Annotated in this window: 113 protein-coding genes and 4 tRNA genes; 88 read left to right on the forward strand and 29 right to left on the reverse strand. The window is 59.1% G+C overall.

Annotation, left to right across the window (positions count from 1 at the left end):
- Positions 1–145: 145 nt before the first annotated feature.
- The 7 genes from KRR23_RS15155 to KRR23_RS15185 all read right to left on the reverse strand — a co-directional run bounded on the left by KRR23_RS15155 (position 146) and on the right by KRR23_RS15185 (position 8614).
- Positions 146–1033: a pirin family protein gene (locus KRR23_RS15155; RefSeq protein WP_216743180.1), complete on the reverse strand. Its 888-nt coding sequence runs from the start codon at positions 1031–1033 to the stop codon at positions 146–148.
- 62 nt (positions 1034–1095) lie between these two features.
- On the reverse strand, positions 1096–1512 hold the full coding sequence (locus KRR23_RS15160; RefSeq protein WP_216743181.1) for an OsmC family protein: 417 nt from the start codon (positions 1510–1512) through the stop codon (positions 1096–1098).
- Between the two features lie 158 nt (positions 1513–1670).
- Positions 1671–2891, reverse strand: coding sequence for a beta-ketoacyl-ACP synthase I (gene fabB / locus KRR23_RS15165; RefSeq protein ID WP_216743182.1), 1221 nt, complete (start codon positions 2889–2891; stop codon positions 1671–1673).
- Between the two features lie 11 nt (positions 2892–2902).
- Complete coding sequence (gene fabA, locus KRR23_RS15170; protein ID WP_010211704.1) at positions 2903–3418, reverse strand: 3-hydroxyacyl-[acyl-carrier-protein] dehydratase FabA; 516 nt, start codon at positions 3416–3418, stop codon at positions 2903–2905.
- Positions 3419–3664: 246 nt separating this feature from the next.
- Positions 3665–5563 carry an ATP-binding protein gene (locus tag KRR23_RS15175; protein WP_216743183.1) on the reverse strand — a complete coding sequence of 633 codons (1899 nt, stop codon included), beginning with the start codon at positions 5561–5563 and terminating at the stop codon, positions 3665–3667.
- A complete protein-coding gene (locus tag KRR23_RS15180; RefSeq protein WP_216743184.1) occupies positions 5560–6489 on the reverse strand; it encodes an ABC transporter substrate-binding protein in 930 nt (309 codons plus the stop codon). Before KRR23_RS15180 ends, KRR23_RS15175 begins: the two co-directional genes overlap by 4 nt.
- 1 nt (position 6490) lies before the next feature.
- On the reverse strand, positions 6491–8614 hold the full coding sequence (locus KRR23_RS15185; RefSeq protein WP_216743185.1) for a TonB-dependent receptor: 2124 nt from the start codon (positions 8612–8614) through the stop codon (positions 6491–6493).
- A gap of 196 nt (positions 8615–8810) precedes the next feature.
- On the opposite strand from KRR23_RS15185, the gene KRR23_RS15190 reads away from it, so the two are divergent.
- From KRR23_RS15190 to KRR23_RS15235, 10 genes are all read left to right on the forward strand, one after another.
- Positions 8811–9836 (forward strand): NAD(P)H-dependent glycerol-3-phosphate dehydrogenase, encoded by a 1026-nt coding sequence (locus KRR23_RS15190; protein WP_054593408.1) that lies wholly within the window; start codon positions 8811–8813, stop codon positions 9834–9836.
- Between the two features lie 31 nt (positions 9837–9867).
- Positions 9868–10215: a DUF4389 domain-containing protein gene (locus KRR23_RS15195; RefSeq protein ID WP_054593407.1), complete on the forward strand. Its 348-nt coding sequence runs from the start codon at positions 9868–9870 to the stop codon at positions 10213–10215.
- A complete protein-coding gene (gene sixA / locus KRR23_RS15200) occupies positions 10212–10661 on the forward strand; it encodes a phosphohistidine phosphatase SixA (RefSeq protein ID WP_216743186.1) in 450 nt (149 codons plus the stop codon). The genes KRR23_RS15195 and sixA overlap by 4 nt, the downstream gene beginning before the upstream one ends.
- Before the next feature lie 234 nt (positions 10662–10895).
- Positions 10896–12563: an AMP-binding protein gene (locus KRR23_RS15205; RefSeq protein ID WP_216743187.1), complete on the forward strand. Its 1668-nt coding sequence runs from the start codon at positions 10896–10898 to the stop codon at positions 12561–12563.
- A 30-nt stretch (positions 12564–12593) separates the two neighbouring features.
- Positions 12594–13037 (forward strand): hotdog fold thioesterase, encoded by a 444-nt coding sequence (locus KRR23_RS15210; RefSeq protein ID WP_071551202.1) that lies wholly within the window; start codon positions 12594–12596, stop codon positions 13035–13037.
- A 301-nt stretch (positions 13038–13338) separates the two neighbouring features.
- On the forward strand, positions 13339–14145 hold the full coding sequence (locus KRR23_RS15215) for an alpha/beta fold hydrolase (protein WP_216743188.1): 807 nt from the start codon (positions 13339–13341) through the stop codon (positions 14143–14145).
- Positions 14142–14993 carry an alpha/beta hydrolase gene (locus KRR23_RS15220; RefSeq protein WP_216743189.1) on the forward strand — a complete coding sequence of 284 codons (852 nt, stop codon included), beginning with the start codon at positions 14142–14144 and terminating at the stop codon, positions 14991–14993. The genes KRR23_RS15215 and KRR23_RS15220 overlap by 4 nt, the downstream gene beginning before the upstream one ends.
- A gap of 50 nt (positions 14994–15043) precedes the next feature.
- Positions 15044–15703, forward strand: a complete 660-nt coding sequence (locus KRR23_RS15225; protein WP_145014785.1) for a glutathione S-transferase family protein — start codon at positions 15044–15046, stop codon at positions 15701–15703.
- Positions 15704–15726: 23 nt separating this feature from the next.
- Positions 15727–16533, forward strand: coding sequence for a DUF4892 domain-containing protein (locus tag KRR23_RS15230; RefSeq protein WP_216743190.1), 807 nt, complete (start codon positions 15727–15729; stop codon positions 16531–16533).
- Positions 16534–16604: 71 nt separating this feature from the next.
- A complete protein-coding gene (locus KRR23_RS15235) occupies positions 16605–17657 on the forward strand; it encodes an AI-2E family transporter (RefSeq protein ID WP_216743191.1) in 1053 nt (350 codons plus the stop codon).
- 167 nt (positions 17658–17824) lie between these two features.
- On the opposite strand, the gene xopAW is transcribed toward KRR23_RS15235, so the two are convergent.
- From xopAW to KRR23_RS15250, 3 genes are all read right to left on the reverse strand, one after another.
- Complete coding sequence (gene xopAW / locus KRR23_RS15240) at positions 17825–18652, reverse strand: XopAW family type III secretion system calcium-binding effector (RefSeq protein WP_216743192.1); 828 nt, start codon at positions 18650–18652, stop codon at positions 17825–17827.
- Positions 18653–18763: 111 nt separating this feature from the next.
- The gene (locus tag KRR23_RS15245) at positions 18764–19804 is read right to left on the reverse strand and encodes a HAMP domain-containing sensor histidine kinase (protein ID WP_216743193.1); all 1041 of its coding nucleotides are present in this window, start codon (positions 19802–19804) and stop codon (positions 18764–18766) included.
- Complete coding sequence (locus KRR23_RS15250; RefSeq protein ID WP_103319086.1) at positions 19804–20568, reverse strand: response regulator; 765 nt, start codon at positions 20566–20568, stop codon at positions 19804–19806. Before KRR23_RS15250 ends, KRR23_RS15245 begins: the two co-directional genes overlap by 1 nt.
- Positions 20569–20874: 306 nt before the next feature.
- On the opposite strand from KRR23_RS15250, the gene pyrF reads away from it, so the two are divergent.
- Positions 20875–21573, forward strand: coding sequence for an orotidine-5'-phosphate decarboxylase (gene pyrF, locus KRR23_RS15255; RefSeq protein ID WP_162491267.1), 699 nt, complete (start codon positions 20875–20877; stop codon positions 21571–21573).
- Positions 21574–21737: 164 nt separating this feature from the next.
- Here pyrF and KRR23_RS15260 read toward each other — a convergent pair whose 3' ends face one another.
- Entirely contained in the window at positions 21738–22742 is a 1005-nt protein-coding gene (locus KRR23_RS15260; RefSeq protein ID WP_216743194.1) for an NADP-dependent oxidoreductase, read from the reverse strand.
- Positions 22743–22974: 232 nt separating this feature from the next.
- On the opposite strand from KRR23_RS15260, the gene KRR23_RS15265 reads away from it, so the two are divergent.
- From KRR23_RS15265 to KRR23_RS15275, 3 genes are all read left to right on the forward strand, one after another.
- Positions 22975–23736 carry an SDR family oxidoreductase gene (locus KRR23_RS15265; protein ID WP_216743195.1) on the forward strand — a complete coding sequence of 254 codons (762 nt, stop codon included), beginning with the start codon at positions 22975–22977 and terminating at the stop codon, positions 23734–23736.
- A 136-nt stretch (positions 23737–23872) separates the two neighbouring features.
- Positions 23873–25279, forward strand: coding sequence for a PLP-dependent aminotransferase family protein (locus tag KRR23_RS15270; protein WP_216743196.1), 1407 nt, complete (start codon positions 23873–23875; stop codon positions 25277–25279).
- 131 nt (positions 25280–25410) lie between these two features.
- Entirely contained in the window at positions 25411–27378 is a 1968-nt protein-coding gene (locus KRR23_RS15275) for a methyl-accepting chemotaxis protein (RefSeq protein WP_216743197.1), read from the forward strand.
- Positions 27379–27521: 143 nt separating this feature from the next.
- Here KRR23_RS15275 and KRR23_RS15280 read toward each other — a convergent pair whose 3' ends face one another.
- Positions 27522–28280 carry a hypothetical protein gene (locus KRR23_RS15280; protein ID WP_054593391.1) on the reverse strand — a complete coding sequence of 253 codons (759 nt, stop codon included), beginning with the start codon at positions 28278–28280 and terminating at the stop codon, positions 27522–27524.
- Positions 28281–28650: 370 nt separating this feature from the next.
- Between KRR23_RS15280 and KRR23_RS15285 the strand changes: the two genes are divergently transcribed.
- The 4 genes from KRR23_RS15285 (at position 28651) to KRR23_RS15300 (ending at position 29062) form a co-directional block, all read left to right on the forward strand.
- A tRNA-Glu gene (locus tag KRR23_RS15285) sits at positions 28651–28726 on the forward strand.
- Positions 28727–28728: 2 nt separating this feature from the next.
- Positions 28729–28804, forward strand: a tRNA-Gly gene (locus KRR23_RS15290).
- 104 nt (positions 28805–28908) lie between these two features.
- Positions 28909–28984: transfer RNA gene (locus KRR23_RS15295), tRNA-Glu, on the forward strand.
- 2 nt (positions 28985–28986) lie between these two features.
- A tRNA-Gly gene (locus KRR23_RS15300) sits at positions 28987–29062 on the forward strand.
- A gap of 59 nt (positions 29063–29121) precedes the next feature.
- Here the strand turns inward: KRR23_RS15300 and KRR23_RS15305 are convergent.
- Positions 29122–29985, reverse strand: coding sequence for a DNA-binding response regulator (locus KRR23_RS15305; protein WP_216743198.1), 864 nt, complete (start codon positions 29983–29985; stop codon positions 29122–29124).
- Between the two features lie 421 nt (positions 29986–30406).
- On the opposite strand from KRR23_RS15305, the gene KRR23_RS15310 reads away from it, so the two are divergent.
- The 8 genes from KRR23_RS15310 to KRR23_RS15345 all read left to right on the forward strand — a co-directional run bounded on the left by KRR23_RS15310 (position 30407) and on the right by KRR23_RS15345 (position 38096).
- Positions 30407–30601, forward strand: a complete 195-nt coding sequence (locus KRR23_RS15310) for a Flp family type IVb pilin (RefSeq protein ID WP_019689312.1) — start codon at positions 30407–30409, stop codon at positions 30599–30601.
- A 28-nt stretch (positions 30602–30629) separates the two neighbouring features.
- The gene (locus tag KRR23_RS15315) at positions 30630–31148 is read left to right on the forward strand and encodes a prepilin peptidase (RefSeq protein ID WP_019689313.1); all 519 of its coding nucleotides are present in this window, start codon (positions 30630–30632) and stop codon (positions 31146–31148) included.
- Between the two features lie 14 nt (positions 31149–31162).
- Positions 31163–32482, forward strand: a complete 1320-nt coding sequence (locus KRR23_RS15320; protein WP_019689314.1) for a hypothetical protein — start codon at positions 31163–31165, stop codon at positions 32480–32482.
- Between the two features lie 15 nt (positions 32483–32497).
- Positions 32498–33310, forward strand: coding sequence for a Flp pilus assembly protein CpaB (gene cpaB, locus KRR23_RS15325; protein ID WP_019689315.1), 813 nt, complete (start codon positions 32498–32500; stop codon positions 33308–33310).
- Between the two features lie 156 nt (positions 33311–33466).
- On the forward strand, positions 33467–34684 hold the full coding sequence (locus KRR23_RS15330) for an AAA family ATPase (RefSeq protein ID WP_216743199.1): 1218 nt from the start codon (positions 33467–33469) through the stop codon (positions 34682–34684).
- Positions 34685–34687: 3 nt separating this feature from the next.
- Complete coding sequence (locus KRR23_RS15335) at positions 34688–36127, forward strand: CpaF family protein (RefSeq protein WP_019689317.1); 1440 nt, start codon at positions 34688–34690, stop codon at positions 36125–36127.
- Positions 36124–37110: a type II secretion system F family protein gene (locus KRR23_RS15340; RefSeq protein WP_019689318.1), complete on the forward strand. Its 987-nt coding sequence runs from the start codon at positions 36124–36126 to the stop codon at positions 37108–37110. Before KRR23_RS15335 ends, KRR23_RS15340 begins: the two co-directional genes overlap by 4 nt.
- A gap of 17 nt (positions 37111–37127) precedes the next feature.
- Entirely contained in the window at positions 37128–38096 is a 969-nt protein-coding gene (locus KRR23_RS15345) for a type II secretion system F family protein (protein WP_019689319.1), read from the forward strand.
- 361 nt (positions 38097–38457) lie between these two features.
- Here the strand turns inward: KRR23_RS15345 and KRR23_RS15350 are convergent, their stop codons facing one another.
- From KRR23_RS15350 to KRR23_RS15360, 3 genes are all read right to left on the reverse strand, one after another.
- Positions 38458–38721: a DUF3613 domain-containing protein gene (locus KRR23_RS15350; RefSeq protein WP_019689321.1), complete on the reverse strand. Its 264-nt coding sequence runs from the start codon at positions 38719–38721 to the stop codon at positions 38458–38460.
- Positions 38722–38723: 2 nt separating this feature from the next.
- Complete coding sequence (locus KRR23_RS15355; protein WP_019689322.1) at positions 38724–39461, reverse strand: lipopolysaccharide assembly protein LapB; 738 nt, start codon at positions 39459–39461, stop codon at positions 38724–38726.
- Between the two features lie 107 nt (positions 39462–39568).
- Positions 39569–40810, reverse strand: coding sequence for a type II and III secretion system protein family protein (locus KRR23_RS15360; protein WP_019689323.1), 1242 nt, complete (start codon positions 40808–40810; stop codon positions 39569–39571).
- Positions 40811–41286: 476 nt separating this feature from the next.
- On the opposite strand from KRR23_RS15360, the gene KRR23_RS15365 reads away from it, so the two are divergent.
- The 7 genes from KRR23_RS15365 (at position 41287) to KRR23_RS15395 (ending at position 47192) form a co-directional block, all read left to right on the forward strand.
- On the forward strand, positions 41287–41760 hold the full coding sequence (locus KRR23_RS15365; protein WP_019689324.1) for a TadE/TadG family type IV pilus assembly protein: 474 nt from the start codon (positions 41287–41289) through the stop codon (positions 41758–41760).
- Positions 41761–41878: 118 nt separating this feature from the next.
- The gene (locus KRR23_RS29430; protein ID WP_367880657.1) at positions 41879–42322 is read left to right on the forward strand and encodes a TadE/TadG family type IV pilus assembly protein; all 444 of its coding nucleotides are present in this window, start codon (positions 41879–41881) and stop codon (positions 42320–42322) included.
- The gene (locus tag KRR23_RS15375) at positions 42319–43695 is read left to right on the forward strand and encodes a vWA domain-containing protein (protein WP_216743201.1); all 1377 of its coding nucleotides are present in this window, start codon (positions 42319–42321) and stop codon (positions 43693–43695) included. Before KRR23_RS29430 ends, KRR23_RS15375 begins: the two co-directional genes overlap by 4 nt.
- A 356-nt stretch (positions 43696–44051) precedes the next feature.
- Positions 44052–44831 carry a transporter substrate-binding domain-containing protein gene (locus KRR23_RS15380; RefSeq protein WP_019689327.1) on the forward strand — a complete coding sequence of 260 codons (780 nt, stop codon included), beginning with the start codon at positions 44052–44054 and terminating at the stop codon, positions 44829–44831.
- A gap of 57 nt (positions 44832–44888) precedes the next feature.
- A complete protein-coding gene (locus KRR23_RS15385; protein ID WP_103317704.1) occupies positions 44889–45617 on the forward strand; it encodes an ABC transporter permease in 729 nt (242 codons plus the stop codon).
- The gene (locus KRR23_RS15390) at positions 45614–46324 is read left to right on the forward strand and encodes an ABC transporter permease (RefSeq protein ID WP_019689329.1); all 711 of its coding nucleotides are present in this window, start codon (positions 45614–45616) and stop codon (positions 46322–46324) included. Before KRR23_RS15385 ends, KRR23_RS15390 begins: the two co-directional genes overlap by 4 nt.
- Positions 46325–46427: 103 nt before the next feature.
- A complete protein-coding gene (locus tag KRR23_RS15395) occupies positions 46428–47192 on the forward strand; it encodes an ABC transporter ATP-binding protein (RefSeq protein WP_216743202.1) in 765 nt (254 codons plus the stop codon).
- A 108-nt stretch (positions 47193–47300) separates the two neighbouring features.
- Here KRR23_RS15395 and KRR23_RS15400 read toward each other — a convergent pair whose 3' ends face one another.
- Positions 47301–47699, reverse strand: coding sequence for a PA2817 family protein (locus KRR23_RS15400; protein WP_054593369.1), 399 nt, complete (start codon positions 47697–47699; stop codon positions 47301–47303).
- Positions 47700–47794: 95 nt separating this feature from the next.
- On the reverse strand, positions 47795–50242 hold the full coding sequence (locus KRR23_RS15405) for an acyl-CoA dehydrogenase (RefSeq protein WP_216743203.1): 2448 nt from the start codon (positions 50240–50242) through the stop codon (positions 47795–47797).
- A gap of 250 nt (positions 50243–50492) precedes the next feature.
- On the opposite strand from KRR23_RS15405, the gene KRR23_RS15410 reads away from it, so the two are divergent.
- The 4 genes from KRR23_RS15410 to KRR23_RS15425 all read left to right on the forward strand — a co-directional run bounded on the left by KRR23_RS15410 (position 50493) and on the right by KRR23_RS15425 (position 53661).
- Entirely contained in the window at positions 50493–51152 is a 660-nt protein-coding gene (locus tag KRR23_RS15410; RefSeq protein WP_216743204.1) for a transglutaminase family protein, read from the forward strand.
- 43 nt (positions 51153–51195) lie between these two features.
- Complete coding sequence (locus tag KRR23_RS15415; protein WP_216743205.1) at positions 51196–51819, forward strand: glutathione S-transferase family protein; 624 nt, start codon at positions 51196–51198, stop codon at positions 51817–51819.
- A gap of 133 nt (positions 51820–51952) precedes the next feature.
- The gene (locus KRR23_RS15420) at positions 51953–52885 is read left to right on the forward strand and encodes an ABC transporter ATP-binding protein (protein WP_216743206.1); all 933 of its coding nucleotides are present in this window, start codon (positions 51953–51955) and stop codon (positions 52883–52885) included.
- Positions 52882–53661, forward strand: coding sequence for an ABC transporter permease (locus KRR23_RS15425; protein ID WP_216743207.1), 780 nt, complete (start codon positions 52882–52884; stop codon positions 53659–53661). Before KRR23_RS15420 ends, KRR23_RS15425 begins: the two co-directional genes overlap by 4 nt.
- Before the next feature lie 234 nt (positions 53662–53895).
- Here KRR23_RS15425 and KRR23_RS15430 read toward each other — a convergent pair whose 3' ends face one another.
- The 3 genes from KRR23_RS15430 to KRR23_RS15440 form a co-directional block, all read right to left on the reverse strand.
- A complete protein-coding gene (locus KRR23_RS15430) occupies positions 53896–54270 on the reverse strand; it encodes a DUF6124 family protein (RefSeq protein ID WP_145022253.1) in 375 nt (124 codons plus the stop codon).
- Between the two features lie 734 nt (positions 54271–55004).
- On the reverse strand, positions 55005–55715 hold the full coding sequence (locus tag KRR23_RS15435) for a hypothetical protein (protein ID WP_216743208.1): 711 nt from the start codon (positions 55713–55715) through the stop codon (positions 55005–55007).
- Positions 55685–56200 carry a DUF2062 domain-containing protein gene (locus KRR23_RS15440; protein ID WP_216743209.1) on the reverse strand — a complete coding sequence of 172 codons (516 nt, stop codon included), beginning with the start codon at positions 56198–56200 and terminating at the stop codon, positions 55685–55687. Before KRR23_RS15440 ends, KRR23_RS15435 begins: the two co-directional genes overlap by 31 nt.
- Before the next feature lie 135 nt (positions 56201–56335).
- Here KRR23_RS15440 and KRR23_RS15445 point away from each other — a divergent pair, with 135 nt between their 5' ends.
- The 11 genes from KRR23_RS15445 to KRR23_RS15495 all read left to right on the forward strand — a co-directional run bounded on the left by KRR23_RS15445 (position 56336) and on the right by KRR23_RS15495 (position 66726).
- Positions 56336–58570, forward strand: a complete 2235-nt coding sequence (locus KRR23_RS15445) for a DNA internalization-related competence protein ComEC/Rec2 (RefSeq protein WP_216743210.1) — start codon at positions 56336–56338, stop codon at positions 58568–58570.
- Between the two features lie 110 nt (positions 58571–58680).
- On the forward strand, positions 58681–59316 hold the full coding sequence (locus KRR23_RS15450; RefSeq protein ID WP_019689340.1) for a MotA/TolQ/ExbB proton channel family protein: 636 nt from the start codon (positions 58681–58683) through the stop codon (positions 59314–59316).
- The gene (locus KRR23_RS15455; protein ID WP_216743211.1) at positions 59313–59741 is read left to right on the forward strand and encodes a biopolymer transporter ExbD; all 429 of its coding nucleotides are present in this window, start codon (positions 59313–59315) and stop codon (positions 59739–59741) included. Before KRR23_RS15450 ends, KRR23_RS15455 begins: the two co-directional genes overlap by 4 nt.
- Positions 59741–60751, forward strand: coding sequence for a tetraacyldisaccharide 4'-kinase (gene lpxK / locus KRR23_RS15460; RefSeq protein ID WP_216743212.1), 1011 nt, complete (start codon positions 59741–59743; stop codon positions 60749–60751). Before KRR23_RS15455 ends, lpxK begins: the two co-directional genes overlap by 1 nt.
- Positions 60752–60775: 24 nt before the next feature.
- The gene (locus KRR23_RS15465) at positions 60776–60961 is read left to right on the forward strand and encodes a Trm112 family protein (RefSeq protein ID WP_003174668.1); all 186 of its coding nucleotides are present in this window, start codon (positions 60776–60778) and stop codon (positions 60959–60961) included.
- Positions 60958–61722, forward strand: a complete 765-nt coding sequence (gene kdsB / locus KRR23_RS15470) for a 3-deoxy-manno-octulosonate cytidylyltransferase (RefSeq protein WP_216743213.1) — start codon at positions 60958–60960, stop codon at positions 61720–61722. Before KRR23_RS15465 ends, kdsB begins: the two co-directional genes overlap by 4 nt.
- Positions 61722–62186 carry a low molecular weight protein-tyrosine-phosphatase gene (locus KRR23_RS15475; RefSeq protein WP_216743214.1) on the forward strand — a complete coding sequence of 155 codons (465 nt, stop codon included), beginning with the start codon at positions 61722–61724 and terminating at the stop codon, positions 62184–62186. The genes kdsB and KRR23_RS15475 overlap by 1 nt, the downstream gene beginning before the upstream one ends.
- Entirely contained in the window at positions 62183–63202 is a 1020-nt protein-coding gene (gene murB, locus KRR23_RS15480; RefSeq protein WP_216743215.1) for a UDP-N-acetylmuramate dehydrogenase, read from the forward strand. The genes KRR23_RS15475 and murB overlap by 4 nt, the downstream gene beginning before the upstream one ends.
- Positions 63203–63338: 136 nt before the next feature.
- Complete coding sequence (locus tag KRR23_RS15485; protein ID WP_216743216.1) at positions 63339–63809, forward strand: (2Fe-2S)-binding protein; 471 nt, start codon at positions 63339–63341, stop codon at positions 63807–63809.
- Positions 63806–66121: a xanthine dehydrogenase family protein molybdopterin-binding subunit gene (locus KRR23_RS15490; protein WP_216743217.1), complete on the forward strand. Its 2316-nt coding sequence runs from the start codon at positions 63806–63808 to the stop codon at positions 66119–66121. The genes KRR23_RS15485 and KRR23_RS15490 overlap by 4 nt, the downstream gene beginning before the upstream one ends.
- The gene (locus KRR23_RS15495) at positions 66121–66726 is read left to right on the forward strand and encodes an NTP transferase domain-containing protein (RefSeq protein WP_253912123.1); all 606 of its coding nucleotides are present in this window, start codon (positions 66121–66123) and stop codon (positions 66724–66726) included. Before KRR23_RS15490 ends, KRR23_RS15495 begins: the two co-directional genes overlap by 1 nt.
- Positions 66727–66908: 182 nt before the next feature.
- On the opposite strand, the gene rne is transcribed toward KRR23_RS15495, so the two are convergent.
- Positions 66909–70106: a ribonuclease E gene (gene rne / locus KRR23_RS15500; RefSeq protein WP_216743218.1), complete on the reverse strand. Its 3198-nt coding sequence runs from the start codon at positions 70104–70106 to the stop codon at positions 66909–66911.
- Between the two features lie 740 nt (positions 70107–70846).
- Here rne and rluC point away from each other — a divergent pair.
- The 3 genes from rluC to KRR23_RS15515 are packed head-to-tail and all read left to right on the forward strand — an operon-like array spanning position 70847 to position 73469.
- On the forward strand, positions 70847–71806 hold the full coding sequence (gene rluC, locus KRR23_RS15505) for a 23S rRNA pseudouridine(955/2504/2580) synthase RluC (protein ID WP_216743219.1): 960 nt from the start codon (positions 70847–70849) through the stop codon (positions 71804–71806).
- Positions 71796–72458: an HAD-IA family hydrolase gene (locus KRR23_RS15510; protein WP_216743220.1), complete on the forward strand. Its 663-nt coding sequence runs from the start codon at positions 71796–71798 to the stop codon at positions 72456–72458. The genes rluC and KRR23_RS15510 overlap by 11 nt, the downstream gene beginning before the upstream one ends.
- 21 nt (positions 72459–72479) lie before the next feature.
- Positions 72480–73469, forward strand: coding sequence for a S49 family peptidase (locus tag KRR23_RS15515; protein ID WP_216743221.1), 990 nt, complete (start codon positions 72480–72482; stop codon positions 73467–73469).
- A gap of 63 nt (positions 73470–73532) precedes the next feature.
- Here the strand turns inward: KRR23_RS15515 and KRR23_RS15520 are convergent, their stop codons facing one another.
- The gene (locus tag KRR23_RS15520; RefSeq protein ID WP_216743222.1) at positions 73533–74111 is read right to left on the reverse strand and encodes a nucleoside triphosphate pyrophosphatase; all 579 of its coding nucleotides are present in this window, start codon (positions 74109–74111) and stop codon (positions 73533–73535) included.
- 105 nt (positions 74112–74216) lie between these two features.
- On the opposite strand from KRR23_RS15520, the gene KRR23_RS15525 reads away from it, so the two are divergent.
- From KRR23_RS15525 to KRR23_RS15585, 13 genes are all read left to right on the forward strand, one after another.
- On the forward strand, positions 74217–74744 hold the full coding sequence (locus KRR23_RS15525; RefSeq protein ID WP_008152342.1) for a YceD family protein: 528 nt from the start codon (positions 74217–74219) through the stop codon (positions 74742–74744).
- Positions 74745–74757: 13 nt separating this feature from the next.
- Positions 74758–74940, forward strand: coding sequence for a 50S ribosomal protein L32 (gene rpmF / locus KRR23_RS15530; protein ID WP_003179396.1), 183 nt, complete (start codon positions 74758–74760; stop codon positions 74938–74940).
- A gap of 3 nt (positions 74941–74943) precedes the next feature.
- On the forward strand, positions 74944–75954 hold the full coding sequence (plsX, locus tag KRR23_RS15535; RefSeq protein ID WP_216743223.1) for a phosphate acyltransferase PlsX: 1011 nt from the start codon (positions 74944–74946) through the stop codon (positions 75952–75954).
- 126 nt (positions 75955–76080) lie between these two features.
- Entirely contained in the window at positions 76081–77019 is a 939-nt protein-coding gene (fabD, locus tag KRR23_RS15540) for an ACP S-malonyltransferase (RefSeq protein WP_054593347.1), read from the forward strand.
- 17 nt (positions 77020–77036) lie between these two features.
- A complete protein-coding gene (gene fabG / locus KRR23_RS15545) occupies positions 77037–77777 on the forward strand; it encodes a 3-oxoacyl-ACP reductase FabG (protein WP_054593346.1) in 741 nt (246 codons plus the stop codon).
- Between the two features lie 197 nt (positions 77778–77974).
- Positions 77975–78211, forward strand: coding sequence for an acyl carrier protein (gene acpP / locus KRR23_RS15550; RefSeq protein WP_003175607.1), 237 nt, complete (start codon positions 77975–77977; stop codon positions 78209–78211).
- A gap of 110 nt (positions 78212–78321) precedes the next feature.
- The gene (gene fabF / locus KRR23_RS15555) at positions 78322–79566 is read left to right on the forward strand and encodes a beta-ketoacyl-ACP synthase II (protein WP_216743224.1); all 1245 of its coding nucleotides are present in this window, start codon (positions 78322–78324) and stop codon (positions 79564–79566) included.
- Positions 79566–80381: an aminodeoxychorismate lyase gene (gene pabC, locus KRR23_RS15560; protein WP_216743225.1), complete on the forward strand. Its 816-nt coding sequence runs from the start codon at positions 79566–79568 to the stop codon at positions 80379–80381. Before fabF ends, pabC begins: the two co-directional genes overlap by 1 nt.
- Positions 80382–80384: 3 nt before the next feature.
- Positions 80385–81566 (forward strand): endolytic transglycosylase MltG, encoded by a 1182-nt coding sequence (gene mltG / locus KRR23_RS15565; protein ID WP_216743226.1) that lies wholly within the window; start codon positions 80385–80387, stop codon positions 81564–81566.
- A 19-nt stretch (positions 81567–81585) separates the two neighbouring features.
- Entirely contained in the window at positions 81586–82218 is a 633-nt protein-coding gene (gene tmk, locus KRR23_RS15570) for a dTMP kinase (RefSeq protein WP_216743227.1), read from the forward strand.
- Complete coding sequence (locus tag KRR23_RS15575; protein ID WP_103317656.1) at positions 82211–83197, forward strand: DNA polymerase III subunit delta'; 987 nt, start codon at positions 82211–82213, stop codon at positions 83195–83197. Before tmk ends, KRR23_RS15575 begins: the two co-directional genes overlap by 8 nt.
- 42 nt (positions 83198–83239) lie before the next feature.
- Positions 83240–83596 carry a PilZ domain-containing protein gene (locus KRR23_RS15580; protein WP_103317654.1) on the forward strand — a complete coding sequence of 119 codons (357 nt, stop codon included), beginning with the start codon at positions 83240–83242 and terminating at the stop codon, positions 83594–83596.
- Positions 83597–83608: 12 nt separating this feature from the next.
- Positions 83609–84397 carry a TatD family hydrolase gene (locus KRR23_RS15585; RefSeq protein WP_216743228.1) on the forward strand — a complete coding sequence of 263 codons (789 nt, stop codon included), beginning with the start codon at positions 83609–83611 and terminating at the stop codon, positions 84395–84397.
- Positions 84398–84636: 239 nt separating this feature from the next.
- Here KRR23_RS15585 and KRR23_RS15590 read toward each other — a convergent pair whose 3' ends face one another.
- Positions 84637–85770 (reverse strand): aminotransferase class V-fold PLP-dependent enzyme, encoded by a 1134-nt coding sequence (locus KRR23_RS15590; protein WP_216743229.1) that lies wholly within the window; start codon positions 85768–85770, stop codon positions 84637–84639.
- 79 nt (positions 85771–85849) lie between these two features.
- Here KRR23_RS15590 and KRR23_RS15595 point away from each other — a divergent pair, with 79 nt between their 5' ends.
- The 4 genes from KRR23_RS15595 to KRR23_RS15610 all read left to right on the forward strand — a co-directional run bounded on the left by KRR23_RS15595 (position 85850) and on the right by KRR23_RS15610 (position 89028).
- Complete coding sequence (locus tag KRR23_RS15595; RefSeq protein ID WP_019689364.1) at positions 85850–86488, forward strand: TetR/AcrR family transcriptional regulator; 639 nt, start codon at positions 85850–85852, stop codon at positions 86486–86488.
- A gap of 140 nt (positions 86489–86628) precedes the next feature.
- Complete coding sequence (locus KRR23_RS15600) at positions 86629–87597, forward strand: GTP 3',8-cyclase MoaA (RefSeq protein ID WP_216743230.1); 969 nt, start codon at positions 86629–86631, stop codon at positions 87595–87597.
- Positions 87598–87844: 247 nt separating this feature from the next.
- Positions 87845–88450 carry a DUF4823 domain-containing protein gene (locus tag KRR23_RS15605; protein ID WP_216743231.1) on the forward strand — a complete coding sequence of 202 codons (606 nt, stop codon included), beginning with the start codon at positions 87845–87847 and terminating at the stop codon, positions 88448–88450.
- A gap of 17 nt (positions 88451–88467) precedes the next feature.
- Entirely contained in the window at positions 88468–89028 is a 561-nt protein-coding gene (locus KRR23_RS15610; protein ID WP_216743232.1) for a DUF1285 domain-containing protein, read from the forward strand.
- Positions 89029–89073: 45 nt separating this feature from the next.
- Here KRR23_RS15610 and KRR23_RS15615 read toward each other — a convergent pair whose 3' ends face one another.
- The 3 genes from KRR23_RS15615 to KRR23_RS15625 all read right to left on the reverse strand — a co-directional run bounded on the left by KRR23_RS15615 (position 89074) and on the right by KRR23_RS15625 (position 92071).
- On the reverse strand, positions 89074–89946 hold the full coding sequence (locus KRR23_RS15615; protein WP_216743233.1) for a triacylglycerol lipase: 873 nt from the start codon (positions 89944–89946) through the stop codon (positions 89074–89076).
- Between the two features lie 126 nt (positions 89947–90072).
- On the reverse strand, positions 90073–91293 hold the full coding sequence (locus tag KRR23_RS15620) for an MFS transporter (RefSeq protein ID WP_216743234.1): 1221 nt from the start codon (positions 91291–91293) through the stop codon (positions 90073–90075).
- 112 nt (positions 91294–91405) lie between these two features.
- Positions 91406–92071 (reverse strand): HD domain-containing protein, encoded by a 666-nt coding sequence (locus KRR23_RS15625; protein ID WP_216743235.1) that lies wholly within the window; start codon positions 92069–92071, stop codon positions 91406–91408.
- Between the two features lie 107 nt (positions 92072–92178).
- On the opposite strand from KRR23_RS15625, the gene KRR23_RS15630 reads away from it, so the two are divergent.
- From KRR23_RS15630 to KRR23_RS15665, 8 genes are all read left to right on the forward strand, one after another.
- Positions 92179–92661 carry a GNAT family N-acetyltransferase gene (locus KRR23_RS15630; RefSeq protein ID WP_216743236.1) on the forward strand — a complete coding sequence of 161 codons (483 nt, stop codon included), beginning with the start codon at positions 92179–92181 and terminating at the stop codon, positions 92659–92661.
- A 167-nt stretch (positions 92662–92828) separates the two neighbouring features.
- The gene (locus KRR23_RS15635; RefSeq protein ID WP_253912125.1) at positions 92829–93527 is read left to right on the forward strand and encodes a hypothetical protein; all 699 of its coding nucleotides are present in this window, start codon (positions 92829–92831) and stop codon (positions 93525–93527) included.
- Positions 93528–93553: 26 nt separating this feature from the next.
- On the forward strand, positions 93554–94036 hold the full coding sequence (locus tag KRR23_RS15640) for a hypothetical protein (RefSeq protein WP_253912126.1): 483 nt from the start codon (positions 93554–93556) through the stop codon (positions 94034–94036).
- 124 nt (positions 94037–94160) lie between these two features.
- Positions 94161–94658 (forward strand): hypothetical protein, encoded by a 498-nt coding sequence (locus KRR23_RS15645; RefSeq protein ID WP_216743237.1) that lies wholly within the window; start codon positions 94161–94163, stop codon positions 94656–94658.
- Between the two features lie 296 nt (positions 94659–94954).
- Positions 94955–95932 (forward strand): 2-dehydro-3-deoxygalactonokinase, encoded by a 978-nt coding sequence (locus KRR23_RS15650; RefSeq protein WP_216743238.1) that lies wholly within the window; start codon positions 94955–94957, stop codon positions 95930–95932.
- A 32-nt stretch (positions 95933–95964) separates the two neighbouring features.
- A complete protein-coding gene (locus tag KRR23_RS15655; RefSeq protein WP_216743239.1) occupies positions 95965–96594 on the forward strand; it encodes a 2-dehydro-3-deoxy-6-phosphogalactonate aldolase in 630 nt (209 codons plus the stop codon).
- 60 nt (positions 96595–96654) lie between these two features.
- Complete coding sequence (locus KRR23_RS15660) at positions 96655–97449, forward strand: IclR family transcriptional regulator (protein ID WP_216743240.1); 795 nt, start codon at positions 96655–96657, stop codon at positions 97447–97449.
- Positions 97450–97512: 63 nt separating this feature from the next.
- Positions 97513–98394, forward strand: a complete 882-nt coding sequence (locus tag KRR23_RS15665) for a hypothetical protein (protein ID WP_216743241.1) — start codon at positions 97513–97515, stop codon at positions 98392–98394.
- 103 nt (positions 98395–98497) lie between these two features.
- On the opposite strand, the gene KRR23_RS15670 is transcribed toward KRR23_RS15665, so the two are convergent.
- Positions 98498–99550, reverse strand: coding sequence for an NAD(P)-dependent alcohol dehydrogenase (locus KRR23_RS15670; RefSeq protein WP_216743242.1), 1053 nt, complete (start codon positions 99548–99550; stop codon positions 98498–98500).
- A 180-nt stretch (positions 99551–99730) separates the two neighbouring features.
- On the opposite strand from KRR23_RS15670, the gene KRR23_RS15675 reads away from it, so the two are divergent.
- The gene (locus KRR23_RS15675; RefSeq protein ID WP_216743243.1) at positions 99731–100621 is read left to right on the forward strand and encodes an AraC family transcriptional regulator; all 891 of its coding nucleotides are present in this window, start codon (positions 99731–99733) and stop codon (positions 100619–100621) included.
- A 69-nt stretch (positions 100622–100690) separates the two neighbouring features.
- Here KRR23_RS15675 and KRR23_RS15680 read toward each other — a convergent pair whose 3' ends face one another.
- A complete protein-coding gene (locus KRR23_RS15680) occupies positions 100691–102355 on the reverse strand; it encodes an electron transfer flavoprotein-ubiquinone oxidoreductase (RefSeq protein ID WP_216743244.1) in 1665 nt (554 codons plus the stop codon).
- Between the two features lie 547 nt (positions 102356–102902).
- On the opposite strand from KRR23_RS15680, the gene KRR23_RS15685 reads away from it, so the two are divergent.
- The 11 genes from KRR23_RS15685 (at position 102903) to KRR23_RS15735 (ending at position 110908) form a co-directional block, all read left to right on the forward strand.
- Positions 102903–103652, forward strand: a complete 750-nt coding sequence (locus KRR23_RS15685) for an electron transfer flavoprotein subunit beta/FixA family protein (protein WP_216743245.1) — start codon at positions 102903–102905, stop codon at positions 103650–103652.
- Positions 103653–103654: 2 nt separating this feature from the next.
- A complete protein-coding gene (locus tag KRR23_RS15690; protein ID WP_216743246.1) occupies positions 103655–104584 on the forward strand; it encodes an electron transfer flavoprotein subunit alpha/FixB family protein in 930 nt (309 codons plus the stop codon).
- Positions 104585–104665: 81 nt separating this feature from the next.
- Positions 104666–105490 carry an ABC transporter substrate-binding protein gene (locus tag KRR23_RS15695; RefSeq protein WP_216743247.1) on the forward strand — a complete coding sequence of 275 codons (825 nt, stop codon included), beginning with the start codon at positions 104666–104668 and terminating at the stop codon, positions 105488–105490.
- A 9-nt stretch (positions 105491–105499) separates the two neighbouring features.
- A complete protein-coding gene (locus KRR23_RS15700) occupies positions 105500–105856 on the forward strand; it encodes a DUF4398 domain-containing protein (RefSeq protein WP_216743248.1) in 357 nt (118 codons plus the stop codon).
- Positions 105853–106665, forward strand: a complete 813-nt coding sequence (locus tag KRR23_RS15705; RefSeq protein WP_216743249.1) for an OmpA family protein — start codon at positions 105853–105855, stop codon at positions 106663–106665. Before KRR23_RS15700 ends, KRR23_RS15705 begins: the two co-directional genes overlap by 4 nt.
- A gap of 212 nt (positions 106666–106877) precedes the next feature.
- Positions 106878–108317 carry a PLP-dependent aminotransferase family protein gene (locus KRR23_RS15710; protein ID WP_054593319.1) on the forward strand — a complete coding sequence of 480 codons (1440 nt, stop codon included), beginning with the start codon at positions 106878–106880 and terminating at the stop codon, positions 108315–108317.
- 91 nt (positions 108318–108408) lie between these two features.
- Positions 108409–108912: a translation initiation factor 2 gene (locus tag KRR23_RS15715; RefSeq protein ID WP_216743250.1), complete on the forward strand. Its 504-nt coding sequence runs from the start codon at positions 108409–108411 to the stop codon at positions 108910–108912.
- Between the two features lie 167 nt (positions 108913–109079).
- Positions 109080–109334, forward strand: coding sequence for a YkgJ family cysteine cluster protein (locus KRR23_RS15720; RefSeq protein ID WP_103317621.1), 255 nt, complete (start codon positions 109080–109082; stop codon positions 109332–109334).
- Positions 109335–109375: 41 nt separating this feature from the next.
- Positions 109376–109981 carry an START domain-containing protein gene (locus KRR23_RS15725; protein ID WP_103317619.1) on the forward strand — a complete coding sequence of 202 codons (606 nt, stop codon included), beginning with the start codon at positions 109376–109378 and terminating at the stop codon, positions 109979–109981.
- A 137-nt stretch (positions 109982–110118) separates the two neighbouring features.
- Positions 110119–110355, forward strand: coding sequence for a hypothetical protein (locus KRR23_RS15730; RefSeq protein ID WP_216743251.1), 237 nt, complete (start codon positions 110119–110121; stop codon positions 110353–110355).
- Between the two features lie 211 nt (positions 110356–110566).
- On the forward strand, positions 110567–110908 hold the full coding sequence (locus KRR23_RS15735) for a ribonuclease E inhibitor RraB (protein ID WP_019689386.1): 342 nt from the start codon (positions 110567–110569) through the stop codon (positions 110906–110908).
- The last annotated feature ends 115 nt before the right edge of the window (positions 110909–111023 follow it).

Here is a 111023-nt window from a genome sequence, read left to right on the forward strand (position 1 = left end):
GTCCTGTTGAATACAGAACTCAGGCCGCTCAGGCATAGACATGTAAACGTCCAGCTTTTTGGGGTCAGATCACTCCGCGTGGGAATGCCTCAATGGACGCTCCGCGTCCGCTCTTGAATGTGACGCGGAGCGTGGGAACGATCAGTTACAGAGGTGTCGGTGCAGCTGGTTTTGCAGGTAACTCGATCCGCTCGCTCTCGCCCGGCACAGTCGGCCAATCCCTGGCCGCCCAGCGTCGGCGGGCCTCATCGATCACCGCAGGATCGCTGGCGACGAAGTTCCAGTTGATCCGGCGCGGCCCGTCCATGGGGGCGCCGCCAAACAGCATGACGTGGCAATCGCTTTCGGCGAACAGGTCCATTTCTTCCCCGGCAGGCAGCACCACCAGCGAGTGCGGTTCAAGCGGCTCGCCATTGAGCTGGGCATCACCGTCCAGCACGTACAGCGCACGTTCTTCATGCTCGGTGGGGATCAGCAAGGTCGTCGCCGTTTTCAGCTCAAGCTCTGCGTACAGCGTAGGGGAAAGCACCGGCACCGGTGACTCCAGGCAAAAGCCTTTGCCGGCAATCATCCTGATCTTCACCCCGAGGTTATCGCTGACCGGCAGGCTGGCGGCCGGGTGATGGCTGTAATGTCCGGGGCCTTGTTCGTGCGCTTTGGGGGAGGCCAGCCAGATTTGCAGGCCGTGCATCTTGAAGTCGGTATCCCACAGCGCTTTCGGTGTGCGTTCGACGTGAGCAATCGCACTGCCTGCGGTCATCCAGCTGACGTCACCCGGTTTCACGATCTGGTCAGAGCCCAGGCTGTCCTTGTGCTGGAGTTCGCCTTCGAACAGGTAGGTGAGGGTGGACAGGCCGATGTGCGGATGCTGGCGGATGTTCATGCCACGGCCGGCCGGGTAGCGGGTTTCAAGCATGTGATCGAAAAACACGAAAGGCCCGACGCTGCGGCATTGGGCCGACGGTAGCGGGCGCAGGATCGGTTGGCCTTCGACATCTTCAGTGCGTGGGCGGATCACGAGCGGACTGATCATGGTGCATTCCAGGCTGTACGAGTGATGCCGCTGAGCATAACCCGCACAGCCTGTGTTTGCCGCTATTGGCTGAAGGCGCCTTCAGACAGGTGAGTCTCGATGGTCACTTCGCTGGTGGTCATCAGCTTGTGCACTGGGCAGCGGTCGGCCACGCGATACAACTCTTCACGCTGGGCGTCGGTGAGTACGCCTTTGAGGGTCAGTTTGACATGCAGGGCGTATTTGCCTTTCTGCTCCTGGCTGTTGTCGCGCTTGACCTCGACCGTGACGCCGGTCAGCGGGATTTCCTTCTTCTGTGCGTAGAGCTTGAGGGTCAGTGCCTTGCAGGCTCCCAGCGCAGCATCGAAGTAATCGTGGGGCTCTGGCGCGGAGCCTTCGCCGCCGAAGGCTTTGGGCACGTCGGCGAAGAGTTGATGGTCGTCGATCTGGATGCTGTGACGAAAACCTTCGCTGGATTCGGTATTGACGGTAATGGTCATGACAAACCTCGTGGGCAGTAGGAAAGCGTGCGCTTCAGGAAAAGACCTTGCAGTTATAGAGCATCTGGCGATTCATGCGTTCCAGTGGTTTATCGATCACCCAAAAAAAACGCCCCGAACCAGTCGGGGCGTTTTTATGTGCGGTGTAGCAGCGGGGCTTACTTGCCCTGCCAGCGCTTCAGGACCAGAGTGGCGTTGGTGCCACCGAAGCCGAAGCTGTTGCTCATCACGGTGTTGATGGTGGCGTCTTCGCGAGTCTTGGTCAGGATTGGCATGTCAGCCACTTCCGGATCCAGATCGTCGATGTTGGCAGAACCTGCCATGAAGTTGCCTTCCATCATCAGCAGGCAGTAGATCGCTTCGTGAACGCCGGCGGCGCCCAGGGAGTGACCCGACAGGCTCTTGGTGGAGCTGATCGCCGGAGCCTTGTCGCCGAACACGGCACGCACGCCTTCCATTTCCTTGGAGTCGCCAACCGGAGTCGAAGTGCCGTGGGTGTTCAGGTAGTCGATCGGCGTGTCGACGGTGGACATGGCCATCTGCATGCAGCGGATGGCGCCTTCGCCGCTTGGAGCGACCATGTCGTAGCCGTCGGAGGTTGCGCCGTAGCCGACGATTTCCGCGTAGATTTTCGCACCACGGGCCAAGGCGTGTTCCAGCTCCTCGACCACCACCATGCCGCCACCGCCAGCGATGACAAATCCGTCACGCTTGGCGTCGTAGGCGCGGGAGGCTTTTTCCGGGGTGTCGTTGTACTGGGTGGACAGCGCGCCCATGGCGTCGAACAGGAACGATTGGCTCCAATGCTCTTCTTCACCGCCGCCGGCGAATACGATGTCCTGCTTGCCCAGCTGGATCTGCTCGACCGCAGTACCGATGCAGTGAGCACTGGTGGCGCAGGCAGAGGAAATCGAGTAGTTCACGCCCTTGATCTTGAACGGCGTGGCCAGGCAGGCGGAAACCGTGCTGCCCATGGTCCGCGTGACACGGTACGGGCCGACGCGCTTGACGCCTTTCTCGCGCAGGATGTCCAGCGCTTCCATCTGGTTCAGGGTCGATGCGCCACCGGAACCGGCGATCAGGCCGGTGCGCGGGTTGGAAACCTGCTCTTCGGTCAGGCCGGAGTCAGCAATGGCGTCTTTCATGGCCAGGTAGGCGTAAGCCGCCGCGTGGCCGACGAAGCGATAGATCTTGCGATCGATCAACTCTTCGAGTGGCAGGTCAATGGAGCCGGAAACCTGGCTACGCAGACCCATTTCGGCATATTCCGGGTTGAACCGGATGCCAGGGCGGCTTGCACGCAGGTTAGCGGAGACGGTCTCTTTGTCATTGCCCAGGCACGAAACGATGCCCAGACCAGTGATAACGACGCGGCGCATGCGGATAACCCTTAGAAGTTGTCAGTGGATGTGAATACGCCGACCCGAAGGCCTTCGGCGGTGTAGATCTCGCGGCCGTCGACGCTGACCGAACCATCGGCGATGGCCAGGTTCAGTTTGCCCTTCAGGACGCGTTTGATCTGAATGTTGTAAGTGACTTTTTTAGCGGTCGGCAGAACCTGGCCAAAGAATTTCACTTCGCCCGAACCCAGGGCGCGGCCGCGGCCCGGCAGGCCTTGCCAGCCGAGGAAGAAACCGACCAGCTGCCACATGGCATCGAGGCCCAGGCAGCCTGGCATCACCGGGTCACCTTCGAAGTGGCAGGCGAAGAACCACAGGTCCGGAGTGATATCCAGCTCGGCGACCAATTCACCTTTGCCGTACTTGCCACCCTCTTCGCTGATATGAGTGATGCGATCCACCATCAGCATGTTCGGGGCGGGCAGTTGCGCGTTACCAGGGCCGAACAGCTCACCGCGACTGCAGCGCAGCAGGTCTTCCCGGGTAAAGGCGTTTTGTTTGGTCATGCGAGCTCCTCAATAGTCCCATGCGGCAGGTGGGGCAAATCTTCCCGGCCGATCGAAGCGTTCATGCTTCGAACCGGCAGCCTACTCATAGACTATTGCGTTGTGGTGAAAGTCACAGCACAAGGGACATGAATGTACACTTGTGCACTGAAATTATTTTTCAAGCCCGATTCCGAGCTGTCAAGGTGCCTAAGACTGCCGCACTTTCGCCTTTCACGCCAGTCGCAGATGGAGGATCACTCCCCACTACCGTACCCAACGTTGCAGAATTTGCTGCAGATCAGCGCGTTTGAAAGGTTTGGCCAGATAATCGTTCATCCCCGCCGACAGGCAGGCCTCGCGGTCACCCTGCAGCGCGTTGGCGGTCAGGGCGATAATGGGCAGGTCCGTGCAGCCGGGCAATTGACGGATCTGCCGGGTGGCTTCGTAACCATCGATGACCGGCAGCCGGCAATCCATCAAAATTACTTCGAAAATCAGGCTCTCGGCACTGCGTACCGCCTGCGCTCCATCGGTGGCGACGCTGACAGTAAAGCCCAGACTGCGCAGCATAGCTTCGATGACGGTCTGATTCACCGGATTGTCCTCCACCAGCAGCACATTGCGCCCCTCGCCGTGGTCGTTGCCGGCAGGCGTGCGCGGTGCCAGGGCCGGTGGTGTCTGCCTGGACCGCGCCAGCGGAATTTCCAGGGTGAATACCGAGCCTCGGCTTTCCTCGCTCTGGGCACGCAGTGTGCCGCCCATCCGCTCGGCCAGCGTGCGCGCAATCGGCAGGCCCAGGCCGGTGCCGCCGTAACGTCGGGAGATCGAGCTGTCAGCCTGCTGGAAGGCGTTGAACATCAACTCCAGGCTTTCGGCCGAAATGCCAATCCCGCTATCGCGCACGGTGCAGGTGAACCACAGCAGTTCGTGGTCCAGCGATTGCCACTGCGGCTCGATCGTTACCCGGCCTTTCTCGGTGAACTTCAAGGCATTGCCGATCAGGTTGACCAGGATCTGCCGGATCCGCGTCGGGTCGCCCTGTACCTGCAAGGCTTGCATGTCGTCCGGGATCTGCAGCTCCAGGCTCAGGCCGCGTTGCATCGCGCTGTGCTGGAAAGCCTGGGCGCAGCTGTTGATCAGCTCGGCGAGGTTGAACGGGATGTGCTCCAGTTCCAGGGCCGAGCGTTCGATACGCGAGAAGTCGAGAATGTCGTTGATGACCTTGAGCAAGTGCTCGGTAGACTCCGACGCCAGCGCGGCGTACTCGATCTGCTCCTCGGTCATGTTGGTGGTTTCGAGCAGTTGCAGCATGCCCAGCACACCATTCATCGGTGTGCGCAATTCATGGCTCATCATCGCCAGGAAGTCGGACTTGGCGCTGTTGGCCTTTTCCGCTTCTTCGCGAGTCTGGATCAGTTGCGCCATGGCCTGATGCTGCTCGCGGCTGGCGAGCTCAAGGCCATCGGCGAGGTTGTTGATGTGGCGCGACAGGTCGCCCAGTTCTGAATCGTCGACGATCGGCAGCGGCTTTTTGTAGTCGCCTTGCTGAATCGCTTTCACCGCATTGCCCATGGCGCTGATGGGTTCCGACAGGCTGGCGGCCAGGCGCCGCGCCAGCAGGAAGGTAAAGAGCAGGGCGAACAGTGCGAGGATCGCGGCCTTGAGCAGGATCTCCTGTTGCCGCTGGCTGAAGGCATCGTTGGACATGCCGACGACGACACGCCCCAGATAGTCTTCGGAAGGACCGATTGCCGGTGGCGGCCCCTGCAGGAAATCGTCGCTGAGCCTGATCCGTTGCAAGCGCACCGGTGCTTGAAACACTTCGATCTGTTGCGAGCTCTGGCGGTTTTCTGAGGGCTGCTCGACGTGCACCAAGACCTTGTTGGCGTTGTCCTGCACCTCGAGAAAACGCACGTGCGGCGTTGTCAGCGAGGCTTTCATCAGGCTTTCGAGCACCTCATTGTTGCCGGAGATCACCCCGTATTCGGTGGCCGGGGCCAGTTGATTGGCGATCAGTTGGCCGGTGTGGTTGAGCTCCTGGCGTAAATCCTGAATTCGCACGACGGTAAAGAAGCTGATCAGCAGCAACGTCAGCAGCAGCGCCGGGCCGAGGCTGATGATCTGGGTGCGGGTATTGATGCCCCAATGGCGACGCAGGTTCATGGGCGGTTTTCTCCTTCGGCCAACTGTGTTGCAACAGCCGTGGGGTCAATTTGTTCTATGCCTAAGGAACGAGCGACTTGCGGGTTACTTAATACCTTGAAGCGCTGCGGATAGAGGGTGCGCGGCCAGTTGGCCGGTGGATGGTCAAGCAAGTTATCCAGAACGGCCAGCCAATCGCCCTGATCGCTGTAGGTGCTGGCCAGGCTGCCGGCCTTGACGAACCCGGCGCTGGGGCCGATCAACGCAAGCTGTCGGGCATAGCTGCTGAGCAGCAGATTCTTGGCGGTTTTCGGGTTGTACAGGTCAGGGTCGTCGAGCCCCAACAGTACGTCGCTGTTCTTCAACAGGGTTTGCAGAGGCCGGCTGTCATTGGTGTTGTCCCAATGTTCGGCGACGATTTCCAGCCCCAGCCGGTGCGCGGCGTGGTGCAGTTCCTTGAGCAGAAATTCGCTGTTCATCCCGTACAGCACGCCGACCCGTCGGACTTGCGGCAACAGGGCCTGGATCAGCTGAAGTTGGCGGCCCGGCGGTGGATCACTCCATAGCAGGCTCAGGTGCAGGGGCAGGGCATTACCCAGGCGCTGACTGGCTTGCAGGCGGCTGATGCGCAGCACCAGAGTCGCCGGCCCTTCGCTGTCTTGCAGGCGCCAGTCGAGGCTCGGCAGGTCAAGCAGGATCAGTCGGGTCGCGTCGGGTAGCCGGGACGGCGCGGGGAGGTCGGTAAGGCGTGCGAAGCGCACCGTGTCTTCGGGTCGCTGCTCGGCCAGGGCGCGGGTAAAGGCCTGCACGCCGGGACTGTCCTCGGCACCGGTCAGCAACACGTCGGCAGCACGCACGGGCAAACTGCCCAGGCAGACAAGCAACAGTCCCCAAACCCAAGGCCGGCGGCTTCGGGGGGAGCGGGTACGTGTCTGGTTGAGGCCCATGTCAGAACTCTAACTCGGCGCTGAAGTAGAGCGCATGGCGCGAGTCGTAGTTGTTGTCGACGAAGGTGGTCGGCTGGCTGTCGAGGCGTTGTTGCAGGATACCGGCCAGTTCGAGATTGGCCTTGCCCAGCGCAATACGTTTGGCGATGCGCGTGTCGATACGTTCGAAGCGGTAGCCATTCAGTGCGTCGTCGCCATAGTAGAACAGTGCACTGTTCCAGCCATTGCCCCAATCGCGTAGCCAACCGGCGGAGCCGCTGTTGCGTGCGCTGAATTGTTCGTCCAGAGGGTTACTGGCCGTGGCATCGACATAGGCGTAGGTCAGGCGCAGCCGGTCGGCGGCGCCGACGCGCCAGTCAAGCTGGGTTTCCGCGCCGCTGAAGCGCGAGGCATTGCTGTTGCTGGCGATGTACTGATTGTTGCGCAGCGGCTCGCTGATCATGTCGGTGATTTCGTCGTAGAACAGTTTCACGTCGACGTTCAGCCCAAGGTCAGCGAAGAAGCCGTTATACCCCAGTTCCCGCGAACGCATGTGTTCTTGATCGAGGTTGCCGGGGCCACGGGTCTTGACGAAGTAACGGGCACTGGATTGACCGTAGGCGCCGGGGCTGAGGTTGGTCACCTGATAGCTCCAGTTGACGTTGTTCTCGAACATGTCGGGCGAGCGGATGGCCTCCGAATACACCGCGCGCAGACCGTGGCGCGGGTTGATCAGGTAATTGATTGCCACGCGCGGGGTTAGCGAGTCGCCGACCAATTCGGTTTTTTCGTACATCGCACCGCCTTGCAACAGCCAGTGCTCGCTGGCACGCCACTCCAGTTGGCCGAACAACCGCCAGATGGAGTCATCGAGGGTGCCATTGAAGTACGTTTCGGAGTCGGCCCGGTCGTATCGATAGTTCATGCCGCTGACCAGCCGCAGGCTGTCGGAGAGGCTCAGGGTGTCCTGCAATTCCAAGTCGTAGCGCGACTCGCGGGCGCTCTGGTCGATGTCACCGCAGACGGTGCGTTTGGCGCCACCTTTCCATTGATCGAGCACCTGGTTGGCCAGTGCCTGCTCGGCCGGCGTGCCGTGCGGTGCACCGGTGCCGGTATAGCTTTCCATGTGCCGCGCCAGGCGCTCGGCATAGTTGGGATCGAGCTGCCAGAGTTGGGTGAGCTGCGGGCTGAACGACACTTCGGCATCGCAGGCGCGCCAGACCTGCTGGCGATCCCAGTGCTGCGCCGAACCCTGGACGTAAAGGCTGTGATCCGGGTTGAGCTCCAGGTTCCAGCGCAACGAACCGGCGTAATCCTTGGCGATCACGTCAGAGTTGTCGCCCGCCGAGGTAATCCCGGAAAACACCGGGCGGTAGGTATAAGGCCGCTGGTTGGTGCCGTCTTTGGCATTCAGTTGCCAATCGATGCTTTGCTGCTCATTGAGCGTCTGGCTGACGGCCAGGTTGACGCGGTTCAAGCGGCGACTGTCGCGGTAGTCCGCTCCCAGACGGTTCGAGTCGAAACCGTGGTCTTCCTGGCCGGACAGCGACAATCGCAGGTCGCCGGTTTCCCAACCGGTGCCCTGGCTGGCGTACCAGTCGTTGATCCCGCGTTCACCGCGAGTGACTTTCAGCCGAGTGCCGTGGCTGTTGGCCGGTGCGCGGGTGATGATGTTAACCACCGCCATCAGCGCGTTGGCGCCATAGCTGACGGTGTTCGGGCCACGGAACACCTCGATGTGCTCGATGTCTTCCATGGCTACCGGAATGTCACTCCAGTCCACGGTCGCAAGACCTGCGCGGTACACCGAACGGCCGTCGATCAACACTTGCATGCGTCGCGCTTCGCTGGCGTTGGTGCCGTGATAGTTCACCGCAGCCTGGTTGCCGCTGACATTACCGACCATCATCCCCGGCACCAGCCGCAGCAATTCGCTGATGTCGCGGGCGCCGCTGGCCTTGATCAGTTCGCTGTCGATTACCGTCATGCTCCCGGGCACGGCGGCCGGCGACTGTTTGAGTCGGGTGGCGGTCAAAACCTGGGGCAGCGCGGTGTTGTCGAGAAACAGGTCATCGGCCAACAGCGGGTCGCAGAGCATCAGCGCCAGAACCAGCGAGGAGCGAAGGTGAGGAGGGCCAACAGACACGGTACAGCCTTGATAGCGGTTAGTTGCCGCGCATGTTAACCGAGCTGTTTGAGTTTTCCAGTCACGATGCCGGCATTTTCTCAGGTTTTGCAGGTCTGCTTCCTACAAGTGCCGCTAATTGATAGAGGGGCTGGCCGACGCTGGACCGCCCCGTATAATGCGGCTATCGCCACTGGTATGGATTAACGGATTGCATATGACTGAACAGCGCCCGATTGCGGTCCTGGGAGGCGGAAGTTTTGGTACCGCCGTGGCTAATTTGTTGGCCGAGAACGGTCATCAGGTCCGGCAGTGGATGCGCGACCCTGAACAGGCCGAGGCCATTCGGGTCAACCGCGAGAATCCACGCTACCTCAAGGGCATCAAGGTTCACCCTGCGGTGGAGCCGGTCACCGACTTGCTTGCTACCCTCAATGAGTGTGACCTGTGTTTCGTCGCACTGCCTTCCAACGCCCTGCGTTCGGTGCTCGCACCCTATGCCGAGCGTCTGAGCGGCAAGTTGCTGGTGAGCCTGACCAAAGGCATCGAGGCCCACACCTTCAAGCTGATGAGCGAAATTCTTCAGGAAATCGCCCCACAAGCGCGCATCGGCGTGCTGTCCGGACCAAACCTGGCCCGTGAAGTGGCCGAACACGCGCTGACCGCCACAGTGGTCGCCAGTGAAGACGAAGAGCTCTGTCAGCGGGTTCAGGCGGCATTGCACGGTCGGACCTTTCGCGTGTACGCCAGTGCCGACCGTTATGGTGTGGAACTGGGCGGGGCACTGAAAAACGTCTACGCGATCATCGCCGGCATGGCAGTGGCGTTGGGCATGGGCGAAAACACCAAGAGCATGTTGATCACCCGGGCATTGGCGGAAATGACCCGCTTTGCGGTGAATCAGGGGGCCAACCCGATGACGTTCCTGGGGCTGGCCGGGGTGGGCGATTTGATCGTCACCTGCTCGTCACCGAAAAGCCGCAACTATCAGGTCGGTTTTGCCCTTGGCCAGGGCATGAGCCTGGAAGAGGCGGTGACCAGCCTTGGTGAAGTCGCCGAAGGCGTCAACACCCTCAAGGTACTCAAGGCCAAGGCCCAGGAAGTCGGGGTTTATATGCCGTTGGTCGCCGGTTTGCATGCGATCCTGTTTGAAGGACGCACACTCAATCAGGTTATTGAGCTGTTGATGCGCGGCGAGCCAAAAACCGATGTCGATTTCATCTCCACCAGCGGTTTCAACTGAGTACTCAATTTACAGAGGCAGGGAGCGAGACATGAACGATCCAAAAGTAGCAGCCAAGTACGAATCCATCCTCCTGCGCGTGCTGTGGATGCTGGTGTATGTGCTGGTCTGGCAAGTCGCGCAATTGATCCTCGGCGCCGTGGTGCTGGTGCAGCTCATCTATCGGTTGATCTATGGGGCACCGAACGCCGGCCTGATGAACTTCGGTGACAGCCTCAGCCAGTTTCTGGCGCAGATCGGCCGCTTCGGCAGTTTTCACAGCGACCAGAAACCTTGGCCATTCGCCGATTGGCCGACACCGCGTGCACCGGAAGGCGAGGCCCCCCACGCTGTACCGCCCGCGCCGCATCCGGCCCGTGATGAGGAGCCAAAACTATGAAACTCTGGGTGTTGCGTCACGGTCAAGCCGAGTCTCACGCCCGTAGCGATGCTGAACGGGAGCTGACTGCACATGGCCGCGAAGAAGTGCTGCGCAGTGCCGCGCAACTGATCGGCCAGCCGATTCAGGCGATCATCGCCAGCCCGTACATGCGGGCGCAGCAGACTGCGCAACTGGTGCGCGAGGTGCTGGGTTTTGAGCCGGAGATCCGCACCGAGACCTGGCTGGCGCCAGACAGCAATCCGTTGACTGTCGTCGATCGGCTCGACACGGCGGATAACGTCCTGTTGGTCAGCCATAACCCTCTGGTGGGGAGCTTGATCGGCTTATTGCAGCACGGCCATTTGCGTGCGCCGCAGCCAATGAGCACTGCCAGCCTGGCCGAGCTTGAAGCTGATTTGCCGTTGGCCGGGGGCATGACGCTCAACAGCGTCAAGAACCCGTAACACCGGATCATTGTGGCGAGGGAGCTTGCTCCCGCTGGGGCGCGCAGCGACCCTAAAACCGACACCTCGGTTTGTCAGGGCGTTTTTACGACTGCTTCGCAGCCGAGCGGGAGCAAGCTCCCTCGCCACAGAGCGACGGTGTTGTTCTTCTGTTTTTTGTATGAAATAGCCAACCAAGCAACTGCTTGGTTGGACTACGCTTGCCGCCACATCGAACAAAAAGGAGCGCATCGCATGACCGCCGCTTTTCGTTTGCCGCTGCAAGTGTTCTACGAGCGTGAAGCTCGCCATCCCCGCCAGCGCTTTCTGGTACAGCCGATGGGCGGTGGCCAGGTCGAGACGCTGACCTGGGCCGACGTCGGCTATCAGGCGCGGTGCGCCGCTCACTGGCTACGCGCCCAGGAGCTGCCTCAAGGCAGCCACATTGCGCTGATCTCGAAAAACTGCGCGCACTGGATCATTGCCGACCTGGCGATCTGGATGGCCGGGCATGTCTCCGTTCCGTTGTACCCCAACCTTACCGCCGATTCAGTGGCCCAAGTGCTCGAACATTCCGAAGCCGCGCTGGTGTTCATTGGCAAGCTGGACGATTGGCCGGGCATGTCCAGAGGCGTCAGTGCCGATCTGCCGACCATCAGTCTGCCGTTGTGTCCAGCGGGTGACTTTGATTTCAGTTGGGCCGATCTGCAACACAGCTCACCGATACAGGACGACCCAACGCCCGACGCCGACCAGTTGGCGACGATCATCTACACCTCCGGCACCACCGGTTTGCCCAAAGGCGTGATGCACAGCTTCGGTAACCTGGGCTTCGCCACGACTCACGGCACGCAGTTGTTTGGTCTCAATGAGTCCGACCGGTTGCTGTCGTACCTGCCGCTGTGCCACGTCGCCGAGCGGATGTTTGTCGAGCTGGCGTCGATCTATACCGGGCAAACGGTTTTTTTTGCCGAAAGCCTCGACACGTTCCTCACCGATTTGCAGCGTGCGCGCCCCACGGCGCTGTTCGGCGTGCCACGCATCTGGAGCAAATTCCAGATGGGCGTGTACAGCAAAATTCCGGCAAAACGCCTGGATTTCCTCCTCGGCTTGCCGATCATCGGCAAGCGGGTCGGGCACAAGGTGCTCGCTGGTCTGGGGCTGGATGCCTTGCGCATTGCCTTGTCGGGTGCCGCGCCAGTGCCGCAAGCCTTGCTGCACTGGTACCAGCGCCTTGGGCTGGAGGTGCTTGAGGTTTACGGCATGACCGAAAGCTGCGGTTATTCCCATATTTGCCTGCCGGGCCAGAACAAGCCTGGCTGGATCGGCAAGCCGTGCCCGGAGGTGGAGGTGCGGATCGAGGACTCGGGCGAGGTGCTGGTGCGCAGTGGTGCGACCATGCTCGGCTATTTCAAGGAGCCGCAGAAAACCGCCGAGACGATCACCGAGGATGGCTTTCTGCGCACCGGTGACAAGGGTGAGCAAGACGCCGAAGGCAACTTGCGCCTGACCGGGCGGCTCAAGGAAATCTTCAAGACCAGCAAGGGCAAATACGTCGCACCAGCGCCGATCGAAAACCGTCTGGCGGTACATTCACGCATCGAGCAGGTGTGTGTGGTCGGTGACGGCCTGAGTGCGCCACTGGGGCTTTGCGTGCTCTCGGCAGTGGGTTTGCAGGACGCCGCCAGCGTGGCGCGCAATGCCTTGCAGTCGAGCCTGGAAAGCTTGCTCGAAGAGGTCAATGGCGCCCTCGACAAACACGAACGCTTGCGCCGACTGGTGGTGGTCAAAGACAGTTGGGCGGTGGAAAACGGCTTTCTCACGCCAACCCTGAAGATCAAGCGCAATGTGATCGAGGCCGTGTATGGCGCGCGGTTTGAAGAATGGAGTGCGCGCAGCGAAGCCGTGCTGTGGCAGGATTGACCTGAAATAAAACCAACGAAGGATGCAGCGATGACTCTGTGGCGTACCGCTCCCAACATTGAACAGTTGAACGCGATTCAGAAAAACACCATCGGCGAAGTGCTGGATATACGCTTCGAGGCGTTTGATGACGAGTCGCTGACCGCCAGCATGGTCATCGACCATCGCACCCACCAGCCCTATGGTTTGCTGCATGGCGGCGCCTCGGTGGTACTGGCCGAAACCGTCGGCTCCATGGCCAGCTTCCTGTGCATCGACGCCAGCAAATTCTATTGCGTGGGCCTGGAAATCAACGCCAACCACTTGCGCGGCTTGCGCAGCGGTCGGGTAACGGCGGTGGCCAAGCCGATCCACATCGGCCGCACCACGCACGTCTGGGATATTCGCTTGAGCAGCGATGAAGGCAAGGCCAGTTGCGTGTCGCGGTTGACCATGGCGGTGGTGCCACTGGGTGAAACGCCTCCGGCTCGTTGATTTTTTACCGGGTAAGACTCGGTGATGAGAGGGTTTACTGTGGCGAGGGAGCTTGCTCCCGCTCGGCGGCGCAGCCGTCGTAAACCTGATTGACGCGGAGTGTCTGTCGATATGCGAGCGAAGGTTTTGGGGGCGCTGCGCACCCCAGCGGGAGCAAGCTCCCTCGCCACAACAGCTCGCACGATCCTGAATTGCCCATAGCCTTGGCCTGACTGTCATCATTCCTGGCAGTTACGGTCATTGCTGTGGGCTTGCGTCTTACGGACAATCAACACCTGATTTCGTTTATGGACGCGCCGTTATGCCGCAGCAGATCTTTTTCGCCCATGCCAATGGCTTTCCTTCAGGCACCTACGGCAAGTTGTTTGCCGCGCTGGCGCCGGAGTATCAGGTCGCGCATCTGCAGCAGCACGCCCATGACCCGCGGTTCCCGGCCGACGATAACTGGTACAACCTGGTGGACGAGCTGATCCATCACCTGAAACAGCAACCCGAGCCGGTGTGGGGCGTTGGCCATTCCTTTGGTGGCGTCTTGCACCTGCACGCGGCCTTGCGTTGCCCGGAGCTGTATCGCGGCGTGGTGATGCTGGATTCGCCGGTGCTGACCCGCCCCGATCAATGGGTTATCCGCGCCGCCAAGCGTTTTGGCTTTATCGACCGCTTGACCCCGGCCGGCCGCACATTGGGGCGCCGCGAGGAATTCGCCGATCTGGAATCGGCACGCCGCTATTTCGCCGGTAAAACCCTGTTCCGCGGTTTCGATCCGGACTGCCTCGATGCGTACTTGCAACACGGCTTGCACAAGGTCGGTGATCGCCTGCGCCTGCGCTTTGATCCGGCCACCGAGATCAGCATCTACCGCGGTGTTCCGCACACCAGTCCAGGTCGTCCTCGCCAGTTGAAAGTACCGCTGGCGGTGGTTCGTGGCCGGCAGAGCCGGGTGGTCATGCGCCATCACGCCAGCTTCGTCGGCCGTATGCCGCAGGGCGAGTCGCTGACCATGCCCGGTGGCCACATGTTTCCCCTTGAGCGCCCGCAAGACACCGCGACGTTGCTGAAAAACCTGTTCAGCCGTTGGCAAGGGCACAGTGAGCGGAGTTGCGCATGAGCAGCGTCGAAGAAGTCCGCCTGAGCCTGCCGCACATCGAGTTGGCCGCGCACCTGTTCGGTCCTGAAGACGGTCTGCCGGTGATTGCCTTGCACGGTTGGCTCGATAATGCCAACAGCTTTGCACGCCTGGCGCCGAAGCTTGAAGGGCTGCGTATTGTCGCGCTGGACATGGCCGGCCACGGGCATTCCGGGCATCGGCCATTAGGCGCCGGTTACGCGCTGTGGGATTACGCTCACGACGTGTTGCGAGTCGCCGAACAGTTGGGCTGGAAGCGGTTTGCGCTGCTGGGCCATTCCTTGGGTGCAATCGTTTCGGTGGTACTCGCCGGTGCCTTGCCCGAGCGCGTGACGCACCTGGCGCTGATCGACGGGGTGATTCCGCCTACTGCCGCTCATGACAACGCCGCCGAACGCATGGGCATGGCCCTGCAAGCGCAACTTGACCTGCAAGAAAAGCGCAAACCGGTCTACCACACCCTGGATCGCGCCATCGAGGCCCGTATGAAAGGCCTGGTCGCGGTCAGTCGTGAAGCTGCCGAATTACTCGCTCAGCGGGGTTTGATGCCGGTGCCGGGCGGCTACACCTGGCGCACCGACAGTCGCCTGACGCTGGCGTCGCCACTGCGCCTGACCGATGAACAGGCGATGTCCTTCGTTCAGCGAATCAGTTGTCCTGCGCAATTGGTGGTTGCCGCTGACGGCATGCTCGCCAAACATCCAGAATTGCTGGAGCGTCTACCCTTTAGCCGTGAACAGCTGCCTGGCGGCCATCATTTGCACCTGAATGACGAGCCCGGTGCCGCCCTTGTTGCAGACTGTTTCAATCGGTTCTTCGCCGTTCCTTGACTTGCAGCGGGCAACTGTCGAGGCTGGGCGGGTTGAAATGGGAGACAACCATGATAGATCTCTACACCGCTGCGACCCCGAATGGCCACAAGGTCTCTATCGTGCTCGAGGAACTCGGCATGCCCTACACGGTGCATGTCTTGAGTTTCGACAAAAAGGAACAAAAGGCTCCAGCGTTTCTCAAGATCAATCCCAATGGCCGGATTCCGGCGATTGTCGACCGGGATAACGGTGATTTCGCCGTGTTCGAATCCGGCGCGATTCTCATCTACCTGGCTGAGCTGAGCGGAAAACTGCTGCCCAAAGACCCGAAAGGGCGCTCGGTGGCGATCCAGTGGCTGATGTTCCAGATGGGCGGCATTGGCCCGATGCAGGGCCAGGCTAACGTGTTTTTCCGTTACTTCCCGGAAAAGCTCCAGGGCGCCATCGACCGCTATCAGCATGAAACCCGGCGTTTGTATGAAGTGCTGAACACACGTCTGGAAACTGTCGAGTACCTGGCCGATGACTACAGCATTGCTGACATCGCCACTTATCCGTGGGTCCGTGGCCATGAGTGGTCTGGCGTTTCGGTGGACGGTTTACCCGCATTGCAACGCTGGATGGCGGCGATGGAAGCTCGCCCGGCGGTGCAGCGTGGCTTGCAGATTCCGCCGCGTAACGACGACGCGAATGTCGTCAAAGGCGCTCAGGCCATGCTGATCCGATGAGAGTACCTTCAAGGTTGAACAGCATGCGCTTGATCTGTTTGTTGGGGCTGGGGTGTTTCAGTTCGCTGGTGTTTGCCGCCGATGTACCGGGAAGTCACGATTTGCCGCTGGTGCCACGTCTGGCCGATGCGCAGATCGTCGACTATCGCCCGGTTGCGGAGCTTGAACGGATCTACCCCATGGGCTCGATCCGCAAAATCAGCGGCCAGCTACGTTTTGATGGCCAGGTCAGTGCCCGCGGAAAAGTAACCTCGGTGACCTACGAGTTGCCGCCCGAGCATTCTTCCACCGAGGCCTTCACCGCTGCCCGCGAAGCCTTGCAGAAACAGGGGGCCGAGCTGTTGTTCTGGTGCCAGGCCCGCGATTGCGGCGAAAGCAGCCTGTGGGCCAATCAAGTGTTCGGCAACGCCAAGCTCTATGGCGCCGACGATCAACAGGCTTATCTGCTGTTGCGACTTGCGGCACCGCAGGACAACTCGCTGTTGGCGCTTTACAGCATCACTCGCGGCAATCGAAAAGCCTATCTGCATGTCGAGCAATTCGAAGCCAGCACGCCATTGGGCGAGTTGTTGCCGACCTCGGCGACCCTGTTGCGTCAGCTCAAGGACACCGGCGTGCTGGACCTGCCGCGGCTGACGGGGGAGCCGCAACCGGTTTGGCTGACGTTGCTGTCGCGCGGCTTGAACCTCGATACGACTTTGCGTGTCAGTGTTTCCGGAGCCAACGCCGAAGCCTGGCGTCAGGCGCTGGTCGGGCAGGGCGTACGTGCGGCGCGGATGGAGCTCGGCAACGTGCCGGCAACGGGCCTGCACATCGAGTTCCTGCGATAGTTTTTCCCTCGGCGAACGTGTCATTGGCCGTTCGCCTACTCTTTGTTGATTGACCTTGCTCGAGATTTTTCATGATCAATAACGATCGCCTGTTGGTGCAGATCCTGCTCCTGGTGTTGTTCGGTGCCAGCTTCTGGGTGATGGCGCCCTTTTGGTCGGCGCTGTTCTGGGGCGCGGTGCTGGCGTTCGCCAGTTGGCCGCTGATGCGCTTGCTGACTCGCTGGCTCAATGGTCACGAATCCCTCGCAGCGGCGTTGCTGACGCTGGGCTGGATGGTGCTGGTGGCGGTGCCGTTGGTGTGGCTCGGTTTTAACCTGGCCGATCATGTGCGCGATGCCACGGTGTTCATCAAGGACGTTCAGGTTGACGGCTTGCCGGCGGCACCGGTGTGGCTGGCCGGGATACCCCTGGTTGGCGAGCGTCTGGTTGGACTCTGGAACAGCCTTGATCAGCAAGGCGCGGCGCTGTTGTTGGCGGTCAAACCCTATCTGGGACAGGTCGGCAACTGGTTGCTGGCGCGCAGTGCGCAGATCGGCGGAGGGATTCTCGAGCTGACCTTGAGCATCGTTTTCGTGTTCTTTTTCTATCGCGACGGCCCACGGTTGGCGATGTTTGCTCACCGTCTGCTGGAACGGCTGATCGGCGAGCGTGCCGGTTATTACATCGAGCTGGTCGCCGGAACGGTGCAGCGGGTGGTCAACGGCGTCATCGGCACTGCCGCTGCCCAGGCGATCCTGGCGCTGATCGGCTTCCTGATCGCCGGTATTCCGGGCGCACTGGTGCTGAGTATCGTCACGTTCCTGCTCAGCCTGATCCCCATGGGCCCGCCGTTGGTGTGGATTCCGGCGACGGCCTGGCTGGCCTGGAAGGGCGAGTACGGCCTGGCGGTGTTCCTTGGCATTTGGGGCACGTTTATCATCAGCGGCGTCGATAACGTGCTCAAGCCCTACCTGATCAGCCGTGGCGGCAACTTGCCGTTGGTGATCGTGCTGCTTGGGGTGTTTGGCGGGTTGATCGCCTTTGGCTTTATCGGCTTGTTCATCGGTCCGACCTTGTTGGCCGTGGCGTACAGCCTGTTGATCGACTGGAGTAACAGTCAGGGGCGGGTTGAAGAAAAGCGTTGATCAATTGTGGTGAGGGGCTTGCCCTAATGCCGATCAGTTAAGCCGAATACTGAACCTGTGGCGAGGGAGCTTGCTCCCGCTGGACTGCGTAGCAGTCCCATTTTTAGGGCCGCTTCGCGCCCCAGCGGGAGCAAGCTCCCTCGCCACAGGTTATGCGTTGATTAACCTCAGGCTGCGGCGCTCAGGTTTTTGCTTGTGGCCTGCGAGTACTGCTGGTTCATGCTGACGATCAATTTGCTCAGCGCCTCGGCTACTGCGCCTTGATCGATGGTGCCGCTGTTCTGGCTGCTGCCCGTTTGCAGCGCCGCTTTCAATTCGTCGCTGCTAACGCCACCGCTGTTGTCCGTGTCGAGCATCTTGAGCAGGGCCGCACCATTGTCGGTGCTGCTGGTGGACGAGGTTGCGGCCAGGGCGCTACTCAGTTCGCTGGTGCTGATGCTGCCATCACCATTCGTGTCGAGTTGGCCAAACAGGGACTGGCTGGACAGTTGTTGTGGCGGCTGAGGCGGCGTGAGGGCGGCAATCAGCTCGTCCTTGCTCACGCTCCCGTCGTTGTTAGTGTCCAGCGCGGCGAACAGGCTCTTGCTGTCGGCGGTGCTGCCGGCTTTCGTCAGGCCCGCGCTCAGCTCATCGCTGCTGATGCTGCCATTACTGTTGCTGTCCAGAAGGCTGAGCATGCTGTCGGCCAGTTCCGTGCTGGGCGGCTGATCATTATGGGCTTGGCAGGACGATGGCGTCATGGAGGCCATTTCCTGGCTGCTCAGACCTCCACTGTTATCGCTGTCCAGGCTGCTGAATTGCTGGCTGAGGCTGTTCAGTACGCGGCTGTCGCTTTTCTTCGCCAGGGCGCTGTTCAGCTCGTCCTTGGAAACGGTTCCGTCGCCATTGGTGTCGAGCTTGGCGAACAACTCTTTCTGACGCTGCTGGAGTCGGGCGGCATAGGCCGCACTGGTGGCGCTGGTATAGCTGGAGTTACTGCTGACGCTGCCGATCATGGGCTCACTCCGTGGATGGATAAAACCGGTGAAGGCACCGGCCCATGCAGCCTCGGGGGAGCAGTTGTCGTGGGTATGTGGAATTTGTACGAATCAGCACACAGAGTCTGTTCAGGCCCGTGGCAGGCAGACCACGGCAGTCAGGCCGCCGCCCGGGGTTTCTTCCAGGCTTAATGCTCCGCCCAGCCGTTGAGCAGCTTCGCGGGCGATGGTCATGCCCAGTCCAATGCCGCCAGAGTTGCGATTGCGTGAACCTTCCAGGCGAAAGAACGGCTCGAACACGGCTTCGCGTTTGTCGGCGTTGATCCCCGGGCCATGGTCGATCACTCGAATGATCAACTGTTCACGGCTGTCTTCAAGAGTGATCAGTGCCTGGCCGGCGTACCGCAAGGCATTGTCCAGCAAGTTATTGATGCACGACCGCAGGGCCATCGGTTGAACCTGCAACGGTGCACAGTGCCCGCTGGCCTGCACGTCAGCGCCCTGGTCCTGGGCGTTTTCGCAGAGCGATTCGATCAGCGCCTGCACATCCATCCACTGCAGGGCTTCGCTGGTACGTTGTTCGTGCAGGTAGCTGAGGGTCGCATCGAGCATGCGAATCATGTCGTCGAGGTCCTGCCGCATCTGCCCTTGCAGCTTGATGTCGTCGATCTGCTCCAGGCGCAACTTGAGCCGCGACAGTGGCGTACGCAGGTCATGGGAAACGGCGCCGAGCATCCGCGAGCGCTGCTGCACCTGCTCACGGATACGCTTCTGCATCAGGTTAAAAGTGTGCGCTGCCTGCCGTGATTCTCGGGGGCCGGACTCATCAAGCGGTGGGCTGTCGAGGTTTTCGCTGAGGCTCTCGGCGGCCGCGCTCAAGCGTTGGATCGGGCGGGACAGCAGTTTTGCGCCGTACCAGGCGGCAATCACCAGCGAGATAAGCTGAAAGGTCAGCGGTACGATCGGGCCGCCAAACCAGGGCCGCGGCGGTCTGTGTTTGAAGGGCGGAGGCGGTTGCCCGTTGAACCCGGCGGAAAACTCCGGCGGTGGAGGGGGCGGGGGATGGCCGTAATGGTGAAACCAGAAGAACGCCAGAAGGTGCGCCAGGATAATCGCCAGCAACAGCACGCCAAACAGGCGGCCGAACAGCGTATCGAAGCGCGCACGCATCAGCCGATGTCTCGGGCGTCGAACAGGTAACCTTCGCCGCGAACGGTTTTGATCAACTGAGGCGATTTGGGGTCGTCACCGAGCTTTTGTCGCAGGCGCGAGACCAGCAGATCGATACTGCGATCGAACGCTTCGATCGAGCGTCCACGGGCGGCGTCCAGTAATTGCTCGCGGCTGAGCACTCGTCGCGGGCGTTCGATGAATACCCAGAGCAAACGAAACTCGGCGTTCGACAGCGGCACCACCAGGCCATCGACGGAGATCAACTGGCGGAGCACGCTGTTGAGACGCCAGTTGTCGAAGCGAATGTTGGCGCGTTGTTCGGTACGGTCATCGCGCACGCGACGAAGGATGGTTTGAATCCGTGCGACCAGCTCTCGTGGCTCGAACGGCTTGGCCATGTAATCGTCGGCCCCCAGTTCCAGACCGATGATGCGGTCGGTGGGTTCGCAGCGGGCAGTGAGCATCAGGATCGGAATGTCCGACTCGGCGCGCAGCCAGCGGCACAGCGACAGACCGTCTTCGCCGGGCAGCATCAGGTCCAGCACCACCACGTCGTAATGCTCCGCTTGCAGCGCCAGGCGCATGGCGGCGCCGTCGGTGACGCCGCTGGCGTGGATGTTGAAGCGGGCCAGGTAGTCGATCAGCAGTTCGCGGATCGGAACGTCATCGTCAACGATCAGCGCGCGGGTGTTCCAGCGTTTGTCTTCGCCGGCTGCGGGGGCTTTTTGATCATCGTTCAGAGGAGCAGGGCTATTTTGCATGCGTACGTTCATCTGCCAGAGAGGCTGCCAACCACAAAAGATGGGCTGCGAGGTTGTGGCTTCAGCATAAGGCGTCCGGCCGTGAGGCGGGAAGTGCTGTAGGAAGTCTTGCGGTTGGCGAGGGTAGCCTTGGGCGATGTTGAGGGCGTGTCGTGAGTGTATCTGTTTCGACACAATTGCCGGGCGTGCAGGGTTTATCATCCGCCAACCGGCACTGTTGAAGATGATTTACCGATCATCGGGTCCCGGACGGGCTCGCGTTCCGCTACAATGCGCGCCGATTTCGACTTGCCTGAGAGCCCACTCATGTCCGCCTGCCAGACTCCTATCATCGTCGCCCTGGATTTCCCTACCCGTGACGCCGCACTGAAGCTGGCCGACCAGTTGGACCCGAAACTGTGCCGGGTCAAAGTCGGTAAGGAACTGTTCACCAGCTGCGCCTCGGAAATCGTCGGGACCTTGCGTGACAAGGGCTTCGAGGTGTTTCTCGACCTTAAATTCCATGACATTCCAAACACCACCGCGATGGCCGTCAAGGCGGCTGCGGAAATGGGCGTGTGGATGGTCAACGTGCATTGCTCCGGCGGCCTGCGCATGATGGCGGCCTGTCGCGAGGTGCTCGACCAGCGCAGCGGTCCAAAACCACTGTTGATCGGCGTGACCGTGCTGACCAGCATGGAGCGTGAGGATCTGGCCGGGATTGGCCTGGACATCGAGCCACAGGAGCAGGTATTGCGTCTGGCGGCACTGGCAGAAAAAGCCGGGATGGATGGCCTGGTGTGTTCGGCACTGGAAGCCTCAGCGTTGAAAGCGGCGCATCCGTCGCTGCAACTGGTGACGCCGGGGATCCGTCCGGCGGGCAGCGCCCAGGACGATCAGCGCCGCATCCTGACACCGCGCCAGGCCCTGGATGCCGGTTCCGACTATCTGGTGATTGGCCGTCCGATCAGCCAGGCAGCCGACCCGGCCAAGGCCTTGGCCGACGTCGTGGCCGAACTGGCGTAAGTCTTACAGATCGTTCCCATGCTCTGCGTGGGAACGCCTCACCGGACGCTCTGCGTCCGCTTCGGCGATTGACGCAGAGCGTCAAGGGCTGCATTCCCACGCAGAGCGTGGGAACGATCAATCGCAAATGTGTGCGAGCTTGCTCGCTCCCACATGGGTTTGCGTTAAACCTTTAGAACCAACTTCCCAAAGTTCTCACCGCTGAACAGCTTCATCAGCGTTTCCGGGAACGTCTCCAGTCCTTCGACGATGTCTTCCTTGCTCTTGAGCTGCCCCTTGGCCATCCACCCGGCCATTTCCTGCCCGGCAGCAGCGAACTGCGCGGCGTAATCCATCACCACAAAGCCTTCCATTCGCGCACGGTTGACCAGCAGCGATAGATAATTGGCCGGGCCTTTGACCGCTTCCTTGTTGTTGTACTGGCTGATGGCGCCGCAGATCACCACGCGGGCCTTCATGTTCAGGCGGCTGAGCACGGCGTCGAGAATATCCCCGCCGACGTTATCGAAATACACGTCTACGCCTTTCGGGCATTCGCGCTTGAGGCCGGCAACCACGTCTTCGTGCTTGTAGTCGATGGCGCCGTCGAAGCCCAGTTCGTCAATCAGGAACCTGCACTTGTCCGCGCCGCCGGCGATGCCCACCACGCGGCAGCCTTTGATCTTGGCAATCTGCCCGGCAATGCTGCCTACCGCGCCGGCTGCACCCGACAGCACCACGGTCTCCCCGGCCTTCGGCGCGCCGACGTCGAGCAGCGCGAAGTAAGCGGTCATGCCGGTCATGCCCAGTGCTGACAAATAACGCGGCAATGGCGCCAGTTTCGGATCGACCTTGTAGAAACCTCGTGGCTCCCCAAGGAAGTAATCCTGCACGCCCAGCGCACCGTTGACGTAATCGCCCACGGCAAAGCCCGGGTTGTTCGAGGCAATCACCTTGCCCACACCGAGTGCGCGCATGACTTCGCCGATGCCCACAGGCGGGATGTAGGATTTGCCTTCGTTCATCCAGCCACGCATGGCCGGGTCCAGTGACAGGTACTCGTTCTTGACCAGGATCTGGCCCGCCGCCGGCTCGCCGACAGGGACTTGTTGATAGGTAAAGGTCTCGCGGGTCGCAGCTCCCACCGGGCGTTTGGCGAGCAGGAATTGACGGTTGGTCTGGGCAGTCATGGCGGGCACTCAAGGTTGAATGAAGTCTGATTGATAGACCCTCATGGCGGTTGTCGCAAGGTTTGCTGACGCAGCGAATACAGTCCGATCCAAAGGAGTGATAGTCGGGCGGGGATCTTCATCACCGCAGCTCATAAGTAATCAACCGGCCCTCTGATAGTGCTGCCGCGTGACGGGGCAGGGTGCTTAGACTGCGAGAACGAGATCACCTACATCTTTCGAGGACATAACAATGAGCATGACGTTTTCCGGCCAGGTTGCGTTGGTGACAGGGGCTGCCGCCGGTATTGGCCGCGCAACCGCCCAGGCGTTTGCTGCCGAGGGATTGAAAGTGGTGGTCGCGGACCTTGATGTGGCTGGCGGCGAAGGTACCGCCGAGCTGATTCGGGCTGCCGGTGGCGAAGCGGTTTTCGTGCAGTGCAACGTGACCCTGGAGAACGATGTACAGAGTCTGATGGCGAAGGCGGTGAGCACTTATGGTCGCGTCGACTACGCCTTCAACAATGCCGGGATCGAAATCGAAAAGGGCAAGCTCGCCGAAGGCACGCTCGATGAGTTCGACGCGATCATGGGCGTCAACGTCAAAGGCGTCTGGTTGTGCATGAAGTACCAACTGCCGCTGATGCTGGCGCAAGGTGGCGGTGCGATCGTCAATACCGCTTCGGTGGCCGGGCTTGGCGCGGCGCCGAAGATGAGTATCTATGCGGCGTCCAAGCACGCGGTCATCGGCCTGACGAAATCGGCAGCCATCGAATATGCGAAGAAGAAAATCCGCGTGAATGCAGTCTGTCCGGCGGTTATCGATACGGACATGTTCCGCCGCGCCTATGAGGCCGATCCGAAAAAAGCCGATTTCGCCGCCGCCATGCACCCGGTGGGACGGATCGGCAAGGTCGAGGAAATTGCCAGTGCGGTGCTGTATCTGTGCAGCGATGGGGCGGCGTTCACCACCGGTCACTCGCTGGCGGTGGATGGCGGGGTGACGGCGTTCTGAAGGTTTGCCTGCGACGTAGCACCGGACATTGTGTTTCAAGGAGTTAGAGGAGGGGGTTTTAGCGGCGTTGTCGCACATCTTCATGCGAGCGCCTGTGCTTAACTGGCCCCAGAAAAACAGTTGGAGTGGGTCTCTCATGGAATTGAGAATCGATCGGCAGGCGTTGGTGCCCGTCGTGCAGCAAATTGTTGACGCCCTCGCTGGCTGGATTCGCCAAAGTGCCATTGAGCCCGGAACGCGTTTGCCATCCATTCGACAACTGGCCCGGGAAAACCTGCTCAGTCAGTCCAGTGTCATCGAGGCGTATGAGCGCATGGTCGCCCAAGGCGTGCTGGCGTCGCGTCATGGCTCGGGGTTTTTCGTTGCCGGGCCTTTGGGCGCGACACATCGTTGCGCTGACCCAGCGGGCCCCACGGCGGCTGACGCAAACAGTGTCGGGTTGGTCGACGACCCGTTGGGCATGTTGCCGCTGGGGCGTGGTGGTATGCCCGAAAGCTGGCGCGAGAGCGACGATCTCAGTTATGCCATTCGCCAGGTTTCGCGTACCGACATGGCCGGACTGTTCAACTACAGCCCTTCATTCGGGTTGCCGGTCTTGCGCCAACAGATCCTCAAACGCTTGCAGCAGATGAGTATTACCGTCGATGAGAACCAGGTTCTCACCACTACGGGAGCTACTCACGGGCTTGATCTGATCATACGGACGCTGCTCAAGCCGGGTGATTGCGTGGTGGTCGAAAGTCCGGGGTATTCGAATCTGTTCAAGCTGCTCAGGTTGCATGGTGTCAGGTTGCTGGAAGTACCAAGGACCTCTCGCGGCCCGGACATTGAAGTGCTTGAGGCCTTGTTGAGCGCTAACAATCCCCGTGCGTTGTTCATCAATAGCCTGTTCCACAATCCGACCGGCAGTAGCCTGGCACCCGCCGTTGCGCAACGGATTCTGCAATTGGCCAAGCGTCATGAATTAATCATCGTCGAGGATGATGTCTACGCAGACTTCCAGGGCAGTGCCGGCACCCGTCTGGCGGCAATGGATGCGGGTCAGAACGTGGTCTATGTCGGCAGCTTTTCGAAAACCCTCAGCAGTTCGCTGCGGGTCGGTTATGTCGTGGCCAGCGCTGCAATCATTGCGCGCCTGGCAGACATGAAGATGATTACCAGCCTGGGAGCTTCGCGGTTTTGCGAGTCGGTACTGAGCAGTCTGTTGGCCAATGGCGCCTACCGCAAACTGGTACAGCGCCAGCGTCAGCGACTGAAACGAGATATGGCGGCGACATTGCTGGTGCTTGAAGACGCCGACTGGGAGGTGTTCGGCAAGCCTGCGGGCGGGTTGTACATTTGGGCCCGACCACGAGCGTACGAATCGGCACGGGTGCGCACGCTGGCTCACTCATTCGGTATCGTGCTGTCCTCCAGGACGGCCTTCAGCCCCAATGGCGAGACCATCGATTGGCTGCGCATCAATGTGGCTTATGCCAGCGATCCTCGGGCGCAGGCGTTTTTTCAGGCGTGCGCCTTACCGGATCGACTTCGACCGTTCTGAAAACGACTCGCGCGTAGCTTTTTGCCATTATCGCGGCGCCAAAGGCTTGTGCTTGGGTGCACCCCATTGCGAATCTGCAACAACAGAAAATGGTCGTGTTGCCATTGAGTATGGGAAGGGGGTTACGAGCAATGATTTCGGCCGTGCAAGGACGTTTTGCCAACCTCGGTATGGCAAAAAAACTGGGTGTCGGTTTTATTCTGGTCCTGATGTTGACGGCCGTGGTGGCCGCTATCGGCGTCTGGTCCTTGCAAACCATCAGCCAGCGCTTCGACGGGCTCAAGCAGATGTCGTCGCTCAACAGTGGCCTGCTCAAGGTGCGTTTGCTTGAGCAGGAATACGCCTTGCACAGTGATCCGAAAACCGTCGATGCCTTGCACAAGGGTGTTGACGCGTTGGTCGCCCTCGCAACGCAACTCAAGGCTCAGTCGGCGGCTAACGTTGCGGTGATGAATGATGTCGAGCAGTCACTGGGGGCGTACCGCAAAGCCTTCGATGAGTTCGTCGAGCTGACCCAGTCCAAGGAACTGGCGCTGGAAATGGCCAGTTGGTCGGTGTCCAGCGTGGCCAATAACCTCGATGTGCTGCAGGCTGGCCTTGCCGACGATGGCGCTTATGCGCTCAAGGATACCCAAGGCAAGGAGGGCGCTGAGTTTATCGAGCAGGCCAACCAGGTCAGTCAGGTATCGAGGCTGATGTTGCAGGCCATGAATGAGGCGCGAGTGCGCCTGGATCAAAGCCGCAAGGCCAGTGACGAAAGTGCCGAGCAAGGCAAGATTGAACAGGCCGACCAGGCATTGACCCAGGTTGAGGCATTGAAGAGCGCGGTCAAGGACGCGGGCTACCAGACAGTGCTCAACGAAGTGGCCGGGCATATCGCCAGTTTCAGCGAAAAACTTGCCGAGTACACGGGGCTGCTGAGTCAGGAGAAAAAGGTCTATCAGCAGTTGCATGAGCGCGCCGCTGAAGTGGTGCAGCGGGTCGACCAGGCTTACGCGGCCGAGGACCAGTCGATGCAGGCAGAACTGAAGAAGAATTCGGCGTTGATTATTGCGTCTTCGGCGCTTGCGTTGCTGGTTGGGCTGATTGCCGCGTGGGTGATTACTCGCTTGATCGTTGCGCCACTGCGCAGTGTGATTCTCGTCGCCCAGAAAATTGCGGCGGGCGATCTGAGCGCGACCGTGCAGGTGATGCGACGTGATGAAATCGGCCAGTTGATGCAGGCCATGCAGCAAATGGGCGCGGGGCTGAGCAGTATTGTCAGCGGCTTGCAGGCGGGTATCGAGCAGCTTGCGAATTCCGCGCAATCGCTCTCGGCGGTGACCGAGCAAACCAACCTGGAAGTCAGTAGCCAGAAGGAAGAGACCGAGCAAGTTGCCACCGCGATGAATCAGATGACCGCGACCGTGCATGACGTTGCGCGCAATGCCGAGGAAGCGGCACTGGCAGCGCAGACGGCAGACGGCAAGGTCGAAACCGGTCAGCAGGTCGTGCGTCAGAGCATGCAGCGCATCGAGCAACTGGCTGACTCGGCGACGTCGGCCAGCTCCAGCATCGAAAGCCTCAGTGCGGAAATCCAGAACATCGGCACTGTCCTCAGCGTGATCAAGAGCGTTGCCGAGCAGACCAACCTGCTGGCACTCAATGCGGCCATTGAGGCCGCGCGAGCCGGTGAGCAGGGCAGGGGCTTTGCCGTGGTTGCCGATGAAGTCCGGGCCCTGGCCAAGCGTACCCAGCAATCCACAGAAGAAATCGAACGACTGGTGAGTGCCTTGCGTTCAGCTGCTCAGGCGTCGGTGCAGCAAATACAGAGCAGCGGTGAGCTGGTCAAGCTCGCCGTCAGTGATGCGTTACAGACCGAGAGTGCGCTGGGCAGTATCGCTGCGGCGGTCTCGCTGATTCAGCAGATGAACCAGCAGATCGCTGCAGCGGCCGAACAACAGAGTTCGGTTGCCGAAGAGATCAATCGTAGCGTGACCAGCATCCGTGCCAGTGCCGATCAATCCTCGGTGGCCATGCAAGGCAATGCCACGTCGAGTATCGAACTGGCGCAATTGGGCGTTGAGCTGAAGGGGATGGTGGGGCATTTCAGGTTGTAAGCGTGTGTGGCGAGGGAGCTTGCTCCCGCTCGACTGCGCAGCAGTCGCAGATCGATACTCGCGGTAAGCCTGAACTGAGCGAAGGAGGGTGAGGGTCGCTTCGCGACCCAGCGGGAGCAAGCTCCCTCGCCACAGGTGTTGTGTCAGTCGTAGATAGCCTTTTTCTTCCAGTCTGCGTCGGCTTCCACGTCCTTGAGGCCTTCGGTCAACTCGTTAACTTCGCCTTCCACAGGTGCAATGTTGGTCAGCACCATGGAGTTGGCGCGCGCCAACAGTTTTTCCAGGTACTGCAACTGCTCGCTGTAAACCTGCGGATCTTGCTGTTTACGCAAGTACTGCACGCCACGCTCGAACGCCAGGCGGGCTTGCCCGGGTTGTTCCTGCTGCAGTGCATGTTGACCGAGGTTGTTGAAGAACTCGATGTGCAGCAATACCAGGATGTGGCGTACTTCACGAATCCAGCGCTTGGCTTCGTTGGTTGGCAGGAAACCGTCCTGTGCCGCACGAGTGATCTGGCCATGCAAGGCTTCAAGCAAGAAGCGTACGTCCTTGGCCTTGGCTTCAGTCTGGATCGGTGCCGGCGGGTTGTTGACCGGAATCGATTCACCTCGTGCGACCAGTGCACGCAGTTCCTCGATGCGGGCTTTGGCCGTCGAATTGGTTTTATCCAGATTGAGCAGGCGTTGGCAGACGTTGAGTTCCAGTCGCGTCAGCAGCAGCTTGAGCGCCGGAGTCATCAGCTGGCCAGGGAAGGTCTCAGTTATTTCGCCACAGCGGCGCAATCGATCATTGAGTTCGACCTTGGTGCGGGCCTTTTCCAGTTTATTGTTTTCCACCACATGGTTCATGTAGCCAATGGCGATCAATATTGCGATCCCGACTATTACTAGCAGGGTGATCATGAGTGGTGTCACCGTGAAGACCTCTTTATAGGGTTTGCGTGCGAGTGTAGTGGCTAAGCCTGGAGGCGCATAGGGTGGCGCGACGAGTTGGATCGAGCCTTTGCGCTGTCTATATAGGCAATGTGTGGATGGGTGCACATTGCCATCATCTGCTGGAGAGGACTATAGCGCCTTGGCGAGTGACAGAATATAGGCGTCAAACCCCGGTCGGACGAAAACCCGGAATTGCCCCTCAAAGGGGGGCGAAGTCATTGATTTAAATAAATTTATAGTTGGGGGTTGACGACCCCTCAATCCATCCATAGAATGCGCGCCACTTACAGCGGAAAGCACACAGCGAAACGCGGTAGGGAGTGAATGTTGTACGTGTGTCCCCTTCGTCTAGTGGCCTAGGACACCGCCCTTTCACGGCGGTAACAGGGGTTCGAGTCCCCTAGGGGACGCCAATGCGGGAATAGCTCAGTTGGTAGAGCACGACCTTGCCAAGGTCGGGGTCGCGAGTTCGAGTCTCGTTTCCCGCTCCAATTTTAAACGGCTTTGCTTTCGGGCAGGGCTGAGTGAAACCAGAACCAAGTCTTCGGACGCGGGTCTGGACACCGAAACACACACCATGTGTTCCGGGTAGCGTGTCCCCTTCGTCTAGTGGCCTAGGACACCGCCCTTTCACGGCGGTAACAGGGGTTCGAGTCCCCTAGGGGACGCCATTGCGGGAATAGCTCAGTTGGTAGAGCACGACCTTGCCAAGGTCGGGGTCGCGAGTTCGAGTCTCGTTTCCCGCTCCATATTTAACAAAAACGCCGCTCATTGAGCGGCGTTTTTGTGTGCGCGTTATAAAAGTGCTTCAGCCTCCCAGGCTATGTATCAGGCTATCGAGCACTTCGGCGGTTGTTTCATCCAGCTCAGCGACTACCGACGCTCTAAGCTGGTGCGCCAAGCGGTATTCGCTGGGTGTGCAGTTGGCGAATTGCTTGAAGGCGCGAGCGAAGTAGGAGGGGTCCTTGAAACCGGCTTCATAACCGATGCTGGTGATAGGCATCTGGCTGTTGTCGAGCAGTTCCTTCGCGAAGTTCATGCGCTTGTTCAAGATGTAATCCATGAAGCCAAGACCGTTGGCTTCCTTGAACAGGCGGCTGAAGCGAAAAGTCGTCATGCCGCAGCGTTTGGCCACTTCCCTCTGATCGATGTTGTCCCGAAAGTGCTGATCGATGTACAGCAGGACATTGCTCAGCGCCTGGTGTTTCTGGTGCTCCGAGGTCATCCGGATGCTGCCCGGAAGGGTCGGGGAATGGTCGATCTGCATCGTCTTGCGTTGGTCGCGAACATTGCGGCGCAATTCGTAGAGCTGAATGACAGCCGCCAGGTAGCGGTTTTTTTCGGAGGCTGAAAGGGGCAGCACCATGTATTCCCAGACACACGAACGCATCGCCCATACGGCCAGCTCTTCGGAGTGCTGCACGGTGAACATGGTGATCGGAATGGCCGGTGCGGTGCGTTTGATCTCCAGCAACATCCTCAGGCCAGGTGTGTCGGGGCGATCAAAATGGATGCAGATCATGTCGGCCCGCACCTCGCTGGAAAATGCGGAGTCTTTCGCCAGTTTGCAGTCGCAGGCGTGCTCGAACTGCGCAATGAGTTCGGGGGTGGAGCGATCGTGGGTCCGATCGAACCAGAGGAGTGATGGCTTCCTGATCACGTTCGACGTCATGTATTTGGCTCTGGGCTCTGAGGTTCTTCGTGCCTCTCTCCGCTGAGGAGTATTGCCAATGTGCTATCACTTTGCAGACTAAATCCTGATAAGAAAAACCGTATTTAGTTCTATGCGTTCTATGTTCCGCCTGTAAGTCAGTGCCGGGCGGTTATTTATTGGCGCGTTGCCGGTGTACTTGGGATCAACCGTTCGTCGCTTGCGAATCAAAGAAAATGGCATTTGCTAGCCATTTCTTGTTTTGCCCCTTCCATAACCTTTTCAAAACCCGATCACCCGGTATTTGGCAGCGCCCGCAAAAAAGTCCTAGCGATGTGCAAAATCTTCCTAACCCCTTCGGTTGTGTCCTGACTAATGTTGCATCACGCAGTACATAAGGTGCTGCTTCCCGGAAGAACAACACTCGAGTGAGGTGGGCAAAATGATTATGCAAACAATCAAGGCTTCGGTACTGAAGTTCGTCAAAGACGAAGATGGTTTGACCGTTGTGGAATATGCGGTAGCAGGAGGCTTGATTACGGCGGTTGTTGCTGCCGCGTTTACCAGTCTCGGAACGAATGTACACACCAAAATCACAGCGCTGTGCAATGCCGTGGGTGGTGCTGCTTGCGCGTAACAATAATTTCCGCAAGGGAGATGCTGTGATGTCCAAGGAACAGCTGATGGCTACTGTTCTGCTGCTAGGACTGCTGGGCGTGGCGGTGGTGAGCGACCTGCGTCGCCACCGCATTCCCAATCTGCTGATCCTGGTAGGTCTGGCCCTGGGGCTGGCCGGTCAGGCTTATTCAGGTGGAGTAAGCGGGTTGGGGGATGGCCTGCTGGGCATCCTGGTCGGTTTTGGAGTGTTTCTGCCACTGTACGCCCTGGGCGGGATGGCAGCCGGCGACGTCAAGTTGATGGCCATGGTGGGCGCTTTCCTCACTCCGTTCCCGGCACTCTGGACTACGTTTTTCTGCCTGATAGCCGGTGGCTTGTGCGGGTGCCTGATTGTACTGGTGCGTGGCCAGGTGCAGCAGACCTTGGGGCGCTACTGGCTGATGTTGAGGGCCCGGGCCTATTTTGCACCGGCGGCGGATGAAGTGGCAGGTCAGCCGTTCCCCTATTCGGTCGCGATCCTGCTCGGCACTTTGACCAGCGTTATCTGGTTGCCTTTGGGCCAGTAGCTTGGGAGAACCTTATGTACGCCATCAGCGAAAAAAATGCCGGGACCTTCGAACGGGGAGCGGTGCAGCGACTGGCGCCTCAGCCTCGCACTGTCCGTGAGACCGGCCTGGCGGACAATTTTCTCGGTGATCTGGTCTGCAAGCATCTGCACGATGCCGGCGTGCTGGATCTGTCGCGACTGGTCGAGCGCCTGGCACTGACGGGCGCGGTTCTGGAGGAAATACTGGCTTTTCTGCGCAAGGACGGCCGGGTCGAGATACTCGGCCAGACGAATGGCCAGACGCTGCGTTATGGCCTGACGGAGCGTGGCCGCAGCGCGGCACGTGACGCCTTGGCGCGTAGTGGTTATATCGGCGCGGCTCCTTTCCCGGTGAGCGCCTACCGAGCGCTGATCCAGGTACAGACCATTCACCATGGCGGCATCACCGCGAGCGCAATGCATCGCGCCTTCGAGTCCGTGGTACTGGCCGAGCGCATGCTCGATCAACTGGGCATAGCGCTGAACTCCGGGCGCGCGATCATGGTTTACGGGCCTGCGGGTACCGGCAAGACTTATATCAGCAGCCGACTGATTTGCCTGTTTGCCGAATGTATCTGGGTGCCCTATGCCATCGCGATCAACGATTCGGTGATCGAGATCTTCGATCCCCACGTCCACCAGCGGCTGGATGTTGACGAACAGCAAAGCAAGCTGCTGCTCAGCGAAGGAATCGATCGCCGGCTGATCTGTTGCAAACGTCCGGTGGTTATCACCGGCGGCGAGTTGAACATGGAACAGTTGGATGTCCACTACGACCCATTCACTCGCCTGTATCAGGCCCCTTTGCAGCTCAAAGCCAGCAACGGCCTGTTCATCATCGATGACATGGGGCGCCAGCGCATAGCGCCGGCCGAGTTGCTCAACCGCTGGATCGTGCCGATGGAGGAGAAGCGTGACTTCCTCAACCTCGGAGGCGGGCGGCACTGCGAGCTGCCGTTCGATGTGATTCTGGTGTTCTCCACCAACCTCAATCCGCTGGAATTGGCCGATGAGGCATTTCTGCGGCGCATTGGCTACAAGCTACCGTTCGGCTATCTGCAACCCGATGACTATGAACGCATCTGGCGCCAGGAAACCGAACGGCTGGGCATTCCCTATGACCCGCTGTTATTGCGTTATGTCTTACATCAGCTCTACGAGTCGGAAAACATGCCGCTGGTGCCTTGCCACCCACGCGATCTGTTGAACATGGCGATCGACCGTCAGCGTTACTTGGGCAGCTCCGGACCGCTGTCGCCAGCGGATCTGAAATGGGCCTGGCACAACTACTTTGTCCAGCTCGATTTTCTTTGAAAAGGAGATACAGACATGAGTTCTCGTACGCTCACCCTGATTGCCCTGTCGCTGGTTCTTGGCCTGGGTGCCGCCTGGATGGCCAACAGCTGGCTGAGCGCACGGCTCAATGCCAATCCAGACGACAACCTGAAGACCGTGGTGGTCGCCACGGTGGAAATCTCTTTCGGGCAGATGGTCGAGGCCCAGCAGGTCGCCGTGGTGCGCATGCCCAAGGACACGGTGCCGGACGATGCCTTCGATGCCACCGACAAAGTGGTGGGCAAGATTGCCAATGTCTCCATCCTGCGCGGCGACATCGTGCGCGGCGCGCGCCTGGCCGAACACTTGGGGGGCAGTACCCTGGCCTCGCTGATCGAGCCCAACATGCGCGCCATCTCGGTGCGCGTGGACGACGTGGTCGGTGTCGGCGGGTTCCTCTTGCCAGGCAATCGGGTCGACGTGCTGGCCACCAAACAGACCGGCAGTAACAGCAACACCCTGGCTGAAACCATTCTGGAAAACCTGCGCGTACTGGCGGTGGATCAGACGGCCAGCACCGACAAGACCCAGCCGGTGGTGGTACGTGCGGTGACGCTGGAGATGACCCCGGAGCAAACGGTCGTCCTAGTCAAGGGGATGAGCGAAGGCAAGTTGCAGCTGGCCTTGCGCAACCCGCTGGATAACCAGAAAAAACCGGTGATCGCTGAGCCTGTTGCCGAGGTCAAACAACTGCCAGCAGCGGTCAAAGTTGTGAAAGTGGTCAAAGTCATGCAGCACCGTAGTGGCAGTTCAGGGATCACCGTTATTCGCGGTACCGAGGTTAACGTGGTGAAAGCTCAACTATAAGGTTGAGGGGGGCAGAAGCCAGGCAGGTAAGTGGCATTAAAAAAGGGTTTGCCAGCAAGTTACTGTCCGCAGACTCAAGAAGTACCGATTGATCCTCTAGTCGCTATTGCCGGGCTCCAGGCCCATCGGCCAACCCGAGACATCGGAGATCAAGCCATGTTGAACATGAGGGAAGCCACCAACGCGACCACGGCCCATCAGCAAGGCATGCGCCTGCTGATCAGTAGCCGTGACGCCGAGGTCTTGAAGCATCTGAAAACCTTGAGCCAGGATTTGCCCAACCTGCAGGTGAGCACGCGTCTGGTGAGCAACGGCCATACCGACCCCTTGTATGGGCTGGAGCAGATGCCCGACTTCCTGTTGCTGCGCGTCAGCCACTTGTGGCGCGAGGAACTGGCGGCCCTGTTGCTGTGTCCCGCGAAGGAGCGCCCGCCACTGCTGGTGTGTGGGCCCCTGGATGAGCGTGAGGGCATGCGTCTGGCGATGCAGGCCGGGGCCCGTGACTTCCTGCCGGAGCCGGTGGCGGCGGAAGAATTACAGGCCGCGCTCGGCCGTATGCTGATGGAGGCCCATGCCGGGGAAGAGACGACAGGCAAGCTGATTGCAGTGATGAATGCCAAAGGCGGTTCGGGCGCCACCATGCTGGCCTGTAACCTGGCGCATCAGCTGAGCATTCGTGGCGGCAGAACCCTGCTGCTGGATCTGGATCTGCAGTTCGGCAGTGTGGCGCACTGCCTGGATGTGCAGACGCCCCACAGCCACGTGGACGTGCTGCAGCAGATCGAGGCGTTGGACAACGTTGCCTTGCGCGGCTTTTGCAGCCATTTCAGTCCGACCCTGCATGTGCTCGGCGGGCGCGCCGGTGAGTTGTGCCTGCCGCAGGATGTACGCCTGGAGCAGCTCGAGAGCCTTCTGCATCTGGCGCGCAGTACCTATGACTGGGTGGTGGTGGATTTGCCACGGCAGATCGACCACCTCACCGGCGTCACGTTGGAGCAGGCTGACCGCGTCTACATCGTGGTGCAGCAGAGCATCAGCCACCTGAAGGACGCCACGCGCCTGACGCGGATCCTGCGCGAGGATCTGGGCTTGCAGGGCAGCCGTCTGCAGGTGGTGGTCAATCGCTACAACAAAAATTCGCCGATCAGCCTCAAGGATATTTCCGAGGCGCTGCGTTGCACGGATCTGCAGAAACTGCCCAATGACTATGCGGTGGTCAGTGAAAGCGAGAATACCGGAGTGCCACTGGAGCTCCATGCGCCACGGGCTTCCATCACCGTCGCCGTGCGCGAACTGAGCCAGAATCTTATCGGGACCGAGGCCAGTGGGCAGGGCTTGCTCAAACGTACCTTCAGCCGTCTGTTCGGGGGGTAAACCATGCTCAGCGACTTTCGTAATCGCCTGCGTCAGCAGTCCGATAAAAATGCTCCGGCAGACCTGTCGGAGGTCCCCGTTAGCAGTGCGGACGGTGCCAGTGTGCCCATGGCCTGGGAAGCCAGTGTGCCGGACGTGCTCTACGAGACCCGGACCAAGCTCAATTCGGTTGAGATCGAATGGCGGGAGAAGATCTACCAACAGTTGCTCAAGGTGATGGATCTGTCCTTGCTCGACACCCTGGAACCGGCCGAGGCCGGCCGACAGATTCGCGAGATCAGCTTGCGCTTGCTGGACGAGCATTCGGCACCGGTGACGGCCAGCAGCCGCCAGGTGATCATCAAGCAGATCACCGACGAGGTGCTGGGGCTCGGGCCATTGGAGCCGCTGCTGGCTGACCACAGTGTGTCCGACATCCTGGTCAACGGGCATGCCTCGGTGTATGTCGAGCGCTTTGGCAAGCTACAGAGAACCGATGTGCGTTTTCGCGATGACCAGCATCTGTTGAATATCATCGACCGCATCGTTTCCAGCCTGGGGCGGCGCATCGACGAATCCTCGCCACTGGTGGACGCGCGCCTGAAAGACGGCTCGCGGGTCAACGCCATTATTCCGCCGCTGGCCATCGACGGCCCCAGCATGTCGATCCGCCGCTTTGCGGTGGATCTGCTCAACACCGAGAGCCTGGTGCAGATGGGCACCCTGACCCCGGTCATTGCGCTGATGCTCAAGGCCATCGTTCGCGGGCGGCTGAATGTGCTGATCTCCGGTGGTACCGGCAGCGGCAAGACCACCATGCTCAATGTGCTGTCCAGCTTCATTCCGCACAATGAGCGGATCGTCACCATCGAGGACTCGGCCGAGTTGCAACTGCAACAGCCCCATGTGGTGCGCCTGGAAACCCGCCCGTCGAATATCGAAGGGCGCGGGGAAGTGAACCAGCGCGAACTGGTGCGCAACAGTTTGCGTATGCGCCCTGACCGCATCGTGATCGGTGAGGTGCGCGGCGCCGAGGCGCTGGATATGTTGACGGCGATGAACACCGGCCACGATGGCTCGTTGACCACCATCCACGCCAACACCCCCCGTGATGCCCTGGGGCGCATCGAGAACATGGTGTCGATGACCGGCTTCACCTTTCCAATGAAAGCTATGCGCCAGCAGATTGCTTCGGCCATCGATGTGGTGGTTCAACTGGAGCGCCAGGAGGATGGCAAGCGGCGGGTGGTCAGCGTGCAGGAGATCAATGGCATGGAGGGTGAAATCATCACCATGACAGAGATCTTCGGTTTCGTCCGGCGTGGCATGGGCGAGCACGGCGAGGTACTGGGCGAGTTCCGTCCCACCGGCATGGTGCCGGCTTTCCGTGATGTACTGGGCAAGCGTGGCATCGAGTTGCCGCTCAGCCTGTTTCGGCCTGAATGGATGGAGGGGCAGTCATGAGTCAGATCCCCGGCGAATTTATCCTGGTGTTCCTGGGCATGGTGTTCACCGCCATGTTCTTGCTCAGTCAAGGGGTCGTAGTACCGGTGTTCGGCGAAGCCGGCAAGGTACGCAAGCGTATCCGCGGCCGCCTTAATGTGCTGGAGCAGGCCAGCAATCTGCCCAATATGCAGACCGTGTTGCGGCAAAAATACCTGCGGCGCCTGTCACCCCTGGAAGCGCGCCTGGAACAGTTGCCGGCGATGGAAGCGCTGGCGCAGATGATCGAGCAGGCCGGGCATGACTATCGTGCCTATCGGGTGCTTTTGCTCGGTGTGTCCCTGGCGGCGATGGGAGGAATCGGGCTCTGGGTATTCACGCAACACTGGTGGATGGCGGCTCCGTTTGCCTTCGTGCTGTTCTGGCTGCCGATACTGAAGATATCCCGCGATCGCAGCAAGCGCTTCGCCCAATTCGAGGAGGGGCTGCCGGACGCTCTGGATGCCATATGCCGTGCTCTGCGGGCAGGGCATCCATTCAATGAGACCTTGCAGCTGGTGGCAGAGGAACATAAGGGGCCGGTGGCGGCCGAGTTCGGCCTGACCTTCGCCGATATCAACTACGGCAACGATGTTCGTCGGGCCATGCTGGGTCTGCTGGAGCGCGTGCCGAGCATGACCGTGATGATGCTGGTGACCTCGGTGCTGATCCACCGCGAGACCGGCGGCAATCTGACCGAGGTGCTGGAGCGGTTAAGCAGCATGATTCGCGGGCGCTTCCGTTTTCAGCGCAAGGTCAAGACACTGTCGGCCGAGGGGCGTATGTCGGGCTGGATACTGGTGTCCATACCCTTTGTGCTGGCTGCGGCGATTCTGATCACCACCCCGACCTATTTGCCTTTGCTCATCCTTGAGCCCGTGGGCCAGAAGCTGGTTGTAGGTGCTTTTGTCGCCATGCTGATCGGGATTTTCTGGATACGTAAAATCATTCGGATTCAGGTTTGAATCCAGGAGTGCTTGTGATGGACTATCTGCTAAGCCTGCTCGACAGTGTCGTGAATAATGAGCGCCTGGCGCGCCTGCTGTTCGTGGGTGGCATCGGCCTGAGCACGGTGCTGGTTGTCATTACCCTGCTATTGCTGGTGCAGGGGCTGCAGGACCCCTTCAAGCGCCGTCTTGTGATGATCAAACGTAGCCAAGGTGGGACAGCCCAGGGGCAAGAGCCGCCCAGTAATCTGCAGTTGATGCTGGAACAGGTGGGCCAACGCTTTGGTTCAGTCGCGCAAGGGCAGAGCTCTGCAGTCAGAACCCTGCTGATACATGCGGGCTATCGTTCGGCGAAGGCGGTGCAGATGTACTGGGCAGTTCGCTTGCTGATGCCGCTGATTCTGGTGGGCGTTACGCTACTGGCTCTGTCGCTGATTCCCAAGCTGTCTCTGAGCATGGGCCTTTTGTTGCTGGTCCTGGCAGTCGGTGTTGGCTGGCTGGCACCGGCCCTCTATGTCGACAAGCGCAAGCAGGCCCGGATGAGTCGGCTGCTCGTCGCCTTCCCGGATGCCCTTGATCTGATGGTGGTGTGTGTGGAGTCCGGTCTGGCCTTGCCTCAGGCCATCGAGCGGGTGGCTGACGAGATGGCTGTCAGCCAGGCAGAGCTTGCCCTGGAACTGGCGCTGGTCAACTCTGAAATCCGCGCCGGTATTCCCAGTACCGAAGCGCTCAAACACCTGGCCGAACGCACCGGCCTGGAAGATATTCGAGGATTGGTCAGCTTGCTGGCGCAGAGCATCCGCTTCGGCACCAGTGTTGGCGCCACGCTGCGTATCTATGCCGAGGAGTTTCGCGACCGGCGTACCCAGTTTGCCGAAGAGAAAGCAGCCAAAGTCGGCACCAAGCTGGTATTCCCGCTGATCTTCTGCCTGTGGCCAAGTTTCTTCCTGGTCGCCATAGGGCCCGCACTCATCGGTGTGTTTAAAGCATTCAACATGCTGTGACAAGGCAGGGGCGCTAGGTAAGGACATCCTGACATCCTGGGTAGAGGCTTCAGGATGTCAGCGCGAGGAATAAGCCAGGCAAACTCGAGTCAATGGATGATCGCCGTCGAGCTCTTCGACACCAACGCTGAAGCGTTGGACGTTCCTTCCAGTCAGCAGCTGTTGTCGTACTCTGCGCCATCCAAACCCTCTCGTCGTCGACGCTCTGTCGAACCAAGGCATGCCCAGCCAGGTCATGCTGACGACCTGCATAACGACAGGCATGAGTGCACCCGGCTGCTGCTGGCCTTATAACCAGGCAGCTCCGGGGGAAGAGATGAAAAAGCGTCGTCGCCAGCTCTGTTACACGTTATGTTGCGAGCTACTGCTGCGGTTGCTGGCCCGAGGTGTCTTTGTAGTACTCGGGAATCGGATGCCTGTAGTTGTCCAGCCAGCGCTGCAGCGCTAATTCCCGCTCGCCGGCCTTGGCCGATTGCAGGGTGGGCGAAGCCGCCTGCCCACCACTCTGCAACACTAGCCAGATTTCGGTTCCCTGCTGTTGCGGGGAGGCCGGACCGGGTTCTATGGCGTGTGCTGCGAGCGGGAAAAGCAATACTCCCAAGCAGCTGAGTAGGTTCGGTTTCATCACTACCTCTGCGTTGTTGGTTTGTTGATAGTGGGTTGTGCCTGATCTTGTATGGCCGCTACCCGTTCACCGGGCGCCGGCCCCTTGCCCGTACTCTTGAGCTTCTGTGCGCGTGTCCGAGCATCGCTGACTTGCTCAGGGCTCAAGCCGGCACGGTTGACCAGCTCTGCCGCCTGCTTCCAGTTGTCCTGATAAATCAGCAAGGTCACCAGGTTGAGCGCTGCCAGTTGATTGGACTGTTTCAACTCCATGGCCGTGATGAACTCGAAACGTGCCTCTTCGAGTCGCAACTGCTTGAGGTAGACCACGCCCAGGTCGTTGCGGATTTTCTCGTCTGTGGGTGACATCCGTGCCGCCCGCTCCAGATAAGTCAGCGCCTGTTCGTTATTGTTGCGCGCTGCCGCCAATTGCCCCAGGCCGTGTTCGCCTTCAGCGGCCAGGCAAGTACCGAGCAGGCTTTTGTACAGCGGCTCGGCCTCGTTACGGCCCAGCATGCGGTAGACCTTGGCCTTGCGTAGACGCACGGCCTCCAGTTTGTCCGGCAGGCTTTGCAGATTGGCCAGGCTGGCGTGCAGCTTGCCGTCATTGATCATGTCGTCCGCCAGGTTCAACGACAGTTCCTGATCGGAACCCGGCTTGGAGCAGCTTCCCTGGCTTGACAGCGAAGACCAGGAGTCCCCATTGTTGGTGGCGCAGCCGCCGAGCATCAGTAGCCCTAAACCAGCAATCAATGCTTTCATGTTCCACCCCTGGAAAGCGTTCAAGGCCCGCAGGTCGACAAGGTCACGACTCAGCGGTGTGGTTGTGCATTTCCCCGCAAAAGCCTGACAGAAGCTCTGGTTCCGGTTCATTGCGATAACCCGCTGCGACGGTCGAAGTCGCCGTTTTCCAGGAAATACATACGGAACCAGTTCGGGTCGTAATTGCGCAGTTGCTCGCCGGGCAATGACGGCAACTGGGCATTGGCCGCCAGTGGTTGCACCAGGTGCGGGGTCACGACCATCAGCAACTCGCGTTCTTCGCGATTGATCGTGGAGTCGCGGAAAAATGCGCCGAGGATCGGAATATCTCCCAGGCCAGGCAACTTGCTGACCGACGAAATGTTCTTGCTACTGATCAGGCCGCTGATCACAAAACTCTCACCGTCTGCCAGGGAAATACTGGTGTCGGTACGCCGTATTGTCAGTGCCGGTACGATCGTGCCAGCGATGGACACGCCGTTGGTGAAGTCGAGTTCACTGACTTCCGGCGCCACCTTCAAGGTAATACGCTGGCGACCGATCACAGTCGGGGTCAGGGTCAGACGGATGCCGAACTCCTTGTACTCGATGGAAAAATTATTACTGCCACTGCTGGGCACCGGGACTGGCACCTCGCCACCGGCCAGGAAGCTCGCACTTTGCCCGCTCAGCGCCACCAGGCTTGGACGCGCCAGGGTGTAGGCAAAACCACTGTTTTCCAGGGCGTTGATCAGCCCCAATACCTTGCCGCCGCCAAAGCCGATATTGAAACTGCCATTATTGAGCGGGATATTGGTGATGGTGTTACCCAGTTGACCGGGTGCCACCGTCACCCCGGGCACCGTGCCCGGAGAGCCGAACAGAAAACTGCCGCCTTTGCCGAAGATCGAGGTACTGGCCTCTTTCAATTTGGTGCGGCTGACTTCCACGAAGCGAATATCGGTCTGCACCTGACTCGGCAACAGCGGATCTTCCGAAGGCAGCACTGATGAGCCTGCCACGGCCGTAACGGCTTTGCCGCGCACGAACACCATGCTCTGGCGAGGCGCGCTGGAACATCCCGTCCAGATCATCAGGCTGGTCGCACCGGGCGCCATGCCGGTCAGCAGGAACGCATCATTGCCGTTGAGATGCACATCGGCGACTTTGGGGTCGCCCACCGCCAGCCGCGTGATTGCCACGGGGGAGCGCATGGCTTGCTGCATGCCTTCGCCCACTTCGACCACTGCCGGCATCTGCTCCAATCCCGTACAGCCGCTCGGCGCCGCCAGCGCCGCCCCCGAAGGCAAGCCTGCGATCATCAAAGCCCACGTCACTCGCTTGAACACCTGCACGGAATTACTGTTCATTCACGACTTCCTTGCTGAATGGGAAAGTTCACTCGCAGACCTGGCTGTCACAGATCACTTGGGCAACCGTTCTGGTCAGCGCGTTCGCCCGAGTTTGTCATCTGTATCATCCCTCGATCTTTCCTGGTGTGGGATGACCCCGTACCGGCCCCAAGTAGCTATTTCTCTATTTCGCTGTTTCGTTATCTGACGGTAGCGCATAAAGCCCTAAATGCCATTACTCAGGAAAAAACCTTCAACGACTGACACCCCATCAGCAATCCGCGAACGCGGGCTGCCGCAAAAAAGTTTTAGTGATCGGCAAAAAAGTCCTAACCCCCTCTGTTGCCCGTTGGCTAGGGTTCAGACAAGCAGTTCATGAAGCAAACGCCCTGATTAGGGAGTCGTTGATGAACAATGATTCCGTGCAGATGTTCAGGCGAATAGCGTGGGCGAGTGAAGTTTTTCACGGCGGACAGTGACGCCGGGGAGGGGACATGATGAGTGCCAAGCGCGAAACCGGTACGACGATTGTGGAGTTCACACTTGTACTCCCGTTGCTGCTGATGCTCCTCTTTGGGATTTTCCAGTTTGGCTGGCTGTTCTTCAACTACGCCGTGCTAACAAGTGCCGCGTCGACGGGGGCACGTCTATTGGCCACCCAGCGTGGTTATGCCACCCCGTACTCGGACACTAAAAACGCGGTACTGGCGGCGGCGGGAATCATCGCGCCTTTAGCAAGCCTGAATAAGACGTTGACGATCAACGTGTCCGTGAATGGAGCGTCGTGCCAGAGCGACGCCACCTGCGCCACCGCTCTGGGCACGGCCAGTCAGGCCCCGGCTACCGGCACACAAGCCAGTATTACTCTTACTTACCTGTTCGCTCCGATACTGGGTGGCTCATTAGGCAGCCTCGCGTTAGTCGTGCCCTCGAGCTTGAATGCGACAATGTCGGAGCTTGTGCAATAGCCGGCAATCCTTGAGTCGCCACACGGGGCCACACCTGGCAAAAACGGTGTGACGTTTGTGCCATGAAGGCATCGGTGACGAACACCATGCCACGTTGGGGACGATCATGATGCGAAAAATGCAAAAAGGCGTAGCGGCCGTCGAGTTCTCCCTCGTGGCCCCATTGCTCGTTCTATTGCTCTTCTGTCTGGCGGAGTTTGGCTGGTTGCTCGTTAACACCGTGATGGTCATGAATGTCGCGTCGTCAGGCGCGCGCTTCTTCGCCAGCCAGCGCGGGACAACCACCCCCTACACGGACACCAGAACGCAGATCCAGAAATCGGCGGCCTACTTGACCGTAGCGAATCTGTCGTACTCGACTTCCGTGGGAAACGCCTCATGCAGCGCTGACGCTACTTGCGCGACCGGCCTGAACAATGCAGTGCTGAATGGGGCGGTCACTAATGCCACGGTCACGGTGACGTACTCCCCTTATAAGCCCCTATTCGTAGGGTCTTTTCCCGGTGTTACGAACCTGCTCCCTTCATCGCTGAGCTTCACAGTCGTAGAGCGAACGCAGTGAACACTCCTTATCAAATTCCTCAACTCAAGGAGTACACCATCATGTCAAGAATGTCTGACCGGCAGCAGACCATGGGCCACCAACGTGGCTCCGTTGTTATCCTGGTCGCTATCTCGATGGCCGTCCTGCTGGGATTTGTCGCCCTGAGCGTTGATGCGGGCTACGTTCTCTACAATCAGAAGCGCCTGCAGGCCGCTACTGATGCCGCCGCGCTGGCCGGAGCCGCCGACCTTTGGAACTTTCCGTTTGCAACGGCGCAAACGAATGCCAAAACGTACTCCGCGCACCTCGCCGCACAGGGGAACAACCCGTTTCCTTCCGGCGTCACGGTGTCGCCGGCCACCATCACAGGTCTGCAATTGGTAAATGCCCAGTTGCCCGCAGCCGGAGCAGTGTCGAAATTCAATGGTATCCAGGTAGTCCAGCAAGCGACGGTGCCGCTCTACTTTTCTCAGGTATTTGGTATCGCTTCAATGCAAATTACCGCTTCCTCGAAGGCTGCAGCCGGCGGCGGAGCCGTGCCCACCAAATACAATGTCATTATTTTGCTCGACACCACAGGATCGATGAATACCACCGACACTAATTGCCTGGGGGCCAATGGAAAGGCAATGACTCGACTCCAATGTGCCCAGCAGGCGGCACTCACACTCATAAGCAACTTGACCAACGCTGGTGACAACGTTGGCTTGATGACCTACCCGCCGCTCGCAGCAAGTACCAACTTTTCATGCGGCTCGAAGCAATCTATAGCCAGCAGTTACTCGGCGGTGGCGCCGGGATTTGTTACGAGCGGCGCCACCTATCAAGTCTCCGGGCTCAGTTCCGGCTTTCTCAAAAACGGCCAGGTCAACACGACTTCAAGCATCGCGCAGGCGCTAGGGGTAGGTGGCTGCGGCGGCATCCAGGCCATTGGCGGTTTAGGCACGTATTTCACCCAGGCGATTTCTTCCGCGCAGGCAGCCTTGCTGAACATGTCACAAGGGCAGTCGCCGCCCGGGCAAGACGTGATCGTCCTGATGAGCGACGGCGATGCATCTTCATCACAAGCTCAACTCGGCAACACCTACAAAAGCCAATATGGAACGGAATGCAAGGCGGCCGTTACGGCAGCCAATACCGTCAAGCAGACCAGTACGCTGATCTATAGCGTGGCCTATATCGGTGGCGGTTCCACTTCGGCGCCGTGCAGCGACGGTAGTAGCGATTTGACGCCTTGCAACACGATGCAGCAGATCGCCTCAGGCCCCTCCTATTTTTTCTCTGACACTTGCCCGAACGCAGCCGGGGGGAGCGTCAACCTGAATACAGCCTTCAAAACCATCTCATACGCGCTGACGAAACCGCGGCTGATCCCGCCCAATGCGCTGTAACGTTTGAAGACGGCATTGCCTGCACTCAACCCGCGAGGCTGTCCCACTGCGGGTTGTTTCCACACGAAATATGCCTTCTAAGATTGTTACCGGATGCACCGACACGACGCAAAATGTGGCCCCGGTAACATTCATGAGCGCGGCTCGATAATCCTCGAGCATTTTCTAGTCATTCCAAAAGCCCCGTTCCAGAGGCTTTCCTGTCGCTTCTAAAAGCTTTCTTCATCTGCCGTTCAGCGAGTTGGCTGGTTGATTGCATATGCTTGTATGTACAAGTAAATGTGTGTGCGTAGAAGTCCTCGGTTACAACACCCATGCGCCACAAGCGCCCGTAATGGTTTTAGGAATTGATAATAATGAAAAGAACATTGCTGACCCTTTCTGCTTTGACCTTGTGCATGGCCGCAGGCGTAGCCACGGCCAAAGAGTACAAAGAGCTGCGTTTTGGCGTTGATCCTTCTTACGCACCGTTCGAGTCCAAAGCGGCTGACGGCAGCCTGGTGGGCTTCGATATCGATGTGGGCAACGCGATCTGCGCCGAGCTGAAGGTCAAGTGCAAATGGGTCGAGAGCGATTTTGACGGCACGATTCCAGGCCTGAAGGCCAACAAGTTCGACGGCGTGATCTCTTCCATGACCGTGACTCCGGCCCGTGAGAAAGTCATCGACTTCTCCAGCGAGCTGTTCTCCGGCCCGACCGCTCTGGTCTACAAGAAAGGCTCCAGCGTTTCTGACGTAGCCTCGCTCAAGGGTAAAAAAGTCGGCTACGAGCAAGGCACCATTCAGGAAGCCTACGCCAAGGCCGTACTGGACAAAGCCGGGGTAGAAACCAAGGCCTACGCCAACCAGGACCAGGTTTACGCGGACTTGATGTCCGGTCGCCTCGACGCCACGATCCAGGACATGCTGCAAGCCAAGCTGAGCTTTTTGAAGTCGCCGCAAGGGGCTGATTACGAGGTCAGCCAGCCGATCGACAGCGAGTTGTTGCCCGCTAAAACAGCGGTGGGTATCGCCAAAGGCAACACCGAGCTCAAGGCCCTTCTCGATAAAGGCATCAAGGCGATCCACGATGACGGCACCTACGACTCGATCCAGAAGAAACACTTCGGTGATCTGAGTCTCTACAGCGGCAAGTAAGGCCCCGGTGCCCGTCCTCGGGACGGGCGCTTTTTTATCGCGATAGGTTCCTGAATTATGTTCGAAGCACTTTTGCAGACACTCGGGCTCTCCGCATTCAGCTTGAAGGGGTTCGGCCCTCTGTTGCTGGAAGGCTCCTGGATGACCGTCAAGTTATCGATACTGTCGCTGCTGTTGAGCGTTCTGCTCGGCCTGATCGGCGCCAGTGCCAAACTGTCCAGCGTCAAACTGTTGCGGATTCCGGCCCAGCTCTACACCACGCTGATTCGCGGCGTGCCGGACCTGGTGCTGATGCTGCTGATTTTCTACAGCCTGCAAACCTGGTTGACCAGTTTCACCGAGGCGCTGGGCTGGGAATACATCGAGATCAATCCGTTCGCCGCCGGGATCATCACTCTGGGTTTCATCTACGGCGCGTACTTCACCGAGACCTTTCGCGGCGCGATCCTCGCTGTGCCCCGCGGACAGATGGAAGCCGCCACGGCCTACGGCTTGAGCCGTGCCCAGCGCTTTCGCTTCGTGGTGTTCCCGCAAATGATGCGCTTCGCCCTGCCGGGCATCGGCAATAACTGGATGGTGATCCTCAAGGCCACCGCACTGGTGTCGATCATCGGCCTGGCGGACCTGGTCAAGGCCGCTCAGGACGCCGGTAAAAGCTCCTATCAACTGTTCTTTTTTCTGGTGTTGGCAGCGCTGATCTATCTGGTGATTACCAGCGCGTCGAACTATGTCCTGCGCTGGCTCGAACGGCATTACGCGGCAGGTTCCCGGGAGGCGGTACGATGATCGAATTACTGCAGGATTACTGGAAGCCTTTCCTCTACAGCGACGGTTACCACATCACCGGCCTGGCCATGACGCTGTGGCTGCTCAGCGCCTCGATCTTCATCGGTTTCCTGGTGTCGGTTCCACTGTCCATTGCCCGGGTTTCCAACAAACTTTACGTACGCTGGCCGGTGCAGTTCTACACCTACCTGTTTCGCGGCACGCCGCTGTATATCCAGTTGCTGATTTGCTACACCGGGATCTACAGCCTGGCCGCGGTCCGCGCGCAACCGGTGCTCGACGCGTTCTTTCGCGATGCGATGAACTGCACCATCCTCGCCTTTGCCCTGAACACTTGCGCCTACACCACGGAGATTTTTGCCGGGGCGATTCGCAGCATGAACCACGGTGAAGTCGAAGCCGCCAAAGCCTACGGTCTGACGGGCTGGAAGCTCTATGCCTACGTGATCATGCCGTCGGCCCTGCGTCGCTCGTTGCCGTACTACAGCAACGAAGTGATCCTGATGCTGCACTCGACCACCGTGGCCTTCACCGCCACCGTCCCGGACATTTTGAAAGTGGCGCGGGATGCCAACTCGGCGACCTTTTTGACCTTTCAGTCGTTCGGTATTACCGCGCTGATCTACCTGTTGGTGACCTTTGCGCTGGTCGGACTGTTCCGCATTGCCGAACGTCGCTGGCTGGCTTTTCTGGGCCCGGCTCACTAGGACTTAGCGCTCTGTACGGCCGCTCATCAGGCCACGGGCTTTGTCGCCGCTTGCGACGTCTACGCAGCGGCGACCCATTTTCCCTTAGAGGATGCTTGCGCACATGTACAAATTGACTGTTGAAGAACTACACAAGAGTTACGGTAGCCACGAAGTGCTCAAGGGCGTTTCCCTGAAAGCCAAAACCGGTGACGTGATCAGCCTGATCGGTGCCAGCGGCTCGGGCAAAAGCACCTTTTTGCGCTGCATCAACTTTCTCGAAACGCCCAACGACGGCGCAATGAGCCTGGACGGCAAGCAGATCCGGATGGTCAAAGACCACCATGGCATGCACGTGGCCGACGATGCCGAGCTGCAACGACTGCGCACCCGGCTGGCGATGGTGTTCCAGCACTTCAACCTGTGGGGCCACATGACTGTGCTGGAAAACATCACCATGGCCCCGCGCCGGGTGCTGGGTGTCAACAAGAAAGACGCGGAAGATCGCGCCCGGCGTTATCTGGACAAGGTCGGCCTGCCGGCTCGTGTGGCGGATCAGTACCCGGCGTTCCTCTCGGGCGGTCAGCAGCAGCGGGTGGCGATTGCCCGCGCACTGGCGATGGAGCCGGAAGTCATGCTGTTTGACGAACCGACCTCGGCGCTGGACCCGGAACTGGTGGGCGAAGTGCTCAAAGTGATCCAGGGCCTGGCCGAAGAAGGTCGGACCATGATTATGGTGACCCACGAAATGAGCTTTGCCCGCAAAGTCTCGAATCAGGTGCTGTTCCTGCATCAGGGGCGGGTAGAGGAAGAGGGCGCGCCTGAAGACGTGCTGGGCAATCCGAAGAGCGAACGGCTGAAGCAGTTCCTCAGCGGCAACCTGAAGTAACCCCCAAAACCCTGTAGGAGCTCGCGAAGCCTGCGATCTTTTGATCTTTCCGACAAAAAAAGGCCCGCATGTTTAACCATGCGGGCCTTTTGTATTTCTGATCCAGGATCAGTGCTTGCTGTCCTGGTTCGACAGGGCCAGTAGTTGTTTTTCCTGATTCCAGTCGAACGGTTCGTCGTTCTGTTCGGCTTCGTAACGACGTTCTTCCAGCGCCTGATACAGGGCGATTTCATCATCAGGCATGTAATGCAGGCAGTCGCCGGCGAAATACCACAACAGGTCGCGAGGGACCAGGTGGGCAATTTGCGGATAACGGGTGATGACCTGACAAATAATGTCCTGACCCAGGTATTGGCTTTCGATCGGATCGATTGGCAGCGACGCACGCAATTCGTCGAAGCGCTCCAGGAACAAGGCATGACTTTCGTCTGGAACCTGCTCGGCTTCACCGACAGCGACCAGGATACTGCGCAGGAGGTCGAGCTGGACGAGAATTTGGTCGAGCATAACGGGAGTCCTCTAGATCAAAAGCAAAACGGGCGCCGGAGTATATAGCTCCAGCGCCCGCTTTTCATCATTGACCCGCCGGACGAGCCACCGCGTTAGCGGGTCTTGCCCTTCGCCAGTTCAAGTTGCTCCTTGGAAAAGTCATCGACGTCGATCACTTTGCGCCGCGCGGCTTCGGCCTCATGCAAGGTATGTGCTTCTGCGGCTTGCAGCACGCCGACCTCCAGGGCGGCATCGATGACGTGCTCCCCGGCACCCGGTTTGAACTGCCCGTTCTTGAGCGCAAAGTGCATTTTTTTCTGTAGCGGTTGTGCGGCGCTCAGCAAGTTGCAGGCATGTTGGAGGGCACCAACCGGGTCATCGACCGATTGCGGCCGGTAACATCCCCCCAGCAGCTCTTCGAGCGTCGGATCGCCTTTGGCCCGGCCAATCACCGCTGCCACTTCGGCACCGAGTTTGTCCGACGGCCCTTTGTGACGGCGACCGAACGGGAACACGATGACTCGCATCAGGCAACCCAGGACCTTGCTCGGGAAGTTGCTCAGCAGTTCATCCAGCGCCCGTTCCGACTGGCCGAGACTCTCTTCCATGGCCCAGGTAAACAGCGGGGCCATGTGCTCGGGTGAATCGAGGTCGTGGTAACGCTTGAGGGCGGCGGAGGCCAGGTACAGGTTGCTCAGTACATCGCCGAGCCGGGCCGACAGACGCTCGCGACGTTTCAGTTCACCGCCCAGCAACATCATGCTCAGGTCTGCGAGCAGGGCGAATGCCGCGGCCTGACGGTTGAGGGCGCGGAAGTAGCGCTGGCTGAGTTTGTCTCCAGGTACCTGTTCGAAATGTCCGAACCCGAGGTTCAGTACCAACGTGCTGGCGGCGTTGCTCACAGCGAAACCGATGTGCTTGAGCAGCAGGCCGTCGAACTCCTTCAGTGCCTGGTCCTTGTCTTCACGGCCGGCGAGGGCCATTTCCTTGAGCACGAACGGATGGCAACGGATCGCGCCTTGACCAAATATCATCAGGTTGCGCGAAAGGATGTTCGCGCCTTCCACCGTGATGAAGATCGGCGCGCCTTGCCAACTGCGCCCGAGGTAATTATTGGGCCCCATGATGATCGCCTTGCCACCGTGCACATCCATCGCGTGGCTGATGCACTCACGACCGCGTTCGGTGAGGTGATACTTGAGAATCGCCGAGAGCACCGAAGGTTTCTCGCCGAGATCCACCGCGTTGGCGGTGAGCATCCGCGCGGCGTCCATCATCCAGGCGTTGCCGCCGATGCGTGCCAGCGCTTCCTGAATTCCTTCGAAGGCCGACAGCGGCACGTTGAACTGCTCGCGAACCTGAGCGTATTGACCGGTCACCAGGCTGGTGAACTTGGCGGCGCCGGTGCCGACTGCCGGCAGCGAAATCGAACGCCCGACCGATAGGCAATTCATCAGCATCATCCAGCCTTTGCCGAGCATCTCCTGGCCGCCGATGAGGAAGTCCAACGGCACGAACACGTCCTTGCCGCAGTTTGGGCCATTCATGAACGCGGCGCCGAGGGGCAAGTGGCGTCGACCGATGTCCACACCGGCGGTGTCGGTCGGGATCAACGCGAGGCTGATGCCAAGGTCTTCCTCGTCCCCCAGCAGATGATCCGGGTCATAGGCCTTGAACGCCAGGCCGAGCAGGGTGGCGACCGGGCCCAGGGTGATGTAGCGTTTTTCCCAGTTCAGCCGCAGACCCAGGACTTCCTGACCTTCCCATTCACCTTTGCAAATCACCCCGGTGTCGGGCATAGCGCCCGCATCGGAGCCGGCCAGCGGGCCGGTCAACGCGAAACACGGGATGTCGTCGCCACGCGCCAGGCGGGGCAGGTAATGGTTGCGTTGTTCATCGGTGCCGTAATGCAGCAACAGTTCGGCCGGGCCGAGGGAATTGGGCACCATCACCGTCGATGCCAGGTCGCCGCTGCGGGTGGCCAGTTTCATCGCCACTTGTGAGTGGGCGTAGGCGGAAAACCCCTTGCCGCCGAACTCCTTGGGGATGATCAGGGCAAAAAAACCATTCTGCTTGATGTGCGTCCAGGCCTCGGCCGGCAGGTCCATCGCCTGGCCGATCTGCCAGTCGCTGACCATGGCGCAGAGCTCTTCGGTCGGGCCGTCGATGAACGCCTGTTCTTCTTCGCTCAACTGCGCTTTGGGATAGGACAGCAGTTTGTTCCAGTCCGGACGCCCGCTGAACAGCTCGCCATCCCACCAGACGGTGCCGGCATCGATGGCGTCGCGTTCGGTTTGCGACATCGGCGGCAAGGTTTTCTGGAACCAGTTGAACAACGGGGCACTGAAATATTTGCGCCGCAGCTCGGGCAGCAGCAGTGGCGCCGCGACGACGGCCAGCACGATCCAGAAAATCAGCAGCAGCCAGCCTCGAGCGTGGCTGAAGATTCCCATCGCCAGCAGATAGACCGCCACGATACCCAGGGCGGGCAGGGGCGCGATGCGGCGGTGAGCCAGCCAGGCAATCCCGACCACCAGAACCAGTATCCACAACAACAGCATATTCAATCCTCCGTGAAGCCAGGGTCAAAACCACCTTCAGAGCTTAGACGGCATCTGCAAAACAGGGTGGTCAGAGCGATGTGTTTGAAATCGTGGGAAACAGCGGTGAATTTCGTGAGTGATAGCGCTGGCGGACGCTGTAAAAAAAGCTCCGCTGAGCGTGCGACAAGCTCTGATGTTTGGCCGAAACGTCGTTATCTCTGTGCTGGGTCAGCCGATAAACTCGTGGCTTCCCCAGGAGATTGTTCTCATGCACGAATACCTGAGCCCCGGTCGCTTCATCGATAGTGACCACCCGGCGGTGGTGGAGTTCGCTGAACAGCATCGCGGCAACAGCCGTGATCCGGTCAAGCAGGCGGTGAGTCTGTATTACGCCGTGCGTGAAGCGGTGCGCTACAACCCCTACACCTTCAGTCGTGATCCCGCGACCTTGCGCGGCAGTTATGCACTGGCCACCGGCGAGAGCTACTGCGTACCCAAAGCCACCTTGCTGGCGGGTTGCGCGCGGCACTGTGGAATAGCGGCGCGGATCGGGTTGGCGGATGTGCGCAATCACCTGTCGACCCCGCGCTTGATCGAGTTGCTCAAGAGTGACGTGTTCGCCATGCACGGTTACACCGAGTTGTATTTGCAGGGGCGCTGGGTCAAGGCCACACCGGCGTTCAACCAGAAACTCTGTGAGCTGTTCGATGTGCCGGCGCTGGAATTCGACGGGATCAATGACAGTGTGTTTCACCCGTTCAATCGCCAGGGGCAGCAGTCGATGGAGTACCTGGTGGATCACGGCCAGTTCGCCGATGTACCCGATGCGTTCTTCTTCGAGTACCTGGAAAAACTCTACCCACACTTATTCAACGATCAGTCGCCGGCAGTGCTCGGTGACATGCAGAGCGATTTGAGTCGCACCTGATCCGGCGTAGACTGCCTCGGCATTCATCCATCGAGGAGCGGTCATGCTGAAGATCTGGGGTCGGAAAAATTCGTCGAATGTCAGAAAGGCACTGTGGTGCGCCGAAGAACTCGGGCTGACCTACGAAACGCAGGATGCGGGCGGGGCTTTTGGTGGGGTCGACACACCGGAATACCGGGCGATGAACCCCAATGGCCGCATCCCGGTGATCGAAGACGACGGTTTTGTGCTGTGGGAATCCAATACCATCGTGCGTTACCTGGCCGCCCGTCACGCTGCTGATTCAAACTGGTACCCGGCCGATGTGCAGGCCCGGGCGAATGCGGAAAAGTGGATGGACTGGACCACTTCGTCGTTTGCCGAACCTTTTCGCCAGGTGTTCTGGGGCGTATTGCGCACCCCGGTAGATCAGCAGGATTGGGTGGCGATCAACGCGGCGCAGAAAACCTGCGAGAAATTGCTGTCGATGGTCGATCAGGCATTGGCGCAGCAGCCTTATTTGTCCGGCGACGAGATCGGCGCGGGTGATATTCCGTTGGGCAGTTTTATCTATGCCTGGTTCGAGATGCCCATCGAGCGAGCGCCAATGCCCCATCTGCAAGCCTGGTATGCGCGACTGAAGCAACGTCCGGCTTATCAAAAAGCCGTCATGACCGCGTTGACTTAATACTGACTATCAACACACTTGACTGTACTTGTGCGGCGTCGCCAAGCACCATTGCGTTCATGCGCCGCGGTTGCATGGCTCGCCGCCCGCTCTTATTTATTCCTGACTTCCCTTCTTGGTGCGTAAATCCGATATGAGTTCTGCTCTGTCCATCCGGCAGCTAACCAAAACCTACGGCAACGGTTTCCAGGCCTTGAGTGGTATCGATCTGGATGTCGCCGAAGGTGACTTTTTCGCCTTGCTCGGCCCCAACGGCGCCGGCAAATCCACGACCATCGGCATCCTCTCGACCCTGGTGAACAAGACCAGCGGAACGGTGAATATCTTTGGCCACGACCTGGACCGCGACCCGGCGGGGCTCAAGCGCTGCATCGGCGTGGTGCCGCAGGAATTCAATTTCAACCAGTTCGAAAAGACCTTCGACATAGTCGTGACTCAGGCCGGTTACTACGGTATCCCGCCCAAAATCGCCAAGGAACGCGCTGAGCAATACCTGACTCAGCTCGGCCTGTGGGACAAGCGCGATGTGCCGTCACGCTCACTGTCGGGCGGCATGAAGCGGCGGCTGATGATCGCGCGCGCATTGGTGCATGAACCGCGCCTGCTGATCCTCGACGAACCGACTGCCGGCGTGGACATCGAACTGCGTCGCTCGATGTGGACCTTCCTCACCGAGCTGAACCAGAAAGGCATCACCATCATCCTCACCACGCATTACCTGGAAGAGGCTGAGCAGCTGTGCCGCAACATCGGCATCATCGACCACGGCACCATCGTCGAAAACACCAGCATGCGTAACCTGCTCAGCCAGCTGCATGTCGAGACGTTCCTGCTGGATCTGAAGAACGACATGACGGTGGCGCCGCAGTTGATCGGCTATCCGACTCGTCTGGTCGATAGCCACACCCTGGAAGTCCAGGTCGACAAGGCCGTCGGCATCACCGCGTTGTTCGGTCAGTTGGCCGCGCAGCACATCGAAGTGCTGAGCCTGCGCAACAAAACCAATCGCCTCGAGGAGTTGTTCGTGTCTCTGGTGGAGAAAAATCTGGCGAAGGTGGCCGTATGAGTTCCGAACTGAAACCCAACCTCGTTGCGCTCAATACCATTGTTTATCGTGAGGTCCGGCGTTTTACCCGGATCTGGCCGCAGACCCTGCTGCCGCCGGCCATCACCATGGTTCTGTACTTTGTGATCTTCGGTAATCTGATTGGCCGGCAAATCGGTGATATGGGTGGCTTCACCTATATGGAATACATCGTGCCGGGTCTGATCATGATGTCGGTGATCACCAACGCCTACGGCAACGTGGTCTCGAGCTTCTTCGGCAGCAAATTCCAGCGCTCCATCGAGGAGCTGATGGTTTCACCGGTTTCGCCGCACACCATTCTGATCGGCTACACCGTGGGCGGGGTACTGCGTGGCCTGGCGGTGGGGGTGATCGTGACGCTGCTTTCGCTGTTCTTCACTCACCTGCAAGTGCACCATTTGGGGATTACCCTGCTGGTGGTGCTGCTGACGGCAACGATCTTTTCGCTGCTGGGTTTCATCAACGCGGTGTTTGCGCGCAACTTCGACGACATTTCGATTATCCCGACGTTCGTGCTGACACCGTTGACCTACCTGGGCGGGGTGTTCTATTCGATCACCTTGCTGCCACCGTTCTGGCAGACCGTGTCGCTGGCCAACCCGGTGCTGCACATGGTCAACGCTTTCCGCTACGGTATCCTCGGCGTTTCGGACATCAAGATCAGTATCGCCATTACCTTCATGCTGGTGGCAACCGTGGTGCTGTACATCGGTTGCGCGCGGTTGCTGGTTAGCGGACGCGGAATGCGCACCTAACCTGCGGCAAGCTCGATCCTTGTGGGAGCGAGCTTGCTCGCGAAGGCGTCATTGCTGGCACTGCAAAAAATGCGTACTACATAAAAAAACGGCCTCCCGAGTGGAGGCCTTTTTTTTGATCGTTCCCATGCTCTGCGTGGGAATGCCTCTAGGGACGCTACGCGTCCAGTGACGCGGAGCGTCACGGGCTGCATTCCCACGCGGGAGCGTGGGAACGATCAGCGTGTTGGCGTGCTACTGCGGTGAGTCCGGTGGATCGAGGTGATCAAGCGCCCGATTCACCGCCAACTCGGCCAGAGAAATCATCTGCTGAATCGCCAGCGCGGTATTGCGCTTGGGGCCTTCAAGCTCAAACGCCAGATCGCTGGCCATGACATTGACCGAGGCCAGGGTCTCGCAGGCATGGGCCAGCAGGGTTTCGCTGTCGACGTCGGGGGCAATGACGAAAATACAGCCGGGGCGTCGGTCGGCTAACAATTGCTTGGTCTCGGGTAGCACCAGGTAATGATCGAGCGCACGGTGTGCGGCGGCGTGGAGTTCTTTTGAGTCGAGGGAGGCGTAGGGGGAAACCGGATCGGTTTCGGGCGGATTCGGTGTGGCTTTGAACATTGTCGTAATTTCCTCTTTGGAGCTACCACCGATTCGCTGCTAAACGAGAGGGTGGCGGCTGTACGCAGGTTAGCAGACCGGGAGGAATCACGAAAAACCGGCGCGCCCGAGGGCGCCCTGCGCACAGCCACCATAGCGTTCAGGGATAGGGAATACCTGAATTTCTGGAGTGCAGTGCACCTACGTGAAACCTCCGAGCTGCTAAACCCGATCACTGATTGGCAGTGACACGGAAACAATAGAGGCGAGGACCAAAGCGCACAAGCCGGCGGATTCTGGCGCAGGTGTAGTCCGTGACGCAAGGCACTGTAGCCTCCGATGGGCACAGCGTAGGCAAGCTTAAACACCCGTCGTAGCAGCTGCCGAGCCCGCGAGGCTGCGTTAGAGGCGGGCCGCGTTCGGACGAAGTCCTCGCCAACCCTGCGTATGCGGTTTACCTGAAAGAACGTGTTGCATGATTTTACGACCGCTGCGTCCGGATGCGGCCCAGACCGAACGCAGCCTCGCAAGCTCGACAGCTGCTACAGGGGGCGGCACTGTAATTGGCTATTTAATCGTTCCCACGCGCCCAAAGGAATGCCTCTAGGAATGCTCCGCGTCCAGTGACGCGGAGCGTCACGGGCAGCAACCGTGGTGTTGTACATCGGTTGCGCGTGGTTGTTGGTGAGCGGGCGTGGGATGCGTACTTAAATGATGATGCCCGCTCCGTTGGAAGCGGGCAGTTTTGCATCGTTTCAGGATTTGTTGGATGAAACCAGTGACAAATCAACGTCATCTAATTGAAATGAGCCGCGAGTCGTAAAAGTGATTGCCAGGGTCGTAGTATCCGACTCAAGCGTAAAAACATAGTCAAATGTCTCATTTTCCTGGAAATAGATTAAGGAGGGGGTGGTGTTGGAGATTTTCACAGCTGCAGGCGTTTGGTAAAAATCCTTGGCGGTGAACTTCAAATTCAGCTTTACACCCTTTTTTAAACTCAGGCCTGTGATTTGTTGGGTCAATTCAGCGTGTTCATTGGGAACAGTGGTAACGATTTCTGCAAGGTCATCGAAGAATCTGACCGTTGGCTTATATTCCCAGTCCTTGGACCCGGCCGTGAAGTCACCATTTTTGATCAAGTTTTCAGTTGTCTGTTGCACCGTGTTCATGTCGTATTCCCTGTAGTGTTTGCCAAGTGATTTGACTTGTGGGATCGCGACCTTAGTGGTGGCAGATGTGAATGCCTTGCGAGTTCCACAAAGGCGCGGCTGCCGGATGATTGGGCGCTGAAGACGGTTCGGTTGGCTACTGTCAGAAATTACAGGTTGGGGCATAAGCCGACGGGTGGTAATGCGAGAGCGTGTGGCGGCGGGAGGTAGTTCTGCCCATTTGCTTGAAAATACAAACGGCACTTGAAAGTGCCGTTTTTGCATTTCTAAATCCGACTTTGCCTGCGCCGCTTCCATTGTCGACCCACCCACCAGCGCCAGTAGGTCATGGTCAGGCAGTAGGCCAACGCGCCGAGCACCAGGCCAGTCACCACCGAGCCCAGCAGAAACGGTTGCCAAAGAGTCGACAGCTCACCGCTGATCCATTCCCAGGTCAGCTCGTTCGGCAGGCTGCGGGCGGGGACATCCATCAGCCAGGCGCCGGTCTGATAGGTGCAGTAAAACACCACGGGCATGGTGATCGGGTTGGTCAGCCAGACCAGGCTCACCGCGATCGGAATATTGCCTCGCAGCCAAATGGCGAGCATTGCCGCCACCAGCATTTGCAACGGAATCGGTAGAAATGCGGCGAACACCCCGATGGCCATGGCGCGCGCAACCGAATGCCGATTGAGGTGCCAGAGGTTCGGGTCATGCAGCAGCGTGCCGAGAAAGCGTAAGGATTTGTGTTCCCGGATGCGGGTCGGGTCTGGCATGTAACGTTTGAATAAGCGCCGGGGCATAAGGCTTCTCGGTCGGTTCAAGCGGCAAGTATGCCCGGATTCTACGGAGTGCCAGTTCAGACTTTGTGACAATTAATAAATGCGGACTTTGGTAACTCGGCTAATCCAAGAGGAGGGACTCTCAAGGACAGGCTAATGCGCACAGGGATGTTGGCGCTTGCGCTCGGTCTGTTGGCCTTGCGTTTTTTACCGGTGTTGCCACCGGTCTGGTTACTGCTGTTGCTGCCCATACTGGCATTGATGCTGTTGCCATTTCGCACGTATCCACTGGCGTTTTTTCTGTTCGGTTTCAGCTGGGCGTGTGCCAGTGCGCACTGGGCTTTGGCAGATCGTTTGGCGCCGGACCTCGACGGGCAAACCCGCTGGGTCGAAGGACGAGTCGTCGGCTTGCCGCAGAACGCGCAAGGCGTGGTGCGTTTCGAGTTGGCCGATAGCGAGTCGCGGCGCACCCGATTGCCGGGTTTGATGCGGTTGGCCTGGTACGACGGTCCGACCGTCAACAGCGGCGAGCGCTGGCGACTGGCGGTGAAATTGAAGCGCCCCACAGGCCTGCTCAATCCGCAGGCCTTTGATTACGACGCCTGGCTGTTGGCGCAACGCATCGGCGCCACGGGAAGCGTCAAGGACGGGCAGTTGCTCCGGCCTGCACAAGGGGCCTGGCGTGATGCTGTTCGCCAGCGTTTGCTGGCGGTCGATGCGCAAGGGCGAGAGGGGGCATTGGCGGCGCTGGTGCTCGGCGACGGCTCTGGATTGAGCAGCGAAGACTGGCGCGTGTTGCAAGACACCGGCACCGTGCATTTGCTGGTGATTTCCGGGCAGCACATCGGTTTGCTGGCCGGAATGGTTTATCTACTGATTGCCGGATTGGCGCGTTATGGGTTGTGGCCACGGAGATTGCCCTGGCTGCCGTGGGCCTGCGGCATGGCATTCGCGGCGGGGCTCGGTTATGGGCTGCTGGCCGGTTTCGAGGTGCCGGTGCGCCGGGCCTGCGTGATGATTGGTCTGGTGCTGTTATGGCGCCTGCGGTTTCGTCATCTGGGTGCCTGGTGGCCTTTGCTGCTGGCGTTGAATACGGTGTTGTTGCTTGAGCCACTGGCCAGTTTGCAGGTGGGGTTCTGGTTGTCATTTGCAGCCGTGGCGGTGCTGATTTTTACCTTCGGCGGCCGCCTGGGCGCCTGGCGCTGGTGGCAAACCTGGACGCGGGCGCAATGGCTGATCGCGATTGGCTTGTGTCCGTTGCTGCTGATACTCGGTTTGCCCATCAGCCTCAGTGGCCCTTTGACTAATCTGCTGGCCGTGCCCTGGATCAGCCTGGTGGTGTTGCCCCCGGCTTTGCTCGGGACGTTGCTGTTGCCGCTGCCTTATATCGGCGAGGGGCTGTTGTGGCTCGCCGGCGGCTTGCTCGACGTGCTGTTCAACGGTCTGGCATTGGTGGCCGGGCGGATACCGGCATGGGTTGCCCCGGTGATTCCCCTTTGGGTCTGGGGGATAAGTGCGTTTGGCGCTTTTCTGCTGTTGTTGCCCAAGGGCCTGCCCATGCGGTTGTTGGGTTGGCCGATGTTGCTGTTGATGGTGTTCCCTCCACTCAGTTCCGTACCTGACGGCATGGCTGAAATCTGGCAACTGGACGTCGGCCAGGGCCTGGCCATCGTGGTCCGCACGCGTCATCACGCGTTGCTCTACGACGCCGGTCCGCGTTTCGGTGATTTCGATCTGGGCGAGCGGGTGGTGTTGCCGTCGTTGCGCAAGCTCGGTGTGCGCAAGCTGGAGGTGATGTTGATCAGTCATGCCGATGCCGATCACGCCGGCGGTGCGCGCTCGGTCGCACGCGGATTGCCGGTGGCGCAGGTGCTCAGTGGTGATCCCGAAGCGCTGCCGGCCGAGTTGCACGCGCAGGCCTGCAAGAGCGGTCAGCACTGGGAGTGGGACGGGGTGAGTTTTGCGCTCTGGCAATGGTCCGGAGCGAGTGAGAGCAACCAGAAATCCTGCGTCCTGCAGATCGAAGCCAACGGCGAGCGTCTGTTGTTGACTGGCGACATTGACGCCCGGGCCGAGCAGGCGTTGCTGGAAAGTCCGCTGGCGGTCGCGACCGACTGGCTACAGGCGCCGCATCACGGCAGTCGCAGCTCATCGTCGATGGCCTTCCTCACGGCGTTGGCACCCAAGGCCGTGTTGATTTCTCGTGGGCACGACAATTCGTTCGGTCATCCTCATCCGCAAGTGCTGGCGCGTTATCGCAAGCTGGGCATGCAGGTTTATGACAGCGCCGAGCAGGGCGCCTTGCGTTTGCGTCTGGGGGCGTTCGAGGTGCCCGAGTCACTGCGCCAGCAACCACGTTTCTGGCGTGCGCCGCCGTCTGTCAGCCAATAACCACCGGTCATCAGCGCGGCGCGCCATGCGACACACGGTCTGTGGCGTGTCGGGTCTCTCTGTCGAGTCTGTATGTTAAAGTGGCGGACTTTTTCGAGGGGACTGTCACTGTGTGGGAATTGGTCAAATCCGGCGGCTGGATGATGCTGCCGATCATTCTGAGTTCCATCGCGGCAATGGCGATCGTTGCCGAGCGTCTCTGGACCTTGCGCGCCAGCCGTGTGACCCCGGAGCATTTGCTCGGGCAGGTCTGGGTCTGGATCAAGGACAAGCAACTCAACAAGGAAAAACTCAAGGAGCTGCGCGCCAACTCACCGTTGGGCGAGATCCTCGCCGCGGGCCTGGCCAACTCCAAGCATGGTCGCGAGATCATGAAAGAGTGCATCGAAGAGGCCGCTGCCCGGGTGATCCACGAGTTGGAACGCTACATCAACGCGCTCGGCACCATCGCCGCCATGGCGCCGTTGCTCGGCCTGCTCGGCACGGTGTTGGGCATGATCGATATCTTCAGTTCGTTCATGAGCACCGGCATGACCACCAACGCAGCGGTGCTGGCCGGGGGTATTTCCAAAGCCTTGATTACCACGGCTTCGGGCCTGATCGTCGGTATCCCGTCGGTGTTCTTCCACCGGTTCCTGCAACGGCGCATCGATGAACTCGTCGTAGGCATGGAGCAGGAAGCCATCAAGCTGGTTGAAGTGGTGCAGGGCGACCGAGACGTCGATCTGGCTGAGGGCAAAGCGTGAAATTCCGCCGCAAGCAACGGGAGAACGTGGACATCAACCTCGTGTCGCTGATCGACGTGGTGTTTGTCCTGCTGTTGTTCTTCGTCGTGACCACCACCTTTACCCGGGAAACCCAGCTGCGCGTCGACCTGCCGGAAGCCGTCAGCGGGTCGCCTGCCGAAGACCAGCAGACCAAGCAAGTGGACATCGCCATCAGCGCCGACGGAGTGTTTTCGGTCAACAACCAATTGTTGCCGAAGAACGATCTGGCCAGCCTGATCGACGCCTTGAAGAAGGAGTCGAATGGTGACACCAACTCGCCGTTGTCCATTAGTGCCGATGGCAAAACCCAGCATCAGGCCGTGATCACGGCGATGGATGCCGCGGGCAAGCTGGGTTTCACCCACTTGCGCATGACCACCGTCGAGGCGGCGCCGGCACCCTGATGGCCATGTCCGATCGTTTGCTCGCCGCCTGGTACGCCGGTCATCCGGCGCTGAAACTGTTGCAGCCACTGGAGTGGTTGTACCGGCGCGTGGTCACGGCCAAGCGCGAACGGTTTCTGGCAGGCCAAGGCGAGATCTACCAGCCACCGGTGCCGCTGATCGTGGTCGGCAACATTACGGTTGGCGGAACCGGCAAGACGCCGTTGATCCTGTGGATGATCGACCACTGCCAGCGCAGCGGTCTGCGGGTTGGCGTGGTCAGTCGCGGTTATGGCGCCAAACCGCCACAACTGCCCTGGCGGGTCGAAGCCGATCAGAGCGCAGCCGTCGCTGGTGATGAACCGCTGTTGATCGTCCAGCGCACCGGCGTGCCGTTGATGATCGATCCGTATCGCAGTCGCGCCGTGCAGGCACTGCTGGCCGCCGAGCCGCTGGATCTGATTCTGTCTGACGATGGCATGCAACATTACCGTCTGGCACGCGATCTTGAGCTGGTGCTGATCGATGCCGCACGCGGGTTGGGCAATAAACGCTGCCTGCCGGCGGGGCCTCTGCGTGAGCCGGTCGAACGCCTGCAAAGCGTCGACGCGCTGCTCTACAACGGTGCCACGGCAGATCGAGACGACGGCTTTGCCTTCCAGCTGCAACCGACCGCGCTGGTCAACCTGCTGACGGGCGAGCGTCGTTCGCTTGAGCATTTCCCCGCTGGCCAGGCCTTGCACGCGGTGGCCGGAATCGGTAATCCGCAACGTTTCTTCAACACCCTTGAAACGCTACACTGGCAGCCTGTTCCACATGCTTTTGCCGACCACGCCGAATACAGCGCGGCGGGCTTGAATTTCACACCGTCGCTACCGTTGGTGATGACCGAGAAGGATGCGGTGAAATGCCGAGCCTTCGCGGCCGCCGACTGGTGGTATCTGACGGTCGATGCTGCGCCATCACCGGCCTTCGTGGCCTGGTTCGATACGCAGTTGATGCGGCTGTTGCCCGCGCGGCTTTTGCCTTAAAACGTTTTTATCCAGGGAATGCTCATGGACACCAAATTGCTCGACATCCTCGCTTGCCCGATCTGCAAAGGTCCGCTCAAGCTCAGCGCTGATAAAACCGAGCTGATCAGTAAAGGCGCCGGTCTGGCTTATCCGATTCGTGATGGCATTCCGGTGATGCTCGAAAGTGAAGCACGCACCCTGACAACAGACGAGCGTCTGGATAAATGAGCACAGCCTTCACCGTCGTGATTCCGTCGCGTTTTGCTTCTACCCGTCTGCCAGGTAAACCCCTGCAAATGATTGCCGGCAAGCCGATGATCCAGCACGTTTGGGAACAGGCGAGCAAAAGCAGCGCGCAACGGGTAGTCGTTGCTACTGACGATGCGCGCATCGTCGAGGCCTGCAAGGCGTTTGGCGCTGAAGTGGTGATGACTCGCGAGGATCACAACTCCGGCACCGATCGTCTGGCTGAAGTCGCTGCCCAACTGGGCCTGGCGCCGGACGCTATCGTGGTCAACGTGCAGGGCGATGAGCCATTGATTCCGCCAAGCGTGATCGATCAGGTCGCGGCCAACCTGGCGGCTCACACCGAAGCGCGCATGGCGACTCTGGCCGAGCCGATCGAAGACGTTGAAACCCTGTTCAACCCCAACGTGGTCAAGGTCGTCAGCGATCTGAATGGCCTGGCGCTGACGTTCAGTCGCGCAACCTTGCCGTGGGCGCGTGACGACTTCGCCAAGAGCCGCGAGCAATTGCCGGCTGGCGTTCCTTACCGTCGGCACATTGGCATTTATGCCTATCGCGCCGGTTTCCTGCATGACTTTGTCAGTTGGGGCCCGTGCTGGCTGGAAAACACCGAGTGCCTGGAGCAACTGCGCGCCCTTTGGCACGGTGTGCGGATTCACGTTGCCGATGCACTGATTGCACCGCCACCGGGTGTCGACACGGCGGAAGACCTCGAGCGCGTTCGTCGCCTGCTGGAGGCCTGATGCGGGTTCTGTTCGTCTGCCTGGGCAACATCTGCCGTTCACCCACGGCTGAAGGTGTGCTGCGACACAAACTGCGTGAAGCCGGTTTGGCCGATCAGGTCGAAGTGGCTTCTGCGGGCACCGGTGACTGGCACATCGGCAAGGCGCCGGACAAGCGCAGCCAGGCTGCTGCGCTGCGCCGTGGTTATGACCTGTCTGCGCAACGCGCCCAACAGGTCACGCGCGCCGACTTTTCCAGCTATGACCTGATCCTCGCCATGGACCACAGCAACTTGCGCAACCTCAAGGCGATGCAACCGGCCAAGGGCAGGGCGGAGCTGGATTTGTTCCTGCGTCGCTATGAGTCGAGCGTGGATGAAGTGCCGGATCCTTATTATGACGGCGATCAAGGCTTCGAGCAGGTGCTGGACCTGATCGAGCGCGCCAGCGATTTGCTGGTGATTGAATTGAAGGGACGCTTATGACTTTGCACCTGCAATCGCAGGTTTCGCTGAAGCCGTACAACAGCTTTGGCGTGGACGTGCGCGCGCAATTGTTTGCCGAAGCCCGCAGTGATGCCGATGTGCGCGAGGCGCTGGCGTATTCGGCTGCGCAGGCTGTGCCGCTGTTGGTGATTGGCGGTGGCAGCAACCTGTTATTGACCGCAGACATTGCCGCGCTGGTGCTGCGCATGGCCACCCATGGCATTCGGGTGTTGAGCGACAACGGCAGTCAGGTGGTGATCGAAGCCGAGGCTGGCGAAAGCTGGCACCCGTTTGTGCAATGGACACTGGCGCAGGGCCTGTCTGGCCTTGAGAACCTTAGCCTGATCCCTGGCACCGTCGGTGCCGCGCCGATGCAGAACATCGGGGCCTATGGGGTCGAGATCAAAGATGTGTTCGCCGGTCTGACCGCGCTGGACCGCCAGACCGGCGAGCTGCGCGATTTCACGCTGGCCGAGTGCAACTTTGCCTACCGCGACAGCCTGTTCAAGCAGCAGGTCGGTCGCTGGCTGATCCTGCGGGTACGTTTTGCCCTGAACCGCGTCGAGCATTTGCATCTGGAATACGGCCCGGTTCGTCAGCGCCTGACCGAGCAAGGCATCGATCATCCCACCGCGACCGATGTCAGCCAGGCGATTTGCAGCATTCGCAATGAGAAACTCCCTGACCCGGCGGTGCTCGGTAATGCCGGCAGCTTTTTCAAGAACCCGCAGGTATCGGCAGCTCTGGCGGCACAAATTCGCCTTGAGCATCCGGGCCTGGTCGGTTATCCACAAGCGGATGGCCGAGTGAAGCTGGCGGCCGGCTGGTTGATTGAGCAGGCGGGCTGGAAAGGCTTCCGTGATGGCGACGCCGGTGTGCATCGTTTGCAGTCGTTGGTGCTGGTCAACTACGGCACCGCCACCGGGCTTGAGCTGCTTAACCTGGCACAGCGGATCCAGAGAGACATCGCCGAGCGCTTCAATGTCGAGCTGGAAATGGAGCCGAATCAGTATTGAGCTACGCTTGATCGCTGAATCCAGAGCCCTGCACACCTACCTTGGTTGCAGGGCTTTTTTGTTAATGCTGAGTTAACTTAGCCTGCTAACGATGCAATCATTTGCTCCATAACTCTACCCATATGCGGGCGTGCCCATGATTACCCTGAAGCTCAATGGTCAAGATCATCAACTCGACGTCACCGAGGACATGCCGCTGCTCTGGGCAATCCGTGATGTGGCCGGTTACAACGGCACCAAATTCGGTTGCGGCATGGGCTTGTGTGGCGCTTGCACGATTCATATCGACGGCGCCCCGGCGCGCAGTTGCATCACGCCTATCGGATCGGTGATCGGGCAGGACGTCAGCACCATCGACAATCTGCACAGCGATCCGGTCGGTCAGGTCGTCCAGCAAGCCTGGCTCGACACGGCAGTCGCCCAGTGCGGCTTTTGCCAGAGCGGGCAGATCATGTCGGCCACTGCGTTGCTCAAGACCAACCCCAATCCCAGCGATGAACAGATCGAGCAGGCGATGGTCGGCAATATCTGCCGCTGCGGCACGTATAACCGCATCAAGACCGCGATCCGCCAGGCCTCCACTCATCTGCAGGAGCGCAAGGCATGAGCCAGCTACCGAATGATTTCGCCCTGAGCAATCTCAGTCGTCGCGGTTTTCTCAAAGGCGTGAGTGCGACCGGTGCGCTGGTGCTCGCTGCCAGTTGGGGTTGGCAGGATGCGTTCGCCGAAGAGAAGAAATTCGGTGCCGAGGGCATGCCCAACGGCTGGATCGATGATCCCAAGGTCTACGTGAGCATTGCCGCCGATGGCAGCGTGACGGTGGTCTGCAACCGTTCGGAAATGGGCCAGGGCGTGCGCACCAGCTTGAGCATGGTGGTCGCCGATGAACTGGACGCCGATTGGGCGCGGGTCTTGGTCCGGCAGGCGCCGGGAGATGAGGTGCGCTTCGGTAACCAGGACACCGACGGCTCGCGCAGCATGCGCCATTGGTACGAGCCGATGCGCCGTTGCGGTGCCGCTGCACGAACCATGCTGGAGCAAGCGGCGGCTGATCAGTGGAAGGTCCCGGTTGGCGAATGCCGCGCGCAATTACACAAAGTTATCCACCAGCCGACCGGGCGTGAACTCGGTTACGGTGCGCTCGCCGTCGCTGCGAGGGCGCTGGCCGTGCCGGCTCGTGAAAGCTTGCGGCTGAAGCAGCCTTCGGAGTTTCGCTACATCGGCAAAGAGTCGACCCGGGCGATCGATGGTGCGGACATCGTCAATGGTCGTGCGGTCTACGGTGCCGACGTGCACTTTGACGGCATGCTCTTCGCCACCGTGGCGCGGCCGGCGGTGTATGGCGGCAAGGTCAAGTCCTTCGATGCCAGCGCGGCGCTGAAGGTCCCGGGAGTGGTCAAGGTCATCCAGATTGAAAGTCGCCCATTGCCCTCGGAATTCCAGCCGTTGGGCGGGGTGGCGGTGATTGCCAGCAATACCTGGGCGGCGATCAAGGGGCGTGAAGCGCTGAAGATCGAGTGGGATGACGGTGCCAATGCCGGTTACGACTCGATTGCCTACCGCAAGGAGCTGGAAGCCGCCGCCCTGAAACCGGGCAAAGTGGTGCGCAGCACCGGCAATATCGAAGAGGCCATGAACAGCGCCGACAGCAGTCTGGAGGCGGCCTACTACTTGCCGCATCTGGCACAGTCGCCAATGGAACCGATGGTTGCCGTTGCACGTTTCAAGGATGGCCATTGCGAAGCCTGGGCGCCGAGTCAGGCCCCGCAAGTGACCCGCGAGCGCATCGCCGAGCGCTTGGGCATTGCATTCGACAAGGTCACGGTCAACGTCACCTTGTTGGGCGGTGGTTTCGGTCGCAAGTCCAAGCCGGATTTCATTCTGGAAGCAGCAATCCTGGCCAAGGAGTTTCCGGGCAAGGCTGTGCGCGTGCAATGGACCCGTGAAGACGACATCCACTGTTCGTACTTCCATACCGTCTCGGCGGAATACCTCAAGGCCAGCCTGAACAAGGACGGTATGCCGTCCGGTTGGCTGCACCGCACCGTGGCGCCCAGCATCACCGCGTTGTTCGCACCTGGCATGAATCACGAAGCGGCCTTCGAGTTGGGCATGGGCTTTACCAACATGGCCTACGCGATTCCCAATGTGCGCCTGGAAAACCCTGATGCGGCGGCGCATACCCGGGTTGGTTGGTATCGCTCGGTGTCGAACATTCCTCACGGTTTCGCGATTCAGAGTTTTGTCGACGAGTTGGCGCACAAGGCCGGACAAGACCCGCTGAAGTACCAGATCAAGCTCTTGGGGCCGGACCGTCAGATCGATCCGCGAACCTTGAGCGAAGAGTGGAACTACGGCGAATCCCCTGAGCGCTATCCAATCGATACGGCGCGCCTGCGTGGCGTTCTGGAAACGGCGGCCAAGGGTGCCGGTTGGGGGCGAAAACTGCCCAAGGGCCGTGGTTTGGGCCTGGCGGTGCATTACAGCTTCGTCACCTATGTGGCGGCGGTCATCGAGGTTGAAGTCAAGGATGACGGTACGCTGATCGTGCACAAGGCCGACATCGCGGTCGATTGCGGCCCTCAGATCAACCCGGAGCGGATTCGCTCGCAGTTCGAAGGTGCCTGCGTGATGGGCCTGGGTAACGCGGTGCTGGGTGAAATCAGCTTCAAGGACGGCAAGGTCCAGCAGGACAACTTCCATATGTACGAAGTGGCGCGCATGTCCCTGGCGCCGAAAGAGGTGGCTGTGCATTTGGTCACACCGGCGGGCAACGTGCCGCTGGGCGGTGTCGGTGAGCCGGGTGTGCCGCCCATCGCTCCGGCGTTGTGCAATGCGATCTTCGCCGCCACCGGCAAGCGTATTCGCAGCTTGCCGGTGCGCTATCAGTTGCAAGGCTGGCAGCAGACCAAAGCCTGATGCGTAGCGTCGAACAGGGTATGAAGCTGGGCGCGATCATTCTTGCGGCGGGGCAGGGCAGTCGTTATCGACAAGTGGCAGGTACCGATCAGGACAAGTTGCTGGCGATGTGCGAAGGGCGCGACGGTATTGTGCGACCGGTGATCGAGCAGGTGCTGCGCAATCTGCCGATGGGCATGGACACCCGGTTGTTGGTGACGACGCCGGATCGTCCAGAGGTTGCGCGGCTGGCTCGGGCTTATGGTTGCCAGGTGCTGCAGCTGGCATCGGCAGGCATGGGCGACAGCATTGCGGCGGCGGTCGCTGCGTGTCCGGCGCTGGATGGCTGGCTGGTGGTGTTGGGGGATATGCCGTTTATCTTGCCGTCGAGTATCGAGCGGATTGTCGAGGGGATTGCGCTCGATACCATCAGTGTGCCCGTGCAGGGTGGCGAGTTTGGGCATCCGGTAGGATTTGGGCGTTCGTTGGGTGCAGCGCTGATGGCGTTGTCCGGCGACCGCGGGGCCAAGCCGCTGTTTGCCTCGGCGAAAGTGGTAGAGGTGGCGGTGGAGGATCCGGGCGTGTTGTGGGACGTGGATGTGCCTGAAGCGTTGGTCTTTCAGTAGTTTGAGGGCTTGTTCCCACGCTCTGCGTGGGAATACATCCAGTGACGCTCTGCGTCACAGCCTTGGACGCAGAGCGTCCGGGGCGGCATTCCTTTGCTGCGCGTGGGAACGATCTTCATCACAACGGACATAAAAAAGCCCCGCCTGGGTTACCAGGCGGGGCTTTTTAGTGGCTGATGGAATCAGGCGAGAGGTTTAGGCTCGTGCTCTTTTTCCAGGGCCTCAGGTTTGTGCTCTACCACCTCTTCGACGGAACGCAGGTTTTCGTCGATGGCTGGGGCAGCAGGTTCGGCAGTCACTTCGGCGGCCGGGGCAGGGGCTGCCTCGACGACTTCGGCGACAACCGGAGCAGGCTCGGCAGCAACAGCCGGTGCAGCAGCGGCAGCCAGTTCGGCTTCCTTCTGCAGGCGCTCGGCTTCACGCTTGCGGCGACGCACTTCACGTGGGTCGTTTGGCGCGCGGCCACTTGGCGTCAGGGCGCTGACCGGAGCGGCTTCGACAACCGGTGCAGCCACTTCGGCAACAACCGGAGCTTCAACCACCGGAGCAGGCTCGGCAACAACAGCCGGGGCTTCAGCGACTGGCGCTGGAGCTTCGACAGCTGCAGTTTCTGCAACCCAGTTGAACGCAGTTTGCTCTTCGCGAACCTCAGGCGCCTTCTCAGCGACCGGGGCTTCAACCACAGGCTCTGCAGCGACTACTGGCTGTTCGGCAACTACGGCTGGTTCAACAGCAGCGTGAGCTTCAAGCTGCGCTTCACGAACTGGAGCTACTTCTACAGCTGGAGCGGCTGGCGCTTCGACTGGGGTAGTGGCTTCCACGACTGGCGCTTCAACCTGAGCAACTTCCTGAGCAACTTCTTCAGTCACGGCAGCAGTAGCGCGTTCAGCTTGCTGGTGAGCCTGGGCTTCAGCTGGAGCGCTGATCACAGTGCTGGCAACAGCTGCGGTAACGGCCAGGCCGGCAGCCAGTTCAGCGCCGGTTGGCTCTTCGCTGGTTTCGGACTCTTCCGAGCCTTCGATTACGTTGCCGTTGGCATCGCGTTGACGCTCGCGACGGTTGCTGCGACGACGCTGACCACGGGAGCGGCGGCGTGGACGATCGCCTTCGGCGTTGTCCTGACCGTCTTCCTGCAGTTGCTCTTCGTTGGTCGGCAACTCTTCTTCGGCAACCGCAGCAGCGGCTTGCTCGGCACGTGGTTGACGTTCTTCACGCGGTGGGCGTGGAGCGCGCTCTTCACGTGGCTGACGAGCCGGACGCTCTTCGGCAACAGCCGTTACAGCCGTTACAGCGGCGGCAGCGGCTGGCGCGGCATCCAGAGGTTCACGCAATTCACGAACCGGGCGCTCTTCACGCTCGCCACGTGGCTTGCGGTCTTCACGAGGGGCGCGTGGTGCGCGCTCTTCACGCGGTGGGCGCGGTGCGCGTTCTTCGCGAGCGACTGCTGGAGTCTCTTCGCGGGCTTCGCGTGGTTGACGCTCTTCACGAGGCTCGCGCGGTGCGCGTTCTTCACGAGGGGCGCGTTCTTCGCGCGGCTTGCGCTCTTCATCGCGGCGACCGTTACGGTTGCGGCTCTGCTGACGACCGTTACGACGCTCTTCGTTGCGTGCCGGACGCTCGGCGGCTGGTTTTTCAACCACAACCGGAGCAGCAGGCTCTTCCTTGGTGGCGAACAGGCTGACCAGCGACTTCACCAGGCCTTTGAACAGGCTTGGCTCAGGTGCGGCGACCGGAGCGGCAACCGGGGCAGCAACGACTTCGGTCGGAACCGGAGCGTTGGCGCGGGCTGGAGCGGTTTTCACGGCGGCTTCCTGGCGAACCAGGGTGCGGGTGGCGGCAGCCGGTTGAACTTCTTCCACTTCAGCAGCGGCAGCAGCGATTTCGTAGCTGGACTGGTTGATGTGGGCTTCCGGGCTGTCATCGCGCAGACGCTGAACTTCGAAGTGCGGCGTTTCGAGGTGATCGTTCGGCAGGATGACGATGCGGGCACGGGTGCGCAGTTCGATCTTGGTGATCGAGTTACGTTTTTCGTTCAGCAGGAACGCAGCGACCGGGATCGGCACTTGTGCGCGAACTTCGGCAGTACGGTCTTTCAGGGCTTCTTCTTCGATCAGGCGCAGGATCGCCAGCGACAGCGATTCAACGTCACGGATGATGCCGGTGCCGTTGCAGCGAGGGCAGACGATGCCGCTGCTTTCGCCCAGCGATGGGCGCAGGCGCTGACGGGACATTTCCAGCAGGCCGAAGCGCGAGATGCGACCGACTTGCACGCGAGCGCGGTCGGCTTCCAGGCATTCGCGGACTTTCTCTTCCACGGCGCGCTGGTTCTTGGCAGGGGTCATGTCGATGAAGTCGATGACGATCAGGCCGCCGATGTCGCGCAGGCGCAACTGACGGGCGATTTCTTCGGCGGCTTCAAGGTTGGTCTGCAGGGCGGTTTCTTCGATGTCGCTGCCTTTGGTGGCGCGCGCCGAGTTGATGTCGATGGACACCAGGGCTTCGGTCGGATCGATAACGATGGAGCCGCCGGAAGGCAGTTCAACGACGCGCTGGAAAGCGGTCTCGATCTGGCTTTCGATCTGGAAACGGTTGAACAGCGGAACGCTGTCTTCGTACAGCTTGATCTTGCTGGCGTACTGCGGCATCACCTGGCGGATGAAGGTCAGGGCTTCGTCCTGGGCTTCAACGCTGTCGATCAGCACTTCGCCGATGTCCTGGCGCAGATAGTCGCGGATCGCACGGATGATCACGTTGCTTTCCTGATAGATCAGGAATGGCGCGGAACGATCCAGCGAGGCTTCTTTGATGGCGGTCCACAGTTGCAGCAGGTAGTCGAGGTCCCACTGCATTTCTTCGCTGCTGCGGCCAAGACCGGCAGTGCGCACGATCAGACCCATGTCGGCCGGGGCAACCAGGCCGTTCAGGGCTTCACGCAGTTCGTTGCGCTCTTCACCTTCGATGCGACGGGAGATGCCGCCGGCACGCGGGTTGTTTGGCATCAATACCAGGTAACGACCGGCCAGGCTGATGAAGGTGGTCAGGGCGGCGCCCTTGTTGCCACGTTCTTCTTTTTCGACCTGAACGATGACTTCCTGGCCTTCGCTCAGGACGTCCTTGATGTTGACGCGGCCTTCAGGGGCTTTCTTGAAGTATTCGCGGGAGATTTCTTTGAGGGGCAGGAAGCCGTGGCGCTCAGAGCCGAAGTCGACAAAGGCAGCCTCAAGGCTTGGTTCGATGCGAGTAATCCGGCCTTTATAGATGTTGGCCTTCTTCTGCTCGCGTGCACCGGACTCGATGTCCAGGTCGTAGAGGCGCTGGCCGTCTACCAGTGCAACACGCAACTCTTCGGGTTGAGTTGCGTTAATCAGCATTCTTTTCATGTAGTACCGTCGGTTTCCGGGCTGCCGGAAACGGCGTTCGGCACACACGACTTCTCACGGTCGGTGTCAGGTGCGTCAGGAGTGGTTGGCCACTCCAGTGTCTAGCGAGGTTCGACCAATTGGGCCGGAGTCGCGACGTACGCGTCCTGCTTGCTGTGGCTACTTAAGCACTCAGTCAGGAGGAGGAATCAACCGGCGACTGTGGACGAGATGAAGCGTCTAAATATAAGCCTAGTGCTACACAGTCCGACGGTTGTGCATCTCCACCCTACACGTATCCCTGATAATTCGGGTGCTGCCGCGCGCAGAATCCGCAGCGGGTTGGCATTTACCGTGTTCTCCAATGGGGAGTTCACGCTCATGGCTACACAAGACTGGGTGACAGCTGTTTTGCTGGTACTCAGCTTGTAACAGGCGTTGTTTCCGAAGCACTCGCTCAAGGGCTGGTTCGGGACTGACTGCACTTTGTGAACTGGCCGTAAATATCGGCGCATCAGACGAGTGGTTACTCTGTTGCTGCGCTCGCTTCAGGCCTCATGTCACCTGCGCTTGTTACAATCACGAACCTTCCAATCGTTGCGAAAGCCCCGTAGGACGGCCTCGCGTCCTGATGAATTGCGTTGGTCAGGGCCGGCAATTTGCCGTTTGTCCTCTGTCCAGGCCGCTTTTGGCGGCGTTCGCGACTATAGCAGCAATGATTAAGTGCTTCAATTCCATAAAAAATTGTTATCATTCGCGGCATGACGACTACTGCCCCCTCGACCCCAAGCGTACAACTGCTGGAGGTCTCGCCGGAATATGCCGGCCAACGTATTGATAACTTCCTTCTTGCTCGGCTCAAAGGCGTGCCCAAGACCTTGATTTACCGCATTTTGCGTAAAGGCGAAGTGCGTGTGAACAAAGGTCGGATCAAGCCCGAATACAAGCTGCAGGCGGGCGACATCGTGCGCGTGCCGCCGGTGCGTGTGCCGGAACGCGACGAGCCGGTGCCATTGGCGCAAGGTTTGTTGCAACGCCTCGAGGCCTCGATTGTCTTCGAAGACAAGGCGCTGATCGTGATCAACAAGCCTTGCGGCATCGCTGTTCACGGTGGCAGCGGCTTGAATTACGGCGTGATCGAAGCCTTTCGTCAGTTGCGTCCGGATTGCAAGGAGCTTGAGCTGGTTCACCGTCTCGATCGTGACACCTCCGGCCTGCTGATGATCGCCAAAAAACGCAGCATGCTGCGTCACTTGCACACGGCATTGCGCGGCGATGGCGTCGATAAGCGCTATATGGCGCTGGTCCGCGGTAACTGGGCTGCCTCGATCAAGCAAGTCCGTGCGCCGCTGGGCAAGAGCAATCTGCGCTCCGGCGAGCGCATGGTCGAGGTCGACGAGGAGGAGGGCAAGGAGTCCGTGACCGTGTTCAAGGTCCTGCGTCGCTTTGGCGACTTTGCCACCCTGATCGAAGCCAAACCGATCACCGGTCGGACTCACCAGATTCGCGTCCACACCTTGCACGCCGGGCACTGCATCGCTGGCGACACCAAGTACGGTGATGATGATTTCAGCAAGGAAATTCGTGACCTGGGCGGCAAGCGTCTGTTTCTCCATGCCTACATGCTGACCGTGCCGCTGCCTGATGGCGCTGAGCTCAAGCTTCAGGCACCCGTGGATGAAATGTGGGCCAAGACCGTGGAGCGCCTGAGTGCACCCTGATTACAAGTTGCTGATTTTCGATTGGGACGGCACGTTGGCCGACTCCATTGGTCGGATTGTCGAGGCGATGCATGTGGCGTCGCAGCGATCCGGTTTTCAGTTACGTGATGATCTTGCTGTCAAAGGCATCATTGGCCTGGGGCTGCCCGAAGCGATTCGCACGCTGTATCCGGAGATTGGCGATGCTGAGCTGGTGGCATTCCGTCAGCACTATGCGGATCACTACATCGCATCGGAGGCTGTGCCTTCGCCGTTGTTTGACGGTGTCGTCGAGTCGCTTGAGGCGTTTCGTGCCGAGGGTTATCACCTGGCGGTGGCTACCGGCAAGGCGCGTCGCGGGCTGGATCGGGTGTTGAAATCCCACGGTTGGGAGGATTATTTCGATATCACTCGCGCCGCCGATGAAACCGCCAGCAAGCCGCATCCGCTGATGCTCGAACAGATTCTCGCCCATTGCGACGTCCGCCCTGAGCAGGCGTTGATGGTGGGGGATTCGTCGTTCGATCTGCAGATGGCGCGCAACGCCGGGATGGATTCGGTTGCCGTCAGCTATGGTGCTCAATCGATGGATGCCTTGCGCGTGTTCGAACCGCGCCTGGCCATTGATCATTTTTCGCAATTGCATGCCTGGCTGGGTCAGCGGGCCAATTAGGTTTTTGTTGGGGTGGATGGAATGACCGACGAATGGAAGGCGCCAGCCAAGGCCAGTGCCGAAGAGGGCGAAGACAAAAGCTGGAAGCTGCTTGAGAAAACCCTGCTTGCGGGAGTGCAGGAGCAGCGTCGCTCACGGCGTTGGGGGATTTTCTTCAAGCTGCTGACCTTTGTTTATCTGCTCATCGCGTTGGTCCTCTTCACGCCGCTGATGGATATTGAAAAAAGCGCGACTCGCGGGTCGAGCTACACCGCGTTGATCGAAGTGACCGGGGTGATTGCCGACAAGGAATCGGCCAGTGCCGACAACATTGTCGGCGGTTTGCGCGCCGCGTTTGAAGATCCGAAGGTCAAGGGCATCGTGCTGCGAATCAACAGCCCGGGCGGCAGTCCGGTGCAGTCGGGTTATGTCTACGATGAGATTGGTCGTCTGCGTGCCCTGCATCCGGCGATCAAGGTGTATGCGGTGATTTCCGATCTGGGGGCTTCGGGGGCGTACTACATCGCCAGCGCGGCGGACCAGATCTACGCCGACAAGGCGAGCCTGGTGGGGTCGATTGGCGTGACGGCGGCCGGTTACGGGTTTGTCGGGACCATGGAAAAGCTTGGTGTCGAGCGTCGGACCTATACGTCCGGCGAGCATAAGTCGTTCCTCGATCCGTTCCAGCCGGAAAAGCCGGATGAGATCAAGTTCTGGCAGGGTGTGCTGGATACCACTCACCAGCAGTTTATCGCCAGTGTCAAAAAGGGCCGCGGCGACCGCTTGAAAGACAAAGAACATCCGGAGTTGTTCTCCGGGCTGGTCTGGTCGGGCGAGCAGGCGCTGCCATTGGGCTTGATCGATGGTTTGGGCAGTGCCAGTTCGGTGGCGCGTGACGTAATCGGCGAGAAAGAACTGGTCGACTTCGCGATTCAAGAGTCGGCGTTCGACCGCTTCTCGAAAAAACTCGGCGCCAGCGTGGCTGAGCAGTTGGCGATGTGGATGGGCTTTCATGGGCCGGCATTGCGCTGATCATCACGTAGTATAAAAAACCGGCCTGCGAGGCCGGTTTTTTTTGACCAGATGATCGCAGCCTCAAGGAATCTGCACGCCTTCAGCCAGCAGCATGTCCACCAGGCGAATCAGCGGCAGGCCGACCAGGCTGGTGGCGTCCGGGCCTTCGGTGCTTTGAAACAGGCTCACGCCCAATCCTTCGGCCTTGAAGCTGCCAGCGCAGTCGTAGGGCTGTTCGGCGCGCAGGTAGCGTTCAATGCGTGCCTGGTCCAGTGTGCGCATGTGTACGGTGAAGGGGATGCAGTCGAGCTGGCAATGGCCGGTCTGGCTGTTGAGCACTGCCAGGCCGGTCAGGAAGGTCACGCTGGCGCCGCTGGCGGCCAATAATTGATCGCGAGCCTTCTCGAACGTGTGGGGTTTGCCAATAATCCGCCCGTCGAGCACGGCGACCTGGTCCGAGCCGATAATCAAATGAGCGGGATGACTGCCGGCCAGCGCCTGGGCTTTTTCGCGGGCCAGGCGTTTCACCAGTTCGATGGCTGACTCTTCCGGTTGATGGCTTTCGTCGATATCCGGTGAGCTGCAGGTAAATGGCAGTTGCAAGCGCGTCAGTAATTCGCGGCGATAGACCGAGCTTGAAGCAAGTAATAAAGGCAGCATACGGCTCTCCAAAAGTCAGTCGCAAATTCTAGCGGGGCTTCCAAGTGACGGACAGGACTGAATTTCCTTTGACATGGCTGGGGGCATCCCTATAATGCTGCGCCTATGTTGAATGACCCGATTCCACCTCACGTTGACCCGCGCAAATTGGCTGATCGTGGCACCACCCTTCAAGGTGAAATGCTGCTGGCCGATTTGGAGAGACTCTGCGACCCGCTTTCCGACACTGTCGGTACGGTGCAGGCTAAATTCGTTTTTGAACGAGATGAACGTAAATCTGTGGTTATCCACAGCTTTATCGACACCGAAGTCAAAATGGTTTGCCAGCGTTGTCTTGAGCTGGTCACCCTGCCGATTCACAGCGAATGCAGTTATGCTGTGGTGAAGGAGGGTGCGAATACCCAGTCGTTGCCGAAAGGTTATGACGTGCTGGAACTGGGCGAAGATCCTTTGGATCTGCAGTCACTGATCGAGGAGGAGCTTCTGCTCGCCTTGCCCATTGTGCCTGCTCATCATCCGGAAGAATGCCAGCAGCCGGCGGGTCTCGATGAGCCCGAACCGAGCGAGGACGAGGTAACGCGGTCCAACCCGTTCAGTGTATTGGCGCAGTTAAAGCGTGACCCAAACGTTTAGGAGTTAATCAATTATGGCTGTTCAGCAGAACAAAAAATCCCGCTCCGCCCGTGACATGCGTCGTTCGCACGATGCTCTCGAGGCAAGCACCCTGTCCGTAGAAAAGACCACTGGTGAAGTTCACCTGCGTCACCACGTATCGCCAGAAGGCGTATACCGTGGCCGTAAAGTGATCGACAAGGGCGCTGACGAGTAATCCTTGTCCGCTCAAGTCATCGCGATTGACGCAATGGGCGGGGACTTCGGTCCCCGCAGCATTGTTCAGGCCAGCCTTGCTTGTCTGTCTGCTACGCCCTCGCTGCACCTGACCCTCGTCGGTCAACCCTCCCTTTTAGAAGAATTGATCGCCAGCCAGTCGGCTGTGGATCGCGCGCGCCTGACGATTGTGCCGGCCAGTGACGTGATTGGCATGGATGAGAAACCTTCCCAGGCCCTGCGTGGCAAGCCGGACTCCTCGATGCGGGTTGCGCTTGAGTTGTTGCGTGATGGCAAGGTTCAGGCCTGTGTCAGTGCCGGCAATACCGGTGCGCTGATGGCGTTGTCGCGTTATGTGCTCAAGACCTTGCCGGGTATCGATCGACCGGCGATGGTGGCGGCGATCCCGACGCAACGTGGTTATTGCCAGTTGCTCGATCTGGGGGCGAATGTCGATTGCAGTGCCGAGCACCTGTTCCAGTTCGCGGTGATGGGCTCTGTGGCGGCTGAAACCTTGGGCATTGCTCGGCCGAAGGTCGCATTGCTGAATATCGGCACGGAAGACATCAAGGGTAATCAACAGGTCAAGCTGGCGGCGACGCTGCTGCAAAACGCTCGCGGGCTGAATTACATCGGCTTCGTCGAAGGTGATGGCTTGTACCGTGGCGAGGCTGACGTGGTGGTTTGCGACGGTTTTGTCGGCAATATCCTGCTCAAATCCAGCGAAGGGCTGGCGACCATGATCGCCGGGCGGATCGAGGCGTTGTTCAAGCAAAACCTGGCATCGAGAATGGTCGGGGCTCTGGCGTTGCCGCTTATGAGGCGTTTACAGGCTGATCTGGCGCCTGCGCGACATAATGGTGCAAGCTTCCTCGGTTTACAGGGGATCGTCGTTAAAAGTCACGGTTCGGCCGGTGTGCAGGGTTTCCAGAGTGCCATTCAGCGCGCCTTGATCGAGATTCAGGAGAACCTCCCGCAGCGGCTTCACGGTCGCCTCGAGGATTTGTTGCTTTAGGCATTTTCGCTCGACAATGCTTAAATGTGACCGCTCAGTTCAATTAGCCATCCAACTGTCAGTTTCTTGCGTCCAGCAGTACAGGACGTCAATTCTCCGACGACAAGATCATTAGGGGCTTGTTACATGTCTGCTTCCCTCGCATTCGTCTTTCCAGGACAGGGTTCGCAGTCCCTCGGCATGCTGGCCGAGTTGGGCGCGCAACATCCGTTGATCCTCGAAACTTTCAAAGAAGCTTCCGATGCCTTGGGTTACGACCTGTGGGCACTGACCCAGCAAGGGCCGGAAGAGCAGCTCAATCAAACCGACAAAACCCAACCGGCGATTCTCACCGCTTCGATTGCCTTGTGGCGTCTGTGGCTGGCTGAGGGCGGTGCACGTCCGGCTTACGTTGCCGGTCATAGCCTGGGTGAGTACAGCGCGCTGGTCGCGGCCGGTAGCCTGAGTCTGGGTGACGCCGTGAAGTTGGTGGAGCGTCGCGGTCAGCTGATGCAGGAAGCGGTGCCGGCCGGGCAGGGCGGTATGGCCGCCATTCTCGGTCTGGACGACGCTGATGTGCTGGCTGCCTGTGCCGAAGCGGCGCAAGGCGAAGTCGTCAGCGCGGTCAACTTCAACTCGCCGGGCCAGGTGGTAATCGCCGGTGCCAAGGCGGCTGTCGAGCGCGCCATCGAAGGCTGCAAGGCGCGTGGTGCCAAGCGCGCCATGCCGCTGCCGGTCAGCGTGCCGTCGCACTGCGAACTGATGCGCCCGGCTGCCGAGCGCTTTGCCGAGTCGATCGCTGCGATCAACTGGCAGGCTCCGCAAATCCCGTTGGTGCAGAACGTCAGCGCTGATGTGGCGCCGGATCTGGAAACGCTTACGCGCGATCTGCTCGAGCAACTTTACAAGCCGGTTCGCTGGGTTGAGTCGGTCCAGGCGCTGGCCGCCAAAGGCGCTACTCAACTGGTTGAATGCGGTCCGGGCAAAGTCCTGGCTGGCCTGAACAAGCGCTGCGCCGAAGGCGTGTCGACCTCTAACCTGAACACCCCGGATGCTTTCGCTGCTGCTCGTGCAGCGTTGGCCTGAACTTAGGAGAAGCCTGCATGAGTCTGCAAGGTAAAGTTGCACTGGTTACCGGCGCGAGCCGTGGTATTGGCCAGGCTATCGCACTGGAACTGGGTCGTCAGGGCGCTATCGTGGTGGGTACTGCGACTTCTGCTTCGGGCGCTGAGCGCATCGCGGCAACCCTGAAAGAAAACGGCATTCAAGGCACTGGCCTTGAGCTCAATGTCACCAGCGACGAGTCCGTAGCGGCCGTGCTGGCGAGCATTCAGGAGCAATTCGGTGCGCCGGCGATTCTGGTGAATAATGCCGGTATCACCCGCGATAACCTGATGATGCGCATGAAAGATGACGAGTGGCATGACGTTATCGACACCAACCTGAACAGTCTGTTTCGCCTGTCCAAGGGTGTTTTGCGTGGCATGACCAAGGCGCGTTGGGGACGAATTATCAGTATTGGTTCGGTTGTGGGTGCCATGGGCAACGCAGGCCAAGTAAACTATGCAGCCGCCAAGGCAGGTCTGGAAGGTTTCAGCCGCGCTCTGGCGCGTGAAGTAGGTTCGCGCTCGATTACGGTCAACTCGGTGGCCCCTGGGTTCATCGATACCGATATGACCCGCGAACTGCCAGAGGCGCAGCGTGAAGCCTTGCAGGCGCAAATTCCGCTGGGCCGTCTGGGGCAAGCTCAAGAGATCGCGTCCGTGGTCGCTTTTCTTGCGTCGGACGGTGCGGCTTACGTTACTGGGGCTACAATCCCGGTGAACGGCGGGATGTACATGTAATTCAAATGTGACGGATTGCTTCAAAAAAATGTCATACGAGCTGTCTAAAATCCGTTATAAAGCTGCAATCTATTTATAGGCAGAGGGTCGTCAGGGTTTGAGGAGTGAAGCTTTCAGTTGAAAAACTGAAAAGCCTTTCTATACACTTACCCACTGGCCAGCTGCCTGAATTTGTCCATTAGGAGTGAAAACAAGGTATGAGCACCATCGAAGAGCGCGTCAAGAAAATCGTTGCTGAGCAACTGGGCGTTAAAGAAGAAGAAGTTGTGAACACTGCTTCCTTCGTTGAAGACCTGGGTGCCGACTCCCTTGACACCGTTGAGCTGGTGATGGCTCTGGAAGAGGAATTCGAGACCGAAATTCCTGACGAAGAAGCTGAGAAGATCACTACTGTACAAGCTGCCATCGACTACGTTACTAGCCATCAGGCGTAATAGTTTGTAGCCGTTGTTAGCTGTCATGGAAAAACCGCACTGCCATCACGGCGTGCGGTTTTTTCCTTTAGGCCTGATGCAAAGTCGTCATTTGAAAAAAGGAGAGTGCTGTGTCGCGTAGACGCGTCGTAGTCACCGGTATGGGTATGTTGTCGCCACTGGGCACGGATGTGCCGAGCAGCTGGCAGGGCATTCTGGCTGGCCGCAGTGGCATTGGTCTGATCGAACACACCGACCTTTCTGCCTATTCCACCCGTTTTGGCGGCTCGGTAAAGGGCTTCAATGTCGAGGAATACCTGTCGGTCAAGGAAGCTCGCAAACTCGACCTGTTCATTCAATACGGTCTGGCAGCAGGTTTTCAGGCAGTGCGTAACGCCGGCCTGGAAGTCACCGACGCCAATCGTGAACGCATCGGCGTGGCCATGGGCTCGGGTATTGGCGGTCTGACCAATATCGAAGAAACCAGCCGCACGCTGCATGATTCGGGGCCACGGCGGATTTCTCCGTTTTTCGTGCCGGGCTCGATCATCAATATGATTTCCGGTTTCCTGTCCATCCATCTGGGTACGCAGGGGCCTAACTATGCCATTTCGACAGCCTGTACCACCGGTACGCACTGTATCGGTATGGCGGCGCGCAACATTGCCTACGGCGAAGCCGATGTGATGATTGCCGGTGGTGCCGAGATGGCCGCTTGCGGCCTTGGTATGGGTGGCTTTGGTGCTGCTCGTGCGTTGTCGACCCGCAATGACGAGCCGACCCGCGCCAGCCGTCCATGGGACAAGGGCCGTGATGGCTTCGTGTTGTCCGACGGTGCCGGTGCGTTGGTGCTTGAAGAGCTGGAGCACGCCAAGGCACGTGGTGCGACCATTTACGCCGAGCTGATCGGCTTTGGCATGAGTGGCGATGCGTACCACATGACTTCGCCGCCGGCCGATGGCGCAGGCGCTGCACGTTGCATTGTCAACGCGCTGCGTGACGCCAAGCTGAACGTCGACCAGGTCCAGTACATCAACGCCCATGGTACGTCGACGTCGGCCGGCGACCTCGCCGAAGTCTGCGCGATCAAGTCGGTGTTTGGCGATCACGCCTACAAGCTGGCGGTGAGCTCGACCAAGTCCATGACCGGTCACCTGCTGGGTGCGGCGGGCGCGGTCGAAGCGATTTTCAGTGTGCTGGCAATCAACGGCCAGGTTGCACCACCGACCATCAACCTCGATGAGCCGGATGAAGGTTGCGACCTCGACTTCGTGCCACACGCGGCGCGTGATACGAAGATCGATGTGGTGCTGTCCAACTCGTTCGGTTTTGGCGGTACCAACGGCTCGCTGGTGTTCCGTCGGTTTGCCGATTGATGGAAAGCTGGGTCGACGGTCAGCCGGCTGACGCACTGTCGCTAAAAGACCGCGGCCTGGCGTACGGCGATGGTCTGTTCGAGACCATCGCCGTCAAGGGTGGGCAGCCATTGTTGCTGGATCGACATTTGAGTCGTCTGGCCAATGGCTGCTCGCGCTTGGCGATTAACGCGGATCCTGCATTGATTCGCAGTGAGCTACTGTTGTACGCCGCCGCCCTTGGCGAAGGCGTGCTCAAGCTGATGCTGACCCGTGGCGACAGCCAGCGGGGTTACGCGGCCGATCCATCGGTGTCGCCGCGACGTATTCTTCTAGGCAATCCTCCTGCGGCTTATCCTGCTGTGCACGCGCAGCAAGGTATTCGGCTGTTTCCCTGCGCTACCCGACTTTCCGAGCAGCCGCTGCTTGCCGGCCTCAAGCACCTGAATCGTCTTGAGCAAGTCATTGCTCGTGCGGAATGGCAGGATAGCGAGCACGCCGAAGGTTTGATGCTGGATCTTCAGGGCAGGGTGATCGAAGGTGTTTTCAGCAATCTGTTCCTGGTGCGCGATGGCGCGTTGCTGACGGCTGATCTGAGTCGTTGCGGCGTGGCCGGAGTGATGCGCGCCGAACTCTTGTCCCAGGCCGAGAGGTTGGGGATTGTCACGCATGTCACTGACATCAGCCTTGATCAGCTGCAACAGGCTGATGAAGTTTTCGTCTGCAACAGCGTGTACGGCATCTGGCCGGTACGCGCTTATGCTGCGCTGAGCTGGCCGGTTGGGCCACTCACCCGTAAACTGCAAGACATTGCCCGCGCGCTACTGGATGCTTGATTCGTGAGACGTAAATTCTTGCTGCTGCTGGAAACCGGACTGGTTCTGGCAGGGCTACTGCTGGGCGCTTCGGCCTGGAAGATAAACTCGGCGCTGGAGCAGCCACTCAACATTTCTCAGGAAGAGTTACTGGATGTACCGAACGGTGCGACACCGTCCGGGACCTTCAATCGCCTCGAAACCGATGGTGTGCTCCAGGACGCCTTTTGGCTGCGCCTGTACTGGCGCTTGAACCTTGCCGCGCAGCCGCTGCACAGCGGTGAATACCGTATGCTGCCGGGGATGAATGCACAGGGCTTGATCGGTCTTTGGCAGCGCGGTGAAGTGGTTCAGTACAGCCTGACGCTGGTCGAGGGCTGGAACTTCCATCAGGTCCGTGCGGCGCTGGCAAAAAATGACAAACTCCAACAAACCCTTGCCGGGCTGAGCGACATCGATGTGATGGACAAGCTCGGTCACGCCGGAGTCTTTCCGGAGGGCCGGTTTTTCCCGGACACCTATCGTTTTGTGCGGGGCATGACCGATGCCGAGCTGCTGGAAAAAGCGTATGAGCGCCTCGACGACGTCCTCGCAAAAGAGTGGAACAAGCGCTCCCCTGACGCACCCTATACCGAACCCTATCAGGCGCTGATCATGGCCTCGCTGGTCGAGAAGGAAACCGGTGTGCCGCAAGAGCGAGGGCAGATTGCCGGAGTGTTCGTGCGGCGCATGCAGATCGGCATGTTGCTGCAAACCGATCCGACCGTGATCTATGGCCTGGGTGATCGTTACAACGGCAAATTGACCCGCGCTCACCTGAAAGAACCGACGCCCTACAATACTTATATGATTGCTGGGTTGCCGCCGACGCCGATTGCCATGGTCGGTCGTGAAGCGATTCACGCGGCGCTGAATCCGGTGTCCGGCACCAGTTTATATTTCGTGGCGCGCGGTGATGGCAGTCACGTGTTCTCCGACGACCTGGATGCCCACAACAGTGCTGTGCGCGAGTTCCAGATCAAGCGACGCGCCGATTACCGTTCCAGCCCTGCGCCGGTCAACGGGGTCGCGACGCCTGATGCGCAGGCACCAACTCCTCCGGTGTCGCCCGACACGGCTTCAGAGGCGGTACCGCAACCGGCTCCCGTTCCGGCTCCAGCTGCCGCTCCGGTACCGAGTGCCGATGAGCCGCAAAGCCCGCAATGACTCTGACTAAGGACTGCCTGTGACTGGCTTGTTTATTACCCTGGAAGGCCCGGAAGGCGCGGGCAAGAGCACCAATCGTGAATACCTGGCCGAGCGTCTGCGCGCCAAGGGTATCGAAGTCGTGTTGACTCGCGAGCCTGGCGGCACGCCTTTGGCCGAGCGAATCCGCGACGTGCTGCTGGCTCCGGTCGATGAGGTCATGAATCCCGATACCGAGCTGTTGCTGGTGTTCGCGGCGCGCGCGCAGCATCTGTCCGAGGTCATCCGCCCGGCGCTGGCGCGGGGCGCGGTGGTGTTGTGCGACCGCTTTACCGATTCGACTTACGCCTATCAGGGCGGTGGTCGCGGATTGTCGCTTGAGCGTATCGCGACCCTGGAAACCTTCGTTCAAGGCGATCTGCGCCCGGACCTGACGCTGGTGTTCGACTTGCCGATTGAAATCGGCATGGCGCGTGCCAGTGCTCGCGGTCGACTGGACCGGTTCGAGCTTGAGGGGCGAGTGTTTTTCGAGGCGGTGCGCAGCGCGTTCCTGAAGCGTGCCGAGGCAGATCCGGCGCGTTACCTGCTGGTGGACGCCTCGCAGCCGTTGGCACAGGTTCAGCAGTCGCTGGATGCCTTGCTGCCGCGTCTGTTGGAGCGGGCCCGTGGCTGAAGCCTATCCGTGGCAAGACAGCCTTTGGCAGCAGCTGGCCGGTCGCGCCCAGCACGCCCACGCCTATTTGCTGCATGGTCCGGCCGGGATCGGCAAGCGTGCGCTGGCCGAGCGGCTGATGGCCAGTTTGCTCTGCCAGCGTCCAACCGCAGAGGGAGCCTGCGGCGAGTGCAAATCCTGCCTGCTGCTCAAGGCCGGTAGCCACCCCGATAACTACATCCTGGAACCTGAAGAAGCCGATAAGGCAATCAAGGTCGATCAGGTGCGTGATCTGGTCAGCTTCGTGGTCCAGACCGCGCAGATGGGCGGGCGCAAAGTCGTGCTGATCGAGCCCACCGAGTCGATGAACATCAACGCCGCCAACGCCTTGCTGAAAAGTCTCGAAGAACCCTCGGGCGATACGGTGTTGCTGCTGGTCAGTCACCAGACCAGCCGTCTGCTGCCGACCATCAAGAGTCGCTGCGTGCAACAGGCCTGTCCGTTGCCGAGCGAAGCCATGAGCCTGCAATGGCTGGCCAAGGCCTTGCCCGATTGCACTGAAGAGGAGCGTGTCGAACTGTTGACCCTGGCAGCAGGTTCGCCGCTGGCGGCGGTCAAGCTGCAAGGGCAGGGCGTGCGTGAGCAGCGTGCGCTGGTCGTCGAGGGCGTGAAGAAGTTGCTCAAGCAGCAACAGTCACCAACGCAGCTGGCCGAAGAGTGGAAATCCATTCCGATGTTGCAGCTGTTCGACTGGTTCTGCGACTGGTCGAGCCTGATTCTGCGTTATCAGCTGACTCAGGACGAAGCCGGGCTTGGCCTGGCGGACATGCGCAAAGTGATTCAGTACCTGGCGCAGAAAACCGCCCAGGAAAAAGTCTTGAATATTCAGGACTGGATTCTCGCCCAGCGGCAGAAAGTGATGAGCAAGGCCAACCTCAATCCGGCGTTGTTGCTGGAAGCGCTGTTGGTGCAATGGGTGTCCTTGCCTGCCCCGAAGTGAGCGTCTGCGCCTAGACTCTGATCATCAGCCATGGAGGTCAGCATGAATGAACTTGTCAGCCCGGGCCCGCGTAACGGCATCCTGTCCCTGACCATCAAGGACAAATCCGTGCTTTATGCGGCCTATATGCCGTTCATCAAGAACGGCGGTCTGTTTATCCCGACCAACAAAAGCTACAAGTTGGGCGACGAGGTATTCATGCTGCTGCACTTGATGGATGAACCGGAAAAAATTCCGGTAGCCGGTACAGTGACCTGGATTACCCCCAAAGGTGCTCAGGGCAATCGCGCCGCCGGTGTCGGCGTGCAGTTCAATGAAGGCGATGACACCGCCCGAAGCCGAATCGAAACCTACCTGGTCGGAGCCCTGAAGTCCGACCGTCCCACTCATACGATGTAGTTGCCGTCTTTTATGCTCGTAGATTCCCATTGTCACCTTGACCGTCTCGACCTCGCCGCACACGACGGCTCGCTGGATGCTGCACTTGCCGCCGCTCGTCAGCGCGGGGTAGGGCACTTTCTTTGTATCGGCGTCAGTGTCGACAACGCCAAGGACGTCAAGGCCCTCGCCGAGCGTTACGACGATGTCGATTGTTCGGTGGGTGTGCATCCACTGGATGTTCAGCCGGGCGCCGCGCCGGCGCTGGACTGGCTGCTGCAGGAACTCAATCATCCGCGGGTGGTGGCAATCGGTGAAACCGGTCTGGATTACCACTACGAGCCAGAAGCGGCCGAGTTGCAGCAGGAGTCCTTCCGTTTGCACCTGCAAGCGGCCCAGCAGACCGGCAAACCGGTGATTGTCCACACCCGTGGCGCCCGCGCCGATACGCTGGCGTTATTGCGTGAGGCAGCATTGCCGCAGGCGGGGGTGTTGCATTGCTTCACCGAAGATTGGGACATGGCCAAGGCCGCGCTGGATCTGGGTTTTTATATTTCGTTGTCGGGGATCGTGACGTTCCGCAATGCCGATGCCTTGCGCGATGTGGCCCGGCAAGTACCGGCGGACCGCCTGCTGGTGGAAACCGATTCGCCGTACCTGGCACCGATCCCTCATCGCGGCAAGCCGAACCTTCCGCAGTACGTGCGGGATGTCGCGGAGTTTCTGGCCATGTTGCGCGGCGAATCCTACGAACGCTTTGCCGGGCAGACTACGGAGAACTTCAGGCGGTTGTTTCCGTTGGCGCATGTCAAGTCGATTTGACAGGGTTGAGCCGCGGGCTCAAATCGCAGGCAAAAAAAACCCGGGTTCTGGGGGGTGAATCCGGGTTAAGACCATTAGGAGTAAAACAAAGGTACGCGGTCCTTTGGTACCTTCATCGGCGCAACACTTGGGGGAGATGCCACGCCGACAGTTCAAGTATTGATCACTATTGCGCCGAGTCCAGTTTGCTCCTCCTGTTTCTTAAACAGATTTGGAATACAGGCGCTTCGCTTGAGTTCTCACTGCCTGGCGATCGATGCGACAATGGCGACAGCTTCGTCGATCACGCGCTTTTCGGTGTAGAAGTGCGGTGAAAAACGAATGCCTGGGCCACGTGGGATACAGACCACCTGTTCGGCTTTCAGGGCCTCGTAAACGGTCTGAGTATCGATGCCATCGATACTGAACGAAAGAATCCCTGCGCGCCGGGCTGGATTCAGCGGGCTATGCAGTATGACGCCGGGGATTGCGCTCAGGCCGTCCTGCAGCCATTTCACGCGCTCGGCGATCAGCGCGGCGACGTTCTCCATGCCGACTTCTTCCAATAACGACAGGCTGGCTTCCAGCGCCATCGCCCCGAGCATGTTCGGGCTACCGCATTCAAAGCGTCGTGCACTCTTGGCGGGTTCCCATCCGGTGCGAGTGTAATCGCCCATGTGTTCGAGCATGTGCCAGCCGAATTCGTGCAGTTTCAGTTGTTCACGCAATTCGCTGCGCACATAGAACACCCCCAGGCCTTCTGGCCCGAGCAGCCATTTGTGGCCGTCGGCCATGGCAAAGTCGCATTGATAGCTCTGGACGTCGAAGGGCAGTGCGCCCAGTTGCTGGATGGCGTCGATGCAAAACAGCACGTTCTGTTGTTTGCAGCCGGCACCCAGGCGTTGCAGGTCAAGGCGCAGACCGCTGGCGAATTGCACCGCGCTCACCGACATCAAGCGGGTGCGCGGTCCGCAGGCTGCCAGCAGGGCGCCTTCCGGGTCATCGCCGGTGAGACTGGCCTGCACCACTTCCACGCCTTGTGCCGCCAATGCTTCCCAGACGATGCGATTGGAAGGGAATTCTTCATCGCTGATGACGATCTGGTCGCCGCTTTGCCATGGCAGTCCGAAGGCGACAAAAGACAATGCTTCAGAAGTATTTTTGACCAGCGCGACGTCATCCGTCGACGGTGCATTAAGCAGGCGCATCAGCCGTTCACGCAGGCGTTGTTCAAGGTCCATCCAGTCCGAATAGTCCCGTGCACCCAGTAAAACGTTCTCTTGAGCGAAGCGTGTCACCGCCATGGCGGCGCGATTTGGCCAGGGTGCAACGGCTGCATGATTCAAATAACGCAGGCCTGGAGCCTGTACAAATTCATCAAGAAACATAGTCATGGTCGGATGATCCGTGCAATTTGGCGCAAGTTAGGCATAATACGCGGCTTCGTATTTTGACCCCTACAGACCTTTTCTTATGCATAAAGAACCTCGTAAGGTCCGTGAGTTTCGTCGCCGCGAGCAAGAAATTCTCGACACCGCGCTCAAGCTGTTCCTCGAACAAGGTGAAGACAGTGTCACCGTCGAGATGATCGCTGATGCCGTGGGTATCGGCAAAGGCACCATCTACAAGCACTTCAAGTCCAAGGCGGAGATCTATCTGCGCCTGATGCTCGATTACGAGCGTGACCTGAACGAGCTGCTGCACTCTGCCGATGTCGATAAGGATAAGGAAGCCCTGTCCCGGGCCTACTTCGAATTCCGCATGCGCGATCCACAACGTTACCGGTTGTTCGATCGCCTGGAAGAGAAAGTGGTCAAGGGCAATCAGGTGCCGGAGATGGTCGAGGAGTTGCACAAGATTCGCGCCTCCAACTTCGAACGCCTGACCTTGTTGATCAAGGGCCGCATCAGCGAAGGCAAGCTTGAAGACGTGCCGCCGTACTTCCACTACTGCGCTTCCTGGGCGCTGGTGCACGGCGCTGTCGCGCTGTATCACTCGCCGTTCTGGAGCAACGTGCTGGAAGATCAGGAAGGTTTCTTCCAGTTCCTGATGGACATCGGCGTGCGCATGGGCAACAAGCGCAAGCGCGATACCGACACGCCGAGCAGCTGAACCATTCAGATGCCTTATTGCGCCATGTTTTCTCTGTATGGCGCAGTGCCCCAGGAATATACTCAGGCTTAGGTATTGCTAAAACTTGATTTGTGAGTCAAGTTTTAGCGCTTCCGAATCTACTTTCGCCGGAGTGATCCATGATCGTTGACCGACAAGGCAGGCAGTTCCGCAATTTGCGGGTCAGTCTGACCTCCGCCTGCAACTACGCCTGTACCTATTGCGTGCCCAATGGCAAGCGACTGGTGGCTGCGCAGGATGAACTGTCGGCCGAGGCCATGGCGCGCGGCGTTGCCTACCTGATCGAAGCCGCGGGCATCGAGCGATTGCGCATCACCGGTGGCGAGCCGCTGGTGAGCCCGAAGCTGGAAACCTTCATGACGGCTGTCGGGCAGATGGGCCTTGCCGACATCAGCCTGACCACCAATGGTCAGTTGCTGGCGAAGAAACTGCCCTTGCTGGTGGACGCCGGCATTCGGCGGATCAACGTTTCCCTCGATACCCTGGACGCCGATGCATTCCGCAGCATTGCACGCGGTGGCGATCTGGCGACGGTGCTCAACGGCATGGACCAGGCTCGCGCAGCGGGCATCAAGATCAAGGTCAATATGGTGCCGTTGCGCGGGCAGAACCTCGATCAAGTGATGCCGCTGCTCGATTATTGCCTGGAGCGCGGTTATGAATTGCGCTTCATCGAGCTGATGCGCATGGGCCATCTGGCCAGCGATTCAAACGCATTCCTGCAGCAGTTTGTCAGTCTCAAGCAGTTGCTGGGCCTGATCGGTGAGCGCTATGAGTACCTGCAGGCCGACGCGCCGGTGGATGCCACGGCGGTGCGTTACGAAGTTCCGGGGCGCGGCTATTTCGGCGTGATCGCCAATGAAAGCGTGCCGTTCTGCCGCACGTGCTCACGCTTGCGGCTATCGTCCACTGGCTGGCTGCATGGCTGCCTGTCGTCGAGTAACCGCCACTATGTCGGTGACCTGCTGGACAAGCCCCGTCATCAAGCATTGCCGGCGCTTCAGCGTCTGTTGGTTAAAGCTCTGGGCGACAAGCAGGAAGTGGCATTCTCTGGTGGTGCAACAATCATGAAGATTATCGGCGGCTGATAAATCTCTGTGGCGAGGGAGCTTGCTCCCGCTGGGTCGCGAAGCGGCCCTGAAAACATATCCCCGCGACCTGTCGGGCATACCGCATTTACCCGTTTTACGACGGCTGCGCCACCGAGTGGGAGCAAGCTCCCTCGCCACAGGTCCTCATTTCAATCTGGAAATGTTCAAGTCCTCAAGGACTGGCGCGGAAGCTGCATCCTGCCGACATTCGCCGGTTTTCCGTCACCGGCCTCTGGAGGATAGGATGCGTAGCCTGGTTTTGCTGCTGGCCTTTTTGGCGCTTGGCGGCTGCATGAATGTCAGCGACATGGGCGAAGGGGTTCGCTACCACATGAGCGACTCTGGTCTGCTTGATCACAGCGACAGCCATCGCGTGAATAATCTGCGCATTCAGCCGGACTCGTTTATCTACATCGCCCAAGGCGCTTTTGCGCCGCCGGGTAGTGCCTACCCGCGGCCGAACGTGGTCGCTGAAGAAGCCTTCAACGGCTTTATCGAATATTTCCCGATGGTCCGTCGTGCTCGCGCCCCCGAAGGCCTCGACACTGCGATGGGTGAGGCGCGTGCGGCTGGCGCGCATTACCTGCTCTACACTCGTTTTGCCAAGGCCGACGACCGTATCGGCAACTCGGATGAGTTGCTCGATCAGGGCGCCGTGGATCGCCTGGGGCTCGACAGTGGAGTGATTCAGATCATGCTGATCGAGACCAGCACCCAGTATTTGATCGATACTGCGCGAATCAAGAGTCGTGGCGGTTTACTGACGTTCCACGACAACAAGCCAGAAGACTTGATCGCTCAGCCGCTGGCGCAATACGCTCGCAGCCTGCTGGGCATGAGCGATCAGTAATTCACCAGGAGAGCAGCATGAGTGGTCCGCAGAAAGCTAACGATCTGTTGGGGCAAATCCCCAAATCCAAAGGCTTGCCGCCGGTCCATTTGTGGAACCCCGACTTCTGCGGCGATATCGACATGCGCATCGCCCGCGACGGTACCTGGTATTACCTGGGCACGCCGATCGGGCGCAAGCCGATGGTCAAGCTGTTCTCCACCATCATTCGCCGCGACGGCGATGATTACTTCCTGATTACTCCGGTCGAGAAGGTCGGGATCAAGGTCGATGACGCGCCTTTCATTGCTGTGATGCTGGAGGTCGAGGGCGAGGGCGAAGCCCAGCTGTTGCGCTTCACCACCAATGTTGATGAGCAGACCGAGGCGGGTGCCGAGCATCCGTTGCGGGTAGTGATCGATCCAGTTACCCAGGAGCCTGCGCCTTACGTGCATGTACGCACCAACCTTGAAGCGCTGATCCATCGCAACGTGTTTTATCAACTGGTCGAACTGGCCGTGACCCGCGAAATCGACGGGCAACGCTGGTTGGGTGTCTGGAGTGGCGGAGAGTTTTTCCCTATCGGTCTTGAGCCGTAACCTGGAAAACGGCCCAGTGTTTAAACCGGGCCATGGCCGATGGGCTTACAAGCCTTTGCTCTTGAGCCTGGCAGCATGTTCCAGATAGAGACTGACCGGGCTCACGTTCCAGCTGGTGATCCCGGCCATTTGATTGACGGCGTCAAAGTGGTCCATGGGGTAATCCGAGCGAATCACTTTCCCCAGGTGCGAGCTGTATCGTCCGACCAACCCATCGTTGGCGTTTTTCTCTTTATAAAATAACTTCGACAGCACAATGCAGTTGATGTGGGTCGGATCGAGTATTTGCGGGGTTTGGAAATTCTGCAGGATCCCGCTCCAGGAGTAGTAATACACGCCGTTTTCAATTTCGTTGCCTTCACCGCCCCAGACTTTCGGCACCCCTTGCGGGTACTTGCGATTGAATTCAGCCAACCCTGCGCTGGTCAGCGATTCGAAAGCTGCTTGAGGGTCCTGAGGGTTTTGCGGGTGGCCGCTGATCAGCGAAATGAACGTGCCGACTGCGCTGAACAAGGCCAGCACGAACGTTTCGGGCAACTCTCCGGGTGTCAGCGCCTTATGCAATTGGTCGGCAATCTCCGAGCCGTGGTTGGGACAACTGACAGAGGTGACCGACGCGACCTTTTCCGGGTGCAGCGCTGCTACGTAGCGTGCCGCCAGGGGACCTTGGCTATGGCCGATCAGATTGACCTTGGCGGCGCCTGTTTCCTGCAAAATGCGGTTGACCTGTTCGAGCAGTTTTTCACCGCGTTCTTCATTGCCGTTGACGGCTGGAATATTGACCGTAAACACCCGAGCGCCCGCGTGTTCCAGAGCTTCCTTGATATCGAAGAAGTAGGGGTAACCGGCAATCGTATCGAAACCGAAAAGGCCGTGAACCAAAACAATCGGGTATTGCGTAGACGCATCCATGTTCATGCTTATACCTGTCGATAGCGGATTCAAGTGGAACAGATGCTATTGACTGCTTGATCTGTCGCGGCTAACCGTAGTTTACAAAGCGCGATGGTACAAATTGCTCCGGACATGTCGCACCGGTTCTATCTACGCCTCTTGCAGTGCCTTCCTGGTGGTTGCCCAGCGCCACAGCAGGCGGCCAATGGTGATCGACCAGTTCAGCAGCGCCAGTGCCAATACCGTGAGCAACAACGTCGGCAGACCCTGCTCGACGATGATCTGGCCGGCCAGCAAGGGGAAGCCAAACACGCCCACGAAGTACCCGAGACTGAACAGCAACAAGGCTTGGGAAGTGCTGCCCGCCGGTGCTTCATTGGCGGCCAGGCCGTTGATGACCGAATAGGTCAACCCGTAACCGATACCCAGCACAACGGCAGCTATCAGGTAAGTGAAGGCATCGTCGACTACGAAGCCGAACATCAGAATCGACACCACCATCAACCCTGACAACCAGCAGGATGCCCAATAGGGATCGCGCTTGACCACGAAACTGGCGATCAGCATGCGGCTGGTAATCGCAGCACTCATAAAGCCGAGAAAGAACAGCGAGTAGTCCAGCGAGCGGGAGGCGGCGTAGCTGGTCTGGAAACTCGACAGGCCGCCAAACACGCAGCCACCGAGGCCGACCATGACAATGGGAAACAGTGCTTTGGATGACATCACCTGCGCGGCCGCTGCCCAGGAAATCCGTGAAACTGCCGCTTCGCCCAACTGATTCGGGCGTTGTTTGAGTGCGACGCTCAAACGCCAGAACAGCACCGCACCGATCAGGCTTGCCAGTGCGGTGAGATAAAATGCGCTGGTCAACGGATAACCCAGGGCGCTGGCCGCACGCCCGAGCAATGGTCCCGAGCCGATGCCAGTCATCATGCTGCCCGAGAGCAGCGCGAAGTACCTGGCGCGTTGTGCGGGCGCGACCAGCATCGCCACGATAATCGGCCCCAGGGTGTAAAACACGCCCCAACCCAGCCCCAGCGTCAGGCCGAAAAACAGCAGGGCATTGCCGAAACCCGGGGTCAGGGCAAAGCCCAGGCTGGCAAGCACCAGCAAGCCGCCGAACACGGCAATCGAACGCGCAGCGCCGAGCAGGTCCGACAAGTGTCCCGACAGGATCACCGCCGCGAACGTGCTGAGCATCGCCGCCGAGATCACGCTGCCGGCATCATGCTCATTACCTCCACGTGAACTGATCAGCAGCGAGAGCAAAAAGGTCGAGCCGTAGGACAGTGAAAGCAGGTAACTGGCGAGGCAGAACAGACCAAACAGTTTTCCTGAAACGGCGGTGTCCGGGGTATTGCGACTGGGCATGGACAAGTCTCTTTACCTATAGGTTTTATCGGTGACTTATCTAACACAGGCAGTCGTGGCGTATGTTCTGTGGTTAGCGATTTCAGGGTTAGCTGAAGGCGGAGTAATGGCTTCAGACGGCGCTGGGCAGTAAACCGATCTCCTCGATGAACTCGTCCATGAAGCGCTTCAGACGCTCGTGGCGTCGTTGGGCCAAGCGCTTGCCAGTCGGCGTCTGGAAGCCGTTGGCCAAGTGCAAAAGCTTGGTCTGGAAGTGGTCGAGGCAAAAACGTTTGTCGTCGTACTCGCGGGATGTTGCCGTGGGATCTTGCGCGTCGTAGAGCGTGCTGCCCATCCGTCCGGCGATGTAAAACGTGCGCGCAACGCCGAGCATGCCAAGGGAGTCGAGGCGGTCGGCGTCCTGGAGGATTTGCGCTTCCAGGGTCGTCGGCGTGATGCTCGCCGAAAAGCTATGGGCCTCGATGGCGTGAGCGACTGCTGCGCTTTTGTGCTCGGGCCAATTCAACTGGCTGAGGATTGCCGAGGCTTTTTCCGCGGCCAGTTGCGATGCCCGAGAACGCAGCGGCGAGTTCTTTTCCACCGCCACGCAGTCGTGCAGCAACACTGCCGCCAGCAGTACCTCAAGGTCTCCACCTTCCTCGGTTTGAATCTGCTGAACGTTGCGCCACACCCGTTGCAAGTGCGACAGATCATGGGCGCCATCCTCGGACGGCCCCAGCGCATGGGGCAGCAAGGTTGAGGCGAGATTTTGCAGTGGGGCGAAGGCAATGAGGCTCATAACAATCCTTTTGTGGTGACGCCCGTAGATTAAGTTTTGAAGTGACATGTGACGAGCGCTGATCGCCGACATAGTATGGCGGTTTCAACTGTTCACAAGGCACGTCCATGTCGATCGAAATCCGCCCGGCCACCCCCAGTGATGCGCCACAAATTCTCGCGTTCATCACCGAACTCGCCGACTACGAGCGCGCCCGGCATGAAGTCATCGCCAGTGTCGCCGACATCGAGCGCAGCCTGTTCAGCGAAGGCGCTACCGCCCATGGCCTGATCTGTCTGCGCGACGGTTTGCCGATTGGCTTCGCGGTGTTTTTCTTCAGCTACTCGACCTGGCTCGGCAGCAACTGCCTGTACCTGGAAGACCTCTACATTACCCCCGAGCAACGCGGTGGCGGCGCCGGCAAACAACTGCTGCGCCACCTCGCCAAAATCGCCTGCGCCAACGACTGCGGCCGCTTCGAATGGAGCGTGCTGGAATGGAACACCCCGGCCATCGACTTCTACAAGTCCCTCGGCGCCCAGCCGCAGGAAGAGTGGGTGCGCTATCGCATGGATGGGGCGGTGTTGCGGGAGTTTGCCGAGGGCAGATGATTTGTCGCGAGGACCTGTTTGAAGGTCTTCGCGAATAAGTTGTGGAGGTCGTTTTAGTTCGGCATTCTGTTCGCCCTTTGCGCGCTCACGGACGACACCTGCAATGCCTTTGGCACTGTTTTTTTCTGCGCCCGTGAGGCCTTCGCCGTATCAACGAGTGAACGGCGATGAGCGGATTTTGGGTGTCAATGCGTCTGTATGGACTGGTGAAAAACCTTGGCTCCACTGACGTCATCCTTCAGCAGTCTGTAGAAATTCCTTGCACCGTCAGCCGCGCTGGCAGCAAAGCCATTCGCGCGTTAGTGTCGCGTCTGGATGCCGAGTTAGTGGTGCGCAGGGTCGATATTGAGCTATTTCAGGGAGGAATAACGGTGCGCAAGTTTGTTTTTTATATGTTGGTCTCATTGTGTGCTTCGTGTTCTTTTAATCATGGAAGAGCAATAGCGACGTTAAATTATTCGGGTGTTGAACATACTCCTGGCAGCGTGGCTTATCAGATTGGCTTTACAGCGGATACAGATCTTTTAGGACTGTTTGAGTCTGCAATCGGTGAGGGGTTGGTGTGCGCGCTGGAGGATGATATCGATTTTTCGATTGGACACTACGTCAAACGTTCAGGAAGAGGGTCGGTAGAGTATGTGAAAGACCCTGCAGGTGGGCATTATGTCTCAAGAGTGATGTTTCGAGAGACTGGAGAGTCGGAGGGGGAAGAAAGTCTTCTCACAGGTGAAGCGTTGGATGAGGTGTTGAAAAGACGGGAGTTCATCGTTTGCAGTTTCAGGGTTCATACGACTAAATATAAAACCTATTTTTCGAATCCAATGCCTGTACCTACCTCCGATCTGTTGGGGGGTCTTGGTCGGTGAGCCATTTTTTGGTGCGGAAGTTGAGCTTGTGGGGCTTGATCTTGGCGTGCTCTTCTTGCTCGCTTGATCATGGAAGGTCTGTCGCGACGCTGGAGTACTTAAGCGTTGAGGAACTTCGTAATACGGGTATCTATCAGATTTATTTTAATTCGAGTGAGCCTGTTCTTGAGTTGTTTAAGTCTCGAATTGGTGAAGGGCTTGTTTGTTCGCTGGATGATGATCTCGACTTTGCGCAGGCACATCACATTAAGCTCTCGGGCTTCGGATTGGTTGAGTTGGTTAAAGATAAAGAGCAGGCCAGCTACAGGGCAAATATGATTTTCACTGACTCTGAAGAGGGCAAGGGCGGAGAGATCTATCTCGAGGGAGATACCTTGAAGCCGTTGTTGCTCAAGCGGGGTTATATTTCTTGCGTGTTTCGAGTGCATACAACGACCTATAAAACGTACTTTTCAAAAGTCATGCGCGTCCCAACAGCAGATCTGTTGAAGGCGATTAATGGAATGTAAGTGTGTGTTGGTTTTGCAGGCTGTAAGGAAGGACTGTACCCCCCATCTGGAGTTGGAATGACTGGCTTGAAGATAGGGTCATTTTGTCGGGTCTATTTTGAATTGCTTCAGGGGGTAAGAATGCGTGTATAAGTTTTTACTGCTGGGTCTGGTTGTGGTGTGTACTTCCTGCTCCCTGAATCATGGTAAGCCAATTGCGACACTTGAATATTCAGGTGTTGAGAGATTTCAAAATTCGCGGATCTATCAAATTTATTTTACCTCGGATGTTGCCATTCTTGACTTGTTTAAATCTCGAATTGGGCAGGGGCTTGTTTGTGCTCTTGAAGATGATGTTAATTTTTCGATGGCACACCCTATATATCGATCTGGTGTCGGAAGTGTTGAGTTGGCCGGGAATACGGTTGGGGAGGGCTATAGGTCGGAAGTAATGTTTAGCGAGTCAGCAGAGGGAAAGGGGGGCGAGTTTATTCTCGGCGGGAATGACTTGAGTCGTCTGCTGATGAAGCGAGACTACATTTCTTGCGTGTTTCGAGTCCATACCACCTCCTACAAGACCTACTTCTCAACAGTTATGCGCGTTCCTACGGCAGACTTATTGAAAGCAATGAACAAGAAATAAAGGTGTTGGTTCTTTCAGTCAGACTGGCAGGTGAAACGGGCACACCGTCCCTACGTCAGGACGAACGGTTCGAATTTGAGCATCAATGGCTCAGGTGAGGGGATACCGATCGGCTCGGTCTGGGTGAATCTGCTGCGGTGAAATTTTGCTCAGAAAGCATCGGGTTCGGAGCGAAAGATCAAGAATGGTTTTTATTGCATCCCAATATGTGGGAATTAAATTTACATATTGAGATTTTTATTTCGCAAGGTTTATAGTCCAGCTCACTCACTGCCAAACACAAAACAGGTGAAGCGATGCTGGCGCAATTGATCGCGCTCGATTGGGGGACGACGTCCCTTCGTGCGTACAAGCTCGGCCCGAATGGTGGCGTCCTCGATCAGCGGTCACTGGCATCGGGGATCATGCAGTTGCCGAAAGCGCCGCGGGTGATCGCCGGCCAGTTGTGTGCCGATGGTTTTGAACTGGCATTCGACGAGGCCTGCGGTGATTGGCTCGATGCGCAGCCCGGTCTTCCGGTGATCGCCTGTGGCATGGTCGGCAGTGCGCAGGGCTGGCGTGAAGTGGCTTACTGCGATACTCCGGCGAATGTTGCCAATCTTGGTCATTCTCTACAAAGCGTGCGCAGCTTGCGCGGCGTCGATGTGCATATCGTGCCCGGTGTCATCCAGCGTTCGCGGCTGCCGAATGTGATGCGTGGCGAAGAGACCCAGGTCCTCGGCGTGTTGCAGAGTCTGCCTGTCGGCGCGGGGGACAATCTGTTGATCGGCTTGCCGGGTAGCCATTCGAAATGGGTGGAAGTGGCCGACGGCTGTATCGTGCACTTCGACACGTTCATGACCGGCGAGCTGTTCGCTGTGCTCAGTGAGCACAGCATTCTTGGGCGTACCCAACAGCGCGGTGCGCCCTTTGACGGCGCGGCGTTTGATTGCGGTGTGCGGGTGGCGTTGTCCACTGACGGCGACATCGGTCCTCTTTCGACGTTGTTCAGTGCCCGCAGCCTTGGTCTGACAGGCGAGCTGAGCCCGGTCGAGCAAGCCGATTATCTGTCGGGCCTGTTGATCGGCCACGAGCTCTCGGCTCTTGTCGACGTACAGCGTCGTCGACGCCACAGCGATCAACAGCCCTCGATCATCTTGATCGGCAACTCCCAACTCTGTGCCCGCTACAGCCGGGCTCTCGATACCTGCGGTTTTGCTCGGGTGAGCCTGGCCGAACAGACCACCGAGCGCGGTTTATGGCACTTGGCCGAAGCGGCCGGGCTGCTCGGCTGAACCGTCTGGGTTCAACTACCAAGAGGTCTGACATGCTCAAGCAAGCACTGGCGAAAAACGGCCTGATCGCAATCCTTCGCGGCCTGCGCCCGCAAGAGGCGGCGGCCATCGGGGAGGTGTTGTATCAGGCAGGTTTTCGCGTCATTGAAGTGCCACTCAACTCCCCCGAACCGTACGAAAGCATCCGCATCCTGCGCAGCATCTTGCCCGCCGATTGCCTGATCGGCGCCGGTACGGTGCTGACCCCGGAACAGGTCCTGCAGGTGAAAGCGGCCGGCGGCCAGGTGATCGTCATGCCTCACAGTGATCCCAAGGTGTTGCGTGCGGCCAGGGCGGCGGGTTTGTACTTGTCGCCTGGCGTTGCCACGCCGACCGAAGCCTTTGCTGCACTGGCCGAAGGCGCGGATGTCTTGAAGATGTTCCCGGCAGAGCAAATGGGCCCGGCGGTGGTCAAGGCCTGGCTGGCAGTGCTGCCGGCCGGGACCGTGCTGCTGCCGGTAGGCGGGATTACTCCAGACAACATGCAGGCGTTTGTCGAGGCAGGCGTCAAAGGCTTTGGCCTGGGTTCCGGGTTGTTCAAGTCGGGACTCACGCCTGAGGAAGTAGCCGTTCGGGCCAAGGCGTATGTCGCGGCCTGGAACGCGCTGCACTTCGAGTTGTAGTGACGGCACGGGGGCAACCATAATGCCGCCCGTTCACTCGCTTAACGGTAAGGCTGGACTATGCAGGAAGAGCGCTCGAAAAATGCCGCGCCAACCGGCACGCAAACGTTGCTGCGCGGTTTGGCGGTGGTGCATGCCGTGGCTGGCGGTGCTCGTGATCTCAAGGAAATCGCCCGGCTGATCGGCACTACCCGCAGCACCACGCACCGCTTGGCCAGTTGCCTGGTGGACGAGAGATACCTGCGCGTGGTGCCGCAAGTGGGTTACCTGCTCGGGCCCAAGTTGATCGAGTTGGGTTTTCAGGCCCGCGAAGAGCTGCCGCTGGTGACCCTTGCCGGGCCCTATCTGGACGAGTTGTCGGCGTTGACCGGCGACACCATCCATCTGGCGATCCGTGAAGGCGACGAGGTGTTGTACTTGCACAAGATTCCGGGGCGCAATGGCCCGGAAATGCGCTCGCGAGTCGGTCATCGCATGCTGCTGGCGCGCACCGGGATCGGCAAGGCGCTGATGCTCGATGACTCGCAGCAAGAGTGGCAGCGGTTGTATCAGATCAGCTTGCCGGCGGGTGGGAAGAGTCAGTTCTGGCCGCAGCACCCGGAGCAATCCTGGGAGCAGTTTCAGCAGCGCATGCTGGATTATGTGGCGGGTGGTTATGCCTTCGACCTGGAAGACAACGAACCGTCGATCCGCTGTGTGGCGGCGCCGGTTCGCGACGCCAGTCGGCGGATCGTCGCGGGCATCAGCATCGCCAGCACAGTTCCGTACATGCCGCTGGAGAAAATGGCCGAGCTTATTCCCTTGATCAAAGGAGTCACGGCTCGGCTGTCGGCAGAGCTAGGGGCCAAGTTATAAGCCGCTAACGTCTGATCAGACGTGCGGTGGGATGAGCAGGTTTTTGGGGAATGGAGCGTTATCTTGGGAATGAAAATGGTACGGATGCTATGGGTGTTGATGGTTGTTTTGTGTTCATCGTGCATGCAGTTACGCGTACCTGATGCGCGGGTTGAGTTTACCTCGATCAAACACCAAGGCTATGGTCAGTATGAGTTACGTTTCAGGTCCGATCGGGACTTGGCGAACATCTACAAGTCCAACGGTATCAACGATGGTGTCAATGCGTGGATTACGTGCTCACTGGACGGTGATAGGAACTTTTCAAATAATCACAATATGACCTTGTCGATGCGAGGTTTTCTGGAGGATGCTCATCTTGTTGAGGGTGATCGTCGCTACGAGTTCTGGACCTCGGTCAGATTTACCGAGGATAGCGATCATCACAGCACTCAACGTGATATCAGGAAGGAGGTGCTGCTCCCGTTGCTGAAATCCCAGGAGTACATTCCTTGTAAAACCGTGAGTGTTGCGTGGTTTTTCAAGACGTACTATTCAACGATCATGTATATCCCGACGTCACGCATCATTGCCGAGGTGGATAAACAGATCCTTTCACCCGCCTATGTGATTCTGCCGCCAGAAGATCGTCCGTTTTCCTGGTTGTTGTTTGAGCCTGTTTGCATCAACGAATGGGTTTGGTATGGCGGTGAGACCATTGTTCATGGCGGTGTATGCAGCAGTTTGCCTTACAGTGGGCTGTTGAGTTCGTTTGCGCCCTATAAAGACAAGTACCGCGTTGTTAACCAGGAAACCGGCTTGGCGAAACCGGACGCTCCCTACATTATTGTGCGCATGGATGGGCGTCAGGAGGCGGGTGTGACCGACTCCTTGGGCTACACCCATCAAGTGGGGGCCGATGAGCCTGAAACAATAAAGCTCTATGTCCCTGGCGACGGGCTCTGATCCAGGGTGGATTGGCAGGCCCAGATGAAAAAAACCGGGCGGGACTCTTGGGTCGAAGAGCTCACAGCCCGGTGGATTGCTCCGCTGAGCGACAGGGCCTGACTCAGGCTTTAAGCGTTGCCATGTCGATGACGAAGCGGTACTTCACGTCACCTGCGATCATGCGGCTGTAAGCCTCGTTGATCTGTCGGATGTCGAGCATTTCGATGTCGCAGGTGATGTTGTGCTCGGCGCAGAAATCCAGCACTTCCTGGGTTTCTGCGATACCCCCGATCAACGAGCCGGCCAGCACCCGACGACCCAGCACCAGTTTGGCGGCGTGGACGGGCGGGTCGATCGGCTCGATCAGGCCGACCAGGATGTGCACGCCGTCGAAGCGCAGCGTATCGAGGTACGGGTTGAGATCGTGCTGCACCGGAATGGTGTCGAGCAAAAAGTTGAACTGGCCCGCAGCCGCCTTCATCTGCTCGGCATCGGTGGAGACGATCACGTGGTCTGCGCCCTGGCGGCGACCTTCTTCGGCCTTGCTCGCCGAGCGGGTGAACAGTGTCACTTCAGCGCCCATGGCCTTGGCAAACTTGATGCCCATGTGACCGAGGCCGCCCATGCCGAGAATGCCGACTTTGTCGCCAGCTTTGACGCCATAGTGTTTGAGTGGCGAGTAGGTGGTGATGCCCGCGCAGAGAATCGGCGCAGCGCTGGCCGGGTCGAGTGTCTCGGGGATACGTACGACGAAGTGCTCGCTGACTACGATGCAGTCGGAGTAACCGCCCATGGTGTTGCTGCCGTCGACCCGGTCCGGGGTCGCGTAGGTCATGGTCGGACCTTCGAGGCAATATTGCTCAAGATCGGCATGACAGGCTTCGCAGTGGCGGCATGAGTCGATCATGCAGCCGACGCCAACCAGATCACCGATCTTGTGGGCGGTGACATTGGCGCCGATGGCGGTGACTTTGCCGACAATTTCGTGGCCTGGCATCAACGGGTAAACCGCGATGCCCCATTCGTTGCGGGCCTGGTGGATGTCGGAATGGCAGACGCCGCAGTAGAGAATCTCGATCGCTACGTCGTCGGCACGCGGGCTGCGACGTTCGAAGGTCATCGGGGCGAGGGGAGTGGTGGCCGACTGGGCGGCGTAACCGATGGCGGTGTACATGGTGAACCTCGCAAAATCAGTGACGGGTGAGGTCGGCCATTTTCCGCGCCGTCCGCTGGGGCGGCCATGACGATTCCTCCGCGTCTTATGCCTATTCCTCCGGCATCCTCGGTGGATCGGTCGCATTGGCGCTCAGACCTGCGATGATGTTTTCATCCCTTTTTTCGCGAAGTTTTTGCCATGTTGTTGACCCGTCATCTCGATGCCAATGCCGCACTGGTTGCGCTGATACAGCCGCTGGCGACCGGCGATGGTTTCGTGCCGACGCGCTTGCCCGGCGTGCACGTACTCAGAGCCAGCTGCGATGTGGCGCGTGGTCCGCAGATCTATGAGCCAAGCCTGATGATCATTGCCCAGGGCAGCAAAGTCGCCTATCTGGGCGCGCGTACGCTGGAATACGGTGCCGGGCATTACCTGATTCAGGCGCTGCCGGTGCCGTTCGAATGCGAAACCTTTGCCATGGCTGATGCACCATTGCTCGGGGTTTCGATTGCCATCGACCGCGCGATTTTGGGCGAACTGGTGTTGGCCATGGGGTTGGTGCATGGGCGCAATACGCCTGCGCAAACACCCGAATCCATGGCCTCGGCGGTACTCGATGACGGCATGCGTGGCTGTGTCGAGCGCTTGTTGCACTGCCTGCACGATCCGCTGGAATGTCAGGTCATGGGGCAGGCGCGGTTGCGTGAGTTGTTGTTCGTGGCGTTACGCGGTCCGCAGGCTGATGTGCTGCGGGCGTTGGTCGAGCAACAGGGACAATTTGCCCGGGTTGCGGCGTCCTTGAGTCATTTGCACGCGCACTTTACGGAGCCGCTGAACGTCGAGACGCTGGCCAGTTGCGCGAACATGAGTACGTCGACCTTTCACGAGCATTTCAAGCGCAGCACCTTGTTGTCGCCGGTGCAGTATTTGAAGCGCTTGCGATTGCTCAAGGCGCAGCAGTTGTTGCTGTCGGAAGGGCTGGGGGTGGCGCAGGTTGCGCATCGGGTGGGTTATCAGAGCACGTCGCAGTTCAGTCGCGAGTATAAGCGCTACTTCGAGCGTAATCCGGGAGATGAGCGGGTCGCTTGATGTCAGCACTCTTTTCATCAGCTAACAAAAAGGCCCCCGTTCGGGAGCCTTGATGTTCAAGTCTACGACTTACATGTTCGGGTAAGTCGGGCCGCCAGCACCTTCCGGCGTTACCCAAGTGATGTTCTGCGCAGGGTCCTTGATGTCGCAGGTCTTGCAGTGCACGCAGTTCTGGGCGTTGATCTGGAAGCGCTTCTCGCCGTCTTCCTTGGTGATCACTTCATACACGCCAGCCGGGCAGTAGCGTTGAGCGGGCTCATCGTACAGCGGCAGGTTCTTGCTGATCGGGATGCTCGCGTCGGCCAGCTTCAGGTGGCAAGGCTGTTCTTCTTCGTGGTTGGTACCGGAGATGAACACCGAGCTGAGTTTGTCGAAACTGAGTTTGCCGTCTGGTTTCGGGTAGTCGATCTTCTTGCTGTCGGCAGCCAGCTTGAGGCATGCGTAGTCAGGCTTGGTGTCGTGCAAGGTGAACGGCAGTTTGCCGCCGAAGATGTTCTGGTCGAGCCAGTTGAAACCACCGCCGACGATAGCGCCGTACTTGTGGATCGCCGGGCCGAAGTTGCGGCTGGCAAACAGTTCTTCGTAGAGCCAGCTGGCTTTGAACGATTCAACGTAGCTGTTCAGTTCATCAGCGCCTTCGGAACCTGCGAACAGGGCGTCGGCCACGGCGTCAGCGGCGAGCATGCCGGACTTCATCGCGGTGTGGCTGCCTTTGATCTTGGCGAAGTTCAGGGTGCCGAGGTCGCAACCGATCAGTGCGCCGCCCTTGAAGACCATCTTCGGCAGCGAGTTCAGGCCTCCTTTGCAGATCGCGCGCGCACCGTAGCTGATGCGCTTGCCGCCTTCCAGGTACTGCTTGAGCACCGGGTGATGCTTGAGGCGCTGGAACTCGTCGAACGGCGACAGGTAAGTGTTGCTGTAGGACAGGTCAACGATGAGGCCGACTACAACCTGGTTGTTTTCCAGGTGATAGAGGAACGAGCCACCGGTGTTTTCGGTGCCCATGATGTCCAGCGGCCAACCGGCGGTGTGTACCACCAGGCCTGGCTGATGCTTGGCCGGATCGATTTCCCAGATTTCTTTCAGGCCAATGCCGTAGTGCTGGGCGTCGGCATCGGTGTCGAGGTTGAAACGCTTGATCAGTTGCTTGCCGATGTGGCCACGGCAGCCTTCGGCGAACAGCGTGTACTTGCCACGCAGCTCCATGCCTGGGGTGTACAGGCCTTCTTTCGGATTGCCTTCACGGTCAACGCCGAGGTCGCCGGTGATGATCCCGCGTACCACGCCGTTTTCGTCGAACAGTGCTTCCTGAGCAGCGAAGCCTGGGTAGATCTCTACGCCCAGGTTCTCGGCCTGCTGAGCCAGCCAGCGGCACAGGTTGCCCAGGGAGATGATGTAGTTGCCTTCGTTGTGCATGGTCTTGGGCACAAAGAGGTCTGGAATCTTGATCGCGCCATCGGCGTTCTTGAGAACGAAGATGTCATCGCGAGTGACCGGAGTGTTCAGCGGTGCGCCGAGTTCTTTCCAGTCAGGGAACAATTCATTCAGGGCCCGAGGTTCGAACACCGCGCCAGACAGAATGTGAGCGCCGACTTCGGAGCCTTTTTCGACCACGCAGACGCTAATTTCCTTACCGGCTTCGGCGGCCTTCTGCTTCAATCGGCAGGCGGCGGAAAGACCAGCGGGGCCGGCACCGACGATGACCACGTCGAATTCCATGTATTCGCGTTCCACAGGTTATCTCCTACTCAAGGCTCAACAGTTTTTTTTCTAATTGGAGGTTTGGTGTCGCATCCATGAATCCCTGCACAACGCTGGGAGAGGACAATCGATGAGCCACCTTTCTCTCTAGGCGGCGCATTATATCTACACCACTCTTAGCGTCCAATACAAACGTTTGTTTGAATTTGCTCCAGCCCAGAGAAATCAAAGAAGCGCGGCTTATGACTGGCCATTTTGGCGTATTGACCGGAATAGGTGTTCCGGTCAAGATACGGGCGGTTTTGCGCTCGCCGTAGGCTGACTGTTGGTTTCAAGAGCACCTCTAAAGACAGGGCGAAGGCAGTACAAGGTGACGCGCAGCGCAGGTTTGGCGCGAAGTTTACACGTCGCGACAAAGAATGACTCGTTAGTCACGACTGACGAACGGTCATTACGCTTCGTGAGCAGGGTCACCCATTACAAATGCCGGCGTTTTTAGAGGTGCCCTTGTACCCGATGAGCATCAACCGCCAGGTTCGCCTAGGCGACTTTCTTTTCACCGGAGAGTAACGAGGAATCCATGAAGGTTCTTGTAGCTGTCAAACGAGTGGTCGACTATAACGTCAAGGTTCGCGTCAAAGCGGACAACTCCGGCGTCGATCTCGCTAACGTCAAGATGTCGATGAACCCTTTCTGCGAAATCGCAGTGGAAGAAGCCGTACGCCTGAAAGAGAAAGGTGTTGCGACTGAAATCGTCGTCGTCTCCATCGGCCCGTCCACCGCTCAAGAGCAACTGCGCACCGCGCTGGCTCTGGGTGCCGACCGCGCCATCCTCGTCGAATCCACCGAAGACCTGACTTCCCTGGCCGTTGCCAAGCTGCTCAAGGCTGTTGTCGACAAGGAACAGCCTCAGCTGGTGATCCTTGGCAAACAAGCCATCGACAGCGACAACAACCAGACTGGCCAGATGCTCGCTGCACTGAGCGGATACGGTCAGGGCACTTTCGCTTCGAAAGTCGAAGTCACTGGCGACAAAGTTGCCGTGACCCGCGAAATCGACGGCGGTGCACAGACGGTTTCGCTGAAACTGCCGGCCATCGTCACCACCGACCTGCGTTTGAACGAGCCGCGCTATGCGTCCCTGCCAAACATCATGAAAGCCAAGAAGAAGCCGCTTGAAGTGCTGACTCCTGACGCTTTGGGCGTTTCCACCGCCTCTACCAACAAAACCCTGAAAGTCGAAGCGCCGGCTGCACGCAGCGCAGGCATCAAGGTCAAGTCGGTGGCTGAACTGGTCGAGAAACTGAAAAACGAAGCGAAGGTAATCTGATCATGACTATCTTGGTAATCGCCGAACACGACAACAAAGTAGTGGCCCCAGCCACGCTGAACACCGTGGCCGCTGCCGCCAAAATCGGTGGTGACATCCACGTACTGGTTGCCGGTCAGGGCGTTGGCGCTGTAGCTGAAGCTGCCGCGAAAATCGCTGGCGTGGCCAAAGTGCTGGTAGCCGACAACGCTGCCTACGCACACCAACTGCCAGAAAACGTTGCTCCGCTGGTAGCTGAGCTGGGCAAGGGCTACAGCCATATCCTGGCGGCCGCGACTTCCAACGGCAAAAACATCCTGCCGCGCGTTGCCGCTCAGCTGGACGTTGACCAGATATCCGAGATCATCTCGGTTGAAAGCGCTGACACCTTCAAGCGCCCAATCTATGCCGGCAACGCCATCGCTACCGTTCAGTCCAACGCTTCGGTAAAAGTCATCACCGTGCGTGCTACCGGTTTCGACCCGGTTGCAGCTGTTGGTGGTTCGGCTGCCGTTGAAGCGGTTGCGGCGGCTCACGACGCTGGCACTTCCAGCTTCGTCGGCGAAGAACTGGCCAAGTCCGATCGTCCGGAACTGACCGCTGCCAAGATCGTCGTTTCCGGCGGCCGCGGCATGCAGAACGGCGACAACTTCAAGCACCTGTACGCCCTGGCCGACAAGCTGGGCGCTGCTGTTGGCGCTTCCCGCGCTGCGGTCGACGCAGGTTTCGTACCGAACGACATGCAGGTCGGTCAGACCGGCAAGATCGTTGCGCCACAGCTGTACATCGCGGTCGGTATCTCCGGCGCGATCCAGCACCTGGCCGGCATGAAAGACTCCAAAGTGATCGTTGCGATCAACAAGGACGAAGAAGCGCCGATCTTCCAGGTGGCTGATTACGGCCTGGTGGCGGACTTGTTCGAAGCTATCCCCGAGTTTGAGAAGCTGGTCTAATCCAGCAGCTTGACTTATAAAGAGCCCGGCCTTTTGGCCGGGTTTTTTATTGTCTGCGATTTGAGTGTGGGGAAATACGCCATGGATTTGCGTTGCTGGAGCGGCTTGTGGGTGTTGCTGAGCCTGTCGGCTTTGCCCTTGCTGTCAGTCGCTGCGGGCAAATGCGAGCGTCTGGTGGTGACCGGCAGTCCGGATGCACCACCGTATCTGTGGCAAGACCCGCAAGACCCGGTGCACTTGATCGGTACCAGCGCCGACTTGTTGCAGCAGATGGCGGGGGAGTTGGGGATCAAGGTCGAGTTGCTGTACGCCGGCAATCGATCTCAAGCGTTGGATGAAGTGCGTAGCGGGCGTATCGACATGCTGGCCGACGCGCCTCTGATGGACAATCAGCTCGAATCACTGGACTACATCCAGCCGCCGTTGCTGGAAAACGACTACCTGGTCTGGACCCGCAAGGGCTCGGCATTGGTCTACAACGAGGCGCAGGATTTGCGTGGGCATGTTGGCGCAGTCTCGGCAAAGGCTCGTTTGACACAACCTTTCGAGGCCTACGCACAAGAACAATTGACCTTGATGAGTCTACCAAACCTGACACAGGCTTTTCAGAAGTTGCTATTGGGTGACGCGGACTATGTGCTCGCCGGGCGTTATACCGGGATGGCCATGGCGCAGACATTGGGCATGGCCAATGATGTGCAAGCGTACCCACAACCGATCGATCGACCGGGGCTGTTCCTCGCCATTTCCCGCAACTCTGCCTGCAACGATCCATGGTTACGCGGACAGTTGTCGAAAAAGATGACAGAATTGCCCGCGTCCGGCCTGACGCAGGCCCTGCTGCAGCGCAATCTGGAGCGCTGGAAAGCACACTTGCAGCAACCCGTCAGCACCCCAAAACAGTAGGGATTTTTAGTGACTCTTCGACCTCTTTTCGCTGCCATGGCCGTTATGGCCCTGGCGGGTTGTGCTGCCGATCCGGCGCCGAATGAACAATTGCGTTTGACCGAACGGGCCCTGGAGCAGGCCGCCGCTGTTGGGGCAACGACTGAAGACGTGCCAGAGCTGAAACTCGCTGAAGGCAAGTTCGCTCAGGCTCAGGCCGACATGACCACTCAAGCCTTCAAGGATGCGCGGATGCAGGCCGAACAGGCAGAACTGGACGCGCGTCTGGCCGAGGCCAAGGTTCTGACAGTGAAAAGTCAGGAAAAGCTGAACGTGCTCAACACCCGCATCACTCGCCTGCGCAAGCAACTGGGAGATGCCCAATGAGCCTGAAAAACACCATTCTGGGCGGTTTGCTGCTGGTGGGTTGTGCAGGGCTTGCTGGCTGCGCAGGTCAACACAGCGCGGCGGCATTGCAACAAGCCAGCGCTGACTTTCAGAAGGTCAAGGAAGATTCGAATGTGCTGCGCATCGCGCCCAAGGATGTGATTCGGGCGGGTGAGTCGCTTGCCCGGGCTGATCGCCTGTCGACCTACTGGGGCAGCGGCGCGGATGTTAAGCATTACGCTTACCTGAGTCAGCGTTACAGCGAAATTGCTCGTCAGCACACCGAGCAAGCGCTGAATGACGAACGTGGGGCCAAGCTTGAGCTGGAGCGTCAGCGCCTGCAGTTGGCGTTGCGCGAGAACAAACTGCTCAGCGTGCAACAACAGGGTAAATGGCTGGAAGAGCAAATCATCAACCTGGCTACGACCCAGACTGATCGCGGTCTGGTCATGACCCTGGGGGATGTGCTGTTCGACACCGGTGAAGCCGAGCTGAAAAACTCGGCAAACCGCACCGTACTGAAAATCGTCCAGTTCCTTCAGCTCAACCCCAAGCGTGTGGTGCGTATCGAAGGCTATACCGACAGCACGGGCGGCAAGCAGGACAATCTCCAATTGTCTCGCGACCGTGCCCAGTCAGTGGCTGACATGCTGATCGATCTGGGGATCGACGATAAACGTATTCAGGTCGAAGGTTACGGCGATGAGTATCCGGTAGAGGCCAACGCTTCCGAGCGGGGGCGCGCGCAGAATCGCCGGGTCGAAATTGTGTTCTCCGACGAAAAAGGCCAGCTCGGCGCTGCCCGCTAAGGTCAGCGTTACTGGAAAACCCGGCCCCCTCAGCGGTGCCGGGTTTTTTTTGCCTGCGAATTGGATCGCGCCATATCCATAAAAGCAGTACAGTTTTTGCTGTCACTGCACTGTATGGTCGACTATTGTGGCAACTGTCCCAGTACACTTCTAAACTGTTCCGGTAAAGTTTCACACAAGAATAAAATGCCCGTGAAATCGAGTGCTGCGTCATGACCAATCTCTTGCTCTATCAACGAATCGCTCAGCAATTGGCTGAGGATATCCGGCGTGGTGTCTATCAGCCCGGCGAGCGCGTGCCTTCTGTGCGCAAAATGAGCTCGCAGCTCAATGTCAGCCACGCGACGGTGCTTCAGGCATATGCCAACCTCGAAGATCAGGGGCTGATTCGCGCACGCCCGCAGTCGGGTTACTACGTCCACCAGACCCCGGCACTGACCGCGCCGACACCGGATATCGCGCGTGTCGAGCGTCCCGGCCTGGTCACGCGCAGCAGTATCATTCAGCAAGTGTTGGTCGAGTCGCGTCGCGAAGGGGTGTTCCCGCTAGGCGCGGCGGTGCCCAGTGTCGACTATCTGCCGGTACGGGCACTGCACCAGCAATTGGCCAAGGTCACGCGGTTCCACAGCCCGCGGGCGTTCAGTTACATGTTCAGTCCGGGTTTTGAACCGTTGCGTCGCCAGGTGGCGATCCGCATGCGTGATGCCGGTGTAGTGGTCGACCCATCGGAAGTGGTCATCACCCATGGTTGCGTCGATGCGCTGCAAATGTCGTTGCGCGTCCTGACGCGTCCTGGCGATCTGATCGCGGCTGAGTCGCCGACCTACTACGGCTTGTTGCAGCTTGCCGATTTGTTGGGTTTGAAAGTCATCGAGATCCCCAGTGACCCGGCGACGGGCATGAGTCTGGAAGCCTTGCAACTGGCCGCCAACCAGTGGTCGATCAAGGCGTTGGTGCTGACCACGCGCCTGAGCAACCCGCTGGGCGGCACCATGCCGGAAGAGCGGCAAAAACAGCTGCTGCGTCTGGCTTCGGACTTCGATATCCAGGTGGTCGAAGACGATATTTACGGCGAACTGATGTTCGAGCAAGGCCGCACCAAATCGCTGAAAGCCTATGATCGGCTGGATCGGGTCATCTATTGCTCAAGTTTCTCCAAGACCCTGTCACCCGGTGTGCGCATCGGCTGGATGATTGCCGGCAAGTACCAGCAGGAAATCCAGCGGCTGCAGACCTTCAGCACCCATTCGGCGTGCAGCGTGACGCAGATGGGGATCGCAGCCTATCTGGAGAACGGCGGCTACGATCGTCATTTGCGCTACATTCGCCAGGAATACCGCAAGAACCTCAGCGCCTTCCAGTTGGCGGTACAGCAGTATTTCCCTGAGGGAACTCAGATAACCCGGCCCACGGGTGGCTTCATTCTATGGGTCAGCCTGCCGGGGCGGGTCAATACGCAGGAACTGCATGTCCGTGCGTTGCAGCAGGGCATCAGTATCGCGCCGGGGCTTATTTTCAGTAACACCGAGCAGTTCAATCACTGCATTCGCTTGAACTGCGGCACGCCGTGGAATCGTGAGGCCGAGCGGGCGCTGATGACACTCGGGATGCTGGCCACTCAGCTTTGTCAGGAGACGGCTGGCGGTTTTTGACGTGCACCAGGGGCTGGATTGCTATGCGAGCTTGTCAGGCGCCTTGCAACAAGCGAGCATATGGCCCTCTGCCGTTAGCGCTGTAGTGTTCATGAAAGCGATTTTTCCTGCTGGTTTGATGTTGGCGTGCCTCTTGAGTGTCTTCATGCCGGGTAGCGCAATGGTTGCGGCCGCCCCGGATAAAGGGGGCATCAGCACTTCTGAGGTGAAGGCGAAGCCCGTTGTGCCGACAAAAAAACACACACCAGCCAAAAAGACCGAAGCAGTAAAGAAGCCGACGTCACAAAAGAAACGCCCACCCATTGCCTCAAAATCAAAATCCGCTAGCGAGGTGGTCAGAACCACGTACTTGCCTCCGGCCAAGCTGGATTTGAGCCTGCCGCCGGACATGGTTAAGCAGTTACAACCTGTTGGCACTGTTCCGCTAGTCAAACATGCCCCTTTGCTGCCGCCCATGTTTGGTGAAAAAACCAAGGATGACAGCCCGTTCCAGCTTAACGGTCGCCTGCTCAGTAACGAAATGCAGTTGCAAATGCGCAAGGAAGAGCACCGAGAGGTCGACGGTGCGGCGCTGGAATTCCAGTTCAAGCAGTAAAATCGCACATTGCTCTGTGACCCGCGCACCTGACGCTTGGTCGGAGACTGGTCAGTCACGCGTGTTTGAGCGAAAAACCTCTATCCGGCCAATTTCAAACGGCTGTTTTAGCGGGTACTCTAGTCCACGTTATCCAACACATTACCCGTCGCGAGGAGCGTGTCGTCATGAACTGCCGTGAAGGCTGTGGCGCCTGTTGCATTGCCCCTTCCATCAGCACACCCATCCCTGGCATGCCAAACGGCAAAGCGGCGGGAGAACGTTGTGTGCAACTGTCTGTCGATAATCTGTGCCGTATTTTCGGCAAGCCTGAACGGCCGGCGGTCTGTGGCGCGTTTCAGGCGGATGTCGAGGTGTGTGGCAACAGCCGGGAAGAAGCCATCAAGCTGATCGGTTGGTGGGAGCAAATGACCGCGGCGTAGTGTGTTCAACGAACGGAACTTCAACAATAAGGAATAAGACTATGGGTTCGCTGCATCGTATCGCTGTGTTGTGTGGTTTGACGGTTCTGCTGGCCACGACCGCCCAGGCCGAAGACTGGAAAACTGCCAAGGATGAGGACGGAATCAAGGTTTCCCTGAGTGAAGTCGCCGGGTCTCAGTACAAGGCCTACCGCGGTGTGACCGTGATGAAGACCTCCGTGGCCAAGTTGCGCGCGCTTCAGGAGGATGTGCCTGGCGCGTGTGCCTGGATTCATGAGTGCAAGGCACAGAAGTTGCTCAAGCACGAAGGCGATCAAAGCTGGACCTACACGCAGTTCAGCACCCCATGGCCGGTGACGGCGCGTGATTCGGTATTGCACGTGACCACTGTCGAGGGCGCCGATGGCAGCCTGACGCGTAAGCTTGAAGGTGTGCCAACCTACCTGCCTGAAGAAAAAGGTTTTGTTCGTGTGACCCAGGTTCAAGGCTTCTGGAAATTTGTTCCAAAAGGTGCAGACCAGGTCGAAGTGACCTATCAGGTTCATACCGAGCCAGGTGGTAGCGTGCCGTCGTGGCTGGCCAACAAGTTTGTGGTCGACGCGCCATTCAATACCTTGAAAGCCCTGAAAGCACGCGCCGAAAAGTAATTCCGTGCTTTTCGCAAAGAGGCTGCCAACCGGCGGCCTTTTTCATATCAAACCGATGGATTCAGGAGGAACGATTTTCCGGTATTCGGGGTCGAGATGTTGTAAGCCCATCTGTGGGTTTTACCAAGGAGGCACCGATGCAAAAGTGGGAAGTCACCTTCGTAGATAATCACGGCGTGCAGACCGTGGAGCAATTCGATTGCGAACAAAAACCCACGATGGAGCGGGCCGCGCAATTGATTCGGGCAAAACTCCTCCCTGTCCCGGCCGAGCTCGATCTCAATGATCTGGAGGGGCGAACGGATGATCCGACAGTCAAAAGCCTGAAAGATCAGAACAGTATTGAAATTCTCAGTATCACTCCACTTGCATAACCACTTGATGCGACTCGCAAACAGGCCTTGGCAGCAGCTCTGACTTGGGGCTACTCTGCAAACGAGATCAGCGAATGGATCGCTAAGGTCTGGTCTTGTCAGCTACATGCTTGTTTCCCGGCGGCAATCTGATTGCCGTATCGCCCTCACCATTCGGTTGCGGGCGCAGGGAGTACGGAAAGTCTATCCATCAGTTTGAGGAGGACGTTTCATGAGCACAGCCTATCAAGAAGACATCAGCAGCAGTGTGCTGCGCCGCATGAAAGAAGGCGGTTTTGACTTTTCACGGTTCCATCCCATCGAGTTCTACGCCATTTTTCCGGATGAGGAGCGGGCACGCAGGGCGGCAGGGCATTTTCGCGGTGAATCCTTGAATGCGCAGGTCAGCGTGCGTGATGACGGTGCCTGGCATCTGGAGTTGAGCAAAGTGATGTACGCCACTTACGGCGGCATCGGCGACTTCGAACAGGACTTTGAGGCGGTGGTCGAGCCTTTGGGGGGGATTATCGAAGGATGGGGCGTCAAGCAGGAGGTACGAGGGCTACTCGCATAACACTATGAACAGCGACAACATTCAGCAACGGCTGACCTCAGGGTTGGCCGTTTTCGTTTTCGGACATTGAGAAGTCAAAGGATCGCAACCGCACACAGGCCGTGAAATCAACTCT

It is taken from the genome of Pseudomonas sp. CVAP#3 (genome assembly GCF_018986375.1).
Lineage (GTDB): Bacteria > Pseudomonadota > Gammaproteobacteria > Pseudomonadales > Pseudomonadaceae > Aquipseudomonas > Aquipseudomonas helvetica.

Bases quoted from the DNA above. Each gene is read 5' to 3' on its own strand.
- KRR23_RS15155 (WP_216743180.1), bottom strand. From the start codon at position 1,033: ATGATCAGTCCGCTCGTGATCCGCCCACGCACTGAAGATGTCGAAGGC.
- KRR23_RS15160 (WP_216743181.1), bottom strand. From the start codon at position 1,512: ATGACCATTACCGTCAATACCGAATCCAGCGAAGGTTTTCGTCACAGC.
- fabB (WP_216743182.1), bottom strand. From the start codon at position 2,891: ATGCGCCGCGTCGTTATCACTGGTCTGGGCATCGTTTCGTGCCTGGGC.
- fabA (WP_010211704.1), bottom strand. From the start codon at position 3,418: ATGACCAAACAAAACGCCTTTACCCGGGAAGACCTGCTGCGCTGCAGT.
- KRR23_RS15175 (WP_216743183.1), bottom strand. From the start codon at position 5,563: ATGAACCTGCGTCGCCATTGGGGCATCAATACCCGCACCCAGATCATC.
- KRR23_RS15180 (WP_216743184.1), bottom strand. From the start codon at position 6,489: ATGGGCCTCAACCAGACACGTACCCGCTCCCCCCGAAGCCGCCGGCCT.
- KRR23_RS15190 (WP_054593408.1), top strand. From the start codon at position 8,811: ATGACTGAACAGCGCCCGATTGCGGTCCTGGGAGGCGGAAGTTTTGGT.
- KRR23_RS15195 (WP_054593407.1), top strand. From the start codon at position 9,868: ATGAACGATCCAAAAGTAGCAGCCAAGTACGAATCCATCCTCCTGCGC.
- sixA (WP_216743186.1), top strand. From the start codon at position 10,212: ATGAAACTCTGGGTGTTGCGTCACGGTCAAGCCGAGTCTCACGCCCGT.
- KRR23_RS15205 (WP_216743187.1), top strand. From the start codon at position 10,896: ATGACCGCCGCTTTTCGTTTGCCGCTGCAAGTGTTCTACGAGCGTGAA.
- KRR23_RS15210 (WP_071551202.1), top strand. From the start codon at position 12,594: ATGACTCTGTGGCGTACCGCTCCCAACATTGAACAGTTGAACGCGATT.
- KRR23_RS15215 (WP_216743188.1), top strand. From the start codon at position 13,339: ATGCCGCAGCAGATCTTTTTCGCCCATGCCAATGGCTTTCCTTCAGGC.
- KRR23_RS15220 (WP_216743189.1), top strand. From the start codon at position 14,142: ATGAGCAGCGTCGAAGAAGTCCGCCTGAGCCTGCCGCACATCGAGTTG.
- KRR23_RS15225 (WP_145014785.1), top strand. From the start codon at position 15,044: ATGATAGATCTCTACACCGCTGCGACCCCGAATGGCCACAAGGTCTCT.
- KRR23_RS15230 (WP_216743190.1), top strand. From the start codon at position 15,727: ATGCGCTTGATCTGTTTGTTGGGGCTGGGGTGTTTCAGTTCGCTGGTG.
- KRR23_RS15235 (WP_216743191.1), top strand. From the start codon at position 16,605: ATGATCAATAACGATCGCCTGTTGGTGCAGATCCTGCTCCTGGTGTTG.
- xopAW (WP_216743192.1), bottom strand. From the start codon at position 18,652: ATGATCGGCAGCGTCAGCAGTAACTCCAGCTATACCAGCGCCACCAGT.
- KRR23_RS15245 (WP_216743193.1), bottom strand. From the start codon at position 19,804: ATGCGTGCGCGCTTCGATACGCTGTTCGGCCGCCTGTTTGGCGTGCTG.
- KRR23_RS15250 (WP_103319086.1), bottom strand. From the start codon at position 20,568: ATGCAAAATAGCCCTGCTCCTCTGAACGATGATCAAAAAGCCCCCGCA.
- pyrF (WP_162491267.1), top strand. From the start codon at position 20,875: ATGTCCGCCTGCCAGACTCCTATCATCGTCGCCCTGGATTTCCCTACC.
- KRR23_RS15260 (WP_216743194.1), bottom strand. From the start codon at position 22,742: ATGACTGCCCAGACCAACCGTCAATTCCTGCTCGCCAAACGCCCGGTG.
- KRR23_RS15265 (WP_216743195.1), top strand. From the start codon at position 22,975: ATGAGCATGACGTTTTCCGGCCAGGTTGCGTTGGTGACAGGGGCTGCC.
- KRR23_RS15270 (WP_216743196.1), top strand. From the start codon at position 23,873: ATGGAATTGAGAATCGATCGGCAGGCGTTGGTGCCCGTCGTGCAGCAA.
- KRR23_RS15275 (WP_216743197.1), top strand. From the start codon at position 25,411: ATGATTTCGGCCGTGCAAGGACGTTTTGCCAACCTCGGTATGGCAAAA.
- KRR23_RS15280 (WP_054593391.1), bottom strand. From the start codon at position 28,280: ATGATCACCCTGCTAGTAATAGTCGGGATCGCAATATTGATCGCCATT.
- KRR23_RS15305 (WP_216743198.1), bottom strand. From the start codon at position 29,985: ATGACGTCGAACGTGATCAGGAAGCCATCACTCCTCTGGTTCGATCGG.
- KRR23_RS15310 (WP_019689312.1), top strand. From the start codon at position 30,407: ATGATTATGCAAACAATCAAGGCTTCGGTACTGAAGTTCGTCAAAGAC.
- KRR23_RS15315 (WP_019689313.1), top strand. From the start codon at position 30,630: ATGTCCAAGGAACAGCTGATGGCTACTGTTCTGCTGCTAGGACTGCTG.
- KRR23_RS15320 (WP_019689314.1), top strand. From the start codon at position 31,163: ATGTACGCCATCAGCGAAAAAAATGCCGGGACCTTCGAACGGGGAGCG.
- cpaB (WP_019689315.1), top strand. From the start codon at position 32,498: ATGAGTTCTCGTACGCTCACCCTGATTGCCCTGTCGCTGGTTCTTGGC.
- KRR23_RS15330 (WP_216743199.1), top strand. From the start codon at position 33,467: ATGTTGAACATGAGGGAAGCCACCAACGCGACCACGGCCCATCAGCAA.
- KRR23_RS15335 (WP_019689317.1), top strand. From the start codon at position 34,688: ATGCTCAGCGACTTTCGTAATCGCCTGCGTCAGCAGTCCGATAAAAAT.
- KRR23_RS15340 (WP_019689318.1), top strand. From the start codon at position 36,124: ATGAGTCAGATCCCCGGCGAATTTATCCTGGTGTTCCTGGGCATGGTG.
- KRR23_RS15345 (WP_019689319.1), top strand. From the start codon at position 37,128: ATGGACTATCTGCTAAGCCTGCTCGACAGTGTCGTGAATAATGAGCGC.
- KRR23_RS15350 (WP_019689321.1), bottom strand. From the start codon at position 38,721: ATGAAACCGAACCTACTCAGCTGCTTGGGAGTATTGCTTTTCCCGCTC.
- KRR23_RS15355 (WP_019689322.1), bottom strand. From the start codon at position 39,461: ATGAAAGCATTGATTGCTGGTTTAGGGCTACTGATGCTCGGCGGCTGC.
- KRR23_RS15360 (WP_019689323.1), bottom strand. From the start codon at position 40,810: ATGAACAGTAATTCCGTGCAGGTGTTCAAGCGAGTGACGTGGGCTTTG.
- KRR23_RS15365 (WP_019689324.1), top strand. From the start codon at position 41,287: ATGATGAGTGCCAAGCGCGAAACCGGTACGACGATTGTGGAGTTCACA.
- KRR23_RS29430 (WP_367880657.1), top strand. From the start codon at position 41,879: ATGCAAAAAGGCGTAGCGGCCGTCGAGTTCTCCCTCGTGGCCCCATTG.
- KRR23_RS15380 (WP_019689327.1), top strand. From the start codon at position 44,052: ATGAAAAGAACATTGCTGACCCTTTCTGCTTTGACCTTGTGCATGGCC.
- KRR23_RS15385 (WP_103317704.1), top strand. From the start codon at position 44,889: ATGTTCGAAGCACTTTTGCAGACACTCGGGCTCTCCGCATTCAGCTTG.
- KRR23_RS15390 (WP_019689329.1), top strand. From the start codon at position 45,614: ATGATCGAATTACTGCAGGATTACTGGAAGCCTTTCCTCTACAGCGAC.
- KRR23_RS15395 (WP_216743202.1), top strand. From the start codon at position 46,428: ATGTACAAATTGACTGTTGAAGAACTACACAAGAGTTACGGTAGCCAC.
- KRR23_RS15400 (WP_054593369.1), bottom strand. From the start codon at position 47,699: ATGCTCGACCAAATTCTCGTCCAGCTCGACCTCCTGCGCAGTATCCTG.
- KRR23_RS15405 (WP_216743203.1), bottom strand. From the start codon at position 50,242: ATGCTGTTGTTGTGGATACTGGTTCTGGTGGTCGGGATTGCCTGGCTG.
- KRR23_RS15410 (WP_216743204.1), top strand. From the start codon at position 50,493: ATGCACGAATACCTGAGCCCCGGTCGCTTCATCGATAGTGACCACCCG.
- KRR23_RS15415 (WP_216743205.1), top strand. From the start codon at position 51,196: ATGCTGAAGATCTGGGGTCGGAAAAATTCGTCGAATGTCAGAAAGGCA.
- KRR23_RS15420 (WP_216743206.1), top strand. From the start codon at position 51,953: ATGAGTTCTGCTCTGTCCATCCGGCAGCTAACCAAAACCTACGGCAAC.
- KRR23_RS15425 (WP_216743207.1), top strand. From the start codon at position 52,882: ATGAGTTCCGAACTGAAACCCAACCTCGTTGCGCTCAATACCATTGTT.
- KRR23_RS15430 (WP_145022253.1), bottom strand. From the start codon at position 54,270: ATGTTCAAAGCCACACCGAATCCGCCCGAAACCGATCCGGTTTCCCCC.
- KRR23_RS15435 (WP_216743208.1), bottom strand. From the start codon at position 55,715: ATGGAAGCGGCGCAGGCAAAGTCGGATTTAGAAATGCAAAAACGGCAC.
- KRR23_RS15440 (WP_216743209.1), bottom strand. From the start codon at position 56,200: ATGCCCCGGCGCTTATTCAAACGTTACATGCCAGACCCGACCCGCATC.
- KRR23_RS15445 (WP_216743210.1), top strand. From the start codon at position 56,336: ATGCGCACAGGGATGTTGGCGCTTGCGCTCGGTCTGTTGGCCTTGCGT.
- lpxK (WP_216743212.1), top strand. From the start codon at position 59,741: ATGGCCATGTCCGATCGTTTGCTCGCCGCCTGGTACGCCGGTCATCCG.
- KRR23_RS15465 (WP_003174668.1), top strand. From the start codon at position 60,776: ATGGACACCAAATTGCTCGACATCCTCGCTTGCCCGATCTGCAAAGGT.
- kdsB (WP_216743213.1), top strand. From the start codon at position 60,958: ATGAGCACAGCCTTCACCGTCGTGATTCCGTCGCGTTTTGCTTCTACC.
- KRR23_RS15475 (WP_216743214.1), top strand. From the start codon at position 61,722: ATGCGGGTTCTGTTCGTCTGCCTGGGCAACATCTGCCGTTCACCCACG.
- murB (WP_216743215.1), top strand. From the start codon at position 62,183: ATGACTTTGCACCTGCAATCGCAGGTTTCGCTGAAGCCGTACAACAGC.
- KRR23_RS15485 (WP_216743216.1), top strand. From the start codon at position 63,339: ATGATTACCCTGAAGCTCAATGGTCAAGATCATCAACTCGACGTCACC.
- KRR23_RS15490 (WP_216743217.1), top strand. From the start codon at position 63,806: ATGAGCCAGCTACCGAATGATTTCGCCCTGAGCAATCTCAGTCGTCGC.
- KRR23_RS15495 (WP_253912123.1), top strand. From the start codon at position 66,121: ATGCGTAGCGTCGAACAGGGTATGAAGCTGGGCGCGATCATTCTTGCG.
- rne (WP_216743218.1), bottom strand. From the start codon at position 70,106: ATGAAAAGAATGCTGATTAACGCAACTCAACCCGAAGAGTTGCGTGTT.
- rluC (WP_216743219.1), top strand. From the start codon at position 70,847: ATGACGACTACTGCCCCCTCGACCCCAAGCGTACAACTGCTGGAGGTC.
- KRR23_RS15515 (WP_216743221.1), top strand. From the start codon at position 72,480: ATGACCGACGAATGGAAGGCGCCAGCCAAGGCCAGTGCCGAAGAGGGC.
- KRR23_RS15520 (WP_216743222.1), bottom strand. From the start codon at position 74,111: ATGCTGCCTTTATTACTTGCTTCAAGCTCGGTCTATCGCCGCGAATTA.
- KRR23_RS15525 (WP_008152342.1), top strand. From the start codon at position 74,217: ATGTTGAATGACCCGATTCCACCTCACGTTGACCCGCGCAAATTGGCT.
- rpmF (WP_003179396.1), top strand. From the start codon at position 74,758: ATGGCTGTTCAGCAGAACAAAAAATCCCGCTCCGCCCGTGACATGCGT.
- fabD (WP_054593347.1), top strand. From the start codon at position 76,081: ATGTCTGCTTCCCTCGCATTCGTCTTTCCAGGACAGGGTTCGCAGTCC.
- fabG (WP_054593346.1), top strand. From the start codon at position 77,037: ATGAGTCTGCAAGGTAAAGTTGCACTGGTTACCGGCGCGAGCCGTGGT.
- acpP (WP_003175607.1), top strand. From the start codon at position 77,975: ATGAGCACCATCGAAGAGCGCGTCAAGAAAATCGTTGCTGAGCAACTG.
- pabC (WP_216743225.1), top strand. From the start codon at position 79,566: ATGGAAAGCTGGGTCGACGGTCAGCCGGCTGACGCACTGTCGCTAAAA.
- KRR23_RS15580 (WP_103317654.1), top strand. From the start codon at position 83,240: ATGAATGAACTTGTCAGCCCGGGCCCGCGTAACGGCATCCTGTCCCTG.
- KRR23_RS15585 (WP_216743228.1), top strand. From the start codon at position 83,609: ATGCTCGTAGATTCCCATTGTCACCTTGACCGTCTCGACCTCGCCGCA.
- KRR23_RS15590 (WP_216743229.1), bottom strand. From the start codon at position 85,770: ATGACTATGTTTCTTGATGAATTTGTACAGGCTCCAGGCCTGCGTTAT.
- KRR23_RS15595 (WP_019689364.1), top strand. From the start codon at position 85,850: ATGCATAAAGAACCTCGTAAGGTCCGTGAGTTTCGTCGCCGCGAGCAA.
- KRR23_RS15600 (WP_216743230.1), top strand. From the start codon at position 86,629: ATGATCGTTGACCGACAAGGCAGGCAGTTCCGCAATTTGCGGGTCAGT.
- KRR23_RS15605 (WP_216743231.1), top strand. From the start codon at position 87,845: ATGCGTAGCCTGGTTTTGCTGCTGGCCTTTTTGGCGCTTGGCGGCTGC.
- KRR23_RS15610 (WP_216743232.1), top strand. From the start codon at position 88,468: ATGAGTGGTCCGCAGAAAGCTAACGATCTGTTGGGGCAAATCCCCAAA.
- KRR23_RS15615 (WP_216743233.1), bottom strand. From the start codon at position 89,946: ATGAACATGGATGCGTCTACGCAATACCCGATTGTTTTGGTTCACGGC.
- KRR23_RS15620 (WP_216743234.1), bottom strand. From the start codon at position 91,293: ATGCCCAGTCGCAATACCCCGGACACCGCCGTTTCAGGAAAACTGTTT.
- KRR23_RS15625 (WP_216743235.1), bottom strand. From the start codon at position 92,071: ATGAGCCTCATTGCCTTCGCCCCACTGCAAAATCTCGCCTCAACCTTG.
- KRR23_RS15630 (WP_216743236.1), top strand. From the start codon at position 92,179: ATGTCGATCGAAATCCGCCCGGCCACCCCCAGTGATGCGCCACAAATT.
- KRR23_RS15635 (WP_253912125.1), top strand. From the start codon at position 92,829: ATGAGCGGATTTTGGGTGTCAATGCGTCTGTATGGACTGGTGAAAAAC.
- KRR23_RS15650 (WP_216743238.1), top strand. From the start codon at position 94,955: ATGCTGGCGCAATTGATCGCGCTCGATTGGGGGACGACGTCCCTTCGT.
- KRR23_RS15655 (WP_216743239.1), top strand. From the start codon at position 95,965: ATGCTCAAGCAAGCACTGGCGAAAAACGGCCTGATCGCAATCCTTCGC.
- KRR23_RS15660 (WP_216743240.1), top strand. From the start codon at position 96,655: ATGCAGGAAGAGCGCTCGAAAAATGCCGCGCCAACCGGCACGCAAACG.
- KRR23_RS15670 (WP_216743242.1), bottom strand. From the start codon at position 99,550: ATGTACACCGCCATCGGTTACGCCGCCCAGTCGGCCACCACTCCCCTC.
- KRR23_RS15675 (WP_216743243.1), top strand. From the start codon at position 99,731: ATGTTGTTGACCCGTCATCTCGATGCCAATGCCGCACTGGTTGCGCTG.
- KRR23_RS15685 (WP_216743245.1), top strand. From the start codon at position 102,903: ATGAAGGTTCTTGTAGCTGTCAAACGAGTGGTCGACTATAACGTCAAG.
- KRR23_RS15690 (WP_216743246.1), top strand. From the start codon at position 103,655: ATGACTATCTTGGTAATCGCCGAACACGACAACAAAGTAGTGGCCCCA.
- KRR23_RS15695 (WP_216743247.1), top strand. From the start codon at position 104,666: ATGGATTTGCGTTGCTGGAGCGGCTTGTGGGTGTTGCTGAGCCTGTCG.
- KRR23_RS15705 (WP_216743249.1), top strand. From the start codon at position 105,853: ATGAGCCTGAAAAACACCATTCTGGGCGGTTTGCTGCTGGTGGGTTGT.
- KRR23_RS15710 (WP_054593319.1), top strand. From the start codon at position 106,878: ATGACCAATCTCTTGCTCTATCAACGAATCGCTCAGCAATTGGCTGAG.
- KRR23_RS15715 (WP_216743250.1), top strand. From the start codon at position 108,409: ATGAAAGCGATTTTTCCTGCTGGTTTGATGTTGGCGTGCCTCTTGAGT.
- KRR23_RS15720 (WP_103317621.1), top strand. From the start codon at position 109,080: ATGAACTGCCGTGAAGGCTGTGGCGCCTGTTGCATTGCCCCTTCCATC.
- KRR23_RS15725 (WP_103317619.1), top strand. From the start codon at position 109,376: ATGGGTTCGCTGCATCGTATCGCTGTGTTGTGTGGTTTGACGGTTCTG.
- KRR23_RS15730 (WP_216743251.1), top strand. From the start codon at position 110,119: ATGCAAAAGTGGGAAGTCACCTTCGTAGATAATCACGGCGTGCAGACC.
- KRR23_RS15735 (WP_019689386.1), top strand. From the start codon at position 110,567: ATGAGCACAGCCTATCAAGAAGACATCAGCAGCAGTGTGCTGCGCCGC.